Genomic DNA, 107,261 nt, shown 5'->3' on the forward strand with positions numbered 1-107,261 from the left:
TTACGGCTGTGCCAGCGGCCGCTCGCGGCCCGTTACGGGTTGTGGTGGCGGCTGATCGCGGCCCCGTTACGGGTTGTGGTGGCGGCTGATTGCGGCCCGTTACGGGTTGTGGTGGCGGCTGATCGCGGCCCCGTTACGGCTGTGCCAGCGGCCGCTCGCGGCCCGTTACGGGTTGTGGTGGCGGCTGATCGCGGCCCCGTTACGGGTTGTGGTGGCGGCTGATTGCGGCTCGTTACGGTTGTGGCGGGGGCTGGTTGGCCAGGTTGGTCAGCCAGCTCAGCGCGTCCCGCCGTGGCAGAGTGGCGCCACGGGTGAACGCTGTCCGGTACCCGTTCTCCCCCAGTGCCTTGGTGAGGCGGTCGATCAGGTCGCGGGTCTCCGGGTCGTGGTGGTGGAGTTCGCCGCGGATCACGAAGGCTGTTCCCAGTGCGACGGCCGCAGGTTCGGGCTTGTCCTCCAGTGACAGCACCCCGGCTACCATCTCGGCCGCCCACGCGAGGCCTTCGGCGTTGCCGTACGACAGGACTCCGTGGATCGCGGCGGGCAGGAGAGCGCGTGCCGCGGGTGCGTCACCGGCGGCGACCCGGACCGACAGGCGCGCCCCGGCCAGCAGGTCCCTTTCCATCGCCTCGGGGTACAGCATCCGGTGCAGCAGCGGCTGCATCTGGTCCAGGATCTGGTCCGCCTGTTCGTGGTCGCCCTCCCTTCGGTGCGTGGCGGCGATGTGGGCCAGCAGGCTGTTCTCCATGCGCCGGTGTCCCAGGGTCTGGGCCTGCTGGCGGGCGGCCTTCAGGTTGCGGCGGGCGCCGTCCAGGTCGCCGGTGCGCATGCGGGCCAACGAGAGCGCGGTCCAGGTGTCGTGCAGGTGCTCCTCGGTGCCGAGCTCGGTGGCGATCGCGAGCGCCCGCTCGAACCGGGTGATGGCCTGGGTGTGGTCGCCGGTGAGGGTGTGTTCGCGGCCGAGGCTGAGGTTGCTCATCACCAGGCCCCACCGGTCGCCGATCTCTTCGAAGCCGCGCAGCGCGGCCCTGCGGGAGGCGGCGCCGGAGTGCGGGTCGCCCTGCTCGGTCAGGAGGAAGTCGTGGGCCAGGTGGCCGCTCGCCCGTACCCAGGGATCGGGGTGATCCAGGGCCGCTTGGACGTCGCCGGCCAGGTGGGAGATCCGCAGCAGGGGCAGGGTGGGGTGGAAGGCCAGGACTGCGGCGTTGTCGGTGTCGGTGTCGGGTTGCGGGAGTTCGTCGGACGGCTTCGCCGAGGCCAGCCGGATCACCTGGAAGGCGGCGCGGGTCGCCTCGGGCAGGTCGAGGGCCAGCACTTCGCCCAGGAACGTCTCGAACTGGTTGCTCATGCCTCTGATGCCCCAGTACCAGAACAGGGCTCGGACGAAGCGGGCCGCGGCGTGGGTGTCGCCGGCCGTCAGGACGCCGCGCAGGGCGTGCACCAGGTTGTCGTGCTCGGCGTCGAAGACCGCGATCGCCGCCAGTTGTTCGCGTCGGCGTAGCAGCGGCTCCTGTTCCTCCGCCAGGGCCAGGTAGTAGGCGGTGAACCGGCCGGAGAGGTCCTCGCCGGACTCGGCCTGGCGGGCTGCGGCATAGGCACGGATGGTCTCCAGCATGTCGTAGCGCTCGCCGTCCTGCCGGACCAGCGACTTCTCTACGAGAGAGCCGGCCACGTACACCACGTCCCCGCCCGACAGGGAGCCGCCAGGCAACAAACCACCAGACGCGGAACCACCAGGCGAAAAGCCTCCGGGCAACAAACCGCCGGACGAGGAAGCACCGGACGCGGAACCACCGGGCAACAAGCCTCCGGGCAACAGACCCCCGGACGAGGACCCACCGGACGCAGAACCACCGGGCAACACACCACCGGACGCAGAACCAGGCGACGAACCGCTGGGCGGGGAGTCGGTGCAGATGGTCTCCAGGGCGCGCAGGGTGGCGCCGCCCGGGAACGTGGACAGGCGGCGGGCCAGGGCGCGTTCCCGCTCGTCCAGCAACTCCCAGCTCCACTCCACCACGGCGAGCAGCGTGCGCTGGCGGGGTAGGGCGGCGCGGCTGCCCGAGGTCAGCAGCCGGAAGCGGTCGTCAAGGCGGCGGGCGATCTGGTCAACGCCCATGGAACGCATCCTGGCCGCGGCCAGCTCCAACGCCAGAGGCATACCGTCGAGCCGCCGGCAGATCTCCACCACGTCGCCGGCCGTCCCGGCATCGAGGGTGAAGCCGGGACGCACGCCGGCGGCCCGTTCCACGAACAACCGCACGGCCCCGGACGCGGCGGCGACGGTGAGTTCGGGGTCGTCGGGCGGCAGTTCCAGCGGCCCCAGGTGGCACAGCACCTCGCCGGTGATCGCCAGCGGTTCGCGGGTGGTCGTCAGGATCCGCAGCTGTGGCAGCCGGTCGAGCAGCCGCGCGGCCAGGGTGGCGGCGGCTTCGACCACGTGCTCGCAGTTGTCCAGGACAAGGAGGGCGTCGCCGACGTCGAGCAGGTCGGCCAGCCGGTCGATCGGGGTGGCCTGCTGCCTGCCGCCGTCGTTGAGGCCGCTGAGCGCGCCGAGCACCGCGTCGGGGAGCCGGTCGTCGACGCCGGCCAGCGGCACGAACCACACCCTGCCCTGCCCGTGCGCGCGGTCCACGGCGGCGGCCTCCAGTGCCAGCCGCGTCTTGCCCGCGCCCCCCGGCCCGACGATCGTGACCAGCCGGGCCGCGGCCAGCAGCTCGGCCAGCCGGGCCAGCTCGCGCTCGCGTCCGACGAAGCTGGTCAGCGTAGCGGGCAGCCGCGCCGGCGCGGCCTGTCCACTCTGCGGTACGGCGGGCCGCCCGAGCTCACCACGCAGCAGGGCGAGGTGGGTTTCCCGGAGTTCGGGGGACGGGTCGACGCCGAGTTCGTCGGCCAGCCGGGCGCGGATCTCCTCGTAGGCCGCCAGCGCGTCGGACTGCCGGCCGGATGCCGACAGGGCCCGCACGCGCAGCTCGGCAAGACGTTCGCTGAGCGGGCCGGCGGCGGCCGCGGTCTCGATGTCGGCCAGCACGTCGGCGTGGCGGCCGAGCCGTACCTCGGCATCGAAGCGATCTTCGGTGGCGGCGGCGCGCAGGCCGTCGAGGCGGGTGGCGAGGTTGCGGGCGAACGGCGCGTCGAGGACGTCGGCGAGGGCGGGTCCCCGCCACAGGCCGAGCGCGGCGCCGAGCAGCGTGGCGGCCTCCCTGGCCCGTCCGGCGACGAGCTCGCGGCGGCCTTGGGCGGCGAGTTCCTCGAAGCGGTGGACGTCGACGTCCTCGGCGCGCACGGGCACGCGGTAGCCGCCCGCCACGAGTTCGACCGCGGCCACCTCGCCGAGGGACTTGCGCAGCCGTGACACCAAGCCCTGCAGCGCCCCGGCCGCGCCCGCGGGTGCGTCCTCGCCCCAGAGGTCGTCGATCAGGGCCTCGGCGGGCACCGGACGGCCGGTCGCGAGCGCGAGCCTGGCCAGCAGCATGCGCAGCCGCACGCCGCCGATCTCGACCGGCGCCGTGTCCCCGTCAAACGCCTGAACCGCACCAAGCAGGACAACTCGCACGTGCGTAGCTTGCCACGGGCGCCCTCAGCGGCGTGACAGCGCCGTGAGAGCGCCGTATCAGCGGGCCACGCGACCGTCACCGTCATGGACATCACCAAGAACCACCTTCTCGCCGGCATCCTTCAGCTGCTGTACGCCCTGGCGTTCCTGATCGCCCCGGTCGCCGGCCTCGTCTACGGCGCCGACGTGCAGGCGGCGGCCGAGGCCGAACTGATCGGGCAGGGCCTGTCGCCGTCGGTCCTGGCGGAGAACAACGTCCACTTCGACGAGGGCGGCTACGCGCTGCTCGTGCCCGTCGGCACCGCGGTCGTCGTCGCGGTCCTGGGCGCGCTCAACCTGGCGGGCAGGCGCGCGGGCTGGATCCTCACCCTGATCGCGCAACCCCTCTTCCTCGTGATGGACGTCCTCGTCATCCTCAGCCAGTTGTCGAAGGTGGAGTACCTCCAGAACGTCCTGGGCGCCGGCGCGGACGCGCGCGCGGTCGTGGACGCGACCTCGGACGCCTATCCGGACTGGGTGTTCGTCCTGACCGAGGGCCGTATGTTCTTCACGCCGGTGGCCGCGCCAGCCGTGATCGTTCTGCTCCTCCTTCCGTCGACCCGTGCCTACTTCCGCAGGTGAGCCGCGCGGCGGACCACCACGTTGCCGTGTGTGGTCGAGGCGTGGATCTCGATGTTCTCCTCGGCCGGCTCGGGCGGCGGCTCCGCCTCCAGCAGGTCGCGGACGGCGCCGTAGGTGGAGCCGAGACTCAGCAGGGCGGCGCTGCCCTCCCTGACGCCCACGTCGACCGCCCCCGAGCCGGTGGTGAGCGTGACGAGGCCACGGACCACCTCGCCGATCCTGATGTCGCCGTGCGCGGTCGTCACCTCGACGTCGGCGTGGGCCCGCTCGACCACGATCCGCCCGTTGGCGGCGCGGACCCGCAGGCTGCCGGTGACCTCGCCGAGGCACAGGTCGCCGCTGGGCAGCTTGATCACGGCGTCCCCCTCGACCGCGGCGACACACACGTGACCCGAACCCGACTCCAGGTGGAGCCCGGCGGTCTGGTCGAGCTGGATCTCACCATGAGTGGTGCGAATCCTGGTCTCCCCGACTCGGCCATGGCTCCGCACCTGGCCGGTGGACAGGTCGATCTCCAGGCCGGAGCCTTCGGGCAGCCGGATCTCCACCTCGACGGCGCCGGTGCGGTGCCGCCACAGGCGCGGCGTGTGTACCTTCAGGTGGCCGCCGGAGTACTCCACCTCGGTCAGGCCGGCCGCGGTGGCGTCGTCGTCGTTGGCCGGGTCGAGCGGGTTCACCCTGACCCGCGTGTCGGCGCGGCGCTCCGCCACGAGCCGAACATCTCCCGCCGCGAGATCGATCGCGGCTTGGATGGGTTCCGGGGTGTCGAAGGAATTCACACCGTGCACTTTAGGCGAACAGTGTACTCGTTGGCAATCACGCCGTGCACTAGAATGACCGCGACCAGGGAGAGAGCATGCAAGAACAGAGCCCGTCGGTGTGGACGCGCCCGTCCAAGAAGTCGCCCACGCTCACCCGCGATCTGATCGTCGCCACGGCGATCCGCGTCCTGGACGCCGAGGGACTGGAGGCGCTGAGCATGCGGCGCCTCGGCGCGGAGCTTGGCACCGCCGCCACCGCGTTCTACCGCCACGTGGCCAGCAAGGACGAACTGATCGAGCTGGTCGTCGACCAGATCTACGCCGAGATCGAGATCACCGACAGCGGCGACCCGGCCGACTGGCGCACGCCCACGCTCGCCTGCGCCCACAGCCTGCGCGCGGCGATCCTGCGCCACCCCTGGTCCGCACAGCTGTTCGGCGCGGCCGGCCTGTCGTACCTCGGCCCGAACACCATGGAAACGACCGATCGCATGATCGGCATCCTCGAGAACGCCGGCTTCCCGCTGGAGGCCGCCAACCGCGCGCTGAGCACCGTCGCGTCCTACGTCACCGGTGTCACCACGTCCGAGGCGGCGGTGCTGTCGCTGATGGCACGCAACAGCCTGAACCAGGAGGATTGGGTGGCGCTCATGTGGCCGGTCGCCGAGCGGGCCGCCCAGCCGTACCCGCGGCTGCGCCGCCTCTACGCCGCCCAGCACGCCGCCGGCGTCAGCGTCGATTCCGCGCGCGAGGACCAGTTCTCCTTCGGCCTGCGCCACATTCTCGACAGCCTGGAGTCCGAGCGCACTACCGGATGATGCATGGCACCATTATGGTGTCTGTATGACACCATGAAGGGAGGTCGTCATGCCCCTGTCCGAGGCCGAGCGCGACCAGGCCGTCCAGAGGCTCCAGGACGCCTACGCGGAGGGCCACCTCGACTCCGCCGAGATGGAAGTGCGCCTGGAGCAGGCCCTCACCGCCCGCTCCCCCAGCACGCTGGCCACGGCGCTGGCCGAACTGCCCGACGAGCGGGTTGAGCTGGTCTCCACGGGGGGCCGCATCCGCCGCTCGGGCGCGTGGCGCGTCCCCCGCTCGCTGCGGATCATCGGCGAGTACGGCGGCGCCAACCTCGACCTGTCCGCCGCCGACATCCGCCACTCGGTCATCGAGATCGAAGTCCAGCTGGCCTACGGCTCGGTCCTCCTCACCCTGCCGAAGCGGGCGAGCGTCGACTACGACCGGGTACGCCTCACCTGGGGCGCCGCCACCCATCGCCCGCCCCGCAACCCGGGCCCGAGCACGCTGCACGTCCAGGTGAGCGGCGAACTCGGCTACGGCCGCCTCAAGATCCGCCACCGCTGAGGGACTCTCATCCGGCCTCTCCGGTGCCACGGGCGCGCTGCCCGCGAACGGCCAGGACCATGTCCACGACCGTGGCCACGATCACCACCCCGGCCCCGACGGCCAGCAGCGGGATGCCCAGCAGCAGGCCCGCCACGCCGAGCACGACGGCGAAGATCAGGATGAACGAACCCACCCTGATGTGCACCACGTCACGCGGGGTGGCACTGGCCATCGGCTTGCCCTCGGGCGAACGCTCGGGCGGACGGTAATCCTCGTTGTGCGTCATGGTCATCAACTCGCAATCGCGCTCATCAGATCCCCCACCGGGGCGTCCGGCAGGGCGCGGGCGACGTCGGCCAGGGCGACGATGCCGACCAGGCGGTGGCCGTCGAGGACGGGCAGCCGCCTGACCTTGTACGCGGCCATCGTGCGCAGGATCTCCCTGGCATCGTCGTCGGCACCGACCGTGACCGGCCGGCCCCGGGCCAGCTCGCCCGTACGGCAGGAGTCGGGGTCCTTGCCGGTCGCCAGGACCTTCACGACGATGTCCCGGTCGGTCAGCATCCCCCGGAGCCGCTCGTCCGACCCGCAGATCGGCAGGGAGCCGACGTCGAGACTGGCCATCTTCTCCGCGGCCTCGGACACGCTGGCGTCGGCGGCGATGCACTCCGCGCCGGGTGTCATGATCTCTCGTGCGGTCAGCATGTCCCTCCTCGGACAGATCGGACTGATCGGACGGATCGGACGGATCGGTAAGTGCCCCACCTACCCCCGCGCTAGCTCTCCACACCGGTCGCCGCATGCCCGGCGCCCACCGGCTTGGACTCGGGCGAGCCACGCTGGCGCAGGTAGACCGCGAGCACGATCATCGACAGCACGGCCAGAAACTCCGACTGCCAGTTCTGCAGGGTGCGGTTCCAGAAGTCCGCGGACAGCACGTAGCCGCTCCAGCCGACCGGGTCCAGCAACTGGGAAAGGCGCTCGTTGTTGTACGCCGCCGTCCCCGCCACCGACTGCGCGAACCAGGAGGCGGCGAAGACCAGCCCCATCACCCAGCCGAGCGAGTTGGAGTAGAGGCTGCGGCGCAAACCGCCGGCCTTGGCCCAGGCGGGGCTGTCCGGCCGGGCGAAGGGCCCGATCCGCTGCTCCCGGTCGCTCTGGCCGCCTTCCTCCCCCGGCGGCTTCGACTCCGGCGAACCACGCTGCACCAGCCAGATCGTGACCATGATGAACAACAGGAACTGCAGGTACTCCGACTGCCAGTTCTCCGCCACGTCCACGGCGAAGTCGCTGCTCGTGACGTAGTCCGCCCACGTGACGGGCAGTCCGCCCTCGGTCAGTTGCCTGGCGTTGTAGTCGGCGGTCCCGGCGAACGACTGCCCCACCAGCGCGGCGGCGAAGGCCAGCAGGAAGAACAGGCTCAGCGCGTTGCCCCTGACGAAGCCTCTCATCGGCCCAGCACCCCCAGCGCGATCATGTAGGCCAGGCCCACGACGATGATGGCGAGCGTCGTGACGAACATGATCCGCATGCGCTCACCCCTCGATCTCGCACCGGTACGGCAGGCCGGGCCGGGGCTCACACCCGGCGGCCCTGACCCGCCACCCGTCGGCGAACCGGTGCAGGAAGACGGTGTCGGCGGCCAGCCGTACCTGGGCCTCGTCGCCGTAGACGCGCGGACCGCCCAGCGGCGCTCCCCCGCGCAGGTCCAGGTCGAGAACGGCCTTCGGACAGGTGTCGCCACCCTTCTCCAAACCCTCCTCGGCCCGCGGCGAGAGCAGGGCGCAGGCTCGCGCGCCGTCCCCGGCGGCGACGGCGGCGTAGAAGCCGTCCGCGGCCTCGGTCACCCCGCCGCCCTGCTGCGAAGAACAGGCCGTGATCACCAGTGCCACCAGCAGCAACAGCAATCTGCTCATGACAGGTGGCTACCCATGGTCGCGCTGTTTAACGGAGCGCCCGCCAGCCCAGGTAGGCGGCGGCAGCGGCGCCGAGTGCGAGCGCGCCGCGGTGGCGGGCGAGCCAGACCTGAAGATTGCGGGGGTGGCTGCGTTCGTCGAAGCGGCCGTGCGCCCCGCGGGACCGCTCGTCGTCGACCGGTTTCCACAGGTTGTGGACACCGCTGGGCGCCTCGCCGGCGATCTGCTGCGAGTCGACTGCGGTACGGGCCAGGTAGCGGTCCAGCGCTCCGGCCGCGAACTTCTGCGCCAGGATCATGGCCGCCGTGGTGGCGCCGACCCAGTACTCGCGGCGGCGCGGGTGCTCGGCGGCGTAGACCATGGCACGGGCGGCGACCTCGGGCTGGTAGATCGGCGGCACCGGCCGCGGGTGGCGGCCCAGCCTGGCCAGTACCCAGTCGAACTGCGGGGTGTTGAGCGCGGGCAACTGCACCATCGTGACCTGGATGTCGCTCTTCTCGTGCAGCAGTTCGGTGCGGACGGACTCGGTGAAGCCCTTGATGGCGTGTTTGGCGGCGCAGTGGGCGGACTGCAGGGGGACGGCCCTGTAGGTGAGCGCCGATCCGGCCTGGACGATGACGCCGTGGCCGCGGGGGCGCATGAGGTCGAGTGCCACGCGGGTGCCCCAGACGTAGCCGAGGTAGGTGACGCGGGTGGCGCGCTCGTACTCCTCGGGCCGGATGTCCCAGAACTTGGCGAACACCGAGGAGAAGGCGACGTTCATCCACACCTCGATCGGGCCCAGGTCGGCCTCGATCCGCTGCGCGGCCTGCCGTACCTGGTCATAGTCGGCGACGTCGGCCTCGTAGACGAGACCCTCGCCGCCCGCGACGCCGACCTCCACCGACGCCTCGGCCAGGCCCGCCGTGCCGCGCGCGATCAGCGCGACGGTGGCGCCGCGCGTGCCCAGCTCCCGCACCACGGCGCGGCCGACACCGCCGCTGGCGCCGGTCACCACGACCACCTTTCCCCGCAGATCCATGGAAACCTCCTCAGAGACAGGGGAGGGGCAGGCCGCGAGCGCGGCCTGCCCCTGGGTTTCGCGCATTACAGAGGGCCGGGACCGTACGGGGGGAACTTCCCGTAGTAGGTGCCTATCTGGTCCCGGTAGACGGATTCCTTGTAGTTCGACGCGTCGAACTCGGGCGCGTCCTTGATCTCCTGCTTGGTGCGGGAGACGTGGACTCTCTTCTCCTGCGGATCCACCCTGATGACGACGCTGGCCGGAAGCATGACCTTCTTGCCGAAGATCCACGGGCCGGTGTCGACGACGATGTAGCTCTCGCCGACCTCGTAACTCGCCTCGTCGACCGAACCGATCTTGCCGTCGGTCGCCTCGACGGTGTATCCGGCGAGATCCATGGTGCCGCCGGTTCCGTATACGTCCTGGTGGTAGGCCCACAGGTTCGGGTCAGGCTGCATGACTGCTCCTTTCCTTGGGTTGCGGACGCACATCCGGCTACCCGGCGGCAGACGGTTAAACGGGGAGCGTCACGGTCCGGGGCTCGGGGAGGCCATCGAAGACGAGGACGTGCCGGTTCCAGACGACGGTCAGACCAGCCAGTTCGCGGCGCGGGTCGGCGACCGTGAGGGTGGCGGTGCCGTCGCCCTTCTCCCTGACGAGGACCGCGCACGGGGCGGAGGCGGTCAGCGGGCCGACGGTGCCGGGCTGCCAGAAGTTGGCCGCGGTCAGGCCCAGCCCCGGCACGTGTACGGCCTGCTGCCTGTTCGTGTTGGCCAGGACGTGCAGCCAGGTGGACGCGGCGGCACGGGCCCGCGTGGCGGCCTCGGAGGCGCCGGGCAACAGGGCGTAGGCGTAGCCGGCGTCCGCGGGGTCGGTGCCGTGGTCCAGCCAGAGCGTCACGTACCGCTCGTCGCGCCCGATCTTCGGCTGGGCATCGTCCAGGACGACGTAACCGGCGTGGTCGTCCAGGTGGAACCAGCCCGCACGGCGGTCCACGGCCAGGGTGGCGCCGGTCCTGCGGTTGTCCACGATGGTCTCGACGGGTACGCCGTCGCGGCAGGCGATCCCGGCACCCAGGCAGACCACGGCGTCGTCGAGGAAGAACCACGACTTGAACGCCTCCAGTGAACTTTCCAGGCCGGACAGGTGGTGGCCGACGGTGGCGTACGTGCCGTCGGTGGCGCCGCCGACCCAGCGCCACGGGGTGAGGGTCTCGCCCCACGCGGTCCCGGCGCCGTCGGGCAGGCGGCGGGTGGAGACCGTGGTGCCGGGCAGCCGGTAGGGGTCGACGCTCTGCCAGAAGCCGTCCGCGTACTGGGCGGGGTGCTGCGGGGTCCACCAGTAGAGCATTCCGGCGCCGGTGTGCCAGCCGCGCAGGTTCTCGCCGTTGCCGTGCTCGTAGTGGCCGATCCGGTGCGAGCTCATGCTGAGCGCCGCGCACCAGCCCGGCGCCCGGTGGACGGCGCGGGCGCTCATCGGCATCAGCACGTGGCCGGGCGGCTCGGCACGCGCCACGACCCGGTCGTCGTCGAGCAGGCCCCAGCCCTTGACCATGCCGCGCCAGCGGGCCCGCTCGGCGGCACCGGCCGTCTCGCCGAGCAGCAGCACGGCCTGGGCGATCTCGCGGGCTCTGCGCCGGGCGCCGTCCGGGTGCCTGCCGACGCTTCTGCCCCGGACGAGGTCCATGCACAGGCCCTGATGGATGAAAGGGGCGAAGGAGCGCTCGACGCTGTCGTGGACGATCTGCCGGTCGGCGATCTCCCAGGGGGTGCCGCGCAGCACGGCGAAGAGCCTGGCCAGGCCGGACAGCAGCACCGCGCCGTAGCCGCCCTGGTAGGGGACCCAGGAGTGCTGGATGAAGGAGCCGTCGCGGTAGAAGCCATCGCCTTCGGTGACGTAGCGCAGGACCGGCGCGAGCCCGGCGACCGCTCTGGCCGCCCGGTCGCGGTCCCGGCCGAGGACGGCGCGCAGCAACAGGACCGTGCACAGGTCCACGCGGTTGGCGCCGGTGCTGGTGCCGTCGTAGTCGTCGAGCACGCTCTCCGGGACGAAGTGGTCGACCGCCTCCGGCAGCAGCGTCCCCCGATAGCCGGTACGCATCGCGCTGTCGAGAAGCCGCTTGGGCACACCGATCTGCCAGCGCCACCAGTTGCCCTCGGGGTCGGCGCCGGGAGCGTAGGCCCGCCGGATGTATCCGTCGATGTCGTGGACCACCGGGCCCGTGGCCAGCTCTTGCCACCGCCGCCTGACCACCTCGAACGGGTCGTCCGCCGGGAGCAGCGCGGCGGCGCCCAGCAGGAGCATCGCGCGTCTGGACAGCACCGGCTACTCCGGGAAGGTCGCGGTCACGACCCACCGCTCGCCGTCCCGGCCGTACACGAGGGCGCCGCCGTACTCCTGGAGATCGGCGGCCAGGCTGCGCAGGCCGTAACCGCCGCTCCCGGCCCGCCGCGCCCGCACAGGGGTGCTGACGATCGTCAGCACCCGCCCCTCGACCAGGTACTCCACCCGCGCGCCCGGCCCGCCGTGCCGCAGCGCGTTCGTCGCCGTCTCCCCGACCAGCCGGTGGAAGACATCCGCGAGCGGCGGCGCGAGATCCATCGGCGGTACGGCAGGCACGTCCAGCCCCGCGGCCCGCAACCGGCTGAGATGAGCGGAAAGCTCCGCCCCCGATGCGTCCCGCCGGTCGAGATCGGCGATGGCGTCGCGGACCTCGGCCAGCGCCGTACGCCCCGCCGACAGCACGCGGTCCACCCGCTCGCGCTCCGGCGGCGCGAAGGCGGCCGTGTGCCGCAGCGCCTCGGTCTGGACGAGCATCACGGTGACGGTCCCGGCCAGCGTGTCGTGCAGCCGCCTGGCCAGCCGTTCGCGCTCGGCCGACTCCGCGCGCAGCCGCGCCTGCCCGGCGGCGGCGGCCGCCAGCGCGGCCCGCTCACGCGCGTGCTGGCCGCGTTCGACCCCGGTCACCCACACGACGGTGAACGACACGAGGCTGATCAGCCCGCCCTCGACCGGCCCGCGCAGGGTGGCGTCCGAGATCGACAGCGCGAGCGCCGCGGCCGCGCACAGCCAGATCCGCACGCTCCTGCCGCCGCTCCCGGCCGCGGCGTGCAGCGCGAGCATGGCGGGAAGATAGCCCACCACCCGCCACATCCCGAGCCGCAGGTGCACGAGCGTGGCCAGCGCGACCACGACGAGCACGAGCGCGGGGTACCTGCGCCGCCAGGCGAGCGGCACGATCTGCGCCAGTCCGAGCGGCGCCGAGACGGCCGCGCCGCTGATCACGAAGAGCCCGGCCAGGAGTCCGGCGAGCGAGAGTTCCAGCCAGAGCCGGGCATCTCGTAGCATCGGCCGCGTGATCAGGCTCGTCATCGTCGATGACCAGGCGCTCGTCCGGGAGGGCATGTCCCTCATTCTCGGGGCACAACCTGACATCGAGGTGGTCGCCGCCGTGGAAGACGGGCCGGACCTTCTCGCCTTCCTCGCGGCCGGCGAGGCGGACGTGATCCTGCTGGACCTGTACCTGCCGGGTACGGACGGCATCACGCTGCTGCGCGAGCACCTGCCCAGGCCGCGGCCACGCGTGCTGATGCTGACCACGGTCGGCAGGGCCGCGGAGATCCAGCGCGCCCTGGCCGCCGGGGCGGACGGCTTCGTACTGAAGGACGCCACCGGCGAGGAACTCGCCGCGGCCGTAAGGGGCGCGCACGCCGGCGTCACCACGCTGAGCGCCTCGGCCGGCCGGTTGCTGGCCCGCGCGCGACCGCCCGGCCTGGAGGCGCTCACCGCCAGGGAACGGGAGGTCCTGGACCTGGTGGCCGAGGGCCTGGCGAACCGGGACATCGCCCGCAGGCTGGGCCTGGCCGAGCGCACCGTCAAGGCGCACGTCAGCAACGTGCTGGCCAAGCTGGGCGTCACCAGCCGCACCCAGGCCGTGCGGCTCGTACCAAGGGACTAGTCCTTTGGCCGGTTGCGGGCCGGACCGGCCCGGCGCGATCGTCGTGCGGTGCCGAAACGCCGCATCGCCCTCGTCGTGCTCCTGGGTCTCGTCGCGCTCGTCTACGCGGGCAACCGCTCGTGGAGCACGCCGGACGAGCCGCCGCTGCTGCTGGCCCACCGCGGGATGGCGCAGACGTTCGGGTTCGCGGGCCTGACCGGCGACACCTGTACGGCAGAGCGCGTCCACCCACCGCGTCACCCCTACCTGGAGAACACCCTGGAGTCCATGCGCGCCGCCTTCGCGGCCGGAGCCGACGTGGTCGAGTTCGACGTCCAGGTGACGAAGGACGACAAGATCGCCGTCTTCCACGACCACCTCCTGGAGTGCCGCACGGACGGCCGGGGCGCGGTCCGCGACCACACGATGGCCGAACTGCGCCGCCTGGACGTCGGCCACGGCTACACCCCCGACGGCGGCAGGACCTTCCCCTTCCGCGGCAAGGGCGCGGGCCTGATGCCGGCTCTGGAGGAGGTCCTGGACGCCTTCCCCGGCAGGGAACTGCTGCTGCACATCAAGAGCGACGACCCGGCCGACGGCGAGAAGGTGGCCGCCGCCCTGCCCCCGGAACGCCGCTCGAAGATCACCGTCTACGGCGGCGACGCCTCGGTCGCCGCCTACGCCGCCAAGGCGCCCGGCGCCAGGGTCGCCTCCCGGGCCATCATGGAACGCTGCGGCCTGCGCTACCTCGCGACCGGCTGGACCGGCCTGGTCCCCGCGGCCTGCCGGAACATCCAGCTCCACCTCCCGGAGGGCTACGCCCCCTGGCTGTGGGGCTGGCCGCACAAGTTCGTCGAGCGGATGCGCGCCCACGGCACCCGCGTCGTCCTCGTCGCGGGAGACGGCGGCTGGTCGGAGGGCTTCGACACCCCGGCCGACCTGGAACGCCTGCCGGACGGCTACGCGGGCGGCGTCTGGACGAACCGGATCGACGTGGTGGCCCCGCCCCTGCGCCAGGGACGCTAGAGCTGCCCGGCCAGAAACCCGGTGAGCGGCGCGACGTGCCTGACCGGATCGCGCCACCGAGCCCGCAGATCCTCCAGCAGGTGCTTCTCCGCCACCAGCGCCCCGCCCCGCCACCGGCGGACGACCGGATGCAGGAAGGCGCTCTCCTCGGCCCGATCCGGCTCGGGATGCCGCTGGATGGCGAAGACGTCCGGCTGGTCGCGCGGCCCCCAGCGCAGCGTGAGCGTGAGCAGATCGTGGAACCGCCCGGCCGCGTAGTCCTCGGGCAGGTCCTCGTAGTGCTCGATCCGGCCGCCCTCGATGACGTAGGCGTCGCAGAGGTACTCGAACTGGGTCCACAGCGCCGAGCTCCAGTTCGCCCGGTCCAGCATGTACGCGCACAGCCCGCCCGCGTCCGCCGGCGCGGGCCTGTGCTCCAGCGGCGCCCCGTCGAAGCGCTCGGCCAGCAGCCGGTCCAGCGTGCGCAGGTTGTAGCGGAAGCCGTCGATGAAGGCCGAGGAGGCGTGCTTGACGTCGCGCCCCTGCATCAGCGTCCCGGCGAAGTACAGCCCGTCGACGTTGACCGACTGGAAGTCCGGCCGGATGGCCGGGATCCGCCCGTTCTCGTGCGGGTACGGCACGCTGCCTTCACCGAACACGCCCTTGTCCATGGTGAACCCGGTGCACCGCAGGACCGCGTCGTAGTCGAGCAGCGCCCGCTCCCCGTCGGCCAGCGTGTAGGTGATGGCGACCTTGAAGACGCCGTCCTGCCGCCAGATCCGGTCGATCTCGCACTCCAGGACCGCGTGCAGGGTCTTGAACCAGTAGCTGTCGAGGAAGGCGCCGTACTGCCCGCGAACGTCGCCGGGGTGCTTGCTGCGCCAGGCCAGCCGTAAGGGGTGGGGGCTGGCCAGGTGGACGATGTCGGCGTGCGGCAGCAGCGCCTGCGCGGTCTCGAACGCCGAGTTGCCCTTGCCGATGACCAGCACCCGCTGCCCGGCGAAGCGCGCGCCGTCGGTCTCCATGTCCTCGTAGCCGACCGCGTGCTCGATCCCGGGGATCTCCGGAACGTACGGCCCGCCCCACCCCGTGGCCACGACGACGCACTCGGCCCGGTAGACCTGCTCGCCGGCCCGCACCACGAAGCCGTCCTCCTCGCGCCGGATCTCCGTGACCGGCGTGGAGTAGCGCACGTTCAGCGCGTGCTTGGCCGCGAAGTCGGCGAGGTAGCGGGTCAGGTCGTCGGCCGAGGGCAGGTATTCGGCCGAGTACGCGGGGAACAGCAGCTCCGGCGCGTCGTTGAGCAGCGAGTTCCAGTCCCAGCGCAGCCGGATCTCCGGATCGTCGTCGCCCACGTGGACCTTGTTGAGCGAGATCAGCCTGCGGTGGCGGGGATAGTGCCGGAAGAAGGCCCCCGGTCCCGCCTCCCGCTCCAGCGTCACGTAGTCCGCGCCGCGACGGTGCAGGAAGTAGCTGAGCTGGAGTCCGCCTGGACCGGCGCCGACGACGAGATAGCGGTAGGTCTGCACACCCGTAGGTTCTGCGGGCCGCCCGGAGCGGTCAACCCCCTCAGGAACGCACGTTTCTCCGCGATCCCCACAACCTGCGGATCTCCGCCCGCCAGAGCTGGAACTCCTGCGCGGTGTGGCCGCGGCCGCGCCGGGCCTGCTCGGCCCACGCGGCCGCCCGCTCGGGTCCGGCTCCGGCCAGGATCTCGATCGCCTGCTCGGTGCGGGCGGGGACGAGACCGGAGCGCACCCTGGCGGCGGCGGCGAAGACGGCGCCCTGGGCGAGGTCGGCCCGGTTCTCGCCGGCGTGGCGGGCCAGCCGTACCAGGTCGTCGGGGGTGGCGCCGCCGACGTGGGCGGCGGCGAGGCCCGCGCCGCTCCACAGGTCGGCGTGCCGGTCGAGCGGGAAGGCGGCGATGTTCACGGCGAGGGCGTCCACGTCGGCGCACTCGCGAAACCACAGCGCCCGGCCGTAGCCCTGGTCGCGGATGGCCCGCCTGACCCCGTTGGTGGTCAGGCCCACGGGCCGGCGGAAGAAGGCCTGGTGGAAGCCATAGCCGTCCCAGCTCAGCCAGCGCAGCAGCGGGTCCAGCGCCCTGCGCATGGGCCACGGCCGCAGCCGGAGCCTGGCGAAGGCCCATCCGGCACCCAGATGGATCGGGTACGGGTGCTCACGCCCCCGCCCGGCCAGCAGCGCGGCCAGCCGCCTGCCGCCGGAAAGGGTCAGGACGTCGTGCATGGCACACGCCGTCCCCGCGCCTTCGTAGGCGAACCCCCGCAGCTCCGGCGCGAGGCCGGAGACGTCCATCCCGTCGGGACCCGCCTCGTTGGCGGCGTTGAACCCGGCCATGAAGGCCAGCCCGACGGCTTCCAGGTGGCCCCTCGCGGGCCCGAGCCGGAACCCGCGCCGCTCGAAATCGACCTGTCCGGCATCCTGACATAGGAGCTTTCTCATGCGTCCCCCCGCCAAGAAGGTAGGGACGTGACAGAGCGTGAACAAGCCTGCACACGACCGCATGAGGTGTTTATCGCCCCGGCATGAACCTTCCCGGACCATCACCCGACTGGACAGGCATGAGCGACGAGTTGCTGGTGGTCCGCTGCCAGCTCGGTGAGCGCGACGCGCTGGCCGAGCTGGTCAGAACATGGCACGAACCCGTCTGGACCTACGTCCGGCGCATGCTGGACGCCGAGCGGGCCGACGACGTCACCCAGGAGGTCTGGGTGGCGGTGCTGCGCGGCCTGCCCCGGCTGAAGGAGCCGGGCAGGTTCGCGCCGTGGCTGTTCACCATCGCGAGGCGGTCGGTCGCCGACCGGCTGCGCGCCGAGTACGCCCAGCCGGAGCCGCAGCCGCCCGTCCCGCAGAGTGACGCCTTCGAGGCGGCGCTCGACCGGGCCGCGCTCGTCGGCGCCCTGGCCGCGCTGCCCGTGCGGGAACGGGACGTGCTCGCGCTGTTCTACCTGGAGGACTTCTCCCTGGAGGACTGCGCGCAGATCTGCGGCGTACCGGTCGGCACCATCAAGTCACGGCTCAACCGCGCCCGTCGCCTGCTGTCGGAACACCTCACCCGAAAGGGACACGGCCATGAACTCGCCTGATGACATCATCGCCAAGTTGTCGCCCGTGCTGTCGCCGTGGCGGCGTGCCGGTGGGCTGGTCGCGCTGCTCGCCGGGCTCGCCGGCGCCGTCGCGCTGGGCTCGCTGTGGCTGACCGAGCCGGGGCCGCTCCCGGACCGCCTGCACCTCGCCTTCGCCTTGCTCCTCACCCTCTGCCTGGCCTGGGCCGGGTACGGCGGGTGGGTGCTGGCCCGGCGGACGCCCATGTTCGCGCTGGACCGGGTGGTCGCGGGCTGGCTCGCGGTCGCCGCCTCCACCATGACGGCGGTGCTCCTCGCCGTGCTCGCCGTCGTGCGCGACACACCCGTCCTGTTCGTGGTGGGGCCGCTGTGCGTGGCGGTCGCGGCGGTGGTGACGTTCCTGGCTCACCGCCGGCGCGACGCCCTGCTGCGCAGGAAGGCCGAGCTCAGCTGAACAGGTGGGCCAGCTCCGTCCTGGTGGCCACGCCGAGCTTGGGGAAGGCCCGGTAGAGGTGGTGGCCGACTGTCTTCGGGCTGAGGAAGAGCTGGGCACCGATCTCCTTGTTGGTGGCGCCCGTCGCGGCCAGCCGTACCACCTGCAGCTCTTGCGGGGTGAGGGCGGCCATCGCGTCGGGCGCGGCCCGCGCGGCGGTCTCGCCCGCCGCGCGCAGCTCGGCGCGGGCGTGCTCGGCCCACGGGTGCGCGCCCGCGCGCTCGAACGTCTCCAGCGCCGCCCGCAGCTGCGTGCGGGCCTCGGCCTTGCGCCGCTCACGGCGCAGCCACTCCCCGAACAGCAGCCTGCTGCGGGCCTGCTCGAAGGGCCTGGCCCCATCCCGTACGGCCAGCGCGAACTGCTCCTCGGGCTCCTCGGCCAGCAGGGCGCGGCAGCGGGCAAGCACCGCGTCGGCCCAGGGCTGACCGGCGGCCCGCGCCCACCGCTCGAAGCGCTCCAGCGGTTCGGTGGCCCGACCGGGACTGCCCAGCCTGACCGCCGCCTCGACCTGGTCGGGCGCGAAGTAGAGCGCGTGGTTCTGCCCGGTGAGCTGTTCCATGCGCTCCAGCGCCGCCTCGAAGCGGCCGCGCCCCAGGTCGAGCAGCGCGCCCGCCCGCTCGGCCCACTCGCCCTCGCCCTTCTCCTCCTCGCCGCGCACCGCCGCCAGCGCCGCGAGCAGGCCGCGCGCGTGGGCCTCGCGCCGGCGCTGTCCGGTGTCCCCGGCGATGCGGATGGTCTCGTCGACGCTGGCCGCCGCCTCGTGGAAGCGGCCCAGGAAGAACTCGGCCTCGGCCAGCGTTCCCAGCACTCCGGCCAGCCAGCCGATCATGCCGCGCCGCCGGAACTCGCCCGCGAGCACCAGCATCGTCTCGCGCGAGCGGGCGAAGTCGCCGCTGAAGAAGTCCACCATCACGGTCGCGAGCCGCTCGCCGACCAGGCCGGCGCGGCGCTGGGGCATCGCGGCCACGTTCTCGCGCAGGATCCGCAGGCCTTCTCCGGGATCGCCGGACATCAGCTCGGCCGCGCCGCCGATGGCCGCCGCCAGGGACTCCTGCCCCGGCAGCTCGGCCAGCAGGCCGTGCGCGCGCCGCATGCCCGCGGGGTCGGCGCGTGTCCAGGCCGCCCTGGCCGCGTCGGTGAGCAGCCGTACCCTGGCCTCGCCCTCGCCACGCCCGGCCGCCTCGATGAGGATCGTGTAGGCGGCTCCCGGGTCACCGTCCTCGAAGGCGACCTTGGCGCGCAACGTGGCCAGCGCGTCCGGGTCGCCGCTCAGCCGCAGCGCCTCCTCGACCAGGCCGCCCGCCCGTCCGTTCTGCCCGGCGTCCGTCGCGGTCTGCGCGGCCGCGGTCAGCCGGCGCAGCCGCCGCTCCGGGTCCGGTGTCAGGTGCGCGGCGCGTTCCAGGGCCGCCGCGGCGGCGGCGTACCCGGTGCGGTCGCGCGCACGCTCCGCCGCCGCCTCCAGTCCCGCCGCGACCTCCTCGTCCGGCCCGGTCGCCGCCGCGGCCAGGTGCCACGCCCGCCGGTCCGGATCGGCCGCGGTCGCCGCCAGAGCCCGGTGTACGGCCAGCCGCTCGACGAACCCGGCGCTCTGGTAGGCCGCCGCCCTGGTCAGCGAGTGCCGGAACGAGACCACGGAGCCCTGCACGCGCACCAGCCCCTCGGCCTGGGCCAGCGCGTCGTCGGGCAGCCCGAGCTCGCGCGTGGCGGCGAGGATCGTGCCCAGTTCGCCGGAGTCGGCCGCGGCGGCGACCACGAGCGCGCTGCGCGCCCGCGAGGGCAGGCCGGCGATGCGCTTCCCGAAGGCCTCCTGCAGGCGGCGGGGCAACGGCAGCGGCCCGACCTCCTCCGCCGCTGAGGCGGGCAGTTCGAGCAGGGCCAGCGGGTTGCCGCCCGACTCCTCGACCACCCGGTCTCTGACGTGGGGCGGCAGGCCGGGAAGGTGGCGGGCCAGCAGCGCGTGGGCCGCCGCCCGGTCGAGCCCCTCGACCCGCAGCTCGGGCAGCCCGGCCAGCGACGCCTCGTCACGGGCCGAGACCAGGATCACCACGCCCTCGGCGTGCAGGCGGCGGGCGGCGAACAGCAGGGCCTCGGCGGAGGCCTGGTCGAGCCACTGGGCGTCGTCGATCAGGCAGAGCAGGGGCGCGTTCTCGGCGAGCAGCGTCAGAGTGGCCAGGCCGATCATGAACCGGTCGGCCACGCCGTCGGTGGCCAGGCCGAACGCGGTGCGGACGGCGGCGGCCTGTGGTTCCGGGAGGGCCTCGAGGTGGTCGAGGAGAGGGAGCAGGATCTGGTGCAGGGCGGCGAAGGGCAGCTCCGACTCGCTCTCCACCGCCGATCCACGCAGGAGCGCGAACCCGTCGGCCACGGAACCGGCGTGCTCCAGCAGGGCGCTCTTGCCCACGCCGGGCTCGCCGCGCAGGACCAGCGCGCCGCTGCCGCCCTCGCGGGCCGTGCCGAGCAGCCGCTCGATCGCGGCCAGCTCGTCCTTTCTCCCCTGGAGCACGCCCCAGAACCTAGCAGGGGTCAGGGAGGCGTCTGGGCGGCGTAGGCGGTGGGCAGGAAGCAGGAGATCGTGCCCTGGCCCGGGTCGGTGACGCCGACGGCGACCGGTACGTCCGTGCGGGAGGTGTCGAACGTCATCATGAGCGCGTCGTGGTCGTGGAAGTTGGGGTCGTACAGGGCGAAGGTGACCCCGGTTCCGCTCACGTGGTAGCCCCAGACGAGCACCTGATGGTTCCTGCCCAGGTCGGCGGGGTTGAGGCTCTTGGTCTTCACCAGGCAGATCGGCCGGGGGAAACCCTGGTCGATCCAGTCCTTCACCCTCGGCCACGAGTCCCTGACCATGATGGCCGAGCGGCCCGACATGAGCCCGATCGGCTCGAAGATGCCCTGGTCGGTGTCGGGGTAGGCCGGGTTCATCAGCTTGAGCAGGCTGAGCGGCAGGTCGGGCAGGTCGAAGGAGTCGAACAGCCGCGAGACGAAGTAGTCGAACAGCGGCACCCCTTCGCCGGCGGGCGCGACGGTCTGCGCGGGCGCGAGCTGGTTGGACAGGAAGTAGTCCATGGCCGCGTAGACCATGCCGCCGCACAGGCCGTTGGTGGCGTCGCCGATCGGCAGGCTCACCACGCCGAGGTCCAGGTGCTTGAGGGTGGTGCCCTCCGGCCAGGAGTTGTTGAAGTGGAAGCCGTGCAGGCTGGGCCGGAACGCGGTGGTGTGCCACTGCGAGTTCTCCAGCGTCCAGGACACGCGGGCGTTCTCGCCGTCGCCGCCGGCGCGCAGCAGCGCCTTGCCCGCGACGCACACCTCGTTGAACGTGTTGGCCCCGGCGAACGGGTTGCTCCAGTGCATCTCGACGATCGGCCCGCCGTCGCCGACGCGGTACTGCACGCGGCCTTCGGTGCCGGTGGCGATGCCGTCCGACTCGCTCTCCCAGCTCACGGTCTCGCCGGGCATCACGGTCTGCGGGGGCTCGATGCCGTTGGTCCAGACTCCGTGCATCAGCGCCTCGAAGTTCTTGCCGAGGATCTCTCCCGTGGTGTTGGTGAAGGTCACCGCCACGCTTCTGGCCGCCATGGGTCACCACCTCGCCTTTTCCGCAATCGCTTCCTTCGCAATCGCTTCCTTCGCCCCCCAGCGTGCGGCCGGTCACGGATGGTGTCGTGAGTACGCCCCTACTCAGGTTGGCAAACCGGACACGCGGGCATGTACCCCCCATGCGCGCCATTGCCATCTCCGGCTTCGGGCAAGAACCCGAGCTCATGGAACTGCCGAAACCGACGCCGGGCCCCAATGGCGTCCTCGTCCGGCTCCACGCCGCCGGTCTCAACCCGGTCGACTGGAAGATCGCCGAAGGGGAGTTCAAGACCTCCGGCCAGACCTTCCCGAAGGTGCTGGGCATCGACGGCGCCGGGGTCGTGGAGGCGGTCGGCCCCGCGGTGTCGGCGTTCCGCCCGGGAGACCAGGTCTACGGCCAGTTCAAGGGCAGCTACGCCGAGTACGCCCTGGCGAGCCCGGTCATCGCGCGCATGCCCGCCGGCATGATCTTCACCCAGGCCGCCGCGGTGCCCATCGCGACCACGACCGCCTACAACATGGTCGAGACGGCCAAGATCGACCAGGGCCGGGTGGTCCTGGTCTCCGGAGCCACGGGCGGCGTCGGCCAGCAGGCGGTGCAGTTCGCCGCCAACGCCGGCGCCAAGGTCATCGCCACGGCCACCGCCGACATGGCCGGGCACATGCGCGGGATCGGCGCCGCCGAACTCGTCGACCACAGCCTGCGCCCGGTCGCCGAGCAGGTGCTGCAGCTCCACCCCGGCGGCATCGACGTGGTGCTCGACACGGTGAGCACCGACCCGGCCGCGCTGGACCAACTCGCCCAGACGGTACGGCCCGGCGGCACGGTGGTCACCACGGTCTTCTCCGCGGACCCGGCAGCCCTGGCGGCCAGAGAGATCACCGGAGTCAACCTCGACAACAAGGCCTCCGCCGAACTCCTGGTCCTGCTGGCCGACCTGATCGACGCGGGCCGGATCAAGGTCCACATCGACGACGTGGTTCCCCTGTCCGCCGCCGCGACGGCGCTGGCCAAGAACAAGGCCGGCCGTTCACGCGGCAAGACCGTGATCGAGATTCAGCCCCGATAAGCGGTCGTGCCGACCTGGAGCCCGAGACGCGAGAAGGCCGTGTCGCGCCGCCCGGTCCCTTCCCGGACGGCTGGCACACGGCTTCTTCGCACCCGCCTCAACGGGCGGGCTCGGACTCCTGGTCATGCGGCACGCCAGAGCCCTCATCATGCGACGTGTCCGCAGACAACTCCCTGCGCAACGCGTCGATGTCCATGTGTTGGCTGGTGTACTTCAGCTCGCGAGCGACCTTGGTCTGCTTCGCCTTCTGTCTTCCTCGGCCCATGGCAACTCCCTATTCCCCGGGTGTCATCCTAACCAACGACATTGCGACTTGAACAATTATGCAACTGCACTGGATTAGCCTGGACACATGCCCGTCCCGCTCTACCAGGCCAAGGCCGACTTCTTCCGGACGCTCGGGCACCCCGCTCGCATAAGGGTGCTGGAACTTCTCCAGGAGGGGCCACTTCCGGTCCGGGATCTCCTGGCCCAGATCGACATCGAGGCATCGAGCCTGTCACAGCAGCTTGCCGTACTCCGCAGGGCAGGGGTCGTGAGCGCCGAGAGGGAAGGCAGCACCGTCGTCTACTCCCTGGCCACGCCCGAACTGGCCGACCTGCTCGACGCGGTCCGCCGCATCCTCACCGAGATGCTGGTGGACCAGGGCGAACTGCTGGCCGAGCTGAGGGCGGAAGCGCACGGGTGAGCAGCACGTTCCAGTTGAGATATGTCACTATAGGAACATGAGTCTTCGCCACGGTGTGCTGGGCCTGCTCTCCGAAGGTCCCGCGAGCGGATACGACCTGCTCAAGCTCTTCGACGCGTCCTTGAGCAACGTCTGGCCGGCCACGCAGAGCCAGCTCTACACCGAGCTCGGCAAGCTCGCCGAGGCCGGTCTGGTCAGCGTGTCGGCGGAGGGTCCGCGCGGCCGCAAGGAGTACGCCGTCACCGAGGAGGGCCTGGCCGAGCTGCGCCGGTGGATCACCGACGTGGAGCCGGCCGGGACCATCCGCAGCGACATGCTCCTGCGCGTCTTCTTCCTGGCCCAGGTCGACCCCGAGCAGGCGCGCGCCTACATCCGCCGCCAGGCCGAGATCGGCCGCAAGGGCCTTGAGCATCTGGAGAGCATCCGCGAGTTCCTCGAAGGCGGCACCGACAACCTCTCCGTGTACGGCCGGCTCGCCCTGGAGTGGGGCCTGCGCTTCACCAGGACGCAGCAGGAGTGGGCCGAATGGGCCGAGAAACAGATCCGTTAGGCTCGCCGTCATGGTCTCCGAGCTGTTCGATCCCCAGGCGTGGAAGGAAGTCGAAGGCTTCGACTTCACCGACATCACTTACCACCGCGCCGTCGACCAGGGCACGGTGCGGATCGCGTTCAACCGCCCCGAGGTGCGCAACGCCTTCCGCCCGCAGACCGTCGACGAGCTCTACCGCGCCTTCGACCACGCCCGCCAGAGCGTCGACGTGGGCTGCGTCCTGCTCACCGGCAACGGCCCCTCGCCCAAGGACGGCGGCTGGGCTTTCTGCTCCGGCGGCGACCAGCGCATCCGCGGCAAGGACGGCTACCAGTACGCCGACGGGACCCCGGCCACCGGCCGCCTGCACATTCTTGAGGTGCAGCGCCTCATCCGCTTCATGCCGAAGATCGTCATCTGCGTCGTCCCCGGCTGGGCCGCGGGCGGCGGGCACAGCCTGCACGTCGTGGCCGACCTGACGCTGGCCTCGCGCGAGCACGCCCGCTTCAAGCAGACCGACGCGGACGTGGCCAGCTTCGACGGCGGTTTCGGCTCCGCCTACCTCGCCCGCCAGGTCGGGCAGAAGTTCGCCAGGGAGATCTTCTTCCTCGGCGACACCTACACCGCCGAGGACGCCCACCGCATGGGCATGGTCAACGCCGCCGTCCCCCACGCCGAGCTGGAGAGCACGGCCCTGGAGTGGGCGCGGAAAATCAATGGCAAATCGCCCACCGCGCAGCGCATGCTGAAGTACTCCTTCAACCTCATCGACGACGGCCTGGTCGGACAGCAGGTCTTCGCGGGTGAGGCGACCCGGCTGGCGTACATGACGGACGAGGCGGCGGAGGGTCGCGATTCGTTCCTGGAGAAGCGCGAGCCCGACTGGTCGCCCTTCCCCTGGCATTTCTAGGACGTTTGTGACGAAGATCGAAATACCCGCCAAGCTCATCAGCAACCACGACGAGATCGGCGAGGGCGAGGAGGGCGGCCCCACCTGGATCGCCGGCCTGCCCGCCCTGGCCGGGCGCTACCTCGATGAGTGGGGGCTACGGCTCGACGGGGAGCCGATGCACGGGTTCGTCTCGCTCGTACTCCCCGTGATCAGGCCCGACGGCGTACCGGCCGCGCTCAAGCTGCAGCCGGTCAACGACGAGAACGCCAGCGAGGCGATGGGCCTGAAGGTCTGGAACGGCGACGCCATGGTCCGCCTCCTGGACGAGGATCCCTCCACCGGCACACTGCTGCTCGAACGGCTGGAGGGCCATCGCACCCTGGCGACGGTCGCCGACGACGCCAAGGCCCTGACGATCCTGGCCGACCTGCTGGCCCGCCTCGTCGCCCATCCGGCACCCGAGGGCATGCGCCGCCTGGCCGACATCGCCCAGGACATGATCGACGAGACCCCGGACGCGGTGGCCGCCCTGGTCAAGGAGAGCGACCGGGCGTGGCTGACGACGTGCGCCTCGGTCGTCGCCGAACTGGTCACCGAGCCCGGTGACCGGCTGCTGCACTGGGACATGCACTACGAGAACGTCCTGGCAGCCGGGCGCGAGCCTTGGCTGGCCATCGACCCCAAGCCACTGGCCGGTGACCCGGGATTCGACCTGTGGCCCGCCCTGGACAACCGCTGGGACGACATCGTGGCCACCGGCGACGTGCACCGCGCCGTGCTCCGGCGGTTCGACCTGCTGGTCGACCGGCTCGCGCTCGACCCCACGCGGGCCGCCGGCTGGACGTACGGCCGGCTCCTGCAGAACGCCCTGTGGGACGTCCAGGACGGCGGCACCGAGCTGGACCAGGACCAGGTCGCGATCGCCGAGGCGTTGCGCCGGCGCCTGTGACCTCATCTCCAGGAAGCCGGATAGCCATGGCCGGGTAGCGGCTTCACCTCCAGGAAGCCGGATAGCTGTGGCCGGGTAGCAGCTTCCCGAGCACCACCCCTCCGGCGATCACGACGGCGCTGGCGAGGATGACCGGGTTGAGCAGGTAGAGCGGCTCGGGAGCGGTGAGCCCGACCAGCGCCGCGGTCGCGCCGGCGGGCGGATGCGGCGCCTTGAGCAGCATCATCGGCGCCGTCGACAGGGCGGCGGCCACGGCCGCCGTCCATACCGAAGGCCCCGCGACCGAGGTGATGAACAGCGCCAGGGCCGTCGCGCTGACATGCCCGAGCACGATGCTGCGCGGCTGGGCGAACGGTGCGGCCGGGGCCAGCGCCACGATCCCCGCCGTGGCCGCGAACGGCAGGGCGAACAACGCCAGGCCGGTGGCGCTGGTGATCCCGGCCAGCAGCAGGAGCCCGGCAAGGGCCGCGGTCGTCGCGCTGACCACGTTCTTCCACGGCGGCATCAGTCCGACAGCCCGCGCAGGAAGTCGCGGATCAGGGCGGCGCTCTGGCTCAGCCGGGTCGTGAGCGGGAAGTGCCCGGCGTCCAGCAGGTGGACGCGGGCCTCCTTCACGTCGCGGGCGTAGGCGCGGGCGCCTTCCGGGCCGAAGATCTCATCGCCCCTGCCCCAGACCGCCAGCAGCGGAGGCTGGTGGGTGCGCAGGTACTCCTGCCAGGACGGGTAGCGGCCGGGGTTGACGCCGTAGTCCAGGAAGAGCGCGAGCTGGATCTCCTGGTTGCCGGGCCGGTCGAGCAGCGCCTGGTCGAAGGCCTCCCGGTCGGGGTTGACCAGGGAGGTGTCGGGGACGCCGTGGGTGTACTGCCAGTGGGTGGCCTCGCGGGTCAGCAGGGCGCGCAGGGCGTCGCCGTTCTCCTTGGAGGGGTCGGCCCAGTAGGCGCGGATCTGGTCCCAGAACGGGGTCAGGCCCTCGTCATAGGCGTTGCCGTTCTGGGTGACGATGCCGGTGACGCGCTCGGGGTGGCGCAGCGCGAGGCGGAAGCCGACGGGGGCGCCGTAGTCGTGCATGTAGATCGCGTACCGGCGGACGCCGATGGAGTCCAGGAGCTGGTCCACGACGTCGGCCAGGTGGTCGAAGGTGTAGTCCCAGGCGTCGGCGGCCGGGGCCGAGCTGTGGCCGAAGCCCGGGTAGTCGGGGGCGATCAGATGGAACTCCCCGGCCAGCTCGGCGATCAGCTCCTGGTAGGCGATCGACGAGGTCGGGAAGCCGTGCAGCAGGACGAGCGTGGGCGCCGATGGGTCTCCGGCCTCGCGGTAGAAGACGTTCAGCCCCTCGACGACTGCGGTGCGGTAGCGCATGACGACTCCTTAACCAGCTAAAAGCAGTTTGGTGGTTAAGTGATAGCATGGCAACGATTAACCGGTCAAACTGATTTGAGAGGTTAGGATGAAGATCCGGCCGCTGCGCGGGGAGCCCGTCGGGCTGGACCTGGTCGACACGACCTGGATGTGGCAGGGGGAGCTGGTCGACCAGTTCGACACCGCCGAGGGGGTCGAGGCGTGGCTCGCCGACCACGGGCTGCCGGGCGCCCCTGACGCGCGGGAGCGGCTGGTCGAGGCACGGGCCGCCATGCGCGACGCGCTCGAAGGGCGGGGGCACGAACGGCTCAACGCGGTGCTGGCCCACGGGAGCCTGCGGCCCCAGGTCGGGGCGGGCGGGCCGTACGAGATGGTGGTCGTGGACGAGCCCGGGTGGCACGCGGCGTGGGTGGCGGCGGCCGACCTCGTGCGCGTCATGGGCGGGCGGGTCAAGCACTGCGCGAACCCGCGGTGCGTGCTGTGGTTCCTGGATGTGAGCAAGAACAGCAGCCGCCGCTGGTGCTCCATGGACGTGTGCGGCAACCGTGCCAAGGTCGGGCGCTTCAACGAACGCAAGCGCCCGGCCTGAGGCGTTACGGGATCAGGATGGCGATCTTGCCGCGGCCGTGGCCGGTCTCCATCTCGCGGTGCGCGTCGGCGGCCTCGGACAGGTGGTAGGTGCCGCGGATGTGGTACTTGAACTCGCCCGCGGCCACCAGGGCGGCATAGCGGCCCAGGCGCTCGGCCAGCCGTTCGCCCACCGTCGTGCGGATGCCGAGCCCGGCGGCCTTGCCGTGCTCGAACAGGGTGAGGATGCGGTCGCGATCCGCCACGAGCTCCAGCGAGACCTCCAGCGCCTCGCCGCCGGCGCCGTCCAGGGCCGCGGTGACGCCGCCGGGGGCCAGCGCGCGCACCCGGTCGGCGAGGCCGGGGCCGTACTCGACCGGGATCGCGCCCAGATCACGCAGGTAGTCGTGGTTGACCGCGCGGGCGGTGCCGATGACCGTGGCGCCGCGCCGGCGGGCGATCTGCGTGGCGGCGCCGCCCACGGATCCGGCCGCGCCGTGGATCAGCAGGGTGTCCCCCGACCCGATCGCCAGGTTGTCGATGGCGATCTCGGCCGTCTGCACGCCCGCGGTCATCGCCCCCGCCACCTCCCAGGCCAGCCCGGCGGGCTTCGGCGTGACCGAGGACGAGGGCACGACCGTGTACTCGGCATAGGCGTTGAGCTGCGTGAAGCCCAGCACCTCCGCGCCGATCGCGAAACCGGTCACACCCTCGCCCACCTGGTCGATCACTCCGGCGAACTCGTTGCCCGGGATGCGCGGCAGGTCGCCGGCGATGCCCGGCGGGGTCCATCCGGCGCGTACCGCGGTGTCGTACGGCTGCACGCCCGCGGCCTTCACCCGGACCCGGACCTGTCCCGGGCCCGCCTGCGGCGCGGGCAGTTCCATGACCTTCAATACTTCGGGGCCGCCGAACTCGGCGAACGCGGCCGCCCTCATCACGTCGCTCATGCCGACGAGAATGCATCCTCAACTTTGCTTGAGGTCAACCCCGTGACTTAAACTTCCCGCCAAAGGAAGGGCAAGCGACCATGCAGAAGATCGTCCACGTCAGACCCCTCGACGACGCCATCGGTCACGAGGAATCGCACGACTGCCCGTGCGGCCCGACCGGTCAGGGCGTGCACAACTCCGCCACCAAGAAGATGGTCGGCGTGATCTTCCACCACCACGGGCTCCAGCCGTGCCACGAATGGGAAGCATCCGACCTCGCGTAGCCATCTGTGTACTATCGGTGAGGAGCTCATAGAAATCGGGGGACGGCATGAGCAACCTCATCGTCATCGACTATCCGGACGTCGCGACCGCGGAGACCGTACGCACGCGACTGTTCGAGCTGCAGAAGCAGAACCTCATCACGCTTGAGGACGCGGCCATCGTCGAGCGCAAGGACGACGGCAAGATCAAGCTGCACCAGACCACCAGCACCACCGGCGTGGGCGCGGCCGGCGGGGCGCTGTGGGGCGGCCTCATCGGGCTGCTGTTCTTCATGCCGCTGCTGGGCATGGCTCTCGGCGCGGCCGCGGGCGCGGCGGGTGGCGCCCTCACCGACGTCGGCGTCAACGACGACTTCATGAAGGAACTCGGCGAGAAGATGCCCCCGGGCACCGCCGCCCTCTTCCTCCTGGTCCGCCAGAGCACGCCGGACAAGGTCATCGAGCAGATCGCGCAGTACGGCGGCGAGATCATCAAGACCTCGCTCAGCACCGAGGACGAGAAACACCTCAAGGAGGCCGTCGCGGCCGCGCGCGCCTGACCTTCCACCAAGGAGCGACCGGGTTTCCGGTCGCTCTTTTGCATATACGGCGCGGCAAACCTGCCCATATCGGGAACTTTCCGCTTTACTTCGTCTTTACCTGTATAGAGTCCGACGGGGGATGTACCAGGGGGAAGATGTCTGAGTTCTTACAAGCCGTGCTGGGTTTTCCGACAGTCCTTTTCAGCTTCCTGCTCGTGATCGTCGTCGCCTACTGGGTGACCGCGCTCACCGGGCTTCTGGACCTGGACGACGTCGACGCTTCCTGGCTCGGACTGGCAGGCGCGCCCGCCGGAGTGACGCTGTCGATCGTGATCACGCTGGGCTGGCTGCTCAGCCTGATCGGCGGCCAGCTCGTCTCCGCGCCACACCTGCTGATCGCCGTGCTCATCGTGGCCCTGGCCGGCGGCTGGTTCGGCGCCCGCCTGCTGGTCGTGCCGCTTCGCCGCCTGTATCCCGACGAGCGCGGCCCCTCGCGCCACGACTTCGTCGGCCGGCACTGCGTGATCCGCACCGGACAGGTCACCTCCGACTTCGGCCAGGCCGAGGTCACCGCCGCCGACGGATCCTCCGCCGTCGTCCAGGTCAGGACGACCGGCGACGACCGGCTGGCCCGCGGCGACAACGCCCTCATCTTCGACTATTCCTCCTCCGGGGAATTCTTCCTGGTCATGCCCTATGAAAGGGACCACTGATGGGTGTCATCTCCCTCGGCCTGGCGATCACGCTGGCCGCCGCCCTGCTCATCGTCATCGCGATCCTCGTGGTCATCAGCCGTCTCTTCCACAAGGTGGAGCAGGGCAAGGCGCTGATCATCTCGAAGGTCAACCGGGTCGACGTGACGTTCACGGGCGCCGTCGTGCTGCCCGTCGTGCACAAGTCCGAGACCATGGACATCTCGGTGAAGACGATGGAGATCGTCAGGTCCGGTCGTGAAGGACTGATCTGCCGCGACAACATCAGGGCCGACATCCGCATCACGTTCTTCGTCCGGGTCAACAAGACCGCCGAGGACGTCATCAAGGTGGCCCAGGCCATCGGCACCGCGCGGGCCAGCGGCGAGGAGACGCTGCAGGAGCTGTTCAACGCCAAGTTCTCCGAGGCGCTCAAGACCGCCGGCAAGCACCTGGACTTCGTCGACCTGTACACCAAGCGCGACGAGTTCCGCGACGAGATCCTCCGGCTCATCGGCACCGACCTCAACGGCTACAGCCTTGAGGACGCCGCGATCGACTACCTGGAGCAGACGCCCCTCCACAACCTGGACAAGTCCAACATCCTCGACGCGCAGGGCATCCGCAAGATCACCGAGCTCACGGCCATCGAGCACGTGCGGACCAACGAGTTCCAGCGCAACGAGGAGAAGGAGATCACCCGCCAGAACGTGGACGCCCGCGAGGCGATCCTGGAGCTGGAACGCCGCCAGGCCGACGCCGAGACCAAGCAGAAGCGCGAGATCGAGACCATGAGGGCGCGCGAGGAGGCCGAGACCGCCCGCGTGCAGGCCGAGGAGCGGCTCAAGGCCCAGGCCGCCAACATCAAGACAGACGAGCAGCTCGGCGTCCAGCACGAGAACCGCGCCCGCGAGGTCGCCGTCGCCGAGAAGAACAAGGAACGCGTGATCGCGATCGAGACCGAGCGGATCGAGAAGGACCGCATGCTGGAGGTCATCGCCCGCGAGCGCGAGACCGAGCTGTCGCGCATCTCCAAGGACAAGGAGGTCGAGACCGAGAAGCGCTCGATCGCCGAGGTCGTACGCGAGCGCATCGCGGTCGACAAGACCGTCGCCGAGCAGGAGGAGAACATCAAGCGGCTGCGCGCGGTCGAGGAGGCCGAGCGGCTGCGCCAGACCACGATCATCGCCGCCGAGGCCGAGGCCCAGGAGAACCTGGTCAAGGACATCAAGGCCGCCGAGGCCGCCGAGGCCGCCTCCAAGTTCCGCGCCCGCGAGGAGCTCGTGCTCGCCGAGGCCAGGCAGCAGGCCGCCGACCTCGACGCCCGCGCCAAGATCCGGCTCGCGGAAGGCGTCCAGGCCGAGAGCGCCGCCGCCGGGCTGGCCGAGGTGCAGGTGAAGGAGCGCGACGCGGCGGCGATCGAGAAGGTCGGCCGCGCCGAGGCGATGGTGCTGAGCGAGCGGCTGCGCGCCGAGGCCGACGGCGCCAAGGCGATGGCGCTGGTCGAGGGCGAGCGGCTCAAGGCCCGCGCCGAGGGCGAGCAGGCCCTCGCGCTCGCCGCCGCCGCGGCCGTCGGCGAGAAGCTCAAGGCCGAGGCCGAGGGTCTGACCGAGAAGGCCGCCGCGCTGGCCGCGCTGGACGAGGCCTCGCGTACGCACGAGGAGTACCGCCTGCGGCTGGAGGCCGACAAGGAGGTCCACCTCAAGCGCATCGAGGTGCAGGCGAAGGTCGCCGAGTCGCAGGCCGGAGTGCTGGCGGCGGGGCTGGCCAAGGCCGACATCGACATCGTGGGCGGCGACACGATGTTCTTCGACAGGATCGTGGGATCGATCACCGCGGGCAAGGCGGTCGACGGGTTCGTGGAGCACTCGGCCGTGGCCAGGACGCTGGCGGAGCCGTACCTCAACGGATCGGCGAGCCTGCCCGCCGACCTCGCCGCGATCGTCGGCGGGATCGGCACCGAGGACCTCAAGAACATCACCGTGTCCGCGCTGCTCATGCAGATGATCCAGAGCGGTGGGCCGGAGGCGAAGCTGACCGAGCTTCTGGAGACCGCGCGCAGACTCGGCGTCGCCGACTCCTCGGTCGCCGCGCTGAGGGCCTGAGCGCATGGCGGATCTTGAGGCGGGCACCTATGAGGTGCTCAGGAACCGCCTTCAGTCGCAGGCCAAGCTGCTGGCGCAGGCCGCGGAGGCGGTCAACGACGAGCGGCTGAAGGTCTTCGGCGGCGCCGAGCTCACGCTGCTCGGCACCGAACGGATCAGGACCGGGAACAACTGCGTGCCCAGGGACATCGTCTCCGTCGGCGAGGTGATGGTGTTCGGGTACAACGTCTTCATCGGGCTCAAGCCGGAAACGGCTGTGGACGACGTGTTCTCCGTCCACAGGTTCACGCGCGACGGCGAAGCGTTCCGGTTCGATCCGGCACAGTGGGAGGCGCTCACCGACCCCGCCTTCCAGAAGGACTTCGCCGAGTTGTACCGGTACTACAAGGAGACCCGCCTGCAGACCCTGCGCCGGGTCGAGGGCAAGCTGCTGGCGGTCTTCCAGACCGGGCCGAGCGACATCAAGGTCCTGCGCTGGGACCTGTCCGGCAAATACCTCGACAACCGGGGCGAGCGTGACCACGTGTTCCCGGCGTCCCACGACTTCGAGTGGACCGTCACCACCCGCGACGACCACGTCCTGGGCCGCCATCCCCACATCTCCATCGAGGGCGAGGTCTTCGTCGAGACCGTCGGCGGCGACCTGACCATCAAGGTCGAGGACAACACCGAGAGCGGTCACGGGATCTACTCCGATCCGGTCACCGAGCCGCTGCAGTCGCTGGCCGACGCCGACGTCTCCTACGCGCGGGTCGGGCCGCTCATCCTGCTGCGCATCCGGCCGTACAAGGAGCCGGAATGGCGGCACCTGGTGTTCAACACCCGGACCAAGGCGGTGGTCAGGCTCGACGGCATCGGCCAGGCCTGCCAGCGGCTGCCGGAGGACCAGGGGCTGATCTTCCCCGGTGGCTACTACCTGGCGACCGGGGTCAGCAAGACGTTCGACCTCGACGTCAGCGAGCTGGAGTTCGAGCGCGTGGTCCGCTCGCCCAACGGGGAGGACGTGCTCTACGTCTTCCACGCCCGGGGTGACGGGCGGTCGTTGCTGCTGCCGTACAACGTGATCAGGAAGGAGGTGGCCAACCCCATCCCGTGCCACGGGTTCAGCCTGTTCGACGACGGCACGATGGTGGTCTTCCGCGCCACCTCCGACGAGCCGACCCGGGTCCATCCCATGCAGGTGTGGCAGACGCCGTACGTCTCCGACACCTACGCCGCCGCCCAGCCCACCGGCTCGGGGCCGCTGGAGCGCATCGGCAACGCCGAGCTGGTCCGTGGCATCTCCGACTGCCTGTCCGTGGCGCGCATGGTCGAGGAGATGTCGCCGTCCGCGGCGACCTTCGAGGCGCTGATCGCCGCCTGCGAGCGGGCCTTCGACCACTACCACTGGCTCGGTGAGCACGGGCTGCGCACCCCGCTCACCGACGTACGCGCCACCGCCGGCCAGGTGCTCGACGAGTACGAGAACGTCGAGCAGCTGACCGCGCAGGCGGCGCGGACCCTGGCCACCGCCGAGGAGGAGACCGTCACCCTCGTCCGGCAGGCCCGCGGCGACCTGCCGGCGAGCGCCGACGCCTGGGTCAGCCTGCTGGCCACGCTGCGCCGCGCGCAGGGGCGGCTGGTGACGCTGCGCGAGGTCCGCTACATCGACCTGCCCCGGCTCGACTCGCTGGCCGGCGAGCTGGCGGCCGAGCTGAAGGAGACCGGTACCCGCGCGGTCGCGTTCCTGCAGGGTCCCGACGCCTTCACCGGCTACCACAGCGCGGTCGAGCGGCTGGCCGCCGACGCGGGCGCGATCGCCACGGTGGCCGACGCCGTCCCGGTGTCGGAGCTGCTGGCCGACCAGGCCGAGGGGCTCGAGGTGGTTACCGAGGTGGTCGGTTCGCTCGACATCGCCGACGCCACCGTGCGTACATCCATCCTGGAGCGCATCGCCGAGGTGCTCGGCGGCGTCAACCGCGCCCGCGCGGTGCTGGAGGGCCGGCGCAGGGAGCTGCTGTCCAGCGAGGGGCGGGCCGCCTTCGCCGCCGAGTTCGCGCTGCTCGGGCAGGCGATCACCGGAGCGCTGGCCATGGCCGACACCCCGGAGCGCTGCGACGAGCAGCTCGGCAAGCTCATGCTGCAGCTGGAAGGGCTCGAATCCCGCTTCGGGGAGTTCGACGACTTCGCCGCCCAGCTCACCACCAAGCGGGAGGACGTCTACGAGGCGTTCTCCGCCCGCAAGCAGAGCCAGCTCGACGAGCGGGCCCGCCGCGCCGACCGGGTCTTCGCCTCGGCCGAGCGCATCCTGGGCAGCGTCGCCAGGCGGGTGGCCGGGCTGGCCTCGCTCGACGAGGTCAACACCTACTTCGCCACCGACCCCATGGTCGCCAAGCTCCAGTCGGTCTCCGCCGAGCTGCGTACCCTGGGCGACCCGGTGCGCGCGGAAGAGCTCGACGGCCGGGTCAAGGCCGCCCAGCAGGAGGCCGGGCGCTCACTGCGCGACCGGCTCGACCTGTTCGACGCCGGCGGCGAGACGCTGCGGCTGGGGCGCCACCGCTTCGCGGTCAACACCCAGCCCGTCGACCTCACGCTGGTCCCCCACGACGGAACGATGCAGTTCGCCATCACCGGCACCGACTACCGGGCGGCCGTCCCGTCCGACTTCGCCGACACCCGCCCGTTCTGGGATCAGTTGCTCGTCTCGGAGACACCCGAGGTCTACCGCGCCGAGCACCTGGCCGCCGCGCTTCTCGACACCGCCGACCTCCCCTCGGCGGAGCTCGTACGGCGGGCCGCCGAAGAACGCTACGACGAGGGCTACGAACGCGGCGTCCACGACCACGACGCCACCCTGATCCTCGACGCCCTGATCCGCCTGCGCGACGGCGCCGGGCTGTTGCGCTACTCCCCCGCGGCCAGAGCGGCGGCGCAGCTCTTCTGGGCCTTCCACACGGACGAGGTTTCACGTAAAACATTCACCACCAGAGCGTCTTCCCTGGTCAGAGCGCGCGAGGCGTTCGGTGCCCACGAGGCCGTGGCCGCCCTGGCCGAGGAACTGTCGTCCCTGATCACCGCCGCCCCCGGCGTGGCCAGGCTGGCCGGGGAATATCTCGTGGAGGAGCTGGCCACCACCCCGCCCGGCTTCGTCACCAGCAAGGCGGCCCGTACCGTGCTCGACAACTTCCGCGCCCGGCTGGGCCCGGCGGCGCAGCGCTCGTTCGAGGACGATCTCCAGTCCTTGGACCCGCCCGCGCGCATCCAGCTCGCCGAGGCCTGGCTGGGCGCCTTCGACCAGTCACCCGAGCTGCCCGAGGCCATCGCCCTGCAGCTCTGCGGCGACCTGCCCCGCTACGAATCCAGCGCGAGCGTCAGCGCCGTGGTCGAGGGCCTGCTCGGCGCCCACCCGCGCATCACCGAGCGCACGCTGCCGCTGCGCCTCGACGAGATCCTCACCAGAACCAGGATGTTCGCCGCCGAACGTGTCCCGGCCTTCCGCGCCTACCAGAAGCGCCGCGTCGAGCTGGTCGCGGCCGAGCGCGAACGCCTGCGGCTGGACGAGTACAAGCCCAAGGTCATGAGCGCCTTCGTGCGCAACCGCCTGCTCGACGAGGTCTACCTTCCGCTCATCGGCGACAACCTGGCCAAGCAGCTCGGCGCCGCGGGAGCGGGCAAACGCACCGACCAGATGGGCCTCCTGTTGCTCATCTCACCGCCCGGCTACGGCAAGACCACCCTCATGGAGTACGTCGCCAGCCGCCTGGGCCTCGTCTTCGTCAAGGTCAACGGCCCGGCCCTGGGCCACGCCGTCACCTCGCTCGACCCGCAGGAGGCTCCCGACGCCACCTCCCGCCAGGAGGTCGAGAAGATCTCCTTCGCGCTGGAGACCGGCAACAACACGCTCCTCTACCTCGACGACATCCAGCACACCTCGCCCGAGCTGCTGCAGAAGTTCATCTCGCTGTGCGACGCCCAGCGCCGCATCGAAGGCGTCTGGAACGGCCGCACCCGCACCTACGACCTGCGCGGCAAGCGCTTCGCCGTGTGCATGGCCGGAAACCCGTACACCGAGTCCGGCAAGCGCTTCCGCATCCCCGACATGCTCGCCAACCGGGCCGACGTGTGGAACCTCGGCGACGTGCTCTCCGGCCGCGACGAGCTGTTCGCCCTCAGTTACGTGGACAACGCCCTCACCTCCAACCCCGTCCTGGCCCCGCTCTCCACCCGCGACCGCTCCGACGTCGAGCTGCTCGTACGGCTGGCGCGCGGCGACCAGGCGGTCCGCTCGGACCAGCTCAAACACCCCTACTCCAAGGTCGAGCTGGACCAGATCCTGTCTGTGCTGGCCAAGCTGGTGCGGGTGCAGGAAGTGGTGCTGGCCAACAACCAGGCGTACATCGCCTCGGCGGCGCAGTCGGACGACGCGCGAACCGAGCCGCCGTACAAGCTGCAGGGCTCCTACCGGAACATGAACAAGCTGGCCGAGCGGATCGTGCCCGCCATGAACGACGCCGAACTGGAGGCGGTGATCGACGACCACTACGTCGGCGAGGCCCAGACGCTCACCTCCGACGCCGAGGCCAACCTGCTCAAGCTCGCCGAGCTCAGGGGGCGCCTGACACCGGAACAGCAGGAGCGCTGGACCGCCATCAAGGCCGCGTACCTGCGTACGAGGGCGTTGGGCGGAGCCGAAGACGACCCGGTGACCCGGACGGTGGGCGCCATCGGCCTCCTGACAGACCGCGTAACGGACATCACCACCGCGATCCGCCAATCCACCCCCGAACCCTAACAACCCACCCCACATCACCCCCGCCCCACCGCCGCGCCGGGCGCCGTCCCGCTGCCTCCGGTGGGCGGCGGGGCGGGACTGACGCGTGCGCCTGGCCTTGCGTGATCCGCCATCGCGCTACCTCGCCGCCGCGCCGTCCGGTGACCTGGGTGGCGGGGCGGGATTGACGCGTGCCCCCGGCCGCCTTGCCCGACCCGCCATCGCGCTACCCCGCCGCCGCCCCGTCGCGGCCCGCTGCCCCACCGTCGCGCTGCCGCGCTGTCCACTGGCATGGGCGGTGGGGCGGGCTGACGCATGTGCCTGGCCACCCTGCCGCCTTGCCGGGTCCGGCCACTCTGCTGTCTTGTCGTGCCTGGCCACTCGCTATGCCCCGCATCGCCCTGCCCTGGGCTCCGCCCCGCCCTGACTACAGGAACCGTGTCTGATCAGAGGCACCTGCTGGGCGGCCTGGCTGGTGGCGTCGTGCTCATCCACAGGGTGTGGATGAGCACGGGGCGGGTGGGCTAGGTGGTGGGGTGGCCGTCTTTGAGCTCCAGGCGTGAGCCCTGGAAGGCGGCGCGCATGCGGCGGTCGTGGGTGACGATCACCAACGCGCCCTCGTAGGCGGACAGGGCCTCCTCCAGTTGTTCCACGAGGAGAGGGGAGAGGTGGTTGGTGGGCTCGTCCAGGAGGAGCAGGTCAACGGGTCGGCTGACCAGGCGGGCGACGTCGATGCGGCGGCGCTGGCCGTACGACAGCTGACCCACCCGCAACCGCAGGTCCGCGGGACGGAACAGCCCCAGCGACAGCAGCGCGTCGGCTTGCTCGTCCATGCTGCCCGGCCGCCCTTCGGCGAACGCGCCGAGCACGGTCCGATCCATCCGCCCCGGCCGGTCCTCCTGCCGCAGGTACCCCACGCGGGGCGGGCGCTTGACCGTCCCGGCGTCGGGTACCAGCTCGCCGGCCAGCACCTGCATGAGTGTGCTCTTGCCCGCCCCGTTGGGCCCGGTGACCAGCAGCCGCTCGCCGGGCAGGATCCGCAGGAAGCTCAGCCTGAGCCGCTCCCCCACCCGAACCCCACCAAGCTCCACCAACCCAGCCCGCTCCACCCCGTCAACCCGCTCCACCCCGAATGGCCACTCCGACCCAGCCACATGATCCGGCCCAGCCACATGATCGGGGCCAGCCGCTTGTTTCGTCCCGGGAGTGGACGTCCCGCCCGATACGGCCGCAGACGCCCGATCGGAGCCGGTTACCCAACGCCGCTCGGCAGTGGACGGCCGGTCCGGCCCAGACGCCGTCACAGCGTCCGGCCTTCCCATCGGCACTCGGCCCGGTCGGGTCGCGGAGCCCCGGCCGGGAGCGGTCGGGGAGAGGTGGGTGGCCGGGGTGGCCGGGGTGGCCGGGGTGGCCGGAGAGAGGTGGGTGGTCGGGGTGGTCGGGGTGGTCGGGGTGGTCGGGGAGGTCGGGGAGGTCGGGGTGGTCGGGGAGAGGTGGGTGGGGGTGAAGCGGAGGGGGGCCGGTGGAGGTGGGACGGGGTGGGTGCGGAGCCAGTCCAGGCGTTGGTTGGACTGGCGGATGCGGCTCATCGCGCCGTGTGCGCGGGAGCGGGCGCGCCAGGCGCCGGTGCCCATGCCGGCCTTGGCGACCTTGCGGGGGATGGCGCCGAGGCGGGAGGCGTTGGCGTCGACGAGGGTGGCGTGGCGGGCCAGCTCGTTCTTCCACTCCTCGTGCTCCAGCGCCCATGCCGCCCGCTCGGCCGCCTTCGCGGTGAGGTAGCCGGTGTAGCCGTTGCCGTAGCGGCGTACCTGGGACTGGTCGACCTCCAGGATCGTGGAGGTGATCCGGTCCAGGAACACCCGGTCGTGGGTGATGGCCACGACGGTGCCGCGGTGGGCGCGTAGGTGCTCTTCTAGCCAGGTGACGGCCTGGTCGTCCAGGTCGTTGGTGGGTTCGTCGAGGAGGAGCAGTTCGGGTGCCGCGGCGAGGGTGGCGGCCAGGGCGAGACGGGAGAGTTCGCCGCCGGACAGGGTGTCCAGCGGGCGTGCCCGATCCAGCCCCGGGAGCCCCAGCCCATGCAGAGCCACCTCCACCCGCGCGTCGGCCTCGTACCCGCCCCGCGCCTCAAAAGCCGCCACCAACTCCCCATAGGCAGCCAGCTCCACCTCCAGCATGGCCGAGGTGCCGTCGCCCGAGGACACGGCGCCGGCGGGCGCGGAGCCGGTAGCGCTGGCGCCCGCGGACACATAGCCCGTAGGCGGGGTGGCCAAGGACGGGGTGGCCGAAGCCGGAGTGGAGGTGACCGTAAGCGGGGCGGCCGTGGCCAGGGTGGCCGGGGTGGCCGGGGTGGCCGGGGTGGCCGGGGTGGCCGTGGCCGGGGTGGCCGGGGTGGCCGGGGTGGCCGGGGTGGCCGGGGTGGCCGCGGGCGGGGTGGCCGTAGCTGTTGGCGGAGTGGCCAAGGTTTCGTTGGGCGGGGTGGGTGGGGTTGTGGGGTCGGCTTTGGCCAGGCGGGTTTCGGCTGTGCGGATGCGGGCCTCCAGGGCGCGCAGGTCGCGGAGGGCCCAGTCGATGGCGTCGTTCACCGTGGATCCGGCGGGCAGGTCGAGTGCCTGGGGCAGGTACCCGATGCCGCCGGGCGCCACGACGGTGAGGTCGCCGTTGTCGGGCGTCTCGGCCCCCGCGATCAACCGCAGCAACGTGGACTTGCCGGAGCCGTTGTCCCCGATGACCCCGACCTTCTCGCCGGGCTTCACGGTGAAGGTCACCCGGTCAAGGACGACGCGGTCTTCGTAACGCTTGGTGATGTCTGAGAGCGATAGTTGGGTAGCACGCATAAAGCAGCCACCTCCGATTCTCGGCACAAATGCCGCATCGAAAATGAACGGATCGATGGCGGAACGGATCGCGGAGCAGCGCTCTACGCGTCCGGTGCGAGAATCACAGGGAACCCATGCGGTTTAGGTTGGGGTGAATGGGGCGATGTGTCAAGCCCTAATCACGGGATCGGCGTTCGGTGAGGATGATGGTCGCGGCGCGCTGGACCGCCGCCGCCCTGGTCACGTAGTCGAGGATCAGCTCCAACTGCTCGTCCGTGTACGCGTCGTACAGATCAGCCAGTCCCCGCATCAACGGCTCGAACACCTCGATCGCCTCGGCACTCGCCCCGGACAACTGCTCCGGGTTGATCTCGACGATGATCCGGCGCCGGTCCTTGAGGTCGCGGACGCGGCGTACCATCCACTTCGCCTCCAACCGGTCCACCAGCCCGCTCACGGAGGCCGGAGCCAGCCCGGTGTGCTGCGACAGTTCGCCCGCGGTCAGCGGCCCGAGTCGTTGTAGCAGGTCAAGGGCCTTCCACTCGGTCACGCCGAGCCCGAGCAGCCCGCTCATGACGGTGTGGTACATGACCGCGGCGTTGCTGCTCTCCCGCCCCGCGTCGCCGAGTGCCTGGAGAAGATTCTTTCGGTGTTCCGAAATATCTCTGGACACACCCTCTCCCATCGTCATATATTTCGTTCGACCGAACGAAAGGTTATCACGATGAAGGCTCTCATCACAGGGTGCGGGATCGGCGGACCGGCGACCGCGATGGCACTGCGCAAGGCGGGCATCGAGGCCGAGATCTTCGAGGCCTACGGCGCGACGGCGGAAGGCGTCGGCTCGTTCCTGAACGTCGCCTCCAACGGCCTGGCCGCCCTGCGCGTCCTCGACACGCACCGCGAGGTCATGGCCGCCGGGATTCCGACCCCGCGCATGGTCATGACCAGCGGCTCAGGCAAACGCCTCGGCGAGGTCGCCAACGGCCTGGCCCTCGACGACGGCACCGTCAGCCACACGATCCTGCGCTCCGACCTCTACCGCATCGTGCGCGACCAGGCCACCGCGCGCGGCATCAAGATCCGGTACGGCAAGCGCCTCGTCTCCCTGGACGACACCGGCGACCAGGTCGTGGCCCACTTCGCCGACGGTACGCAGGCGACCGGCGACATCCTGATCTCGGCGGAAGGCGTGCACTCCAGCACCCGCACCCTCATCGACCCGAACGCCCCGGCGCCCCGCTACTCCGGCCTGTACAGCTTCGGCGGGATCACCACCTTCCCCGGCCTGACCGGCGAACCGGGCACGTACCACATGATCTTCGGCAAGAAGGCGTTCTTCGGCTACACGGTGGCGGCCTCGGGTGAGATCTGGTGGTTCGCGAACCTGCCGCGCGAGGAGGGCGACGTGCCAGGCGACTGGCGGCCGCTGCTCGTCGAGGCCTTCCGCCACGACGGCAACCGCACCGCCGACCTCCTGCGCGACAGCCCGATCGGGGACGGCTCCCCGGTGTACGACCTGCCGCCCGTCCCCACCTGGCACAAGGGCAGAGTCGTCCTGACCGGCGACGCCGCGCACGCCACCTCGCCCAGCGCCGGCCAGGGCGCCTCGCAGGCCATCGAGGACGCGGTCGTGCTGGCCCGCTGCCTGCGTGACGCCCCTGACCACAGCGCCGCCTTCGCCGCGTTCGAGGCCGACCGCCGCGTGCGGGCCGAGCGGGTGGTGTCGTACTCGCGGACCATCAGCAACAGCAAGGCCGCCGGGCCGGTGGGGCGGGTGTTCCGCGACCTGATGATGCCGTTGTTCCTGAAGAAGACGGCCAGCCAGGAGTCCCTGTCGTGGCTGTACCGCCACCACGTCTCCTTGTGACGGGTCAGCCCATGGTGGACAGGGCGGCGATGGCCTGGGTGACCGACTGGGCGCTGGCGGGCAGGAGCGGCAGCCGTACCTCCGCGGTGGGGATCAGCCCGCGCTCGTGCAGCACCCCCTTGATCACCGTGGGGTTGGGCTCGGCGAAGAGCGCCGCGGACAGGCGCGCCAGCCGGTGTCCGAGCGAACGCCCGAGAACGGCGTCGCCCGACTCCCAAGCCTCCACCAACGCGACGAACCGGTCCGTGGCCAGGTGCGCGGAGGCCAGGATGCCGCCGGAGGCCCCCAGCGCGAGCAGCGGCGAGATGAACGCGTCGTCCCCGCCCAGCACCTCGAACCCGGTCGGCAGATCGGCCAGCAGGTCGACGGCGTCCTGGTCGATGCCGCCCACCGCGTACTTGACCCCGGCGATCATCGGGTGCGCGCCCAGTTGCCGCAGCGTGGCGGCGCAGACCGGCTGACCCGTCCGGTAGGGAATGTGATAGATCACCAGCGGCACCGGCGACGCCTCGGCCAGCGCCTCGAAGTGCGCGATCACCCCGCGCTCCGACGGGCGCAGGAAGTACGGCACCGGCACCAGCGCCGCCGTCACCCCGGACGGCAACGCGCGCAGGGCGGCGATCGTCGAGCGGGTGTCGTTGCCGGAAACGCCCACGATCAGCGGAACAACCCGCTCACCGGACACCCGCACGCAGTTCCCGATCACCGCGGCGCGCTCCTCGGCGCTCAACATCGCCACCTCGCCGGTCGTGCCGAGCGCCACGAGCCCGCTCGCGCCCTGGTCGAGCACGTGGTGCGCGAGCTTCTCGAACGCCTCCAGATCGACCTGGTCGCCCGTGGTGAAGGGCGTGATCAGCGGTACGTAGATTCCTCTCAGCATGCTCCGAGCGTGCGGCACGAGCATTGATTAGGTCCAGCGCCGATTCCTACCGTCGAGCTTAAGCTGGTCTTATGCTCGATCCCCGCAAGCTCCACCTCCTGCGCGAACTCGCCCAGCGCGGCACCATCGCCGCCGTCGCCGAAGCCGCCAACTTCACGCCGTCGGCCGTGTCCCAGCAGCTCAGCGCCCTGGAACGGGAGGCCGGGCTGCCCCTGCTCGAACGCACCGGCCGCACGGTCAGCCTGACCCCGGCGGCCCATGTGCTGGTGACGCACGCGCATGCCGTACTGGAAGAGCTGGAGCGGGCGACGGCGGCGCTCGCCGCGCTCAGCGGCGGGCCGGGCGGGCCGCTGCGGATCGGCGCGTTCCCGTCGGCGGCCAGGGTGCTGCTGCCGCGCGCGCTCGCCGAGCTCGCGGCGGGCCACCCGGCGCTGGAGCCGATGGTGTCGGAGATCGACCCGGCGGACGTGTCGGCCGCGCTGCGGGCGGGCGAGCTGGACGTGGCGCTGGTGCACGAATACGACTTCGTGCCGCCTGTCGTGGATCTGGGGATCTGCGCCGAGCCGTTGTTCGAGGAGCAGATGTACCTCACCGACCGGCCCTCGATCCGGGACGCCCGCGACGACCCGTGGATCATGAGCAAACCGGGCACGCTCTGCCACACGATGGCGATCCGGGCCTGCCAGGCGGCCGGATTCGAGCCGCACGTGCGGCACCACGTGGACGACTTCGACACCGTCCTCGCCTTCGCCGCCGCGGGTCAGGGCGTCGCGCTGGTGCCCGGCCTGGCCGCGCAGGCGCCGCCGCCGGGCGTGCGCCTGACCCCGCTGCCGCTGTCGCGCCGCACGCTCGTCGCCTTCCGCAAGGGGTACGGCCGGCACCCCGCGATCCGCGCCGCCGTGGCCGCGTTCACGAGCGCGGTCACCCGCTGAGAACGGCGTCCATGACGGCGGCGACGCTCGGCTGCCCGAAGTCGTTGTACTCGCCGGCCGCGATCGCCACGACCAGTTCCTCGCCCGGCACGACGAAGAGCCGCTGCCCCCCGTTCCCGAACCCGCCGAACCAGCCGTCGCCCAGGTACCACTGGTACCCGTACCCCGACCCGTCCTCCCGCGCGACGTGCCGCGTGAGCGAACGCGTGATCCACTCCCCGGGCACGATGCCCCGCCCGCCCTCCAGCACAAGCTGCCCGGCAGCCGCCAGATCGCGGGGCGCCAGGCGTAGACCGGAGGCGGCCGAGGCCGTGCCGTCCGCACCCGCCATCCACTCGAACGAGATCCCGAGCGGGTCGAACAGCGTGTCGCGGGCGAAGGCGTCCAGGCTGGTGCCGGCGCCCTTGACGATCAGCCGGCCGATCAGCGCGGAGGCGCCGCCGCAGTAGTCCCAGCGGGTGCCGGGCTCCTCGACGACCGGGCGTTCCAGGACGTAGCGGTAGCGGTCCGGCGCCATCTCCATGGCGATCTCACTGTTGGCCGGGCTGGTGTAGGGGACGCTTTCATCCCATTCGAGGCCCAGCGTCATGGTCAGTGCGTGCGCCACGGTGAGGTTCCGCTTGGATTCGGCCAGGTCGGGGTACTCGGGGAAGGCGGCCATCAGGGGCTCGTCCGGATCGGGCACGAGGCCCTTGCCCAGGGCGATGCCGTACACCAGAGCCGTGATGCTCTTCGTCACCGACCTGATGTCGTGCAGGGTGTCGCGGTCGAAGGCCACGGTGCCGATCGAATCGTTCCACTTGAAGTCTTCGCCCTGGCCATAGCGCTCAAGGACCGTCTCACCACCACGGACCACCACAAGTCCATGCAAGCCGGGCGCGCGACCGTCGCGGATGACCTGGTCGACTCGTTCAGCAAGTTCCGTCATGGGGCATACCGTCCCATCTCACATGGTGTGAGAGTCAAGGCCGATCATGGTGGCACACCGCCTCCAGCATGATCCCCGCCGGATCCAGCCAGAACGTCGCGTAGTAGGGCGGCGGATATTCAGGGAAATTTCGTGGCTTCTGGAGAATCTGGCATTCCATCCCGATGGCCCAGTCATGCGCCGCCCGCACCGCCGACCGGCTCTTGACCATGAAGGCCAGATGTTGCAGCCCGGTCTGGTGCCTGCTGTAGGGGCTCTCCGTGAGCGCCGGATAGAAGAAGAGGTACGTGCCCGGTTTGCCCCCCGCCGGTCGGAAAGCGAACTGATCGGCCATATCCAGGTGCTTCTCGAAGCCCAGTAACGGCATCAGCGCGTCATAGTAGGTCCGCGCGCTTTCGAGGTCGGGAACGTTGACTCCGATATGACCGATCATCGGTAGATCATGGCCTATGAGGTGCGCAGCGCGTGGAGTGTTTCGTCGGCCCATTCGATCGTCGCGCGGGTCTGGGCCAGGCCGAGGCGCAGCGCGTACTTGCCGAACTTGGGGTTTTCCGCGACGGGCGGCAGGCATTTCAGTTCGTCCAGGCGTTTCCGCGCACGCGCCTTGACTCGCTCGACTGCCGCGATGGCCTCGTCCGTGTCGAGAATCGGCAGGAGAAACGCCTGCAAAGCGGTCTCGCTGCGCACTGTCACGGCCGGCTCGCGATCGGCCAGCCATTCGTGCAGCTGCCGCGTCCCCTCGTCCGCGATCGTGTAGATCTTGCGCCCTCTGGCGCCCTCGGCCTCGACCGCCAGGAGTCCGTCACCGGCCATCCTCACCAGCTCCGGGTAGATCTGGGTGTGTCCGGCCTGCCAGACATGGTTGAGCGAGCCTTCGAACAGTTTGGCCAGGTCGTAACCGCTCGCCGGGCCCTTGGCGGCCAGGAGGCCGAGCAACGCGATCCGCAGGGACATGCTCCGGAGCATACCCAAGACTTGACATGTAAAGACTTACATATGAACCTTCACAGGTGCAGACTGACATAAAGCCTCAAAGCACCACCCTTCTTGTGGCCGCCGCGCTCGGCGGGATGTTCCTCGCGATGCTGGACCAGACGATCGTGGGCACCGCCCTGCCCCGCATCACCGCGGAACTGGGCGGATCCGACCTCTACACGTGGGTCGTGACCGCCTACTTGCTCACCTCGACGGTGACGATGCCCCTGTACGGCAGGTTGTCCGACCAATACGGCAGAAAACCGCTGTTGCTGACAGGCATGGTCATCTTCGTCCTGGGCTCGGCCCTGTGCGGCCTCGCGCAGGACATGACCCAGCTCATCGCGTTCCGCGCGATCCAGGGCCTTGGCGCCGGCGCGCTGGTCCCGTTGTCGCTCGCCCTGGCGCTCAGCCTGTTCCCGCCCACCCAGGGCGGCAGCCGGGTGCAGGGCGCCATCGGCGGCGTCATGGCGCTGAGCTACCTGGCCGGGCCGTTCCTCGGCGGGCTGTTCACCGACCACGCGACCTGGCGGTGGGCCTTCTACGTCAACGTGCCGATCGGCCTGGTGCTGCTCGCCGTCGTCGCGCGCAACCTGCCCCACCAGCCCGGCACCGGCCGCGAACGCCCCGACTACCTGGGCATAGCGATCTTCAGCCTGGCGATCGGCGCGCTGTTGATCGGCCTGACCGAAAAGGGCATCGACGGCAACACCTGGACCAGCCTCCCGGTGCTGGGGCCGATCGGGCTCGCGCTGGCGCTGCTCGCCGTTTTCGTCCTCGTGGAACGGCGGGCGGCCTCGCCGGTGATGCCCATGCACCTGTTCGCCGGCCGCAGCTACACGCTGGTCAACGTGACCTCGTTCTTCACCGCGTTCGTCATGTACACCGGTGTCGTGTTCCTGCCCCGCTACTTCCAGGAGGCGCTCGGCGAGGACGCGACCACCTCCGGCCTGCGCATCTACCCGCTGATGCTCGGCATGCTGGCGGGCAGCTGGATCATGGGCGCCCTCATGGCCAGGACCGGCGTCTACAAGCCCTGGCTGGTCGCCGCGCCCGCCCTGATGATCGCCGGCACGCTCCTCTGCCTGAACCTGACCGTCCACACTCCGAACTGGCTGCTCATCGTCTGGATGTCGCTGATCGGGCTCGGCATGGGCCCCATGTTGTCCGGCCTGACGGTCGCCGCCCAAGCCTCCGTCGCACCCCGGTACCTCGGCACCGCCTCCGCCAACCTGAACTTCTTCCGCCAAATCGGCGGCTCCTTCGCCCTGGCCCTGGCCGGGACCACCTACACCTCCGTCCTGACCGAGCAGGCCCCGCTCCACGGCCTGCCCGCCGCCCACGCCTCCGCCGCCGCCCTGATCATCCCCGTCCTGGGAGTGGCCGGCGCCCTGGTGGCCCTGATCGCCCTCCCCAACACCCGCCTCGCCCTCCCGTGAGGCTGGTGGGTCTCCTGAGAAAAAACTCAGCGTCTCTCAGGTACGGCACAGCCACAGCGACGCAGTCTGGAGGTATGGATCAGTTGCTGCGAAACCCGGCGATCGTCAACGGCCTCCGCAAGGTGGAAACGCGCGTAGCGCGCCTGAGCGGTTCTTCGGCGCTGCCGGGGATCAACGCCGGCGCCTCCCGTGTGATCAACTCCGGCGGCAAACGCCTGAGACCCGCGCTGACGCTCGCCACGGCGATGGCCTTGGGCAAGACCCCGGACAGAAGGGTCATCACCGCGGCGGCCTGCGTGGAACTGATCCACGCGGGCTCGCTGGTTCACGACGACCTGATGGACCGCGCGACGCAACGCCGGGGCGCGGCGACGCTCAACGCCGACCTGGGCGACGGCAAGGCCCTGGTCATCGGGGACTTCATGCTGGCCAGAGCGGGCCTGGCCGCGATCACCTCGGTCTCCCGCCCGGTCGCCGAAGTGCTGGCGGCCACGGTGGTGGAGCTGGCCGAAGGCCAGTACCTGGAGACGACGGACCTGTTCAACCCGCGCCGCACCGAGGCTAGCGCCCTGCGCTCGATCACCGGCAAGACCGCGGCGCTCTTCCGCGCCAGTTGCCTGGTGGCCGCCGTCTGCGCCCAGGCCTCCCCGGAGGACCGGGCGAGAATGGCCGCGTACGGCGAGCGGTTCGGCCTGATCTTCCAGATCCTCGACGACCTCCTCGACCTGACCGCCACCAGCGAGCAACTCGGCAAACCCGCGGGCAACGACCTCAAACAGGGCGTCTACAGTCTCCCGCTAATCCTCTCAAAAGCGAATTTCCTCACAAACGGTGATATATCACTACAAAGGGGAATTTCGGATGAGCAAGTAGCCGACATCCTCACCAGGCTCCGCCAGACCAAGATGATCGAGACGACCATCGAATACTGCCGCGGACTGGCCGACGAAGCCCTCGCCGCACTCCCCGAGATCGGCAACCCCGAGATCGCCGGAATCCTCCACTCTCTGCCCACCTCATACATCGACACAATCATCAGAACCATCAACCGACCTGCACTGACATCCATGAGTTGAGATTTGTTGGAATGATTGGCAGGAAAGCCAGTCAAACTCCAGAAACTGTGCTCATACTGGATTCACCGGGCCATCCAGGAGCACGCCGATGCGGAAGTCATCCCCCTCACCGGGGCCGCTCGAAGCGACCCATTTCCTCCAACTCGCCGCCGTGGACTTCAGCGGCATCTACCAGGTCCACCTGGCAGCGAAGGAAGAACGGCTCAAGATGACCAGGCTCGCGATGAGCCTGTTGTCGGTGCCGTTCCTCGCCACGATCGCGCTGACCAGTGCCAAGGTCGTCAATCCCCATGATCTGACGACCTGGCAGACCGTTCCCCCGTACCTCTTCGCGCTGGTGGCCGCCTTCGGCCTGCTGGGGGTGCTGCCGTTTCTGCGGCTCATCGAAGCGGTCAACGCGCACGGCAGGACGGCCAGAGCCATCAACAACTTCCGCCTGCTGTACACGGCGCAGCTGAAGGACGAGCTCGACTGGACACCCAACCTGCCCGTCGACCCGCGCTTCCCGGAGACCTACGCGCCGCTGACCTGGCCGGGCATCAACGTGATGATGATGGCCCTGGTCAACTCGGCGTACCTGACCGTAGGGGTGACCGGGCTGTCCAGGACGTACCCGAACCTGCTCCTGCTGCTGACCAGCATCCTGCTCGTCGCCCTGGTGCACTACTCGATCTACTACGTGCGTTGCAACGTGACAAGACGACGCCGGCTTCCCCACAACCCCTACAAGTTCCCGAATATGGAGACGTAAATGGACAGCCCAGTGCAATGGGCGTCATGTGGGGAGGCGTGGATCGGCCTGATCCGCCATGTCTGGATATCCGGTGTCCCGGCCGAAGACGACCGCGGCCCCGTCATCGAAGGCCCGCCCGTGCTGGTCGAGATCGCCCGCCCCCGCCCCGACGACCCCATCGTCGAGCGGTACGGCGACGCCGCAAAGCTGGCCCTCTACACCAGAAAATTCACCGAGGACACGATCGTGGCGCCCTTCAAGTACAGCTACGGCGCCCGCATCAAGGGGCAGCTGACCTGGGCGGCGGAGTTGCTGCGGGCCAGGCCGTACAGCAAGAGCGGCTGGATCTCCCTGACCACGCCCGGCGAGCCGTACGACTCGGTCCCCTGCCTGACCGGGCTGGCCTTCCGGTCAAGGGACGACCGCCTGCTGATGACCGCCACCTTCCGCTCCCAGAACGCCTTCACCAGCTACCTGAACTACCTGCCGCTCGCGGACGTCCAGGCCGAGATGGCGCGGAATCTCGGCCTGGACCAGGGCCCGATGCGCGTGTTCGTCGACGTGCCCCACCTCTACCTCGCCGACGCCGGCGCCGCCCTCCGCGTCATGCGCCCCGCCCTCCCCCGCCTCCTCTGACCCCGGCCCACCCACCCCACGGGCCCGCAAGAGCACAGCATGGGGCGCGGAGCGAGGTAGCAGGGTCTGAGCGCAAGGCATGAGGAGGAAGGTGAGAGGTGGGGAGGTTAGGTGGGGGTGGTGGCGGACAAGGGGGTGGCTATGCGTTCCAGGCTCTGGCGCTCCGCCTTGACGCCGAAGATCAGCTCGACGATGCCGGCGAGGATCATCAGGATCGCACCGATGGCGAAGGCCAGGGCCGTGTCGCCCGGCACCCCGCTCTCCACCAGCGCCGCGAACAGCAACGGCCCCGCGATGCCTCCCGCCGCCGTGCCGATCGCGAAGAAGAAGGCGATCGCCATCGCCCGGGTCTCCATGGGGAAGATCTCGCTGACCGTCAGGTACGCCGAGCTGGCCCCGGCCGATGCCACGAAGAGCACCACCGACCAGCACGCGGTAAGGGTCACCGCCGTCAGCATGCCCTCGTTGAACATCCAGGCGGTCCCCAGCAGCAGCACCCCCGACCCGATGTACGTGGCCGAGATCATCGGCACCCGCCCCACCGTGTCGAACAGCGGCCCGAGCAGCAACGGCCCCAGGAAGTTCCCGACCGCGATCACCGCGAAGTAGTACCCGGTGTACGTGTCGATCTGGAAGAACGTGGACAGGATCTGCGCGTACCCGAAGGTGATGGCGTTGTAGAGGAACGCCTGCCCGATGAACAACGACAGCCCGAGCACGGTCCGCTTGGGGTAGAGGGCCACCATGGTGTGCGCGATCCGGATGAACCCGATCGACCTGCGCTGGTGGATCGTGATCGACTCGGCGGGTTCGGGCAGGTCGCGTCCCACCTGCCGTTCGATGTCGCCGACGATCCGCTCGGCCTCCTCCTCCCGCCCGTGGATGAACAGCCAGCGCGGGCTCTCGGGCACGTTCCTGCGTACGAGCAGAATGGCCAGGCCCAGCACCACGCCGAGCCCGAACGCCACCCGCCACCCGATGTTGACCGGCAGGTCGTTGAGAAGCGGGACGGTCAGCAGCGCGCCTCCCGCGGCGCCGAGCCAGTAGCTGCCGTTGATGAGGATGTCGACGCGGCCGCGGTGCCGGCTGGGGATGAGTTCGTCGATGGCGGAGTTGATCGCGGCGTACTCGCCGCCGATGCCGAAGCCGGTGAAGAACCGGAACAGGAAGAACCACCACACGCTGAAGGAGAACGCGGTCATCAGCGTGGCGACCAGGTACACCAGCAGCGTGATGATGAAGAGCTTCTTGCGGCCGAACCGGTCGGTCAGCCAGCCGAAGAACAGCGCTCCCGAGCACGCCCCGGCCACGTAGAGGGCGGCGGCGAGGCCGGCCACCTGGGCCTGCGAGATGTCCAGGCCGCTGCCGGGCTTGGCCAGCTGGGCGGAGAGGTTGCCCACGATGGTGACTTCGAGGCCGTCCAGGATCCACACGGTTCCCAGGCCGATGACGATCATCCAGTGCCAGCGTGACCAGGGCAGCCGGTCGAGCCTGGCGGGCACCTTGGTGGTGATGGTGCCGGTCTCAACACCGCTCATGAGGCAACCCGGTACCCCGGATCACCTTTTGTAGGCCTCCACCATCCGGGTGGCGAACCACGGCCCGCCGTACCAGAACCGCCAGCCGAGGTCGCGCCGGCGCACGTCGGAGGCGCCGAGGCCGCGCAGGACCGCCTCGTATTCCTCGGTGCGCTGGAAGTCGGCGATCAGCAGCCGGCCGCCCGGCGCGAGCACGCGGTAGGCCTCGCGCACGGCCTCGGCGCGTCCTCCGGCCGTGCCGATGTTGTGGATCGCGAGGCTGGAGACGACCGCGTCGAAGCTGTCGCTGACGAACGGCAGCGCCCGCATGTCGCCGGTGACCAGTTCGATCCGGTCGGTGACGCCTTCCGCCTCGGCGTTGGCCAGGGTGGCGGCGGCGTGGTTGCCCGACTGGTCCTTGGCGCGCCACAGGTCGAGGCCGGTCGCGTACCCCTTGGACAGCCGCCGTGCGGCGGCCATGAGCACCGCGCCGCGCCCGCAGCCGAGGTCGAGCACGCGTTCGCCGCCGTCGAGGTCGTCGAGTTCCCCCGCCCAGATCTCGAACTTTCCCCGGCGCGTGGTGTACGCGTAGCTGAACGCGCTGGCCAGGGTATATAGACCTCCGAGGAGGAAGGCCAGGCCGGCGGGGACAACGTCGTAGGCGAAGGAGACGATCGTGAGAGCCAGCAGCACAACGGCTCCCACGACCAGTCCCGCGAAGGGCAACGGCGCGTCGAATCCATATTTTCCACGTCTCACGCTCACGTTATATCGCAAGTTTCCGTTGCCGTGAATTGACGCGCCACAACCCGGATTTTGTCCCAATCATCCCTAAACCGTTACTAATCTGAGACAGACTGCTCGAAACGGGGGTTGGCAGGGGATGGCAGCCAGAGATCGCGAATTCAGCCTCGGCGCCAGCATCGCGCTGACCTTTGGCTCGGCCCTGCTGTGGGGCGTGGCCCACCTGGCCACCGGCCGGCGGCGTACCGGCCTGGCGCTGATGGCCGTCTACGCGCTGCTGCTCGCCTCCGTGCTGACCGTGGTCACCGTGCTGGGCGGCCATCTGCTGTCGCTGGCGGTCCAGCCGAGCTGGCTGACCACCCTGACGATCACGCTGATCGCGATCGCCGTCGCCTGGTCCACGGTGATCATCTGGTCCTATGCCCTGGTACGGCCGGCCGCCTCCGACACCGCCGCCCGCAAGGCCACCACGATCCTGGCCGTCGTCCTGTGCGTCCTGGTCGTCGCCCCGACCGCCTACGCCGCCCGCCTGGCCTATGTCTCGCGCGACGTGGTCACCAGCCTGTTCAACAACACGAACACCGCCCCCGTCGTCGCCGCCGACCCCTGGAGCGGAGCCGACCGGGTCAACATCCTGCTCATCGGCGCCGACGCCGCCGCCAACCGGCCGGGCGTGCGTACCGACAGCATGACCGTGGCCAGCGTGGACGTGGCCACCGGCGCCACCACCCTGCTCGGCCTGCCGCGCAACCTGGAGAACGTGCCGCTGCCCGCCGGCCCGGCCCGCCAGCGCTTCCCATACGGCTTCACCGGCGAGCCGCCGTACACGCCGGGCCTGCTCAACGAGGTCTTCCAGTACGCGGAGGACTACCCCGAGATGACCCCCGGCGTACACAAGGGCCAGCGTGGCCCGGCCCTGCTCAAGCAGACGCTCAGCGGCATCCTCGGCATCCCGGTCACCTACTACGCGATGGTCGACATGTATGGCTTCGCCCAGATCGTCGATGCGATGGGCGGAGTCAGGGTCACCATCAAGGAGCCCATCGTCTACGGCAAGTACCGCGAGGGCCTGCTGCCCGCCGGCACCCGCAAGCTCTCCGGCGAGGAAGCGCTCTGGTACGGCCGCTCGCGCACCGACAGCGACGACTACGTCCGCATGGGCCGCCAGAAGTGCCTGCTCAACGCGGTCGCCAAGCAGGCCGACCCGATGACCGTGCTCAACAGCTTCGAGAGCCTGGCCACCGCCACCAAGCGGGCCATCTCCACGGACATCCCGCAGAGCCTGCTGCCCGCCCTGGTCGACCTGGCGCAGAAGGTCAAGGACACCAGGATCCGCAGCCTCAGCTTCGTGCCGCCGCTGATCAGCACCGCCTACCCCGACTGGCAGCTGATCAGGCGGAAGGTCGGGCAGGCGCTGGCCGAGCGCCCGGCGAACAAGACCGCCACCGCCCCCGGCGAGCGGCCGGCGCCCACACCCACGCAGGAGCCGAGCGCCGACCGCCCGATCGCCCTCGACGAGACCTGCGGTTAGTCCACGACCAGATCGAGGTTGTCGGCGTAGTAGGCGAGCGCGCGGCCGTAGCCACCGGCCTGCTCGCCCTCGGACACCAGCTTCAGCAGGGAGCTCACCGCCTCGCGGTGGGCTCCCTTGTTGTGCAACGCCATCGCGCGGAAGGCGCGCAACGCCGGATCGCCCGGGAACTCGGCCAGCCCGCGCTCCAGCGTCTCCAGCGCCTCGTCATAGCGGCCGAGCACCCGCAGCGTGCTGCCGAACCCGGTGAACACCCCGATCCGGTCATCCGCCCGCAGCTCAAGCGCCTTCTCGTAGTACGGCACCGCCTCGCTCTCCAGGCCGAGCCGGTCGTGCGCGTAGGCCGTCTCCCGCGCCACGTCCGGGTCATCCGGATACGCGGCCGACAACTCCAGCAGCGACGCGCGTGCCTCCTCCAGCTTGCCCGATCGGTTCAGTTCCGCGACTCGCGCCAAAGCTTCTTCTCTCATGGCCGCAGTGTGGCATGATGAGCGCACCCGAGAACGAAAACGGTTTTCAAATCCAATGGGAGGCTCCGGCGTGCGCGTGGCATTCGTGGGGAAGGGCGGCAGCGGCAAGACCACCATGTCCGCGCTGTTCGCCAGATACGTGGCCGGCCAGGGCAGCCCGGTCGTCGCCGTCGACGCGGACATCAACCAGCACCTCGCGCTCGTGCTCGGCCTCGACGACCCGCCGGAGCCGCTCGGCGCCCGCCTCACCGAGATCAAGGACCTGCTGCGCGGCGACAACCCGCGCATCCCCTCGGCCGCGGCCATGGTCAAGACCACCCCGCCGGGGCGCGGCTCACGGCTGCTGACGTTCGAGGACCTGCCCTACTCGGTCCCCACGCCCGAGGGCCCGCGGCTCATGGCGACCGGCCCGTTCGGCGAGGAGGACCTCGGCGTCGCCTGCTACCACTCCAAGGTCGGCGCGGTCGAGCTCCTGCTCAACCACCTGGTGGACGAGGCCGGCGAGTACGTCGTGGTCGACATGACCGCCGGCGCCGACTCCTTCGCCTCCGGGCTGTTCACCCGCTTCGACCTGACCGTGCTCGTCGCCGAGCCGACCCGGCAGGGCGTCAGCGTCTACCGGCAGTACCGCGACTACGCCGCCGACTTCGAGGTGCCGATCGCGGTCGTCGGCAACAAGGTGCAGGACCCCGGCGACGTCGAGTTCCTGCGCGAGCACGTGGGCGACGACCTGCTGACCTGGATGGAGCACTCGCCCGCCGTACGCGCTCTGGAGCAGGGGCGGCCGTTCGCGCTGGCCGATCTGGAGACCGGCAACCTCGACGCGCTGGCCGTACTGCTGAAGCAGCTCGACGCGCAGCCCAAGGACTGGGCGCGGTTCGGCCGTCAGACGGCCGAGTTCCACCTGCGCAACGCCCGCGCGTGGGGCAACGAGCGCACCGGCCTCGACCTCGCCACGCAGATCGACCCCGGCTTCGTGTACGGCCCCGCCGCGCTGGCCCAGTAGACGACTGTCCCCCTCCCGCCATCTGGAGCCCTCCGGGGCTCTCACCTAGCGTCAGATAGATCCCTTTCTTCCATAGTGAGGAGACAGCATGTCGCTGACCGTTCCGAACGATCTGCTCGATCGGGCCCGTGCCGGGGAGGTCGACGACGCGGCCTTCGTCGCCTGCGTACGCGACTCCCTGCCCTACGCCTGGTCGGTGATCAGCGAGCTGGTCCAGCAGCGTGGTCAGAGCGGCGCCGAGTTCGCCGACAACCAGGTACCGCCGCCGTCGGAGGAGGCGCGGGGACAGCTCCTGCGCTGCCTCGCCAGCGACTCGATGCGCGGCGCGCTGGAGCGCCACTTCGGGGTACGGCTCGCCTTCCAGAACTGCCACCGGGTCGCCGTCTTCGACCCGTCGGCCGAGAAGGCGCTCGCCGAGTTCGTCACCCCCAGGGCGCAGATCCTCAACCAGAAGCCGGAGCTGGTGGACTGCTAGCCGGCAGCGCGGGGCCCGGCGGTGTCGGCCGCCGGGCCCTCGGCAGCACCTCCCGCCCGAGGCGGCGGATGTTGTCCAGAGTCCGGCCAGGCCCACCGCCCTCGACCATGAGGATGAGGTGGCGCAGGCCGGTGACCTCGGCGGTGCGCCGGATCCGCTCGACGCAGAGATCGGCGTCGCCGACCGGGTGTGTCTGACTCAAGAAGTCCACATATTTCGGGATATCGCGGGGCGGGCGGGGCCGGCCGTCCACCGGCACATATCCCGCCAGACCCGGCTCCATCCAGCGCGGCATGGCCTCCTTGAGCTCCCTGACCGCCTGTTCGGTCGAGTCCCCCACGAACCCCACGGCGGCGGCCACATGCCCGCCGGCCCCGCCCGACAGCGCCGCGTGCTCGCGCAGCAGGCCCGCCTTCTCCTCGTCGCCGACGTGCATGCCCAGCAGCATCGGCAGCCCCCGCTCGGCCGCCAGCGCCAGCGTCGCCCGCGACGTGCAGGCCACCACCGGCCGCATCCGGACGGCCGGGACCATCTCCACCTCGCGAAAGCGGAAGAACTCCCCGTCGGCCGCGACCCGCTCCCCCGACATCGCCGCGCACAGCAGGTCGAGCGACTCGGCGAACCCGCGCTCGTAGCGCTCCACGCCGGTGCCGAGCACCTCCAGCTCCAGCCACGGCCCACCGCGCCCGACCCCGAGCGTGAACCGGCCACCGGACAGGTGGTGCAGCATCGCCGCCTGCTCGGCCAGCGCCACCGGGTGCCAGGCCGACAGCACGCTGACCGCCGTGCCGACGCCGATGCGCCGGGTCCGTCCCAGGGCCAGCGCGGCGAGCGTGGTGGCCGACGGGCACACGCCGTACGACATGAAGTGGTGTTCGGCGATCCACACGTCGTCGAACCCGGCCTCCTCGGCGGCCTCGATCCACTCCACGGCCTGGGCCAGCGCCTGACCGGCGTCCTGCCCGGGGAACTGGGCCGCGATCAGAAAGATCCCGATACGCACCCTCAGATGCTAACCGGGTTGCGCTCGCTATTCTGGAGGTCTAGTATCCAGAATATGCGGATGAACGAGGGCGTCGAGTGGGCGCTGCACAGCTGCGTCAACATGACGTGGCTCGACCCCGAAGAGGCGATCACGGCCAAGAAGCTCGCCGCCTTCTACGAGCTGCCCGCCGCCTACCTCAACAAACAGCTTCAGTCCTTGGTGAAGGCGGGCATCCTGACCTCCATCTCGGGCCCGCGTGGCGGCTTCAAGCTGGCCAGGCGGCCCGACCAGATCACGCTGCTCGACATCGTGACCGCGATCGAGGGCCGCGAGGACGCGTTCCGCTGCGCGGGCATCCTGCGCAAGGGGCCCGGCGGCCGCGACGACGTGGACTACCGCGCGCACTGCGAGGTCGCGGTGGCCATGCGGCAGGCCGACCTCGCCTGGCGCAAGTCGCTGGCCGGCAAGACGGTCGCCGACATCGCCGACACCGTCCAGCGCAAGCACCCGCGCACCCGCGAGGGCACGCGCGCCCGCTTCGAGAGCCTGCGCGCCTGAGCGGGCTTCTCCCGTGGCCATATTCTAGATATCAAACGTCCAGGAAAGCGAGAATCACACGCATGAGCGCCCGCATCAAGATCGCCACCGCCGGGTACCAGGGCCTGCTGGCCGTCGAGGCCCACCTGCGCCGCTGCGACGTCCCCCAGAGCACCCTGGAGCTGCTCCGCCTGCGGGTCAGCCAGATCAACGGCTGCGGCTACTGCGTCGACATGCACGCCCGCGACGCCAAGCGGGCCGGCGAGAGCGACGAGCGCCTCTGGTCCGTGGCCGCGTGGCGCGAGGCGCCGTACTACACCGACGAGGAGCGCGCCGCCCTGGCCCTCGCCGAGGCCGCCACCCGCCTGAGCGACAACCCGGCCGGCGTGCCCGACGACGTCTGGGACGCCGCCGCCGGCCACTACACGGAAGAGCAGCTGGCCGCCCTCGTCATGGCCATCGCGAACATCAACGCCTGGAACCGCATCAACGTCACCATCCGCAACCCCGCTGGAGCGTAAGACCATGAACATCGACAACTTCGACGGCCCGATCCTGCGCCCCGGCGACGCCGCCTTCGAGCAGGCCACCAAGCCCTGGAACCTGGCGATCGAGCAGCCCGTCCTGGCCGTCGCCCACGCGGCGCACGCCGCCGACGTGGCCGCGCTGGTCCGCCACGCCGCCGGGAACGGCCTGACCGTCACCACCCAGCCGAGCGGCCACGGCGCCAGCGGCGACACCGAGGGCACGATCCTCCTGCGTACCTCCCGCCTGGACGAGGTCACCCTGGACGGCCGCGTGGCCAGGGTCGGCGCCGGCGTCAAGTGGGGCAAGCTCCTCGAAGCGGCTAGCCCCCATGGGCTGACCGGCCTCGCAGGAAGCACCCCCGCCGTCAACGTGACCGCCTACACCCTCGGCGGCGGGCTGAGCTGGTTCAGCCGCAAGTGGGGCTGGGCCGCCGACGGCGTGCGCGCCTTCGAGATCGTCGACGCCGAGGGCGCGCCGCGCCGGGTGAGCGCCGAGTCCGACCCCGACCTGTTCTGGGCGCTGCGCGGCGGTGGCGGCGACTTCGCGGTGGTGACCGCCCTGGAGATCGACCTGCACCCCGCCCCCCAGCTGTACGGCGGGCGGCTGCTCTGGCCGGCCGAGCGGGCCCCCGAGGTGCTGGAGGCGTTCCAGCGGGTGACCGCCGTGGCGCCGGACGAGCTGACCCTGTGGCTGGACCTGCTGCGGTTCCCCGGCGCCCCGCCGTTCGTGGCGCTCGACTCCACCTACCTCGGCCCGGAGCGGGAGGCCAAGGCGCTGCTCGCGCCGTTCGGCAAGATCGCCGGCCTGATCTCCGACAGCCACGCCGTCCTGCCCGTGCACGAGCTCGGCTCCATCGAGCAGGAGCCGACCGACCCGGGCCCCGGCCAGTCCCACGCCGAGCTGCTGCCGAGCCTGGAGCACGCGGCGGCGCTGCTGAGCGAGCCCATCGACCCGCTGCTCAGCGTGCAGATCCGGCACCTGGGCGGGGCGCTGGCCCGGCCGTCGGACAGCGCCGCGGGAGCGGTGGCCGATCCGTACCTGCTGTACATGTTCGGCATCCCGGGCACCGGTGACGTGGAAGGCAAGGAGATCGCGCTGGCCGCCGCGCTGGGCGGGGAGGGGCGCAAGCCGTACACCTTCCTGAAGCCCGGGGAGAAGGCGGCGCAGGCGTTCGGCGCGGCCGCCCACGAGCGGCTGCGGGAGATCAAGCGGCGGCGCGACCCCAACGGCGTCTTCCGCGCCAACTACCCGATCTAGCCGAACAGGGACTCCTGGCCCTCGCCGGCGAGCGGGTCGCGGTGGCGCTTCAGGTGGCGCCACTTCGGCAGGTCGTCGAGGTAGGACCAGGACAGGCGGTGGTGGGGCGTGGGCCCGTGCTCGGCCAGCGCGGTCAGATGGATGGGCGAGGGGTAGCCGGCGTTGTCGGCGAAGCCGTACGCGTCGCAGCCGATCGTGCCCATGTACGCGTCGCGGCGAACCTTGGCCAGCACCGAGGCGGCCGCCACCGAGACGCTCACCGCGTCCGCCTTGACCTCCAGGCGGACCGGCCAGGGCGGGCCGATGTAGTCGTGGGCGCCGTCGAGAATGACCGCGTCCGGGCGCACCGGCAGGGCCTCCAGCGCCCGCCTGGCCGCCCGCGACAGCGCCTCGGTCATGCCCAGCGTGTCGATCTCCGCATGGGACGCCTCGCCGAAGCCGATGCCGGCGGCCCAGGACTCCAGGTCGCCGATGAGGCCCTCGCGGCGGCGCTGGGTGAGCTGCTTGGAGTCGGTCAGCCCCGCCGGCGGCTCTGACAGGTCGCTCACGACGGCGCAGACCGTGACGGGCCCCGCCCAGGCGCCCCTGCCGACCTCGTCGACGCCCGCGACCAGGCGGGTGCTGGGCAGGGCGAGCAGCTGCCGCTCGATGTCGTAGGTGGGCGCCATGCGGCAGAGGCTATCGCTCGGCCAGCCGCAACTGCTCCAGATCGGCCGCGATGTAGCGGGCGGCCACGTGGATGGCCCGCAGGGTCACCGACACCGACGGCCGGTGGACGCTGGAGGTACGGGCCACCGCGTGCACCTCCCTGCCCACCGGGTCGCCGGGGAAGGTGCGCACCGCGATGCCGCGCACGCCCGCCGCCAGCGCCAGGGACGGGACCGCGGCGATCCCGATGCCCTTCGCCACCAGCGACAGGATCGTCCCCAGGCCCTCGAACTCCCACGGCGTGGGCTTGGTGCCGCCCACGTCGACGAACAGGCGGTCCACGGCCAGGCGGGACGGCTCGCCGTCCGGGGTCGCCATCCACGGCTCGTCGCGCAGCTCGGCCAGGTCGAGGGGGATGTCGGGGTCGGCCAGCCGGTGCTTGCGCGGCACCACGAGCACCAGGGGGTCGTGCAGGAGGGGGAAGACCCGGGTGCTGTCGCTGTCGCGGGCTCTGCCGTACCAGTCGTCGATGAGCGCGATGTCGACCTCGCCCGCCTGCACCTCGCGCATGCCGCGGCCGGAACGGCTCTGCCCGAGCCGGAGCGACAGCTCGGTGTGGCGGCGCAGCGTACGGGCGAGCGCGGGCGCGAAGGCGACCGCGGCCGTCGGGAAGGCGGTCAGGACCACGCGCCCGGTGGGACTGCCCGCCTGGGCGGAAAGGTCGGACTCGGCCTCCTCGACCATGGCCAGGATGCGCTCGGCGTGGGCCACCAGACGGCGTCCCGCGTCGGTCAGCTCGGCGCTGCGCGCGGTCCGGTCGAGCAGCGCGGTGCCGGTCTCCCGCTCAAGCGCGACGAGTTGCTGGGAGACCGCGGACGGGCTGTAACCGAGCGCTGCGGCGGTCGCGGCGATGCTGCCCCGGCGGGCGAACTCGCAGATCAAGGTCAGACGGCGCAGATCGAGCATCGGACTTCCTTATGCCTACCCACATGAAGCCTCGCTTGTACTTATGCCTCTATCCAACCACGCTGGGAACGTGACAAACATGACGGTTACCCTCTCCGCCACGCTGGCGGCCAACGAGGACATCGAGCGAAGACGGCGCGCCGGGGAACGCGTGCTCAACCTCGCCTTCGGCGAGGCGGGGCTGCCCGTCCACCCGGCGCTGCGCGACAAGCTGGTCGCCGCATCCGAGCGCAACGGCTACGGGCCGGTCGCGGGGGCGGCCGAGCTGCGCGAGGCGGCGGCGGGCTACTGGAACCGGCGGGGGCTGGCGACCGACCCCGACTACGTGGTGTGCGGGCCGGGCAGCAAGTCCCTCCTGTACGGCATGATCCTGGCGCTGGGCGGCGACATCGTGATGACCGCGCCGAGCTGGGTCAGCTACGCGGCCCAGGCCGACCTGGTCGGCGCCAGGCCCATCATGGTCCCGGCGCCCCCCGGCGAGGGTGGGGCGCCCGATCCCGACAAGCTCGTCTCAGCGGTGCTGCACGCGCGCACCCAGGGCAGGACCGTACGGTCGCTGCTGGTGACGCTGCCGGACAACCCCACCGGGCGGCTCGCGTCGCCGCGGACCATCCACCGGCTGGTGGAGGTCGCCCGCGAGCTCGACCTGGTCATCATCTCCGACGAGATCTACCGGGATCTGCTGCACGACACGGCGCTGCCGTACACCTCTCCGGCCGACCTCGCGCCCGAGCGGACGGTCATCACGACGGGGCTGAGCAAGAGCCTGGCGCTGGGCGGCTGGCGTATCGGCGTGGCACGGCTGCCGGACGGCGCGACCCGGTTGCGCACGCAGTTGCTCGCGGTGGCCAGCGAGATCTGGTCGGCGCCCGCCGCGCCGGTCCAGGACGCCGCGGCCTACGCCTTCACCGAACCGCCGGAGCTGGTGGAACGCGTCAACCAGAGCCGCCGGCTGCACGCCAAGGTCTCGCGGGCGGTCTACGACCGGTTCGTCGAGGCCGGCTGCGCGGTGGCCAAGCCGCAGGGCGGCTTCTACATCTACCCGGACCTCGGCCATCTGCGGCTGGGCGGCTCCGCCGAGGTCACGCGGATCCTGCTCGACGAGCACGGGATCGGCGTCCTGCCCGGCCACGCCTTCGGGGACGACCCCTCGGCGGCGCGCGTACGGGTGGCCACGAGCCTTCTCTACGGGGAGAGCACCGAGGAACGGCTGACCGCCCTCACCTCGGCCGACCCGCTGTGCCTGCCGTGGATCTCCGGCAGCCTCGACCACCTGCTCATGGGCCTCAAAGAACTGTCGGTGCGGCGGCCACGTGAACGGCACCGCTCGCTGGTGTCACAGTTGGGCGAATCTTTGGGCTGATTCCCCAGGTTGACCTGCGAAAACACCCTGTTTTCCGCAATCCGCGAATGTTGACACGCGTCACGTGGTTACAGGTGGGCACAGCAGCCCTCATCATGTGCTCATGCCCGCTCTTGTCACCTTGTCCGGGCGCCTCGTGCGCCTGGAACCTCTCAGCCTCGCGGCGGTCGAAGACCTCGCCGCCGCGGCGAGTGAAGACCGCTCCACGTATGCCTTCACTCGCGTCCCGCATGGCCGGGACGAGGTTGCCTCCTATGTGGAGGCCGCCATGGCTGAGCAGGCGGAGGGCCGCACGATGCCCTTCGCCATCCGGTGGCTGCACACCGACCGTGTGGTCGGTGCCACCCGTCTGATGAACCTGGAGTATTGGCAGGGCCCCATGCCCTGGCCTCCGGGTGCTCGCGCGACGGTGGGCGACGTCCCGTCCGTGGCGGACATCGGTTACACCTGGCTGGCCGCTTCGGCCCAGGGCACAGGTGTGAACCGGGAGAGCAAGTTCCTGATGCTCTCACTCGCCTTCGAGACCTGGAACGTCCACCGCATCACGCTCAAAGCAGATGTAAGAAACGAACGGTCCCTGGCCGCCATCGAGGCCCTCGGCGCACACTTCGACGGGGTGCGGCGAGCGGAAAGCCGAGGCGCCGACGACACGGTCCGAGATACCGCGTTCTACTCGATCTTGAGCTCAGAATGGCCCGCGGTCCGAGAACGCCTGTCCGGCAGACTCGGGCTTGTCGAGGCCGCCGCATAGCAACCGTCCGCTAAGGCCCCGCCCGACATATCAGGGCGGGGCCCCTCATATCTATGGGGACAGGCACGGCCGCCCCCGTATCGGGGCCATGCCCGCTGCTCTATCAGCATCACCGGCCAGGCTCAACACCCGATCAACGGCGAATCAACGCTTCGGTTAACGAATTGGCTCATGCCTATGTGTTAGGCAAGTATGGATCTATCATTTGGTAACAAATCGTTCCATTGCCTGGGAGACACACGGCATGGCTGGTCACGCCATCGAAAGCGAACTGCGCTTCGCTGTGCTCGGTCCCGTTCGCGCATGGCGCGGCGGCCAGGAAGTCGATTTGGGTACCCCGTTGCAGCGCTCCATTCTGGGCATGCTTCTGCTGCGGGAAGGCCGGGCGGTCACGCCGACGGAGATGATCGACGCGGTGTGGGGTGAGGAAGCGCCGCCCCGCGCGCTGGGCGCGCTGCGCACGTACGTCTCCCGGCTGCGCACCGTGCTGGAGCCCCATCGTCCCGCGCGCACCCGTCCCGAGCTGCTGACCTCCGTCGGCCGGGGGTACGCGCTGCGCCTGCCGGACGGCGCCCTCGACCTGACCAGGTTCGAACGCGGCATCGCCGAGGCCGAGGCCGCCCGCCGGGCGGGAAAGCCCGCGGAGGCGGCCGACGGCATGCGCGGGGCGCTGGCGTTGTTCGAGGGCGAGCCGCTGGCCGGCGCCGTCGGCCCGTACGCCGACCATCAGCGCGACCGGCTGATCGAGCGCCGGCTCAGCGTGGTCGAGACGCTCATGGACGTCGACCTCGAACTCGGCAACCACCCGGCGATCGTCTCGGAACTGGTCGCGCTGACCGCCGACCACCCGCTGCGCGAGCGGCTGCGCGCCCAGCTGATGCTGGCCCTGTACCGGTGCGGCCGGCAGGGTGACGCGCTGGCGGTGTTCACCGACACCCGCGAGGCGCTGATCGAGGAGCTGGGCGTGGAGCCCAGCCGCGAGCTCACCGTCCTGCACCAGCGCATCCTGGCCGCCGACCCTGCGCTGGCCGTCTCGATCGTGGTCGACCTCACCGACGACACCGACGAGGTGGAGGAGCCGGCGCACGAGCTGCCGCGCCCGGCGCAGCTGCCCGCCGCCGTCAACGACTTCACCGGCCGCAAGGAGATCGCCGGACGGCTGCGCACGCTGCTGTCCTCGGCGCACAGCGGCACCCACGAGGGCGTCCCGGTCGCGGCGATCTGCGGCATCGGCGGTGTGGGCAAGACCGCGCTGGCCGTGCACGTGGCGCATCTGTCCGACGACCAGTTCCCCGACGGACAGCTCTATGCCGACCTGCGCGGCTACACCGACGAGGCGACCGCGCCTGAGTCGGCGCTCGGCGCGTTCCTGCGCGCGCTGGGCATCCCGCCGGACGTGATCCCGGAAGGGCTGTCGGAGCGTTCGGCGCTGTACCGGTCGCTGCTGGCCGAGCGGCGCATCCTGGTGCTGCTCGACAACGCCCGCGACGCCAAGCAGGTCAGCCCGCTGCTGCCGGGCACGCCCGGGTGCGCGGCGATCGTCACCAGCCGGGTCAAGCTGGCCGACCTGCCCTCCGCCCGCCTGATCGACCTGGACGTGATGGAGCCGGACGAGGCACTGTCGCTGTTCGCCACGGTGGCCGGGCCAGAACGGGTGGCCGCCGAGCACGGCGCGGCCATGGACGTGGTCGCCGCGTGCGGGTTCCTGCCGCTGGCGGTGCGGATCGTGGCCGCGCGGCTGGCCGCCCGCCCCTCCTGGACGGTCGCCTCGCTGGTGCCGCGGCTGGCCGACGAGCAGCGCCGGCTGGATGAGCTGCGGGTGGGCAACCTGGCCGTCGAGGCCACCTTCGCGCTCGGCTACGGCCAGCTCGACGCCGGCCAGTCGCGGGCCTTCCGGCTGCTGTCGCTGCCCAACGGGCCCGACATCTCGGCCGGGGCGGCCGCGGCGGTGCTGTCGATGAGCACGTTCGAGACCGAGGACCTGCTGGAGTCGCTGGTCGACGCCAGCCTGCTGGAGGCGCCGGCGCCGGGCCGCTACCGCTTCCACGATCTGCTCAAGCTGTTCGCCCGCCGTACCTTGGAGAAGTCGGAGCGGCCGCAGGCGCGCACGATGGCGTTGCGCCGGCTGCTCGGGTTCTATCTGGCCTCCTGCCAGTCGGCGCACCGGCTGGCCTACGAGGGCAGCATGATCTCCGACAACCTGGTCGTGGTCGGCAGCGGGCGTGTCTTCACCTCGGCCGACGACGCGGTGGCGTGGCTGATCGCCGAGGGCGACGCGCTGTTCGCCGCGATCAACCAGGCCGCCTCGGCCTCGCGCACCGGCGAGCAGTTGCTGCCCGCGGCCGACATGCTGCTGGCGATGGAGCCGCTGCTGGAGTCGGGCACCCACACCCGCGAGTTCGACCTGGCCACCCGGGCCGTGCTGGCCACCGCGCAGCGCATCGGCGACGCCGGCAGCGAGCTGCGCGCCCGGTACGTGCTGGGCCGCGTGCTGTTCGCCGGCAACCAGCTGCAGCAGGCGGAAGAGCAGTTCAGGATCGTCCACGAGCTGTCGGTCGACCGCGAGGAGAAGGTCGTCACCGGCGAGGTGCGCAACGCCCTGGCCGTCGTCGTCGGCCGCCAGCGCCGCCATACCGAGGCGCTCAACTGGTTCGACGCCGCCATGGAGTTCTACCGCGAGAACGGCGTGCCCGCCGGCGAGGCGCTGGTCCTGTCCTACTCCGCCCGCGAGCACCTCGGCCTCGGCCGCCCCGAGGACGCCATCGCCGCGGCGGAGAAGGGCCTGGCCATCTTCACCGAGATCGGCAGCGGCGCCGGCACCGCCCGCGCCCGCTACCACCTCGGCATCGTCCTGTCGCGGGTCGGGCGCATCGCCGAGGCCGTCCACCACCACGCCGAATGCCTCTCCTTCTTCCGGGCGAGCAAGCAGCGGGTGTGGGAGCAGCGGGTCTGCTCGCGCCTGGCCGAGACGTTCATCACCGCCGAGCGCTACTCCGACGCCGTCCGCCACGCCGAACAGGCCCTCGTGGTCAGCAGGGAGATCGGCCACCCCTACGGCGAGGCCCTCTCGCTTGAGGTGCTGGGCAAGGCGCTGATGGGCCTGGGGAGCACGACCCGCAGCACCGACTGCCTACGTCAGGCCTTCGACATCTTCTCCAGGCTCGGCGCCCCCGAAGCCGGGGACATCAAGGCCCTCCTCGACAACGCTCAGGTCGTCGAGACCTGAGTACAGCTCGTCGTCGAGTCGCGTCATCCATACGTGGTTGATCAAGGCTGCCCCTTGGTGGGAGCGGAAGGTTACAGCCCGGCCGGTCATCTACCGCCACGCTTCGCTAGGGGGCCCGGTTATCCGGATGCTCCACGTGGCGGCTAGCCGCCTCACTTGACGACCGGCCGGACCAGACACGAACCTCGAACCCCCCAGGTCCGTGTCTGTGCGCCCAGCTTCTCCCGGCCCTGTCAACGTCCAATCAACGCAGAATCAATGCCCTTTTCCCTTGACGGCTCACACGTGGAAGAAGCCTTCCGCGATGAGCGGGCGCAGGGCGTCGGCGTCGAGTTGTTCGCCGTCTCCCACCAGTTCCGCGATCACGTTGAGCAGCGGGCCCAGGGCCAGGTCGCCGTCGCAGACCCCCGCCAGGGCCGCCTCCACCGTGCCGACGTCCCGTGTCCTGCGCAGGCCTCTCGTCTGGCGGAGCACGATCTTCATGGGGTCCTCGGCGCCCGGCCGGCCGACGCGTTCGTCCAGCAGGCCCTCCACCGTACGCAGGCGCGCCTCCTCCAGGCCGGTGGCGCGGTGGGCGGCGGCGATCGCGTCGAGGACGCCGTCCACGTACTCGCCTACCGGGATCTCCACCTGGTGGGTCAGTTGCTCGACCCTGACCACCGGGTCCAGGGTGCCGGAGTTGCGCACGGTGATCCAGCCGAAGCCGATCCCCTCGACCTTGCGCTCGTCGAACCACGACAGCCACTGGTCGTAGTGCCGGGCGTAGCCGGGGGTGCCCTGTTCCGCCGCGTCCTTGAGCCACAGCTCCACGTACTCGGCCGGGTCCTGGACGTCGCGCTGCACCACCCAGCCGTCGCAGCCGGTCTCGCCCAGCCAGCCGCCCACGCGGTCGCGCCAGTCCTCGCCCTCGACGTGGAGCCAGTTGGCGAGGAAGTGGGCCTGGCCGTCGGGGTTGAGGTGGCGGGGGGCCTGCCGTACCAGGGCACGGCAGAAGTCGTCGCCGCCCACCTCGCGGTAGGTGAGCTTGCCGGCGGGTGAGATCACGAACGGCGGGTTGGAGACGATCAGGTCGAACAGCTCGTCCCGGACGGGCTCGTACATCGAGCCCGTCCTGGCGTCCACGCCGGTGATGCCGGACAGCGCCCAGCTCAGGCCGGCCAGTTCGACGGCACGCGGATTGACGTCGGTGGCGGTGATCCGCTCGGCGCGCCCGGCCAGGTGGAGCACCTGTACGCCGCAGCCGGTGCCCAGGTCGAGCGCGCGCTCCACCGGGCGGCGGGTGACGAGCTGGGCGAGGTTGGCCGAGGCGCCGCCCGCGCCCACCACGTGGTCGGGACTCAGCGCCGGGTCGCCGGGGCGTACCTTGCGGTCGGAGACGAGGTAGCCGTCGGTCTCCCACGGCTGCAGGTGGACGGTGGCCCGTACCTCGTCGCCGGCGGTCGTGACCAGGCCCGAGGCCAGGACCTCGGGGGCGACGCTCTTGGCGGGGACGGGGACGCCCAGCCAGAACAGGCGGATCAGGGTGGCCAGCGGGTCGCGTCCGGCCGTGGTCCGCAGGGCGGGGACCAGTTCCTCACGCGCGAGCGCACCGGCCGCCACCGCGCCCAGTCGATCGCGGACTCCGTCGATGGTGTAGCCGGTCTCCAGCAGATGCTCGCGCAGTCGTTCCACGGATCCCATCCTTCCACCGCGGACCGCAACTCACCCCAGACACCGACGCAAGATCAGAAACTCTGCGCAACCATACTGTTACGGAGTTACCCAAGCGTTCTGCAAGCGGGCAGTAAGGCACCCGCGGTATCTGTAGGAGGTGCTGATCCCCTGCCTCGCCTGCGAGTCCCGGTTCAGGCCCGACGAGTACTTCCGCGCCTGCACCGACTACAACCGCGGCCTGGACCTGGTCTCGTGGATCTGCCCGAGCTGCGGCAACCACGACGACCTCAGGGTGCTGCCGGGCGAGCTGGGTTTCGGCTATCCCTATCGCGGGCGCTTCGCCGTACACGACCGGCTGCGGGTGCCCGGCCTGCGCAGGCAGCGCGGCGAGCTCAGGCTCGACATCTCCCTCGACGCCCACAGCTGGCGGATCGCTACAAGAGTCCGGCTACCGGTATGACCGGCGGGCAGAGGTAGGCGGGCTCCTCTCCGCGCAGGGTGCGTCCGATGTCGGCCACCAGCGCGTGCGCGTGTTCGACATGGCTCTCCCCGGTGGCCGCGCCGAGGTGCGGGGTGAGCACCACGTTCTGCAGCCTGGTCAGCGGGTGGGCGGGGTCCAGCCACTCCCCCTCGAAGTGGTCGAGGCCGGCGCCGCCGAGCTGCCCCCACCGCAGGGCGTCCACCAGCGCCGACAGGTCGTGCAGGGCGCCGCGCGAGGTGTTGAGGTAGATCGCTCCCGGGCGCATGGCGGCGAACTCGGCCGGGCCCATGAAGCCGCGCGTCTCCTCGGTCACCGGCACGTGCAGGGAGACGATGTCGGCCTCGGCGATCAGTTCCGGCAGCGTGTGGGCGGCGTCGGCGGCGTAGGGGTCGCAGGCGATCACGTTCATGCCGAGGCCCTGGCCGCGCCAGCGCAGCGCCCTGCCGACCCGGCCCAGGCCGACGATGCCGAGCGTGCGTCCGGACAGGCGCAGGCCGCGGTGGCGCTCGGAAGGGGGGATTCTGCCGCGGTAGACGCGGCCGCGCCGTACCTCGCGATCGGCGGCCACCACGTGGCGGCTGACCGCGAACAGCAGCGCGATCGTGAGCTCCGCGACCGCGTCGGGGTCGCGGTCGGCGGCATGGAGTACGGCGACGCCGCGCTCGGCGGCCAGCGCCAGGTCGACGTTCGTCGGCGAGCCGACACAGGCCACGATGTCGAGCGGAAGGGACAGGACCGACGCGCGGACCTGGTCACCCTCTGTGACGATCACCGAGGCGCCGGTCTCGATGACGAGGTCGGCGAGTTGCTCGTCGGAGAAACCGAGGCTGGGCCGAGCGGGAACCTCGGCCAGATCGGCGAACTCGCCCAGACTGGCGAGAGCGGTCTCCGGCAGGGTGGGCAGGACCAGCGCCCGAGGTCGTCTCACATTTGTGACAATAACATCACAGAGGGTATTCGTCCCTATGCGTCCTGACGTTGGCGCAGGCTCTGCCACGCGGCCTCGCCCAGGCCCTTGATCTCCTCGTCGGTGGGCGTGTGGGCGCCGGCGAACCACAGACGGCACATCTCCTGGGCCGGGCCAAGCCACAGCACGTAGCACATGGTCGCGTGGACGGGCTGGAGCAGGCCGTTCTTCATGTGCGGCTTCCACCAGTCGGAGACCTGGCGGAAGAAGGCGCGGCGGGCGTCGGCGACCTCCTGGCCGCCGGGCTCGTTCTTGCGCGGCGGGCGTTCGCTGACCAGGATGCGGGCGCGTTCGGGGTACTCGCCGGCCCAGCGCATGTGGAAGGCCACGACCGCCTCGATGCCGTCGCGCGCCTCGGTCCGGCTGGTCAGCTCGGCCAGGAACTCGGCCTGGTAGACGGCGAGGATCTCGGAGTAGAGCACGCCGAAGACGTGTTCTTTGCTGGCGAAGTGGTGGTAGAAGCTGCCGACGCTGACGCCGCTCTCCTCACGGAGGCTGGCCAGCGTGGTGGCCGACACCCCGTCCTGGCTGAAGCGGCGGAGGGCACCCTCGATGATGCGGGTACGGCCGTCGCGTCCGTTCTTGACACTCTTCACGCAGTCAATGGTGAGCCAACAGAACCTTGTTCCGCAAATACCACCGCCTGCTTGATCATAGCGGTCACCTCGACCGAACCGGAAGAGACCGTCAATTTCGCGTCGGGCCAGGCCCTGCGGATCAGGCGCAGGGCCCGCCGGTTCTCGCCGAGAACGTCCATGGCGACGGTGGTCGCGCCGCGGATGGCGGCGCGTATCAGCAGCGTGTTGACCAGTTTCGGCCCAAGGCCGACCCCCTGCCACTGGTCGGTGACGACCACGGCCACTTCGACGTCGGTGCGGCAGCCCCGGTAGCTCATCGCGTGGGCGACGATCTCGCCCTCGTGGACGGCGACCAGCGCGTCCCTGAGCTCGTCGATCTTCATCAGAGCACCGACCATGCCGGCCGACGGGCGGCTGAACCCCGTGAAGAACCGCAGCGTCTGCGTGTGCAGCGACAACCCCGCGAGGAAGCACCGGAGCGCGGCCTCGTCCCCCGTGCGTATGGGGCGAATCTGGGTTCCCTTCATAGACCCAGCGTCTCGCGGCGCACCTGAGTCTGTCAACTAGACTCAGGTATGATATGCGGCATGAACGTGCCCTTCCGGGTGAGCAACTGCTCGATCGAGCGGACCCTGGACGTCGTCGGCGAGAAGTGGACCTTCCTGGTGCTGCGCGAGGCCTTCAGCGGCGTACGGCGCTTCGCCGACATGCAGGCCATGACCGGCGCGCCGCGCCAGGTGCTCAGCGCCCGCCTCGCCCGGCTCGTGGACGAGGGGCTGCTGCGCAAGGTGCCCTACCGCGAGCCCGGCCAGCGCCAGCGTGACGAGTATCGGCTGACGGAGAAGGGACGCGACCTCTATCCGCTGCTGGTCGCGCTCATGCACTTCGGTGACAAGTACCTCTCCGACGACGCCGGACCGGCGGTCGAACTCACCCACCGCGACTGCGGCGCCCCCATCGAGCAGTACTTCCGCTGCGCCGACGGCCACGAGGTCAGCGGACCCCGCGAGGTCACGCCGGAACCCGGCTCAGGCGCGGAGCTGAAGAGCGCGTAGGCAGCGGCGGAAGTCCAGCACCGAGGCCACGGCCATGGCCGTCATCAGCAGGGCCACCAGCGACGTGCGCAGGGCCAGGAACGTCCCGATGGTCTGGCTGAGCAGGATCCACAGCGTGAGCGTGCCGTTGAGCAACTGGGCGCAGCCCCAGGCCAGCGACTGGCGGACGAAGAAGCGCCGCATCACCGGATGCCCCGCGACCTGGCCGGGCAGCGGCACCAGGTCGAGCGTGATCCGCTCGGCCAGCGGCCTGCGTCCGCGGGCGGTGGCCAGGAACACCAGGCTCACCGCGAACACCCCGCACGTCGGCGGCAGGAAGAACCACCGCACGTCCCCCGCGGCCAGCGCGACCACCACGCGCGCCGTGATGCCCACCGCGGCCAGGATCACCGTGCCCGGCATCGGCTGACCGCGCACCAGACGCACCGCCATGCCGCCGAACACCCAGGCCGCCGAGGCCGCCATGCCCGCCACCTCGCCGCCGGCCAGCATGCCCGCGTAGAAGAGCGCGACGGGCAGAATCATGCTCTCCAGTACGCGCGGTGCCGCGTGCAGCAGGAGCGTTCCCATGCGGGGCAACACGAAGGCGGTGGGCGCGGGTGGCGCGACAAGAAGGGTCATTCAGGACGTCTTGCTCTTGAGGGGCGGCACGAGTCCCGACCGTACGCGATCACCTGCGCTTTGGTAACCCGTTCGACCAGATCGGGCTGAGTGAGGAACCACCGCTCCCGGTGCCTACCCTTTAAGGGTGTACCGGTTCCTCCTGACCCCTCGATGGGTGGCGCTCCACATCGTGGTGCTGCTGGTCATCCCCGCCTTCGTCTTCCTGGGCAGGTGGCAGTTCGGGCGGTTCGAGGAGCGCTCGGCCAACAGCGAGCGCGTCACCGCCAACATCACGGCCGCGCCGGTGCCGCTGGGCTCGCTGACCGGGCCCGGCCGCACGGTCAGCGAAGAGGACCGCTACCGGCTGGTGACCGCCTCCGGCTCCTACGATCAGGCACACGCCCTGGTGGTACGGCGGCGGCCCCAGGAAGGGCGGCCTGGGTACTTCGTGCTGACCCCGCTCGTCACCGGCGACGGGCAGGCCGTGCTGGTGAACCGTGGATGGGTGAAGGCCGGGGCGAGCGCGGACGCGCCACCCGAGGTGCCCGCGCCGCCTGCCGGACAGGTGAATGTCACCGGGCGGCTACGGCTGACCGAGACCGAGGAGACCAGCGGGATCAAGGAGCGGGGCGGGCTGCCGCCTGGGCAGGTGCTCCTGATCAACCCTGGGAAGATCGGGGCGGCGCTGCCGTACCGGCTGGTGGACGGCTACGTGGAGCTGACCGAGCAGCGGCCGTCGGCGGCCGCGGCGCCGGAGCCGGTGCCGGCGCCTGACGTGGGGTCGGGCGGGGGGCTCAACCTGGCGTACGGCGTGCAGTGGTGGTTGTTCATCGGGCTGGCGATCGGCGGGTGGATCCTGCTGATCCGGCGCGAGGTGGCCGACAGGAAGGCCGAGCAGGAGACGCCTGTCACGGTCGAGGTGTGAGGCAAGGTCTTGCACATCGGCGCGCTTCGCGCGTTTCAGGGTTCCAGGCGTTCCTCCAGTCGAGCTGAAGCTCGACCCCTGAAGGCCCTCCCTCCGGTCGGACGCTTTCCTGCCCACCCCCTTGCCCAGCCAAGTGGTTGAGCAGCTGGAGCCCACCCCGATCACAATCGTGCTCCGCTATCGCTCCGCGCGCCCTCCGTCGGGCCAAGGCCCGACTACCCGCTTGCGCTCCCCTTAGCAGGCAGCCTCAACCGCCCGCATGTCCACCCCGGCAGAACTCCCTCGCTGCCCTGGAGTTGCAGACCGGTTCAACGCGACCCGGCCATGCAGCGGGGCAGGGCTTGGGGGCGCCTACGGATCAGGTCGACCGTGGTGATCCGGCGCGAGGTGGCCGACAGGAAGGCCGAGCAGGAGACGCCTGTCGCGGTCTAGGCATGAGGCGAAACCCTCAGGAAGGCTCCTGCCGCGGTCGAGGTGTGAAGCGGGACCCGCAGGAGGCTCCCTGCATGGTCGAGGTGTGAGGCGGGACCCGCAGGAGGCTCCCTGCATGGTCGAGGTGTGAGGCGAAACCGGCACGAGACGCCTGGCACGGGCGGGGTGTGAGGCGAAACCGGCACGAGACGCCTGGCACGGGCGGGGTGTGATTACGTTCTAGGTGTGACCCGCCATATCGAGTTCGCAAATATCCACAACTTTCGCGACGTCGGTGGATATGTCGCCCATGACGGGCGGAGTGTGCGGTGGCAGCGGCTCTACCGGGCCGACTCGCTCGGCTGGCTGGCCGGGCCGGACATCGCCACGTTCCGCTCCCTGAAGGTCAGGACCGTCATCGACCTGCGACATCCCTCCGAAGTCGAGAGGCGCGGGCGCGTACCGGAGACCGATGGGCTGCGCTACCACAACCTCCCCGTGGAGGGCCGCACCTGGGACCTCGCCACCTTCGACCCATTGACCGGGGTGGAACGCTTTCTCGCCGACCGCTACCTGGAGGTGTCGGAGGACGGCGTCCCGCTCCTGCGCTCGGCCATCGAGACCATCGCCGAGGCCGACAACGCCCCTGTCGTCATCCACTGCGCCGCGGGCAAGGACCGCACCGGCATCCTCACCGCGCTGGTGCTGTCGCTGGCAGGCGTGGCGGTCACGGACATCGTCGCCGACTACGCCCTGACCGGATTGGCGACGCCCCGCTTCCTGGCGGACTGGCAGACCAGGAACAAGGACGCCCTCATGTGGGCCGGGTACGGGGCGGCACCGGCGGGGGCGATGGAGTTGTTCCTGACGGAGATGGACCGGCGGCACGGCTCCCTGCGGGCGTACTCCTCAGACGTCCTGGGCCTGGACCCCAAGACGATCACCAAACTGCGCGCCCATCTACTGACTGACCCGATCTCCCCCGGGTAGGAGGGGCCGGGGTCCGCGGTGAGCAGCACCCTCACAACGGCGGACCCTCCGGCCCGGGATCGCCACCCCACCCCCCTCCAGGCGATCCCGGGTCCCAAGGGCAAGGTCTTGCACATCGGCGCGGTGACCGCAGCTCGGGAGCACGACACCGACCCCGCACAGACCAGGGCCGGAAGCCGGCCACGCCTGAGACGTGTCTACCGGGTCAAGCACGCGAGCACCCGGTCAAGGGCGGCGTCCACATAACGTCCGAGTTCGGCAACCTCGCGTACCATCCGAGAACGCTCACCCTCCTCCCACGCTGTGATCGCCTCGGCGAGGGAGGCGAAGCCGGCCTTCCTGACCATGACGATGCCCCCGTCGATCGTGCGGGCCGCCAGCCCTCCGCTGAGGGTCGTCCATGCCGCGTAGGCCATCAGGAGACCGCCTCACGGGCAGCAGACTCAGGGTCCCGGGTCAGCGCCCGGCCGGTTCTCGTGACCACCAGGAGGCCGCCGCGCTCAGTGGTGATACGCCCGACGAGCTCAGAACCCTTGCTGATCTCCAGTTCGGGCGCCAATCGCTGTGGCGACGCGGGCCGCGGCCGGCTCTCTGGGTGAGTCATGCACTCAGCGTGCCGAGTCGTCCGGGGACGCGAAACCTCGGCCAAGTGCGCTTGAGGGACGTCTCCGGCGGCGTATAAACGTCCCATGGCCGGTAACGAGCGCCTCCGTTCCGCGTTGCTCACGGCGGGTTTGAACGTCCGGCAACTGGCCGAAGCGGTCGGTGTCGATCCCAAGACCGTGGAACGCTGGGTGAACACCGGCCGGACCCCGCATCCGCGGATGGCGCACCGGGCCGCGGCCGTCCTTCGGGAGGACCTCACCCATCTGTGGCCCGCGATCGAGCAGGGCAGGCGCGGACACCGCACCGGTCACGAACTGATCGCGGTCTACCCGACCAGGGCGACAGCACCCTTGGAGCTATGGCGAGTCCTCTTCGAGCGGGCGCGAACGCACATCGGCATCCTGGTCTACGCGGCCAATTTCCTGCACGAGTCGTGGCCCGGCTTCTCCGAGCTGCTGGCCGCCAAGAGCGGTGACGGCTGCCGGGTGCGGGTGCTGCTTGGAGATCCGGACTCTCCGGTGATCACGGCCAGGGGCGAGGAGGAGCGCTACGGCCACGGCATCGAAAGCCGGTGCCGTGTCGCGGTCATGCGCTACCGGCCCTTGGCCGCGTCGGGGGTCGAGGTCCGCCTACATGACACCACGCTCTACAACTCCCTGTTCGCCGGGGACGACCACATGATCGTCAACGCTCACGTGTTCGGCATGAACGCCTACGGCGCGCCCGTTTACCACCTGCGGCGCGGCGGTGAAGGCGGGCTGTTCGACGTGTACGCGGCCAGCCTCGACGCGGTCTGGGAACGGTCGCGGCCTCTCGGGGAAGGCCCGTGATGGCGCGTACGGAGTTCTTCGACGACCCGCACGCCCCTGAGCCCAACCGGCTCGTGGTGGGGGTCGCGGTAGCCGTCACCGATGACGCCGGGCGCATCTTGTTGCAGCGGCGCGCCGACAACGGGCTGTGGGCCCTGCCTGGTGGGGGGATGGATCTGACGGAGTCGGTCCCGCAGGCCGCCGTACGGGAGGTCAAAGAGGAAACTGGTCTGGAGGTCGAGATCACCGGCATGGTCGGGCTCTACACCGACGCGCGCCATGTGATCGCCTACACCGATGGCGAGGTGAGACGGCAGTTCGCGATCGTGTTGCGGGGGCGGATGATCGGGGGCGAGCCGGTCGTCAGCGAGGAGTCCACCGAGGTGGCCTGGGTGTCGGGAAGCGACCTCGACGGCCTGCCCATGCATCACACACAGCGACTCCGCCTCACACACGTGATCGAGGACAGGCCTGAGCCTTACATCGGGTGAGAGGCCAGTCGTCATCCGTCTGCGGGCCCGGCAAGGCCGCTCAGGTCCTTCACCGTCGGTCACCCAGCCGCTCTCCAGCCGTCCCCCTGGCCTGACCGGGCAACGGTCGCAAGGTATGTCGGCGGCGGCGGGAGGGGGATTCCAGCCCCACGAAACACACGGACATCGGGCCGTCAAGACCGGTTGTCAAGGAGTTCCGGGGGCGAATGCGGCGGTAGGGCGGGGTTTTGGGGCGGTTGACGGGGGCCTGGCAGCTTGTTCGAGGTCATGCCGTCGTCGTACGGTTACCTGCGTGACTACGCCGCTGCTCCCCGACCCCGAACCGAGGCGGCGCGACTACGTGATCATCTCCGCCGACGATCACCTGATCGAGCCGCCCGACCTCTTCGAGGACCGGCTGGCGGAGAAGTACACCGAGGTCGCGCCCAAGGTCGTGGAGACGGAGGCGGGTCACCAGGTCTGGCGGTACGGCGGAGCCACGTACCCGTGCGCCGGCATCGACGTGGGCGCCGGCCTGCCCCGTGAGCAATGGACCCTCGACCCGGTCAGGTTCGAGAACATGCGCCCCGGCTGCCACGACATCGAGGCCCGCATCCAGGACATGGACACGGCCGGCATCTGGGCCGCCCTCTGTTTTCCGGGCATGCTGGCCGGGCAGTCCGGCATGCCGTTCGCCCGCACCAGAGACCAAGAGCTGGGCCTGGCCCTCGTCAAGGCCTGGAACGACTGGCACATCGACGTCTGGGCCGGCACCTACCCCGAGCGGATCGTCGGCCTTCAGCTCCCGTGGCTGCCCGACCCCGACGTCGCGGCGAAGGAGATCCGGGCCAACGCCGCGCGCGGCTTCAAGGCGGTCGTCTTCCCGGAGTTCCCGACGAGGCTGCGGCTGCCGTCGATCCACTCCGACCACTGGGATCCGTTCTTCGCCGCCTGCGAGGAGACCGGCACCGTCGTCTGCCTGCACACCGGGGACTCCAGCTGGTCTCCGGTGCCCTCCCCCGACACGCCCATCGAGGCGATCACCACGCTGATGCCGACGAGCGCCATGTTCGCCTGCGCCGACTGGTTGTGGTCGGGCATCCCGCTGCGGTTCCCGAACCTGCGGGTGCTCATCGTGGAGGGCGGGGTGGGCTGGCTGCCGATGCTGGCCGAGCGTGCCGACTACGCCCTCGACCACCCGGTCGCGGGCGAGGCGTCGTGGGAGGGCGGGCTGAAGCCGAGTGAGGTCCTGCGCCGCAACTTCTTCTTCGGCACGCTCGACGACCACGCCCTGTCAGGGGTACGGCTGGCGGTCGGCCTCGACCACGTGCTCCAGGAAAGCGGATACCCGCACTCCGACTCGACCTGGCCCGACACCCAGCAGGCCGTGGCCAGGAACCTCGGCCAGCTCCCGCCGGCCGACATCGCCAGGGTCGCGTACGGCAACGCCGCCCGGCTGTTCGGGCACCCGTTGCCGTCGCGAGCGTGGCTCAGGCGCGAGGAGCTGTAGGGGGAAGGTTGGGAGGAACGACCGCGCCCTGGATGACCTGGCGCTCCCAGCCGATGTAGCGCCCGCTCTCCCCGATCAGGGAGCCCATCAGCCACAGGAACACGCCGAAGTCGTCGGCCACGCCGACGAGCAGGAGGAATTCGGGGATCAGGTCGATGGGCGAGATCAGGTAGACCACGCCGAGCCCCATCAGGGCGAGCTTGTTCTTGCCCATGCCCGGGTACTGACCCCGGGTCACGGCGCCGATCATGCGCGGGATCGCGCGGACACGCTTCATGAGACCCGGGGAGCCGGGCTCGCTCACGTCGCGATATGTACGCCAGACCGCTGCCGCGCGGCTTGCTTTAGGCATAGGTGCGCCACCTCCTTCACGACATAACGTGTTACCCGCTCAGGTTGGTTCCTAACGATCAGCGCATGGCCGGATGCCCGAAGGGGCGGGCGGATTCGATCTGGGCGGCCAGCCGTACGAGAAGGTCCTCGCGGCCTGTGGCGGCGACCAGCTGGACGCCCACGGGAAGGCCCGCGGCGGTCCTGTGCAGGGGCAGGGAGACGCTGGGCTGGCCGGTGGCGTTGAAGACGGAGGTGTAGGAGACGGCGTGGGCGGTACGGCCGAAGCCGGTGCTGAGGTCGTCCGGGGGCAGCCAGCCCAGCGGGAACGGCGGCACGCCGAGCGAGGGCGCGAGCAGCACGTCGAAGCCGGAGCGCCACCAGGCGGCCATGCGGCGGCGGAAGCCGTCCATCCACTGGACGGCGAGGACGTGCTCGACGGCGGTGCGCCGGGCGCCGGTCTCGGCCATGGCGCGGTTGCGTGGCTCCAGTTCGTCCAGGGACACGGGGCGGCCGCGCCAGGCACCGACGCTCTGTACTTCGGCGGCGACGTTCGCGGCGACGAGGGCGCCGAAGTGGTGGGGGAAGTCGGGGTTGCCGAGCTCGTCCGGGTGGCCGGGTTCGACGTGGTGGCCCAGGGACTCCAGCAGGTTCGCGGCGCCGGTGACGGCGGCGGTCAGTTCCTCAGGCTCGGGTACGTCGCCGCGCGGGTGGCGGGTCACGAAGCCGACGCGCAGCCGTCCCGGATCGGCGCCGACCTCCTCGGCCAGCGGGCGGGGCAGTGCGGGCGCGGTGTAGGGGTCGCCCTCCTCCAGGCCGGCGATCAGGTCGAGCACGGCGGCGGTGTCCCTGACGGTCCTGCTGACCAGCCCGGCCACCGAGAACCCGCTCCAGCCCTCCCCGCCCGACGGTCCATAGCTGGAGCGGCCTTTGGTGGGTTTCAGCCCCACCAGGCCGCACAGGGAGGCGGGGATGCGGATCGAGCCGCCGCCGTCGCTGGCCGAGGCCACCGCGACCATCCCGGCCGCCACCGCCGCCGCGGAGCCGCCGCTTGAGCCACCCGCCGAGTACGCGGGGTCGTAGGGATTGCGCGTGGGCCCGAACGCGACCGGTTCCGTGGTGATCGTGGTGCCGAACTCCGGCGTGCTGGTCCTGCCGAGGATCACGAACCCGGCCGCCTTCAGCTTGGCCACGCTGTAGGCGTCCGCGGCGACCGTGACCCCGTCCAGCGTGCGCGACCCGGCGTTGTACGGCTCGCCCTTCTCCGCCCAGCCGAGATCCTTCAGCAGAATCGGCACCCCGCGAAACGGCGTGCCCTCGGGCAACTCGCCCGCCTCGGCCAGCGCGCGCTCGAACCGCCGGTGCACGACCGCGCCGATCTCCCCGTCGTGCTTGTCGATCTTCGCGATCGCCGCCTCGGCCAGCTCACGCGGGGACACCCGCCCATCCCGTACGGCCAGCGCCTGCCCGACCGCGTCCAGCCGGAGGATCTCGTCCACAGGTTCTCCCCTAAGCCTTCGGCGCCAGCGCGCGTACCGCCTGGTCGATGGAGAGCTCGCCACCGGGGACCGGCGCGAGCACGGGGGTGTCGAGGCCGTTGGCGACATACTCGCCGATCCTGGCCCGGCAGGTGGCGGCATCGCCGTGCACGATCAGCGCGTCGACCACCTCGTCGGGGATGGCCTTGAGCGCGGCCTGCCGGTCGCCGGCGGCCCACGCCTCGTGCATCGGCCGCAGCACCTCACCGCGCCCCAGCCAGTCGTGGAAGGCGGCGTACGCGGGCACGGTCAGATAGGCCGCCAGCATCCAGCGCCCCATCTCGCGCACCCTGTCGGCGTCCTCGCTCACGCAGACGAACAACCGGGCGATCAGCTCGGTCTCCCCGCCCAGTTCGGCGCGGACCTTGTGCACGTCCTCGGGCGCGAGCCAGTTGGTGATCGCGCCGTCGGCCTCGCTCGCCGCCAGGCGCAGCATCCGGGGCCGCAGCGCGGCCAGCACGATCTTCGGCGCCACCCGGGGCGCCCGCTCCAGTTTGAAGCCCTTGACCTCGAACGTCTCGTACCGCTGCGACACCTTCTCCCCCGCGAGCGCCTCGCGCAGGAAGCGCAGCGTGTCCCGGGTGCGCTGGTACGGCCGCGCGAACTCCACCGCGTTCCACCGCCCCACGACGGCCGGAGAGGACGAACCGATGCCGAGCACGAAGCGGCCGGGGGCGAGATCGGCCAGCGTGGCCGCCGACATGGCCAGCAGCCCGGGGCCACGGGTGAAGACCGGGACGATGGCGCTGCCCAGCCGCAGCCCAGGCGCCCACTCCCCGGCCATGGCCAGCGGCATGAACCCGTCGGTCCCGTTGACCTCCGCCGACCAGGCGTCGGTGTAGCCGAGCGCGGGCAGTTCGGCGATCAGCTCCTTCGACTCGGCCAGCGAGCGGTCGTAGAAGGGGATCGTCATGCCCCAGTTCTGTGTCATCGCACCCTCCAGCGTGTTAGGGCGACCATACCAACCAGCCGGTATGTACGCGCCGCTTGATCGCGATTAACCGCCTCCGGCGCTCTGACGTGCTAAAACATCCCCGTGAGACGAACCCGGCTGCTCGCGGCCGTAGTACTGACCGGTGGCCTGGCGATCCCCTTCCTGGCCTCCGTGATCGCCGTGGCCGCAGAGGACACCGGCCCCACCTGCACACTCCCGGCCACGATGCTGCCGCTGTGCTCGGGCACGCCGGTCAAGCCCGCAGCTCATGCACGGCCCCGATGAAGTCCTTGGTGATCCCCCGCAGTCCGGGCAGATGAGACAGGCCCACGAGCCGGTCCACGAGCGGCACCGTCACCTCGATCAGCCGGTACGTGCGCCGGCACCCCGGCGAGGTGTCGTGCACCCAGAACAGCACCATGCCCATCGACAGCAGCCACAGCAGCTCGGGCAGTTCCTCACGCAGCTCGGAGTCCATCTTGTCCCGCGAGCCCTCGACCACCTGCCGGTAGATCGCGATGCCGGCCTCCCTGGCGGGTGAGGACTGGGCGCTGAACGGGCTGAGCGGGTTCGTCGGCTCCGCCGCGTGCTTGAAGAACTTCACCGCGAACTCGTGGTACGGCTCGGAGACGCGTACCCACTCACCGAGCACGCCGCTCAGCCGGGCCGCGAACGAGCGCTCCGTCGCGAGCAGCTCGCGGCAGGCCTCTTCGTGCTCCGTCTGGGCGCGGTCGTAGTAGGCCTGGATCAACGCCTCCTTGCTCGCGAAGTAGTAGTAGGCGTTACCCACGGATACCCCGGCCTCGGCCGCGATTGCCCGCATCGTCGTCGCATCGAAGCCGCGCTCCCGAAACAGTCTCAAGGCCGTCTCGACGATGACCTCTCGGGTGCTCTCCGATCCTCGGTTTCGGGGTTCGGACACCCTCGTCACTTTACGGGCAAGACCGCCTTTAGGTCATGGAGCCGCACGGTGATCGCCGCCACAAGGCAAAGATCGCTCTGAGGAAGGGGTCATCTGGTGTGAAGCGTGGGATTGATGTTTCTGGCGGGAGGGCTATTCCGCGAAAAGAGCATCGACATGTGGATACGTGGCAAGGTGCGGCTGATGGTCGTCGCACTCCTCGGCCTTGAGATCTCGATAATCGCATTGGCATCGGCCGCATCCGCTGCTTCGACAGGAGAAGCACGGAAGTCGCCGCCACCGGTAACGCGCACGTACGCGATCGAAGGAGGCATTCACACCGGACACTGGTTCACGACGGCCGACCCCCCGAAGGTGGACCTGAAGCGAGTGAAGACCCGGCAGGCCGCCGTACGCATCTCGCACGGCACGGCAGTGGGCCGCCTCAAGAGCGCCGGCCTGCGCTGGAAGTCGACGGGCGGCTGCGCCAACCGGCGGCTGCGGTACTGCACCTCGCTGGACTCCGTCCGCACGGCCACGATCGCCAAGATCATCGAGCTGAAGCGGGACAGCGGCTGCAAGATCATGGTGACCGGCGGCACCGAGGCGGGCCACATGCCCGGCCGCTACAGCCACGAGCACGGCTACAAGCTGGACATCTCCTTGAGCCCATGCGTCGACCGGCACATCGCCACCAGCCACGACCGCGTGGGCACCCGCAGCGACGGCTCACCCCTGTACCGCTCCTCAGACGGAACCGTCTTCGCCAAGGAGTCCGACCACTGGGACATCTTGTTCCGCTGACCCAGAGGCGCGAACGGCCCCGCAGCCGGCACACACCCAAGAACCCAGAGTGGCCCAAGAGGTTCCCGTGCCGGGCCAACCCCCCACCAGACTTCCCCGCCACCCACGGCACCTATCCACCACACCACGCACTGACCCGCCCCCGACGCTTGTCGCGCCGGTACGGCGAGCACCCGCACGGCCGAACCCGGCGCAATGCGCACGGCGCCCAGCCGGAGCCCGTGGAACCCGGTCAAGAGGGCCTTGTGACGGCGGGGACCACGTCCGACGTGAGAAGCGCCCGATGACCGGGGGCGACCCACGCCGGACGGAGGCGGATCCGGAGGCCTCGCCGTAACGGATAGAGGCGGTTAAGGCCTCGCCGTAACGGATAGAGGCGGTTAGAGCTCGGCGGCGACCAGTTCGGCGATCTCGGCGGCGTTCAGGGCCGCACCCTTGCGCAGGTTGTCGCCGCAGACGAACAGGTCCAGCGTGTTGGGGAAGTCGATCGCCTGCCGGACCCGCCCCACATACGTGGGATCCGTGCCGACCACCTCAAGCGGCGTCGGCCACACCCCGTTGGCCGGGTCGTCCACCAGCACCACCGTCGGCGCCGCCGTGAGCACGCGGTGCGCGCCCGCCACCGTCACCTCGCGCTCGAAGCGCGCGTGCACCGCCAGCGAGTGCGTCGTGACCACCGGCACCCGCACGCAGGTCGCGGAGACCTTCAGCTCAGGGATGCCGAGGATCTTGCGGGACTCGTTGCGGAGCTTGAGCTCCTCGGACGCCCAGCCGTCCTCCTTGAGCGAGCCCGCCCACGGCACCACGTTGAACGCGAGCGGTGCCGGGAACGGCGAGTCGGCGGGCAGCTTCTTGTCGAGGACCTGGCGTACGTCACCGGCCACCTGGCCGATGTTGCGGTCTCCGGCCAGCGCCTCGATCTCGTCGTAGAGACGGGCCGAACCCGCCACTCCCGCGCCGGACGCCGCCTGGTAGGAGGCGACGACGAGCTCCTGGAGGCCGTACTCGGCGTGCAGGGCGCCCATCGCGGCCATCATCGACAGCGTGGTGCAGTTGGGAGTGGAGATGATGTTGCGCGGCCGCCGGCGGGCGTCGAGCGGGTTCACCTCGGGGACCACGAGCGGGACGTCCGCGTGCATGCGGAACGTGCCGGACTTGTCGATCGCGATCGCGCCGCGCTCGGCCGCGACCGGCACCCACTCGGCCGACACCTCGTCGGGCACGTCGAAGATGGCGATGTCGATGCCGTCGAAGACCTCGGGCGCCAGCGCCTGGACGACGACGTCCTCGCCACGGACCTTCAGCACCTTTCCGGCGCTGCGCGGGGAGGCCACGAGGCGGATCTCGCCCCAGATGTCCGCCCGGTTGGTGACGATGTCGCGCATGACGGTGCCAACCGCACCCGTCGCGCCCACGAGTGCGAGATTGGGCCTGCTCATCTGCCGGTTCCTCCGTACACGACTGCTTCCACCTGGTCTGCGTCAAGGTCGAACGCCCGGTGGGCGGCGGCCACGGCCGCGTCCACACCCTCCTGCTCGACGATCACCGAGATGCGGATCTCCGACGTGGAGATCATCTCGATGTTGACCCCCGCGTCGGCGAGGGCCGCGAAGAACGTCGCGGTCACGCCGGGGTGCGAGCGCATGCCCGCGCCGATCAGCGAGACCTTGCCGATCTGGTCATCGAACAGCAGCGACTCGAAGCCGACCTTGTCCTGGATCTTCTTCAGCGACGTCAGCGCCGTGGAGGCGTCGGTCGTGGGAAGCGTGAAGGAGATGTCGGTACGGCCCGTCGCCGCGGCCGAGACGTTCTGCACGATCATGTCGATGTTGATCTCGGCGTCGGCCAGGGTTTTGAAGATGTGGGCAGCCTCGCCGACCTTGTCGGGAACCCCGACAACGGTGATCTTGGCCTCGCTCCGGTCGTGCGCGACGCCGGAGATGATCGGCTGCTCCATCTCGGTTCCTTCACTCGCTTCGTTCGGGGTGTAAGGGTCGGACACGACCCACGTGCCTTCCTTGGTGCTGAAAGAGCTGCGTACGTGGATCGGCAGGTTGAAGCGGCGAGCATACTCGACGCACCGGAGGTGCAGGATCTTCGCGCCGCACGCCGCCATCTCCATCATCTCCTCGTAGGAGATCTTGGGGATCTTTCTGGCGGCGGGCACGATCCTGGGGTCGGCGGTGAAGATGCCGTCGACGTCGGTGTAGATCTCGCAGACGTCGGCCTCCAGGGAGGCCGCCAGCGCCACCGCGGTGGTGTCGGAGCCGCCCCTGCCGAGGGTGGTGATGTCCTTGGTGTCCTGCGAGACGCCCTGGAATCCGGCCACGATCGCGATGCGGCCGTGGTCGAGCGCCTCACGGATACGGCCCGGCGTCACGTCGATGATGCGCGCGTTGCCATGGGACGAGGTGGTGATCACACCCGCCTGCGATCCGGTGAACGAACGCGCCTCATGGCCCAGGTTGGCGATCGCCATCGCCAGCAGGGCCATCGAGATGCGCTCGCCCGAGGTCAGCAACATGTCGAGCTCACGGCCCGGCGGCAGCGGCGACACCTGCTCGGCCAGGTCGAGCAGCTCATCCGTCGTGTCGCCCATGGCAGAAACGATCACGACCACGTCGTTGCCGGCTTTTTTCGTCGCGACGATCCGCTGCGCGACCCGCTTGATGCAGGACGCGTCGGCGACGGACGAACCACCGTACTTTTGCACAACGAGCGCCACGAGAGTCTCCCGGTCTGGACTGTGAGCTGCCAGTCTACCGACGAGCCTCCGTGACACCGCTGGGCCGGACCACTATGTGGACAGGGCCTCTTCCGCCACGTCCAGCCGCGTGTGCGCGGCGAGCGCCTGAAGTGCGCGCATGGCCGCACCCGCGTGGTTGCCCCACGTGTTGAAGTACGAGTACTGCCACCACCACAGCGCCTCGTGCGGACGGCCCGCCTCGAAGTGCCGCAGCCCGTGGATCAGGTCGGCCGCGACCGCGGTCAGGTCGTCCGAGAGCCGGTACGGCGTGACCGCCGTGTCCTTGTAAGGGTCGAAGACCTCGGCGTAGTCGTCGACCGCGCCCAGCAGCTCGGCCAGCGCCGTACGCACGCCGTCGATGTCCGGATCCTCGCTCAGCGGCGGCTCCCAGTTGCCGGCCAGGATCACGTCCTGGCTGGCTCCCAGCTTCGCGCCCGCGAGGCTCACCTGCGCCACCTCGACCAGCAGCAACGACCAGATGCCGTCGCCGCCCTCGCCGCCCGCGACCCTGGTCAGGCCGTCGACGTAGTTCTGTGCGTGTCCGGCGATCTCATCAGCGAGAGCGCTCCACTGGTCAGACATCCAGCAGCCTCCGTCCTTCGAACGCGCGGCCCAAGGTTACCTCGTCGGCGTACTCGAGATCACCGCCCACAGGCAGACCGCTGGCCAGTCGTGTCACCTTGATGCCCATCGGCTTGACCAGACGGGCGAGGTAGGTCGCCGTCGCCTCCCCCTCGAGGTTGGGGTCGGTGGCGAGGATGAGCTCGGTCACCCGGCCGTCGGCCAGGCGGGTCATGAGCTCACGGATGCGCAGATCGTCGGGGCCCACCCCGTCGATCGGGCTGATCGCGCCGCCGAGCACGTGGTAGGTGCCGCGGAACTCGCGCGTCTTCTCGATCGCGACGACGTCCTTGGACTCCTCCACCACGCAGATCACGTGGGTGTCCCGGCGGGGATCACGGCAGATGCGGCACTCTTCCTCGGCCGCGACGTTGCCGCACGTACTGCAGAAGCGCACCTTCTCCTTGACCTCGAGCAAGGCGTGCGCCAGCCGCTTCACGTCTGCGGGATCGGCCGCGAGCAGGTGGAAGGCGATCCGCTGCGCGCTTTTGGGACCGACGCCGGGCAGCAGCCCGAGCTCGTCGATCAGGTTCTGGACGACCCCTTCGTACATGGCCTAGAACCCCGGCAGCTGTCCGAGACCGCCGCCGCCCAGTCCCTGGGCCAGCGGGCCGAGCTTCTCCTGCTGCAGCTCGTCCGCCGCGCGGAAGGCGTCTCGGACGGCGGCGATCACCAGGTCCGCGATCGTGTCGGCGGTGTCCTGCGCGTCACCGGCGTCGATGACGCCCGGGTCGATCTTCAGCTCAAGCAGCTCACGTGCCCCATTGACCACGGCGGTGACCATGCCGCCACCCGCCGAGCCCTCGACCTGCGCGTCGTTGAGCTCCTGTTGGGCGCTCGCGAGCTGCTGCTGCATGAGCTGTGCCTGCTCCAGCAGCTGCTGCAGGTTGACATCCCCTGGATTCACCTTCGTGCGCTCCTCATGGCTCCGCGTCGTTGACTGCCACGAGCCTACGGTGTTTGGGCGCAGTCCCGCACTGCGGAGAGCAGGTGTTTCCGTTTGATGGCCGGGTCCCGGCCCCCCTCCAGCGTCCGGGACCCGGCCAGCACGCCGGCCGGAGCGGCCGCACCACGCCGACGTTTCAGTGGAGGACGCTAGCGGCGGCAACGTTGCACACAGGTTGCGATCGTTCAATCACCCTGTGCAATCCCCCGAACGGCTTGCGCTGGGAACCCTCGACCGCGAGGGTGATTCATAGGGGTTGACTACTTGGAGTGGCCGATGAGTTACGCCAGTCTCGATGCGTACTCCCGCAAACTGCGCGGGGCCCATGAAGCCGCATGGACGGGCGCCACCTTGCCGGAGGGCGCTCCACGCCGGCTCATCTCGGCGTCGTGGGAGCGATCCATCGAAGCCGGCGTCGATCCGGAGAAGGCCGCCGCGCCGCTCGTCTACGACGTGTCCCGCATCAACGACGTGCGCGAGTCGCACCCGCTGCAGCCGCTGCTGCCGCTCCTGGCCGGCACGCTGACCACCATGGCCGACGCCAGCGGGCACGTCGCCATCATCACCGACGGTGATGGCAACATCCTGTGGCGCGATGGCAACCGCACGATGATGCGCCGCGCCGACCGCGTCGGCCTCGCCGACGGGCACAAGTGGTCCGAGGGCAGCGTGGGCACCAACGGCATCGGCACCGCCCTCGCCGACCGCACGCCCGTGCACGTCTACTCGGAAGAGCACCTGATGCGGGTCCTGCACGTCTGGTCCTGCAGCGCCGCCCCGATCGTCGACCCCGACACCGACGAGGTGCTCGGCATCGTCGACATCAGCGGCACCGCCCCCAGCCTCCACCCCGCCACCGTCGCCCTGGTGACCGCGACGGCGAAGCTCGCCGAGTCACAGCTCACCGTGCGCATGTACGAGCGCGACGAGCGCCTGCGCCGCCGCTTCGACGGGCTGCGCGACCACGCCGGCATCCTGGTGACCGCCACCGGCCGGGTCATCGCCGGCGACCCGGGCGGTCTGCTCGGCGAGCGCATCGCCCCTCCCACCGCCGGTGGCCGCCACGTCCTTCCCGGCGGGCGCGCCGTACTCCTGGAGCCCTTCCACGACGGCTACCTCCTGCGCGTCACCACGGAGAGCGCGCCGCCCACGCTCCAGCTCACCTTCCTCGGCGAGGGTCAGCCCACCGCCCGCCTCGGCGGGCGGCACATCGCTCTGTCCCTGCGCCACGCCGAGATCCTCGCCCTGCTCGCGCTTCACCCCCGCGGCCTGACGGCCGAACAACTCTGCTTCTACCTGTACGGCGACGCCGGCAACCCGGTCACCATCCGCGCCGAGATCCACCGGCTCCGCTCCCAGCTCGGGGACACCGTCGGCGCGAAGCCGTACCGGCTGACCTCCCCCGTCGAAGCCGATTTCGTCGAGCTGCGCAGCCTCCTGGCCTCCGGCGACCCCTCGGCCGTGGCGCGCGCCTACCCGGGCCCGCTGCTGCCGCGCTCGGAGTCCCCCGAACTGCGCCGGGCCCGGGACGAACTCGAAGTCCAGGTACGCGCGAGCCTGCTCCGCAGCGGCTCACCGGAAGACCTGTGGATCTACGCGCAGACCGCGAACGGTCGCGACGACATGCAGATCCTGGAACGGCTCAGCACCACTCTTCCCACCACCGACCCCCGGGCGATCACCGCGCGGATCCGCCTGCGCTCGCCCTGACCGGTCAGGTGTGGTCGATCTCGCCGATGACCTGGGCGCCGAGTTCGCGCTGGAGCAGCGCCATGCCGCCCACGGCGTCGAGGTCGGCGTCGGCGTCGTTGAGCGGGTCCACCTCGTCGGAGTCGGCGCCCTTGCTCCGGCTCGGCACCGCGTCCGGCCAGGCGGAGGCGCCGCCCTGGCGGGGCTTGGGGGCCCGCGGGCCCGACTGGGCCGCCGCCTGAGCGGCCGAACGGGCCGCGGCCATGCCGCCACCGGCCTTCGCCGCCGTGGCCGCCTGACCGGGATCGGGCATCGGCGGCGAACCCGGGCTCATGTCGTCGGGCGCGTCGGGCCACGACTCGTCCGTGGTCGCTCTCGCCGAGCCGGCGACGTCCTCGGCCGTGGCCACGGAAGCCTGCGCCTGGGGCGTGGTGGGGACCGGTGCGCTCTGGTCGGGGGCGGGCTGGGAGCTGGGCTGGTTGCCAGGGTTGCCCTGCTGGGTGGCGGGGGCGCTCGGCGGATTGCCGCCCTGCGGACCAGGGTTGCCCTGCTGACCTGGGTTACCGCCCTGCTGACCCGGGTTACCGCCCTGCTGACCCGGGTTACCGCCCTGCTGACCCGGGTTACCGCCCTGCTGACCCGGCGTGCCTCCCTGCTGACCGGGGTTGCCGCCTTGCAGGCCGGGGTTGCCGCCCTGCGGGCCGGGGCGTCCGCCCTGGGGGCCGCCACCGCGACCGCCGGGGGCCGGTGAACCGCCGACCACCGCCTCCACCCGCCACTTGCCACCGAGGACGTCGCCCAAGGCGCTGGCGACGACGGCGTCCTTGCCACCGCCGGTGAAGTTCTTCATCGCGCCGACCTGGGCGAAGCCGAGCGTGACGATGTTGCCCTCGACGCCCACGACCTGCGCGTTGGTGCTGACGTTCGCCCAGACGACGATGCTCCGCTGCTTCAGCGCCGCCAGTACGGCAGGCCACTGCGACAGAATCGCCCCTGGCCCACCGGCAGCCGCTTGCCCGGCGGCCACGCCACCGGCATCCGCGACCCCCGGCCCGCCTGCGGTCGCGACGGCGCCACCACCGGCCGTGCCGTCACCCGCCTGCCCACCGGCAGACCCACCGGGCAACCCACCGGGCCCGCCCGCCGGCCCGCCGGGCGTTCCCATCGACCCGCCTGACGCGCCCGCCGAACCGCCGGGCGTTCCCATCGGATTGCCGGGCGTTCCCGCGGAAGCATCGGACACGATCGCCGGACCACCCGGCAGGTCCGCGCCACCGGCGCCGGGCCGCACCGCGTCGGGCCAGTCGCCACCCGCCGCACCGGCGGTCGCGCCGCCCGGACTGCCGTGGGCCCCGGGACCACCCTGAGCCGCGCCATAACCAGCGTCACCCGCCGCCACGCCACCGGAGACCGCCCCCACGCCACCGGAGACCGCTCCGGCGCCGCCGGAGACACCCGGGTGACCGGAGGCGCCTGCCGTACCGGAGGAGGGAGGGGTGCGGGCGGCCATCTGGGCGACCACGCCGCCGCGCTCCAAGCGCTCCAGGCGGGCCAGCAGCGCTTCCTCGCCCGCCGCGGCGCCCGGCAGCAGCACGCGCGCGCACATGAGCTCCAGCAGCAACCTCGGCGACGTGGCGCCGCGCATCTCGGTGAGGCCCGCGTTGAAGACCTCGGCGGCGCGGGTCAGCTCGGCCGGGCCCATGGAGGCTGCCTGGAGCACCAGGCGCTCGAGTTCGTCGGCGGGGCGGTCGAGCAGGCCGCTTGAGGCGGCTTCCGGGACGTTGGCGAGGATGACCAGGTCGCGGAAACGTTCGAGGAGGTCGGCGGCGAAGCGGCGCGGGTCGTGGCCGCCTTCGATGACGCGGTTGACCGCGCCGAAGACCTTGGCCCCGTCACGTTCGGCGAAGGCGCCGATGACCTCGTCGAGCAGGTCGCCGTCGGTGTAGCCGAGCAGGGAGACGGCCTTGGCGTAGGTGACGCCGTCGTCCTCGGCGCCGGAGAGCAGCTGGTCGAGGATGGACAGCGAGTCACGCGCCGAGCCCGCGCCCGCGCGCACGACGAGCGGCAGCGCGGTGGGCTCGAAGGGGACGTTCTCGGAGCTGAGGATCTCCTCCAGCAGCGCCCGGAGCGTCGCGGGCGGCATCAGCCGGAAGGGATAGTGGTGGGTACGCGACTTGATCGTGCCGATGACCTTTTCCGGCTCGGTCGTCGCGAAGATGAACTTCAGGTGCGGCGGCGGCTCTTCGACGAGTTTCAGCAGCGCGTTGAAACCCTCGCGGGTCACCATGTGCGCCTCGTCGATGATGTAGATCTTGTAGCGCGCGGACACGGGAGCGAAGAACGCCCTCTCCCGCAGGTCGCGCGCGTCGTCCACGCCTCCGTGGGAGGCGGCGTCGATCTCGATCACGTCGAGGTGGCCGGGCCCGGTGGCCGACAGCGCCACACACGACTCGCATTCACCGCAGGGGTCGGGAGTCGGGCCCTTCTCGCAGTTGAGGCTTCTCGCCAGGATTCGGGCACTGGAGGTCTTGCCGCATCCGCGCGGCCCGCTGAACAGGTACGCGTGGTTGATCCGGCCCATGCGCAGCGCCTGGCGCAACGGCTCCGTGACGTGATCCTGCCCCTTGACCTCCGCGAAGGTCCCGGGGCGGTACTTGCGGTAAAGCGCAAGGCTCATGCGACCATCCCGCCTGCAGGGGGCTCCCAACGAAGAGACCCCCCGCACACCCGCCAGAGCCCGCTTATCCTTGCTGCCTTCCGGCCCTGGGGAGGTTCACAGGATGACGCCGCGCGAGGGGTCCTTGGACAGTCTAGCCACAACCGGCAGTGCTTGTTGCAGCGAAATCGTGGTCTCCAGAGCGCCGGGAGTCCGGTAAGCTCATCCGCGGAGGATTCGCCTAGTGGCCGAGGGCGCACGCTTGGAAAGCGTGTATAGGGCAACCTATCAGGGGTTCAAATCCCCTATCCTCCGCCAGCTCAGCAGGGGTGGACCGTGATCACGGTCCGCCCCTTCTCGCTTTCCTGTCTCAGTTCTGGTCTCAGAAGGCCTTCCTGCGACTCCTCCGACTCCCGGAGCAGCCCTTGGGGCGGACCTTCAGATCTGGTTGATACGCACCATGTTGCCCGCCGGGTCGCGGAAGGCGCAGTCGCGCAGGCCGTACGGCTGGTCGGCCGGTTCCTGGACGACGTCGGCCCCTGCGGCCTGGACCCGTTCGAAGGTGGCGGCGAGGTCCGAGGTGGCCAGGACGATGCCCGCGTAGCTGCCCTTGGCCATCAGCTCGGCGATCGTGCGGCGCTCGTCGTCGCTGAGGCCCGGGTCGCTGCCGGGTGGTTCGAGGACGATCGACGTCTCCGGCTGACCGGGCGGCCCGACCGTGATCCAGCGCATGCCCTCGTAGCCCACGTCCTTGCGCACCTCGAAGCCGAGCGCGTCGCGGTAGAAGGCGAGCGCCTTCTCAGGGTCGTCGGCGGGCAGGAATGTCTGGTGAATCGTGAGGTTCATGCGCCTCACGGTAGGTCGGCACGCGCGCCGGCCGCTTCTCGATTCCTGATCGGTCGCATGATCCTCTTGGCGACGCACGCGGGGATGCCCTCGGCGTCCTTGGCGGCCAGGCGGCGGTAGGTGCTCGGCGACATGCCGACCAGTTCGGAGAACCGGGTGCTGAACGTGCCCAGCGACGAACAGCCCACCGCGAAGCAGACCTCGGTGACCGACAGGTCGCCGCGCCGCAGAAGGGTCATGGCCCGTTCGATGCGCCGGGTCATCAGGTAGCTGTAGGGCGATTCGCCGTAGACGGCGCGAAACTCCCTGCTGAGGTGCCCGGCCGAGATGTGCGCGCCGCGCGCCAGCGCCTCCACGTCCAGCGGCTGCGCGTAGTCGCGGTCGATCCGGTCGCGTACGCGGCGCAGCAGGACGAGCTCGCGCAGGCGCGGGTCGGATCTGCCGGTCACGGCTACCAGCCTGCCCTGCGGGCCGGCGCGCTGTCCACGCCGTCCCCTTCGCGTGGGAGTGGTCTCCCCCGCCCGGGGGAGGGATCGCGCGAGCCGCCCGCCTACGTTCGGGGGCATGGCGATGGTGCGTTGGCCGGCGTACACGATGACCGTGTTGTTCCTCGCGTACGGCGCCGGCAAGGCGGTGTTCGCGGCCCAGGGGAAGCTGGGGTTCCCCGGTGGGCCGGTGGTGCCCGCCGAGGAGTATGCGAGCTATGCCCGTGACGTGATGAACGTGACCATGGCGCAGTGGTTCGCCGCCGCGAACGGGCTGATCGGCGCGGCGCTCTTCATGGCCACGGTGACCAGGGTGGGACGCCGGGTGCCGCGGCCGCTGATGCTGGCGGTGCTCGGGGTCGCGTTCCTCGGCGTCGGGGCGGGCATGGTGGTCATGATCGCGGACGGGTTCTTCGGGCTGGGCGTGGGCTGGCAGTGGTACCACGGCGTGCTCGGGATCGTGGTGCTCGGCCTGATGGCCGCGACGGTCTGGTCCTACGCTCGGGCGACCGGGCGTGTCCCGCCCGGCTAGGCGTTCTCCGGCGCCAGGAAGCTCGGTGCGCCGGAGTCGCGTGCGGAGGCCGCGGCGGACAGCCGGGCGAAGGCGTGCGGACGGAGCAGCTCGGCGGCGGTTTCCATGGGGAAGAAGCCGTAGTCGTCGAGTTCCTCGGCCTGCAGGGTGATCGGGGTGTCGGGGTCGAGGGTGCCGCAGTCGAACATGAAGTGCACCGACGGCAGCGGGCAGGTGTCCAGGGGCATGAGCCACTGGGTGACCAGCAGGCTGCCGGGCGTGGTGGTGAGGCCGAGTTCCTCCGCCACCTCGCGGGCGCAGGCCTGCGAGGGGTGCTCGCCCGCGTCGATCAGGCCTCCGGCGAAGTTCCAGTGGTCGCGGTAGTTGGGTTTGACCAGGAGTACGCGCCCCCGAGGGTCCGTGATGTAGGCCGCGGCGGCGGCGACGAGCTTGTTCACCGACATCCAGAAGTCATCCACGCGATCACCCTAGGCCTCAGGCGACGACCGCCTTGGTGCGGTCGGTGGCCATGTGGACGGCCATCGCGCCGAGGACGCTACCGGTCACGTACCGCTGGATGCGCACCCAGCGCGGGTGCGTCGCGAGGAACGCCGCCAGCGCGCCCGCCGACAGCGCGATCAGCGCGTTGACCAGCGTGCCGATGAAGATCTGGACGGACCCCAGCGCGAGGCTCTGCAACAGCACGTGCCCCATCGACGGGTCGATGAACTGCGGAAGCAGCGAGAGGTACAGGATCGCGATCTTGGGATTGAGCAGGCAGGTGAGCAGGCCCATGGCGAAGAGCCTGCGCGGCCGCTCGACGGGCAGTTCCCGGGCCTCGAACGCGGAGACGCCGCCGGGCTTGATGGTGTTCCAGGCCAGCCACAGCAGGTACGCCGCGCCGGCCAGCTTCAACGCCGTATAGGCGGCGGGCACGTAGGCGAACAGAGCGGTCAGTCCCAGGCACGTCGCCGTCAGATAGACGGTGAAGCCGAGCGCCACGCCCGTGAGAGAGATCAGACCGGCACGCCGGCCTTGGGTGATCGACCGCGAGACCAGGTAGATCATGTTCGGGCCGGGCGTCAGCACCATGCCCAGCGAAACCAGTGCAATTCCCACCAAACCAGCTGTCACGCCACAAGGGTAACCCGGTGCCAGAAATGGCCGATTACGGAGCGTATGAGGGCTGCTACCCGGGAAGTCGTCTCACATGCAGTTCGACGATGACGCGAAGCTCGACCCGTCCGAGATCGAGGACGTGCGAGCGACCGGCCCCAAGCAGGGCGGCGGCGGAGGGATGATGCCGGCCGGATGCGCGTCGCTGCCGATCAGCGGAAAGGGCGGCGGCTGCCTGCTGATCATCCTCGCGGTGGCGGCGCTGTTCGTGTTCAAGATCGTCCCGTCCCCGTTCACCGGCGACCAGCAGCAACCGCAGGGAGGCGGGCAGGCGCCGCCCGCGCCGGCCGCCACGCCCAGCGGGAACCTGGCCGAGCGCTGCAAGACCGGCGCCGACGCCGACCAGTCCGAGGACTGCCGCATCGTCGGCATCGTCAACAGCATCCAGACGTACTGGAAGCAGGCCTTCGCCGCACGCGGCGGCGGCGCCTACACACCGGCCAAGACGGTGCTCTTCTCCCGGGCCGTCAACACCGCCTGTGGCGCGGCCGACTCCGCGGTGGGCCCCTTCTACTGCCCCCGCGACCGCAAGGTCTATCTCGACCTCACGTTCTTCAACACCCTCCAGCGTGACTACGGCGCCGAAGGCGGGCCCTTCGCCCAGGCCTACGTCATCGCCCACGAGTACGGTCACCACGTCCAGAACCTCCTGGGCACCATGAACCGGGTCGGCAACAGCCGCCAGGGCGCGACCAGCGGAGCCGTACGCCTGGAGCTGCAGGCCGACTGCTACGCCGGGGTCTGGGCGAACAACGCCGTCAAGACCGGCTTCTACAGCCAGCCGTTCACCCAGGCCGACATCGACCAGGCCCTCAGCGCGGCCGCCGCGGTCGGCGACGACAGCATCCAGCGCAAGGTCCAGGGCCGGGTGACGCCCGACGCGTTCACCCACGGCACCTCGCAGCAGCGCGAGAAGTGGTTCACGGTCGGGTACCAGACCGGTGACCCCAAGCGTTGCGACACGTTCACGGGAGCGATCTGAGCCCTTTCCCCGGCAGCCACACCGCCGGTGCTCGCGGCGAATGCGACGCACGCCGACCTGCGCCGACGGCGGTGGAGAGCGCAAGAAACCGGATTCTCTCCTAAAATCAATGGGTGATCTTTAAGTTGGTCGGCGACGGACGCCCTTATCCCGAACATGGTCTGACGCACCGCGAGTGGGCGCAGATACCACCGAGGCAGGTCCGGCTCGACTCGCTGGTCACCACCAAAGCCATGCTCGACCTGCACTCACTGCTGGCCGCCGACTCCACGTTCTACGGCGATCTGTTTCCGCACGTGGTCCAGTGGCAGGGCGAGCTCTACCTGGAGGACGGCCTGCACCGGGCGCTGCGCGCCGCGCTGCACCAGCGGTCCATCCTGCACGCCAGGGTCCTCGAACTGCCCCCGAGCTGACACTCAGCGACGGTAGTACGGCTTCGCCTTGACGCTCGCGTAGCGCTGCCAGAGACCGCCGTTGTCCTGGAAGTCGTACCAGGCGTCCTCAAGGCGGTCGTCCACGACGTTGCAGGTGCTGGTGCGGGAGTGGCCGCGCTTGATCGGGCCCACGTAGATGGTGCCCTTGCCGACGTACCGGCCGTTGATGTGCAGGCGGCAGGTCCCGCCCACCCAGGCGATGTTGCGACGGCTGTTGTTGATCACCTTGATGCGGATCGCGCAGGCCGACTCGCACCATCCGAAACTGAGCTTCAGCCGCACCGGCGCGGCCGCCGCCTGGGCCGGTGCCGCGACCAGCGTCCCGGCCAGGGCCAAGCCGGAGACGAGCGCGATCAGACGTTTCACGGAAAACCCCCGGTAAAGAAACTGTCAATTCGGCCCCATAATCACACGCCTTTGCGGGCGGTCACAACGTCACCGAGGCGCGGCTCATCCGGGCAAGCAGAAGAGCCGCCGACCCCGGTCCGGGTCGGCGGCTCCTGTGACAGGCGGTGGTGGTGGGATTTGAACCCACGGATGAGTTGCCCCATCACACGCTTTCGAGGCGTGCGCCCTCGGCCACTAGGCGACACCACCGCCGACGAGCTTACCGGATCCGCCGAGTGGCGAAGAACTCCTTAAGTACCGCGGAACACTCATCCGCGAGCACGCCCATGACCACCTCGGGGCGGTGGTTGAGCCGGCGGTCCCTGACGACGTCCCACAGCGAGCCCACGGCGCCGCCCTTCGGATCCACCGCGCCGTACACGATCCGGTCCACCCGGGCCAGCACAGCGGCTCCCGCGCACATCGTGCACGGCTCCAGGGTGACCACGAGCGTGCAGCCGGTCAGGCGCCAGGCGCCGCGTGCCGTGGCGGCCCGCCGTACGGCGAGGATCTCGGCGTGGGCGGTGGGGTCGGCGCTCGCCTCGCGGTCGTTGCCCGCGCGGGACAGGACCTCGCCCTCGGCGGAGAGGATCACGGCGCCCACGGGGACCTCGCCGCGCGCACCGGCCTGCCGGGCCTCCTGGAGTGCCAGGCGCATGGCGGCCGCGTGGGTCAACGCAGGCGGTCCAGTTCGTCGGCGAAGGCCAGGCGCTCGGCGATGACCGACAGGACGTCGGCGGGCAGCACGCCCTCCTCCATGCTGAGCTCCAGGAGTTCCTCGGAGCTGACGCCGAGGTCGCTCAGCAGCTCGAAGTCGCCGGACGGCTTCACGCCGAGCCCGTTGCCCTCCTTCTCCGGCGCGACGCCGGCGAACTCGGCGAACAGCTCGCCGAGGGTGTCGGTCAGGCCGGCGTGCGCGTCGGACAGGAAGACGCGCGGCTCCTCCTCGCCCGTGTAGCGGGCGATGGCGAACCACTCGTCCTCGACCTCGACGCACAGCAGCGCCAGCTCGTCGCCGGCCAGGCCCAGACTCTCCTGTACGGCGTCGCCGAGATCATCGACGAACTCGGCCGCGCTGAGGTCGACCTCGGCACCGCTCCAGCCGTCCTTGGTCCTGACGAAAGCCGCAGAGAAGGTGTTAGAGGCCATCCCGAACTCCCGTGAGTCAGCCGAAGACCGATTCGATGGCGCGCTCGAACGGCTCGGAGAATCCGAGCCGACCGGCGATGCTGGACAGCACGTCCTCGGGCAGCAGGTCGATGTCGCCGGACAGGATGCCCAGCTCCATCTCGTCGAGCCCGAGGTCGGCGAAGATCGACAGGTCGCCCGCGGGCAGCACCGTGTCCTCGTCCTGGAGGATCTCGTCGAGCTCATCCTCGTCGGGGATCGGGACGTCGATGTATTCGAGGACCTGCTGGGCGAGCGGGAAGTCCCAGGAGGCGGCGATGTCAGACAGGAAGACATCGACCCGCTCTCCGAGAACGCGCAGCGCCACGAAGAACTCATCCCCCACGGCGACCAGGCCAATCGTGCCGCTCTCGCTCGGCTGCTGGCGTAGCGCGTGGATCAGCCCGTGCAGGTCGGAGGTGAGCCCGATAGGAAGGAGCTCGGCATCCCAGCAGCCGTCTTCGCGGTAGACCACGACGGCAAAATCAAGGGCGTCTTCGTCTGCCATCGTCCATCCACCCGATCCCTGACCTGACGGCCACTAGTAGGGCACCCAATCGTTCCAGACGTGCCTACCCGCCGTGGGCGGCTCCGACCAAATTGTGATCAAAACCAGTTCCGCGACGTGCCGGTACGTTCCACACAAGATAGCGTTGTCCCTTATGGAAACCCTCGTCGTCGATCATCCATTGGTGGCGCACAAGCTCACCGCGCTGCGGGATGTCCGCACCGACTCGCCGACGTTCCGCAGGCTCGCGGACGAACTGGTGACTCTGCTCGCGTACGAGGCCACCCGTGACGTCCGGGTCAACGACGTCACGGTGCGCACGCCCGTCGCCGAGGCCCATGGTGTACGGCTGGCGCGGCCGTACCCGCTGGTGGTCCCGATCCTGCGGGCCGGGCTCGGCATGCTGGAGGGCATGACGCGGCTGCTGCCCACGGCGGAGGTCGGTTTCCTGGGCATGATCCGCAACGAGTCGACGCTCCAGGCGGAGACCTACGCCACCCGGCTGCCCGACGATCTGTCCGGCCGGCAGTGCTATGTCGTGGACCCGATGCTGGCCACCGGCGGCACGCTGGCGGCGGCGATCCAGTTCCTGTTCGACCGGGGCGCGGTCGACGTGACGGCGCTCTGCCTCCTGGCGGCGCCGGAGGGCCTGGCGCACATGGACAAGGTGTTCGCCAATTCCGGCAAGCCCATCCGCGTGGTCACCGCCGCTCTTGACGAGCGGCTGAACGAGAACGGCTACATCGTGCCCGGCCTCGGGGACGCCGGCGACCGTCTCTACGGCGTGGTCTGAGAACCTCTTTCCCTCTCCATGGACCTGCCCTTCGTTACATACTGTGTTTGTGTGGGTACGAAGAGTAAGGAAGCCGTCCCATTTTCCGGGATGCGGGCGTGAGGGAGCACGATGAGCGATCGCACCGAAGCCGATCCGAGTCCGTACGCGGACGTCGAGACGGCGCTGCGCGACGAGTTCGCCGGCGTCCACTCCGCGACCACGGTCACACGCTGCGTCGAAGCCGCTCATTACGGTGCGCTAGAGGTGACCGGATACGCCCATGCGGGCCTTGTCGAGCGGATCGCGCGCAAACACCTTCACGTCCTGGCGCTCGTGGCCAGCGAGCGCGGCTAAGAAGATCACAACTAACCGGCGCAGTTGCGCTTTACCCCGGCTAGGTAGTGGGTAACGTATACGGCGGGTGTAGTGGGTAAGTGGTACGGAGGCGACAGTGCAGGTCAAAAAAGTCCTCACCTACGGTGGTATCGCATTCGTTGCGTACTACCTGTTCGCGCGACCAGCGGACGCCGCTGACGCGGTCAGAGGGGCGTTCGACACGGTCTTCAACGCGGCCGACTCGCTGGCTCAATTTGTGAACAGCCTCGCATGAGACTTGTGACCCACGGGGACTCTGCTCCGTCGTCGGTCAACCGCTACCTACTCCCCCACGAACACCAGGTCATCATGGTGCGGCGTCACCCAGCCGTGCTGCTCCGTCCGGTCGCCGAGGTCTTCGGCGGCCTGATCATCGCCGGGCTGCTGAGCAAGTTCTTCGGCGACAAGGGGGGCGGCACGGCCCTCGTTGTCGTCTGGTGGCTCTGGTTGCTGCTCTTGATCCGTTTTGTATGGAAAGTCGCGGAGTGGTCGGTTGACTACTTTGTGGTTACCTCGAAGCGGATGCTGCTGACCACGGGTTTGATCACCCGTAAGGTCGCGATGATGCCGCTGCAGAAGGTCACGGACATGAGCTTCCAGCGGTCCCTGCTGGGGCGCATGCTCGGTTACGGGGAGTTCATCCTCGAGTCGGCGGGCCAGGACCAGGCCCTGTCCAACGTGGAGTACATTCCCTACCCCGAGACCCTGTATCTGGAGGTCTGCCAGATGCTTTTCCCCAGCAAGGACGAGGGGGACGATTAATCTCCTCGTAGGGAATTCTTCAGGCGGGGATACCCGATTCGGCTACTTCATGCAATCATTTGCGTGTTGTTGACCCTTCCCCGCCTTGAGAGATGAGATGCCGAGTCAGGGAACCATCGGTGACCGCGTCCGAGGACTGCGGCTGAACAGGCGGATGTCCCAGGCCCAGTTGGCCGGGCCCGACCTGTCAGACAGTTACGTCTCACTCATCGAGTCAGGCAAGCGTACGCCGACTCCTGTCGTGGCCCGCCTTCTCGCCGAACGGCTGGGCTGCACCACCGAATTCCTTCTGCACGGCATCGAGCCAAGGCAGCGCATCGACACCGAGCTCGGGCTGAGACACGCCGAGCTGGAGCTGCAGCACGGCGACGCGGCCACGGCAGCCGAGCGCTTCACCGAGATCGTGAAGGCCGCGGACGAGGAAAACGCGATGCTCACCGCGCAGGCCCGCTTCGGCCGTGCGCGCGCACTCGAAGCACAGGGCCGCCTCGGGCAGGCCGTCGAGGCGTTCGAACGGCTGCGCCGCGAGGCCGCCGCCCACCCCGAGCGCCTGGCCGACCTGCCGCTGACCGTCGCGCTGAGCCGCTGCTACCAGCGGGCCGGCGACCGGCTCAGGGCACGCGACCTGGCCGCGAACGCGCTCGCGCAGGCGTCCAGGCTGGCGATCATGCAGGGTGAGCTCGCGGTGGACCTCGCCGCGGCGCTGATCGAGACGCAGGGGGAGGGCGACTCGGCGGCGATCACCTTCGTCAAGCAGGTGCTGGACGTAAGTGGCGTATCGCTGGTTGTGGACCGTTCCGGAGAGATCCACGCACTGTGGCAGGCGAGCATCGCCGCGGCCGCGGGCGAGGACTCCGCTCTGGCGGTCCGCCTGGCCGACGATGCCATCATGGCCGGTCGTGCCGGCCGGATCGGGCGCCAGCTCGCCGTCACCGCCATGCGGTGGGCGAAGCTGGAGACGTCGTCGGTCGACGAGGCGGAGGTACTCGCCGCCGCCGCGACGACCGTCTTCGCCGGGCTGCCCGGCACGGCGGCCGAGCACGGCGAGAGCCTGGTCGCCCACGCCCAGGTACGCCTGCGCGCCGGCGAGTCCGCCAAGGCGGGCGAGCTGGCCGGAGCCGCGATCGACCTGCTCGCGAGCTCTCCGATCAAGGCCGAGGCGCACCTGGTGATCGCCAAGGTCTCGATGGGGCTGGGCGGCGACGCCTTCGTACATCTGAACGCCGCCCGCGACGTGCTCGCCGGGCTCGGCCGTCCGATGTACGGCTCCGACCGGCAGGCCGCGCGTTCCTGGCGTGAGCTCGGTGACCTCTACGGCGAGGCGAACGCGCCCGGCCAGCAGACGGCGGCCTACCGCAGGGCGCTCGAAGCGGCAGGCGTACGCTCGTTCATGGCGGGGGTTACGACCGACGCCCAGATCACGCACGGCAGCAGTTAGCCGACTCCGCTGACCAGGGCCTTTCGGTGGAGGCCCTGGTGATGGCACCTGCCCGGCAGGCTTAGACTTGCGCCTCTCAGGCAGGAATAATTAGGGTCTACCAGTCATTGACTCATAGGATGATTGGTTTCCCCGGAGGAGGCAGACTGTGAGTCTGCGTACGGCACAGCGGGCATCGCTCGTGGACCAGGTGATCGATCAGCTCAAGGAGCAGATCACGTCAGGGTCGTGGCCGTTGAACGGCAAGATCCCGACCGAGACCGTTCTGGCCGAGCAGCTCGGGGTCGGTCGCAACACCGTCAGGGAAGCCGTACGCGCGCTCACTCACGCCGGCCTGCTCGACTGCCGCCAGGGCGACGGCACCTACGTACGGGCCACCAGCGAGCTGTCCGGGGCCATGCTGCGCCGGCTGCGTCAGGCCGAACAGCTGGAGATCCTCGAGGTTCGCCGCGCGCTGGAGGTCGAGTCGGCACGCCTGGCCGCCACCCGCCGCACCGACACCGACATCCTCAACATCGAGAGCCGTCTGGCCGAGCGCGACCGCGCCTGGGAGGCCGACGACCCCGACGCGTTCGTGGAGGCCGACCTGGCCTTCCACATGGCCGTCGCGCACGCCACGCACAACCTGGTGCTCATCGACCTGTACGAGGACTTCTCGGCCGCGCTGCGGGCCAGCATCACCGCCGCGGGCACCTCGCTCAACAAGAGCTACATCCCGCACGACGCGATCGCCCGCGCCATCGCCGCCGGCGACGCCGCCGCCGCGGAACGGGCCGGGCACGCGTGCATGGAGCACATTCTCATCGCCCTCACCGACGAGAGCTGACCCGCCTCAGTCCGCACGGGTACCTTCCTCGGCCGCCACAAGGGCGTCGATCGCGGCGAAGAAGGCCGCGATCCCGGGCAGGTTGGCGCCCTTCTCACGTGAGGCGGCGAAGTCCGCGGGCGATCGCCATTCGACGACGTCCAGCCACTTGTCGCCGGGCAGGCGCACCAGGCGGGCGTTCAGGAACCCCGCGCGGTCCTTCGCGAAGTCGGCCAGCATGGCGGGGCGCGCGGCCAGGAGTTCGTCGGCTCTGGCCGCCTTGAAACGGGTGAGTTCCACAGTGGTCGGCATGTGGCTAAAGTATAGTAAGGATTAATGATAGTCAACATTAGTGACTATATGGAGGTTGCGGTGCGGCGCAGCGAGCACAAGAAGATCGACCCCGACCTGGGGATCCTCGCCAGCCGGACGTTGTTCGCCTTTCAGCGGGAGCTGTTCTCCGCCATCGCCAAGCAGGGCCACAGCCGCATCCGTCCCCGGCACGGCGCCGTCCTCGCCCACCTGGACCCCGAAGGCAGCCGCGCCACCGACCTGTCCGCGCAGTCGGGGCAGCACAAGCAGGTCATCGGGACGCTGGTGGATGAGCTGGTGGAGCTGGGATATGTGGAACGGCGGCCAGATCCGAAGGACCGGCGGGCCAAGCTGATCGTGCCTACGGAGCTGGGGCTGGACCAGATGGCCAAGGCGGACGCCCTGGTGGAACAGATCGAACACCGCCACGCGGCCAAGGTGGGGGAAGCCGAGTGGGCGGCCTTCAAACGCGTGTTCCGCGACATCACCGCCTGACAACTCCAAGCCCATCCCGGGGCCGAGTTACGTGATCGCCCAGGGTAACCGGAGACGCTGGGATCGGGGGCTCGGGAACGCGAGCGCAGGGTTCGGGGCTCTCCGGGCGCCGGGTTCGGGATCGCGGGCCCAGGGTTCGGGTTCCCTGGCGCTGGGTTCGAGTTCCCGGGCGCTGGGTTCGAGTTCCCTGGCGCTGGGTTCGGGGGCTCGGGATCGTGGTTATCGGGGGCCGTTGCGGTGGGGCATCTGTCCGACGTGAGAAGCGATCCCCCCGATCGGCGCCGGCGCACGGCGGCGGGTGGCGTGGGGGTGGCTTCGCCGTAACGGATGATGCGGGGTCACCCCTGGCGGAGGGACATCACGAGATAGCGGAAGTCCGGCTCGCCGTCGCCCGGCACGTCCTGGATGAGGGCGGGGCGGGTGGAGGATTCCATGTTGATGCGGGCCAGCTCCGTCTCCACGCCGGTCAGGCCGTCGAGCAGGAAGTGGGACTGGAAGGCCATCTGGATGTCGTCGCCGCCGCGCAGTTCGCATTCGACGACCTCGGTGCCGCGGCCGATGTCGCCGCCGCCCGCCTGGATCAGCACCTGGTTCTTGCTGAACGTCAGCCTGATCGCCGTGTTGCGCTCGGCCACCAGCGCCACGCGCTTGATCGCCTCCACGAACGGCGTCACGCGGACGTCGGCGCGGATGGACCAGTCGGCGGTCAGGCGGGTGCGGTAGTCGATGAACTGCTCGTCGAGCAGGCGTACGGTCGTGCTCCGGCCCACGCTCTCGAAGCCGGCCACGCCGTCGCCCATCGCGATCAGCACCTCGCCGCCGCGCAACGACTTGGCCACCTCGACCAGCACCCGCGCGGGCACCATCGCGGAGACCGCCACGTCGGGCCGGGCGGGACGCCAGGTGAAGTCGCGGGCGGCGATGCGGTAGCGGTCGGTGGCCGCCATCGCGACGTTCTCGCCCTCGATGTCGACGCGGATGCCGGTCAGCATGGGCAGCGTGTCGTCGCGGCTGGAGGCGGGCGCCACCTGCGTCACCGCACTGGCGAACACGCCCCCGCCGATCGCGCCGATGCCCGGCGGCATGGTGGGCAGGGTCGGGAAGTCGTCGACGGGCATCGTGATCAGGCCGAACTCGGCGCTGCCGCAGGTCAGGATGGCTTCGGCGCCCTCCGTCACGATCTGGACGTCCTCGGCGGGCAGGCTCCGGCTGATCTCGGCCAGCAGGCGGCCGGGGATGAGCACCTTGCCGGGCTCGGCCACGTCGGCCTCGACCCTGGCCTGGGCGGAGACGTCGTAGTCGAACGCCGCCAGGCTCAGCTCGTCGCTCGCCTCGATCAGCAGCCCGGACAGCACCGGGACGACAGGCCGGCTGGGCAACACCCTGGCCGCCCATGCCACCGCGTCTGCCAGCACATCACGGCTAACCCGGAATTTCACCTGATCTACCCTTTCGTGTCACCTGCCTCCTATGAAGGTATCCGGTGCCACCGACAAAGCATCCCGTCAGCGGCTGTTGAGGTAGGCGAGAACGGCCAGGACACGGCGGTTGTCGTCGTCCGACGGCGCCAGGTCGAGCTTGGCGAAGATGTTGGCCGTGTGCTTGGCCACCGCGCTCTCGCTCAGGTACAGGCGCTGCGCGATCGCCGCGTTGGAACGTCCCTCGGCCATGACCTCCAGGACCTCGCGTTCGCGCGGGGTGAGGGCGGCCAAGGGTTCGTTGCGGGCGTTGCTGGCCAGCAGCTTGGAGATGACCTCGGGGTCCATGGCGGTGCCGCCGGCCGCCACGCGGCGTACCGCGTCGACGAACTGGTCGGCGTTGAAGACACGGTCCTTCAGCAGGTAGCCGATGCCGCCGGAGCCGTCGGCCAGCAGTTCGCGGGCATAGAGCTGCTCGACGTGCTGGGACAGCACCAGGATCGGCAGGCCGGGGATCTTCCTGCGCGCCTCCAGGGACGCCTTGAGACCCTCGTCGGTGAGGGTGGGCGGCAGCCGTACGTCCACCACGGAGACGTCGGGGCGCAGCTCGATCAGGGCCTTCAGCAGCTCGGGACCTGTCTCCACCGCGCCCACGACCGTGAAGCCGTGCGCCTGCAGGAGGCGGACGAGCCCGTCGCGGAGCAGGTACAGGTCTTCTGCTATGAGAACGCGGTTCAGCATCGGTTGAATGATAGGCGGGGAGGAGCCCACTGGCCCTTGTGGGAATGGGTCGCGGGGATCAGGACCGCCGCGACGTACATGCTGCCGCCGACCAGCATCATCAGGGCGATGACCGGCCACTGCCACGGCTCCGGCAGGTAGAGGGCGAGGAACCAGGCCTTCTCGTCGATGGAGAAGACCTTGAAGATCGCGGCCACCAGGCCCTGCGGGAAGAACGGGCACCAGGCGGTCAGCCACAGGAAGACGACCACGGCGGTCTTCCACAGCGGCATCTTGGGCAGAGCGCCGGACGTCCACTTCTCGGGCAGGGAGCGCGGCAGCTCCATCGTGACCGTGGTGGGGCCGCCGGGCGGGCTGTGCAGGGCGAGGACGCCGTCGAAGGCGGCCAGCCTGCGTTCGATCCCGGCCAGTCCGCTTCCCTTGGCGGGGTCGGCGCCGCCCAGGCCGTCGTCCTCGACGGTGATGCGCAGGTCGCCGTCGTGCTGGCTGATGTCGACGCGGGCGCGCTCGGCCTGACCGTGGCGGGCGGCGTTCGACAGCAGCTCGCTGACGGCGAAGTACGCGGCCGCCTCCACCGGCGCCTCGGGGCGGTGCGGCAGGTCCACGTCGACCTCGACACGCAGCGGGCTGTCCATCGCCATCGCCCGTACGGCGTCGCCGATCCCCCGCTCGGCCAGCACGGGCGGGTGGATGCCGCGCACCACCCGGCGCAGCTCGGTCAGCGTGTCGGCGGAGGCGTCGCGGGCCTTGGCCAGCAGGGCCTTGGCGGCGGCCGGGTCCTTCTCGACGAGTTCCTCGACCGCGCCGAGCGTCATGCCGAGCGCCACCAGCCTCGCCTGGGTGCCGTCGTGCAGGTCCCGCTCGATCCTGCGCATCTCGGCGGCCTGCGTGTTGTTGGCCAGGTTGCGCACCCTGTCCAGGTGGCGTACGCGCCCCGCCAGCAGGTTCGCCGCCGTGGGCGCCAGCAGGGCGCGCGCCCACAGGGCGTACAGCCGGACCCCCACGCGCGGCAGGAAGATGAGCAGCGGCGCGAGCGTGATCTTGACCATCGGGTCCCACAGCAGCCACAGCGAGTCCCGCCAGGAGGCCGTGTCGCTGATCAGCCACTTCCAGCGGTTGCTCCACTCGGGCACCCGCGGGGTCTTGTAGAGCGTGCGGTCGTGGCGGTACCAGCCGTCCGGCTGGGGTTGCACCGGCGGCGGCTTCGGCAGGTACGGCGAGGCGATCTCGACCCCGGCCCACTCCCGGGCCCAGCGCCGGGTCAGCTCGGCCGCCCACCGGATCATCATGACCTGCGGCGGATAGAGGAACACCATGCCGAACGCGAAGGCCAGCGTGAGCATCGGCAACGCGACCAGCACCATGCCGACCTCGACGAACGCCATCGCGAGCAGGAGCATCGCGCGACCGAATCTCATGCCCCTCAGTGTGCAGTAACCCGGCGAATCAGACACTGCATCTAAGTACACCCTTGCCTGGGAGCTAACGCGATTCCGCCGCGGAACGGGTGTTTCTAGCGTCTGAGGCATGGACCTGATCGAAGTCACCAACCTCCGCAAGAGCTACAAAGACCATGTGGCCGTCGAGGACGTCTCGTTCTCCGTCGAGGAAGGCGAGATCTTCGGCATCCTCGGGCCCAACGGAGCCGGCAAGACCACCACCGTCGAGTGCGTCTCCGGCCTGCGCCGCCGCGACGGCGGCCAGATCAGCGTGGCCGGCGTCGATCCCGGCCGGGACCGCGACCGGCTGCGCCGCATCCTCGGCGCCCAGTTGCAGAGCTCCCAGCTGCCCGAGCGCATCAAGGTGTGGGAGGCCATGGACCTGTACGCCTCCTTCTACCCCGACCCCGCCGACTGGCGGGAACTGCTCGACCTGGTCGGCCTGACCGCCAAGCGGAACGCCACGTTCGCCAAGCTCTCCGGCGGCCAGCGGCAACGGCTGTCGGTGGCGCTGGCCCTGGTGGGGCGGCCGCGCGTGGCCGTACTGGACGAGCTGACCACCGGACTCGACCCGCAGGCGCGGCGCGACGTGTGGGAGCTCGTGGAGCGGATCCGCGCCGACGGCGTGACGGTCCTGCTGGTCACCCACTTCATGGAGGAGGCCGAACGGCTCTGCGACCGCGTGGCCCTCATCGACGGGGGCAGGGTGGCCGCGATCGACACCCCCGCCGGGCTGGTGGCGTCCGTGGACGGTGACCAGGAGGTCAGCTTCCGGCCCTCCTCCCCCGTGGACGAGTCGATCCTCCTCGCCCTGCCCGAGGTGCGGTCGGTCGAGCGCAGCGGCGCCCGGCTCGTCGTCAGCGGCTCCGGCAACCTCGCGCCCGCCGTCACGCTCGCGCTGGCGGAACACCAGATCGTCCCCACCGACCTGCGCATCGAGCAGGCCAACCTGGACGACGCCTTCCTCGCCATCACCGGAAAGAAGCTCATCCCATGATGAAGATCCTCGCCGTCGAGACCAAGCTCCAGCTGCGTGAATGGCCGGGCATCGCGTTCACCGTCGCGCTGCCGCTGGCGTTGCTGCTCGTCCTGGGCAGTATGCCGGGCTTCTCCGAGCGCAAGCCCGAGCTGAGCGGCCAGTCGCTCAACGACACCCAGATGCCGGCCATGATGACCATGCTCGCACTGCTCACGCTGGCCTTCACCGTCCTGCCCTCGACCCTGACCGCCTACCGCGAGCGCGGCGTGCTGCGCAGGATGTCGACCACGCCCGTGCATCCGGCCCGCGTCCTGGCCGCCCAGCTCGTCATCAACCTCTCGATCGCCGTGCTGTCCACGCTGACGCTCATCGTCTGCGCCAGTCTCGTGCTCGGCACCGTGCCGCCGCGCGCCCCCGTCGCCTTCGCCCTCGTCTATCTCCTCGGTACGGCGGCGCTCCTGGCCATGGGCCTCGTGGTCGCGGCGATGCTGAAGAACAGCAAGGTGGCGGCGCCGGTCGGATCGGTGATCATGTTCCCGCTGATGTTCGTCGCGGGCATGTGGATCCCGCGCGAGCTCATGTCCCCGGTCCTGCGCACGATCGGCGATTTCTCCGTGGCCGGGCCGTTCGCCCAGGCCCTGCGCGACACCTGGGCGGGCAACGCGCCCCAGTTGCCGCACCTGGCCGTCATGGCCGGTGGGCTGCTGGTGTTCGGCGGGCTGGCCGTACGGCTGTTCCGGTGGGAGTAGTCCGGGCTTCAGCCCCAGACCGGGCGGGCGCCGCGTACCCCGGACAGGATCGAGTACAGGGACGAGGTGGCGGTGACGAACAGGCGGTTGCGCTTGGGGCCGCCGAAGACCAGGTTCGCCACCTGCTCGGGGAACTTCAGGCGGCCCAGCAGGGTGCCGTCGGGGTCGTAGCAGTTGACCGCCTTGCCGCAGGCCGCCCAGACCCGGCCGGTGTCGTCCAGGCGCAGGCCGTCGAAGCTGCCGTGCTCGGTGTCGGCGAAGACCTTCCCGCCGGTCAGGCGGCCGTCCTCGTGCACGTCGAACAGGCGGATGTGATTGGCCTGGGTGTCGGCGACGTAGAGCTGCTTCTCGTCGGTGGAGAACGCCAGGCCGTTGGGGCGTTCGAAGTCGCCGGCCACGACGCGTACCTCGGCTGTGCCCGGGTCCACGCGGTAGACGTGGCAGCCGTCGATCTCCTGCTCGGCCCGGTGACCCTCGTAGTCGCTGATGATGCCGTACGGCGGGTCGGTGAACCACACCGAGCCGTCGGAGCGCACGACCACGTCGTTGGGGCTGTTGAGGCGCTTGCCCTTCCACCGGTCGGCGATCACGGTGACGCGCCCGTCTGCCTCGGTACGGGTGACCCTGCGGGTGCCCTGCTCACAGGAGACCAGCCGTCCGACCCGGTCGAGGGTGTTGCCGTTGACGTAGTCGGCCGGCTGGCGGAAGGGGCCGACGTGGCCGGTCATCTCGTCCCAGCGCAGCAGGCGGTCGTTGGGGATGTCGCTCCAGACCAGGAAGCGTCCGGCAGGGAAGTAGACCGGGCCCTCGGCCCAGCGGGTGCCGGTGTGGAGCACCTCAGTCCACAGGTCCCCGCGGATCTCGGCGGCGCGCGGGTCGAACGGCTCGAACTCGGTGGGAATCACGGTCGTCATAGCAGAAGCAAACCTCATACGGCAATGGAAGGCTATGGCCGACTACCATCCTGTTGTGGACAACATTGACAGGATGCTGATCGGCCAGCTCCAAGAGGACGCCACGCGTTCCTACGCCGCGCTCGGCAAGGCGGTGGGGCTGTCCAGCGGCGCCGCCCACGAACGGGTCCGCAAACTACGCGAACGCGGCGTCATCCGGCGCACCACCATCGACGTGGACCCGGTCGCCACCGGACGGGGCGTGCTCGCCTACGTCCTGGTCGACGGCAGCGTGTGGATGGGCGGCACGACCGAACCGCTCAAGGCCATCGACGGCGTCGAGGAGGCCCACATCATCGCCGGTCCCGCCTCCGTCCTGGTCAAGGTCCGTACGGCCGGCACCGAGCAACTCCAGGAGGTGCTGCGCGAGATCTTC

At 70.4% G+C, this 107,261-nt stretch carries 115 protein-coding genes, 2 tRNA genes, 1 other RNA gene and 1 pseudogene (1 of these 119 running past the window's edge); 57 read left to right on the top strand and 62 right to left on the bottom strand.

What is annotated here, in order from left to right:
• Positions 1 to 232 precede the first annotated feature (232 nt).
• The gene (locus ACIBKY_RS41940; protein ID WP_397106023.1) at positions 233 to 3,556 is read right to left on the bottom strand and encodes a BTAD domain-containing putative transcriptional regulator; all 3,324 of its coding nucleotides are present in this window, start codon (positions 3,554 to 3,556) and stop codon (positions 233 to 235) included.
• An 84-nt stretch (positions 3,557 to 3,640) separates the two neighbouring features.
• Between ACIBKY_RS41940 and ACIBKY_RS41945 the strand changes: the two genes are divergently transcribed.
• Complete coding sequence (locus ACIBKY_RS41945; RefSeq protein ID WP_397106025.1) at positions 3,641 to 4,177, top strand: hypothetical protein; 537 nt, start codon at positions 3,641 to 3,643, stop codon at positions 4,175 to 4,177.
• Here ACIBKY_RS41945 and ACIBKY_RS41950 read toward each other — a convergent pair.
• The gene (locus ACIBKY_RS41950; protein WP_397106027.1) at positions 4,162 to 4,956 is read right to left on the bottom strand and encodes a DUF4097 family beta strand repeat-containing protein; all 795 of its coding nucleotides are present in this window, start codon (positions 4,954 to 4,956) and stop codon (positions 4,162 to 4,164) included. The genes ACIBKY_RS41945 and ACIBKY_RS41950 overlap by 16 nt on opposite strands.
• A 77-nt stretch (positions 4,957 to 5,033) precedes the next feature.
• On the opposite strand from ACIBKY_RS41950, the gene ACIBKY_RS41955 reads away from it, so the two are divergent.
• Both ACIBKY_RS41955 and ACIBKY_RS41960 read left to right on the top strand, forming a co-directional pair.
• A complete protein-coding gene (locus ACIBKY_RS41955; protein WP_397106029.1) occupies positions 5,034 to 5,756 on the top strand; it encodes a TetR/AcrR family transcriptional regulator in 723 nt (240 codons plus the stop codon).
• Positions 5,757 to 5,805: 49 nt separating this feature from the next.
• Positions 5,806 to 6,303 (top strand): DUF1707 domain-containing protein, encoded by a 498-nt coding sequence (locus ACIBKY_RS41960; RefSeq protein WP_397106031.1) that lies wholly within the window; start codon positions 5,806 to 5,808, stop codon positions 6,301 to 6,303.
• 7 nt (positions 6,304 to 6,310) lie between these two features.
• On the opposite strand, the gene ACIBKY_RS41965 is transcribed toward ACIBKY_RS41960, so the two are convergent.
• From ACIBKY_RS41965 to ACIBKY_RS42000, 8 genes are all read right to left on the bottom strand, one after another.
• Entirely contained in the window at positions 6,311 to 6,571 is a 261-nt protein-coding gene (locus tag ACIBKY_RS41965) for a hypothetical protein (protein WP_397106033.1), read from the bottom strand.
• Positions 6,572 to 6,576: 5 nt separating this feature from the next.
• On the bottom strand, positions 6,577 to 6,990 hold the full coding sequence (locus tag ACIBKY_RS41970) for a CBS domain-containing protein (RefSeq protein WP_397106035.1): 414 nt from the start codon (positions 6,988 to 6,990) through the stop codon (positions 6,577 to 6,579).
• A gap of 71 nt (positions 6,991 to 7,061) precedes the next feature.
• Entirely contained in the window at positions 7,062 to 7,736 is a 675-nt protein-coding gene (locus tag ACIBKY_RS41975) for a DUF6766 family protein (RefSeq protein ID WP_397106037.1), read from the bottom strand.
• Between the two features lie 84 nt (positions 7,737 to 7,820).
• On the bottom strand, positions 7,821 to 8,201 hold the full coding sequence (locus tag ACIBKY_RS41980; RefSeq protein ID WP_397106039.1) for a hypothetical protein: 381 nt from the start codon (positions 8,199 to 8,201) through the stop codon (positions 7,821 to 7,823).
• A gap of 28 nt (positions 8,202 to 8,229) precedes the next feature.
• Positions 8,230 to 9,222, bottom strand: coding sequence for an SDR family oxidoreductase (locus ACIBKY_RS41985; protein WP_397106041.1), 993 nt, complete (start codon positions 9,220 to 9,222; stop codon positions 8,230 to 8,232).
• Positions 9,223 to 9,287: 65 nt separating this feature from the next.
• Entirely contained in the window at positions 9,288 to 9,662 is a 375-nt protein-coding gene (locus tag ACIBKY_RS41990) for a PRC-barrel domain containing protein (protein ID WP_397106043.1), read from the bottom strand.
• Between the two features lie 55 nt (positions 9,663 to 9,717).
• A complete protein-coding gene (locus ACIBKY_RS41995) occupies positions 9,718 to 11,526 on the bottom strand; it encodes a polysaccharide lyase 8 family protein (RefSeq protein WP_397106045.1) in 1,809 nt (602 codons plus the stop codon).
• Between the two features lie 3 nt (positions 11,527 to 11,529).
• Positions 11,530 to 12,552, bottom strand: coding sequence for a sensor histidine kinase (locus ACIBKY_RS42000; RefSeq protein WP_397106047.1), 1,023 nt, complete (start codon positions 12,550 to 12,552; stop codon positions 11,530 to 11,532).
• Positions 12,553 to 12,559: 7 nt separating this feature from the next.
• Between ACIBKY_RS42000 and ACIBKY_RS42005 the strand changes: the two genes are divergently transcribed.
• Together ACIBKY_RS42005 and ACIBKY_RS42010 are read left to right on the top strand one after the other, a co-directional pair.
• Positions 12,560 to 13,162 (top strand): LuxR C-terminal-related transcriptional regulator, encoded by a 603-nt coding sequence (locus ACIBKY_RS42005; protein WP_397106049.1) that lies wholly within the window; start codon positions 12,560 to 12,562, stop codon positions 13,160 to 13,162.
• 48 nt (positions 13,163 to 13,210) lie between these two features.
• The gene (locus ACIBKY_RS42010; protein ID WP_397106051.1) at positions 13,211 to 14,167 is read left to right on the top strand and encodes a glycerophosphodiester phosphodiesterase family protein; all 957 of its coding nucleotides are present in this window, start codon (positions 13,211 to 13,213) and stop codon (positions 14,165 to 14,167) included.
• Here the strand turns inward: ACIBKY_RS42010 and ACIBKY_RS42015 are convergent.
• Positions 14,164 to 15,675, bottom strand: a complete 1,512-nt coding sequence (locus ACIBKY_RS42015) for an NAD(P)-binding domain-containing protein (protein WP_397106053.1) — start codon at positions 15,673 to 15,675, stop codon at positions 14,164 to 14,166. The genes ACIBKY_RS42010 and ACIBKY_RS42015 overlap by 4 nt on opposite strands.
• 40 nt (positions 15,676 to 15,715) lie before the next feature.
• The gene (locus ACIBKY_RS42020) at positions 15,716 to 16,609 is read right to left on the bottom strand and encodes a DUF1702 family protein (RefSeq protein ID WP_397106055.1); all 894 of its coding nucleotides are present in this window, start codon (positions 16,607 to 16,609) and stop codon (positions 15,716 to 15,718) included.
• A gap of 119 nt (positions 16,610 to 16,728) precedes the next feature.
• Between ACIBKY_RS42020 and ACIBKY_RS42025 the strand changes: the two genes are divergently transcribed.
• Both ACIBKY_RS42025 and ACIBKY_RS42030 read left to right on the top strand, forming a co-directional pair.
• Positions 16,729 to 17,253, top strand: a complete 525-nt coding sequence (locus tag ACIBKY_RS42025) for an RNA polymerase sigma factor (RefSeq protein WP_397106057.1) — start codon at positions 16,729 to 16,731, stop codon at positions 17,251 to 17,253.
• Positions 17,240 to 17,686: a hypothetical protein gene (locus tag ACIBKY_RS42030; RefSeq protein ID WP_397106059.1), complete on the top strand. Its 447-nt coding sequence runs from the start codon at positions 17,240 to 17,242 to the stop codon at positions 17,684 to 17,686. The genes ACIBKY_RS42025 and ACIBKY_RS42030 overlap by 14 nt, the downstream gene beginning before the upstream one ends.
• On the opposite strand, the gene ACIBKY_RS42035 is transcribed toward ACIBKY_RS42030, so the two are convergent.
• Together ACIBKY_RS42035 and ACIBKY_RS42040 are read right to left on the bottom strand one after the other, a co-directional pair.
• The gene (locus ACIBKY_RS42035) at positions 17,679 to 20,228 is read right to left on the bottom strand and encodes an AAA family ATPase (RefSeq protein WP_397106061.1); all 2,550 of its coding nucleotides are present in this window, start codon (positions 20,226 to 20,228) and stop codon (positions 17,679 to 17,681) included. The two genes, ACIBKY_RS42030 and ACIBKY_RS42035, sit on opposite strands and share 8 nt — an antisense overlap.
• Before the next feature lie 20 nt (positions 20,229 to 20,248).
• A complete protein-coding gene (locus ACIBKY_RS42040) occupies positions 20,249 to 21,298 on the bottom strand; it encodes a hypothetical protein (protein ID WP_397106063.1) in 1,050 nt (349 codons plus the stop codon).
• Positions 21,299 to 21,438: 140 nt separating this feature from the next.
• Here ACIBKY_RS42040 and ACIBKY_RS42045 point away from each other — a divergent pair, with 140 nt between their 5' ends.
• Entirely contained in the window at positions 21,439 to 22,368 is a 930-nt protein-coding gene (locus tag ACIBKY_RS42045) for an NADP-dependent oxidoreductase (protein WP_397106065.1), read from the top strand.
• A 97-nt stretch (positions 22,369 to 22,465) separates the two neighbouring features.
• Here ACIBKY_RS42045 and ACIBKY_RS42050 read toward each other — a convergent pair whose 3' ends face one another.
• Entirely contained in the window at positions 22,466 to 22,633 is a 168-nt protein-coding gene (locus ACIBKY_RS42050; RefSeq protein WP_184959274.1) for a DUF3073 domain-containing protein, read from the bottom strand.
• Positions 22,634 to 22,720: 87 nt separating this feature from the next.
• Here ACIBKY_RS42050 and ACIBKY_RS42055 point away from each other — a divergent pair, with 87 nt between their 5' ends.
• The 4 genes from ACIBKY_RS42055 to ACIBKY_RS42070 are packed head-to-tail and all read left to right on the top strand — an operon-like array spanning position 22,721 to position 25,426.
• Positions 22,721 to 23,056 carry an ArsR/SmtB family transcription factor gene (locus tag ACIBKY_RS42055; RefSeq protein ID WP_397106067.1) on the top strand — a complete coding sequence of 112 codons (336 nt, stop codon included), beginning with the start codon at positions 22,721 to 22,723 and terminating at the stop codon, positions 23,054 to 23,056.
• A gap of 37 nt (positions 23,057 to 23,093) precedes the next feature.
• A complete protein-coding gene (locus ACIBKY_RS42060) occupies positions 23,094 to 23,606 on the top strand; it encodes a PadR family transcriptional regulator (protein ID WP_397106069.1) in 513 nt (170 codons plus the stop codon).
• A gap of 10 nt (positions 23,607 to 23,616) precedes the next feature.
• Complete coding sequence (locus tag ACIBKY_RS42065; RefSeq protein ID WP_184959270.1) at positions 23,617 to 24,495, top strand: 1,4-dihydroxy-2-naphthoyl-CoA synthase; 879 nt, start codon at positions 23,617 to 23,619, stop codon at positions 24,493 to 24,495.
• A gap of 7 nt (positions 24,496 to 24,502) precedes the next feature.
• Complete coding sequence (locus tag ACIBKY_RS42070; RefSeq protein WP_397106071.1) at positions 24,503 to 25,426, top strand: aminoglycoside phosphotransferase family protein; 924 nt, start codon at positions 24,503 to 24,505, stop codon at positions 25,424 to 25,426.
• Between the two features lie 43 nt (positions 25,427 to 25,469).
• Here the strand turns inward: ACIBKY_RS42070 and ACIBKY_RS42075 are convergent, their stop codons facing one another.
• Positions 25,470 to 25,931 (bottom strand): HPP family protein, encoded by a 462-nt coding sequence (locus ACIBKY_RS42075; RefSeq protein ID WP_397106073.1) that lies wholly within the window; start codon positions 25,929 to 25,931, stop codon positions 25,470 to 25,472.
• Positions 25,931 to 26,785, bottom strand: coding sequence for an alpha/beta fold hydrolase (locus ACIBKY_RS42080; RefSeq protein ID WP_397106075.1), 855 nt, complete (start codon positions 26,783 to 26,785; stop codon positions 25,931 to 25,933). The genes ACIBKY_RS42075 and ACIBKY_RS42080 overlap by 1 nt, the downstream gene beginning before the upstream one ends.
• Before the next feature lie 88 nt (positions 26,786 to 26,873).
• Here ACIBKY_RS42080 and ACIBKY_RS42085 point away from each other — a divergent pair, with 88 nt between their 5' ends.
• On the top strand, positions 26,874 to 27,374 hold the full coding sequence (locus ACIBKY_RS42085) for a CGNR zinc finger domain-containing protein (RefSeq protein ID WP_397106077.1): 501 nt from the start codon (positions 26,874 to 26,876) through the stop codon (positions 27,372 to 27,374).
• A 4-nt stretch (positions 27,375 to 27,378) separates the two neighbouring features.
• Here ACIBKY_RS42085 and ACIBKY_RS42090 read toward each other — a convergent pair whose 3' ends face one another.
• The gene (locus tag ACIBKY_RS42090) at positions 27,379 to 28,302 is read right to left on the bottom strand and encodes an NADP-dependent oxidoreductase (protein WP_397106079.1); all 924 of its coding nucleotides are present in this window, start codon (positions 28,300 to 28,302) and stop codon (positions 27,379 to 27,381) included.
• Between the two features lie 80 nt (positions 28,303 to 28,382).
• Between ACIBKY_RS42090 and ACIBKY_RS42095 the strand changes: the two genes are divergently transcribed.
• From ACIBKY_RS42095 to ACIBKY_RS42115, 5 genes are all read left to right on the top strand, one after another.
• Complete coding sequence (locus ACIBKY_RS42095) at positions 28,383 to 28,568, top strand: hypothetical protein (RefSeq protein ID WP_184959265.1); 186 nt, start codon at positions 28,383 to 28,385, stop codon at positions 28,566 to 28,568.
• Between the two features lie 47 nt (positions 28,569 to 28,615).
• Positions 28,616 to 29,107, top strand: a complete 492-nt coding sequence (locus ACIBKY_RS42100; RefSeq protein WP_397106081.1) for a DUF1269 domain-containing protein — start codon at positions 28,616 to 28,618, stop codon at positions 29,105 to 29,107.
• Positions 29,108 to 29,244: 137 nt separating this feature from the next.
• The gene (locus ACIBKY_RS42105; RefSeq protein ID WP_397106083.1) at positions 29,245 to 29,802 is read left to right on the top strand and encodes a hypothetical protein; all 558 of its coding nucleotides are present in this window, start codon (positions 29,245 to 29,247) and stop codon (positions 29,800 to 29,802) included.
• Positions 29,802 to 31,886, top strand: coding sequence for an SPFH domain-containing protein (locus tag ACIBKY_RS42110; protein ID WP_397106085.1), 2,085 nt, complete (start codon positions 29,802 to 29,804; stop codon positions 31,884 to 31,886). The genes ACIBKY_RS42105 and ACIBKY_RS42110 overlap by 1 nt, the downstream gene beginning before the upstream one ends.
• Positions 31,887 to 31,890: 4 nt before the next feature.
• The gene (locus ACIBKY_RS42115; protein ID WP_397106086.1) at positions 31,891 to 36,657 is read left to right on the top strand and encodes a DNA repair ATPase; all 4,767 of its coding nucleotides are present in this window, start codon (positions 31,891 to 31,893) and stop codon (positions 36,655 to 36,657) included.
• 503 nt (positions 36,658 to 37,160) lie between these two features.
• On the opposite strand, the gene ACIBKY_RS42120 is transcribed toward ACIBKY_RS42115, so the two are convergent.
• From ACIBKY_RS42120 to ACIBKY_RS42130, 3 genes and pseudogenes are all read right to left on the bottom strand, one after another.
• The gene (locus ACIBKY_RS42120; RefSeq protein ID WP_397106492.1) at positions 37,161 to 38,810 is read right to left on the bottom strand and encodes an ATP-binding cassette domain-containing protein; all 1,650 of its coding nucleotides are present in this window, start codon (positions 38,808 to 38,810) and stop codon (positions 37,161 to 37,163) included.
• Between the two features lie 342 nt (positions 38,811 to 39,152).
• Positions 39,153 to 39,470: pseudogene (locus ACIBKY_RS42125) on the bottom strand (ATP-binding cassette domain-containing protein); the annotation flags it as partial.
• A gap of 157 nt (positions 39,471 to 39,627) precedes the next feature.
• Positions 39,628 to 40,125 carry a MarR family winged helix-turn-helix transcriptional regulator gene (locus tag ACIBKY_RS42130; protein WP_397106088.1) on the bottom strand — a complete coding sequence of 166 codons (498 nt, stop codon included), beginning with the start codon at positions 40,123 to 40,125 and terminating at the stop codon, positions 39,628 to 39,630.
• Between the two features lie 51 nt (positions 40,126 to 40,176).
• Here ACIBKY_RS42130 and ACIBKY_RS42135 point away from each other — a divergent pair, with 51 nt between their 5' ends.
• Positions 40,177 to 41,322, top strand: a complete 1,146-nt coding sequence (locus tag ACIBKY_RS42135; protein WP_397106090.1) for an FAD-dependent monooxygenase — start codon at positions 40,177 to 40,179, stop codon at positions 41,320 to 41,322.
• 4 nt (positions 41,323 to 41,326) lie between these two features.
• Here the strand turns inward: ACIBKY_RS42135 and dapA are convergent, their stop codons facing one another.
• Positions 41,327 to 42,202, bottom strand: a complete 876-nt coding sequence (gene dapA, locus ACIBKY_RS42140) for a 4-hydroxy-tetrahydrodipicolinate synthase (RefSeq protein WP_397106092.1) — start codon at positions 42,200 to 42,202, stop codon at positions 41,327 to 41,329.
• 71 nt (positions 42,203 to 42,273) lie between these two features.
• On the opposite strand from dapA, the gene ACIBKY_RS42145 reads away from it, so the two are divergent.
• A complete protein-coding gene (locus tag ACIBKY_RS42145) occupies positions 42,274 to 43,134 on the top strand; it encodes a LysR family transcriptional regulator (RefSeq protein WP_397106093.1) in 861 nt (286 codons plus the stop codon).
• Here the strand turns inward: ACIBKY_RS42145 and ACIBKY_RS42150 are convergent.
• The 3 genes from ACIBKY_RS42150 to ACIBKY_RS42160 are packed head-to-tail and all read right to left on the bottom strand — an operon-like array spanning position 43,124 to position 45,016.
• A complete protein-coding gene (locus tag ACIBKY_RS42150) occupies positions 43,124 to 44,062 on the bottom strand; it encodes a serine hydrolase domain-containing protein (protein ID WP_397106095.1) in 939 nt (312 codons plus the stop codon). The genes ACIBKY_RS42145 and ACIBKY_RS42150 overlap by 11 nt on opposite strands.
• A gap of 34 nt (positions 44,063 to 44,096) precedes the next feature.
• A complete protein-coding gene (locus tag ACIBKY_RS42155; protein ID WP_397106097.1) occupies positions 44,097 to 44,495 on the bottom strand; it encodes a VOC family protein in 399 nt (132 codons plus the stop codon).
• 14 nt (positions 44,496 to 44,509) lie between these two features.
• Positions 44,510 to 45,016, bottom strand: coding sequence for a PadR family transcriptional regulator (locus tag ACIBKY_RS42160; RefSeq protein WP_397106099.1), 507 nt, complete (start codon positions 45,014 to 45,016; stop codon positions 44,510 to 44,512).
• A 56-nt stretch (positions 45,017 to 45,072) separates the two neighbouring features.
• Here ACIBKY_RS42160 and ACIBKY_RS42165 point away from each other — a divergent pair, with 56 nt between their 5' ends.
• The 4 genes from ACIBKY_RS42165 (at position 45,073) to ACIBKY_RS42180 (ending at position 48,921) form a co-directional block, all read left to right on the top strand.
• Positions 45,073 to 46,476, top strand: coding sequence for an MDR family MFS transporter (locus tag ACIBKY_RS42165; RefSeq protein WP_397106101.1), 1,404 nt, complete (start codon positions 45,073 to 45,075; stop codon positions 46,474 to 46,476).
• 74 nt (positions 46,477 to 46,550) lie between these two features.
• The gene (locus ACIBKY_RS42170; protein WP_397106103.1) at positions 46,551 to 47,552 is read left to right on the top strand and encodes a polyprenyl synthetase family protein; all 1,002 of its coding nucleotides are present in this window, start codon (positions 46,551 to 46,553) and stop codon (positions 47,550 to 47,552) included.
• An 88-nt stretch (positions 47,553 to 47,640) separates the two neighbouring features.
• The gene (locus tag ACIBKY_RS42175; RefSeq protein WP_379613204.1) at positions 47,641 to 48,303 is read left to right on the top strand and encodes a hypothetical protein; all 663 of its coding nucleotides are present in this window, start codon (positions 47,641 to 47,643) and stop codon (positions 48,301 to 48,303) included.
• Positions 48,304 to 48,921, top strand: a complete 618-nt coding sequence (locus ACIBKY_RS42180) for a hypothetical protein (RefSeq protein ID WP_397106105.1) — start codon at positions 48,304 to 48,306, stop codon at positions 48,919 to 48,921.
• A 107-nt stretch (positions 48,922 to 49,028) separates the two neighbouring features.
• Here ACIBKY_RS42180 and ACIBKY_RS42185 read toward each other — a convergent pair whose 3' ends face one another.
• Both ACIBKY_RS42185 and ACIBKY_RS42190 read right to left on the bottom strand, forming a co-directional pair.
• Complete coding sequence (locus tag ACIBKY_RS42185; RefSeq protein WP_397106107.1) at positions 49,029 to 50,459, bottom strand: MFS transporter; 1,431 nt, start codon at positions 50,457 to 50,459, stop codon at positions 49,029 to 49,031.
• A 21-nt stretch (positions 50,460 to 50,480) separates the two neighbouring features.
• Positions 50,481 to 51,197 carry a class I SAM-dependent methyltransferase gene (locus ACIBKY_RS42190; protein WP_397106109.1) on the bottom strand — a complete coding sequence of 239 codons (717 nt, stop codon included), beginning with the start codon at positions 51,195 to 51,197 and terminating at the stop codon, positions 50,481 to 50,483.
• 124 nt (positions 51,198 to 51,321) lie between these two features.
• Between ACIBKY_RS42190 and ACIBKY_RS42195 the strand changes: the two genes are divergently transcribed.
• Positions 51,322 to 52,713 carry an LCP family protein gene (locus ACIBKY_RS42195; RefSeq protein WP_397106111.1) on the top strand — a complete coding sequence of 464 codons (1,392 nt, stop codon included), beginning with the start codon at positions 51,322 to 51,324 and terminating at the stop codon, positions 52,711 to 52,713.
• Here ACIBKY_RS42195 and ACIBKY_RS42200 read toward each other — a convergent pair.
• Positions 52,710 to 53,183, bottom strand: coding sequence for a tetratricopeptide repeat protein (locus ACIBKY_RS42200; RefSeq protein WP_397106112.1), 474 nt, complete (start codon positions 53,181 to 53,183; stop codon positions 52,710 to 52,712). The two genes, ACIBKY_RS42195 and ACIBKY_RS42200, sit on opposite strands and share 4 nt — an antisense overlap.
• A gap of 70 nt (positions 53,184 to 53,253) precedes the next feature.
• Between ACIBKY_RS42200 and ACIBKY_RS42205 the strand changes: the two genes are divergently transcribed.
• Complete coding sequence (locus tag ACIBKY_RS42205) at positions 53,254 to 54,189, top strand: ATP-binding protein (RefSeq protein WP_397106114.1); 936 nt, start codon at positions 53,254 to 53,256, stop codon at positions 54,187 to 54,189.
• Between the two features lie 88 nt (positions 54,190 to 54,277).
• Positions 54,278 to 54,664: an SCO5389 family protein gene (locus tag ACIBKY_RS42210; RefSeq protein ID WP_379613198.1), complete on the top strand. Its 387-nt coding sequence runs from the start codon at positions 54,278 to 54,280 to the stop codon at positions 54,662 to 54,664.
• Here ACIBKY_RS42210 and ACIBKY_RS42215 read toward each other — a convergent pair.
• A complete protein-coding gene (locus ACIBKY_RS42215) occupies positions 54,633 to 55,667 on the bottom strand; it encodes an LLM class flavin-dependent oxidoreductase (protein WP_397106116.1) in 1,035 nt (344 codons plus the stop codon). The two genes, ACIBKY_RS42210 and ACIBKY_RS42215, sit on opposite strands and share 32 nt — an antisense overlap.
• 54 nt (positions 55,668 to 55,721) lie before the next feature.
• On the opposite strand from ACIBKY_RS42215, the gene ACIBKY_RS42220 reads away from it, so the two are divergent.
• From ACIBKY_RS42220 to ACIBKY_RS42230, 3 genes are all read left to right on the top strand, one after another.
• A complete protein-coding gene (locus tag ACIBKY_RS42220) occupies positions 55,722 to 56,207 on the top strand; it encodes an RrF2 family transcriptional regulator (protein WP_397106118.1) in 486 nt (161 codons plus the stop codon).
• A 62-nt stretch (positions 56,208 to 56,269) separates the two neighbouring features.
• Positions 56,270 to 56,707, top strand: coding sequence for a carboxymuconolactone decarboxylase family protein (locus ACIBKY_RS42225; protein WP_397106120.1), 438 nt, complete (start codon positions 56,270 to 56,272; stop codon positions 56,705 to 56,707).
• A gap of 4 nt (positions 56,708 to 56,711) precedes the next feature.
• On the top strand, positions 56,712 to 57,971 hold the full coding sequence (locus ACIBKY_RS42230; protein ID WP_397106122.1) for an FAD-binding oxidoreductase: 1,260 nt from the start codon (positions 56,712 to 56,714) through the stop codon (positions 57,969 to 57,971).
• Here ACIBKY_RS42230 and ACIBKY_RS42235 read toward each other — a convergent pair.
• Both ACIBKY_RS42235 and ACIBKY_RS42240 read right to left on the bottom strand, forming a co-directional pair.
• Complete coding sequence (locus ACIBKY_RS42235) at positions 57,968 to 58,639, bottom strand: ribonuclease HII (RefSeq protein ID WP_397106124.1); 672 nt, start codon at positions 58,637 to 58,639, stop codon at positions 57,968 to 57,970. The genes ACIBKY_RS42230 and ACIBKY_RS42235 overlap by 4 nt on opposite strands.
• Before the next feature lie 10 nt (positions 58,640 to 58,649).
• A complete protein-coding gene (locus ACIBKY_RS42240) occupies positions 58,650 to 59,585 on the bottom strand; it encodes a LysR family transcriptional regulator (RefSeq protein ID WP_397106126.1) in 936 nt (311 codons plus the stop codon).
• 79 nt (positions 59,586 to 59,664) lie between these two features.
• Here ACIBKY_RS42240 and ACIBKY_RS42245 point away from each other — a divergent pair, with 79 nt between their 5' ends.
• The 3 genes from ACIBKY_RS42245 to ACIBKY_RS42255 all read left to right on the top strand — a co-directional run bounded on the left by ACIBKY_RS42245 (position 59,665) and on the right by ACIBKY_RS42255 (position 64,925).
• Positions 59,665 to 60,948, top strand: a complete 1,284-nt coding sequence (locus ACIBKY_RS42245) for a pyridoxal phosphate-dependent aminotransferase (protein ID WP_397106128.1) — start codon at positions 59,665 to 59,667, stop codon at positions 60,946 to 60,948.
• Positions 60,949 to 61,051: 103 nt separating this feature from the next.
• Positions 61,052 to 61,699, top strand: a complete 648-nt coding sequence (locus tag ACIBKY_RS42250) for a GNAT family N-acetyltransferase (protein WP_379613191.1) — start codon at positions 61,052 to 61,054, stop codon at positions 61,697 to 61,699.
• Positions 61,700 to 61,943: 244 nt separating this feature from the next.
• Complete coding sequence (locus ACIBKY_RS42255) at positions 61,944 to 64,925, top strand: AfsR/SARP family transcriptional regulator (protein ID WP_397106130.1); 2,982 nt, start codon at positions 61,944 to 61,946, stop codon at positions 64,923 to 64,925.
• A 279-nt stretch (positions 64,926 to 65,204) separates the two neighbouring features.
• On the opposite strand, the gene ACIBKY_RS42260 is transcribed toward ACIBKY_RS42255, so the two are convergent.
• The gene (locus tag ACIBKY_RS42260; RefSeq protein ID WP_397106132.1) at positions 65,205 to 66,605 is read right to left on the bottom strand and encodes a methyltransferase; all 1,401 of its coding nucleotides are present in this window, start codon (positions 66,603 to 66,605) and stop codon (positions 65,205 to 65,207) included.
• A gap of 130 nt (positions 66,606 to 66,735) precedes the next feature.
• Here ACIBKY_RS42260 and ACIBKY_RS42265 point away from each other — a divergent pair, with 130 nt between their 5' ends.
• The gene (locus ACIBKY_RS42265; RefSeq protein WP_379613188.1) at positions 66,736 to 67,038 is read left to right on the top strand and encodes a hypothetical protein; all 303 of its coding nucleotides are present in this window, start codon (positions 66,736 to 66,738) and stop codon (positions 67,036 to 67,038) included.
• On the opposite strand, the gene ACIBKY_RS42270 is transcribed toward ACIBKY_RS42265, so the two are convergent.
• The 3 genes from ACIBKY_RS42270 to ACIBKY_RS42280 are packed head-to-tail and all read right to left on the bottom strand — an operon-like array spanning position 67,013 to position 69,131.
• Complete coding sequence (locus ACIBKY_RS42270) at positions 67,013 to 67,987, bottom strand: NAD(P)-dependent oxidoreductase (RefSeq protein WP_397106134.1); 975 nt, start codon at positions 67,985 to 67,987, stop codon at positions 67,013 to 67,015. The genes ACIBKY_RS42265 and ACIBKY_RS42270 overlap by 26 nt on opposite strands.
• A gap of 35 nt (positions 67,988 to 68,022) precedes the next feature.
• Positions 68,023 to 68,622, bottom strand: a complete 600-nt coding sequence (locus tag ACIBKY_RS42275; protein ID WP_397106136.1) for a TetR/AcrR family transcriptional regulator — start codon at positions 68,620 to 68,622, stop codon at positions 68,023 to 68,025.
• Complete coding sequence (locus ACIBKY_RS42280; protein WP_397106138.1) at positions 68,619 to 69,131, bottom strand: GNAT family N-acetyltransferase; 513 nt, start codon at positions 69,129 to 69,131, stop codon at positions 68,619 to 68,621. The genes ACIBKY_RS42275 and ACIBKY_RS42280 overlap by 4 nt, the downstream gene beginning before the upstream one ends.
• A 60-nt stretch (positions 69,132 to 69,191) precedes the next feature.
• Between ACIBKY_RS42280 and ACIBKY_RS42285 the strand changes: the two genes are divergently transcribed.
• Positions 69,192 to 69,659 (top strand): winged helix-turn-helix transcriptional regulator, encoded by a 468-nt coding sequence (locus tag ACIBKY_RS42285; RefSeq protein WP_397106140.1) that lies wholly within the window; start codon positions 69,192 to 69,194, stop codon positions 69,657 to 69,659.
• Here ACIBKY_RS42285 and ACIBKY_RS42290 read toward each other — a convergent pair.
• Positions 69,633 to 70,280, bottom strand: coding sequence for a VC0807 family protein (locus ACIBKY_RS42290; protein ID WP_397106142.1), 648 nt, complete (start codon positions 70,278 to 70,280; stop codon positions 69,633 to 69,635). The genes ACIBKY_RS42285 and ACIBKY_RS42290 overlap by 27 nt on opposite strands.
• A 127-nt stretch (positions 70,281 to 70,407) precedes the next feature.
• Between ACIBKY_RS42290 and ACIBKY_RS42295 the strand changes: the two genes are divergently transcribed.
• Positions 70,408 to 71,187, top strand: coding sequence for an SURF1 family protein (locus tag ACIBKY_RS42295; protein ID WP_397106144.1), 780 nt, complete (start codon positions 70,408 to 70,410; stop codon positions 71,185 to 71,187).
• A gap of 657 nt (positions 71,188 to 71,844) precedes the next feature.
• Positions 71,845 to 72,588, top strand: a complete 744-nt coding sequence (locus tag ACIBKY_RS42300; protein WP_397106146.1) for a tyrosine-protein phosphatase — start codon at positions 71,845 to 71,847, stop codon at positions 72,586 to 72,588.
• Positions 72,589 to 72,785: 197 nt separating this feature from the next.
• On the opposite strand, the gene ACIBKY_RS42305 is transcribed toward ACIBKY_RS42300, so the two are convergent.
• On the bottom strand, positions 72,786 to 73,004 hold the full coding sequence (locus ACIBKY_RS42305; protein ID WP_397106148.1) for a hypothetical protein: 219 nt from the start codon (positions 73,002 to 73,004) through the stop codon (positions 72,786 to 72,788).
• 273 nt (positions 73,005 to 73,277) lie between these two features.
• Between ACIBKY_RS42305 and ACIBKY_RS42310 the strand changes: the two genes are divergently transcribed.
• The 3 genes from ACIBKY_RS42310 to ACIBKY_RS42320 all read left to right on the top strand — a co-directional run bounded on the left by ACIBKY_RS42310 (position 73,278) and on the right by ACIBKY_RS42320 (position 75,983).
• A complete protein-coding gene (locus ACIBKY_RS42310; RefSeq protein ID WP_397106150.1) occupies positions 73,278 to 74,024 on the top strand; it encodes a helix-turn-helix domain-containing protein in 747 nt (248 codons plus the stop codon).
• The gene (locus ACIBKY_RS42315) at positions 74,024 to 74,494 is read left to right on the top strand and encodes an NUDIX domain-containing protein (RefSeq protein ID WP_397106494.1); all 471 of its coding nucleotides are present in this window, start codon (positions 74,024 to 74,026) and stop codon (positions 74,492 to 74,494) included. The genes ACIBKY_RS42310 and ACIBKY_RS42315 overlap by 1 nt, the downstream gene beginning before the upstream one ends.
• Before the next feature lie 292 nt (positions 74,495 to 74,786).
• Positions 74,787 to 75,983 carry an amidohydrolase family protein gene (locus ACIBKY_RS42320; protein WP_397106152.1) on the top strand — a complete coding sequence of 399 codons (1,197 nt, stop codon included), beginning with the start codon at positions 74,787 to 74,789 and terminating at the stop codon, positions 75,981 to 75,983.
• On the opposite strand, the gene ACIBKY_RS42325 is transcribed toward ACIBKY_RS42320, so the two are convergent.
• The 3 genes from ACIBKY_RS42325 to ACIBKY_RS42335 are packed head-to-tail and all read right to left on the bottom strand — an operon-like array spanning position 75,964 to position 78,782.
• Entirely contained in the window at positions 75,964 to 76,335 is a 372-nt protein-coding gene (locus tag ACIBKY_RS42325) for a YkvA family protein (protein ID WP_397106154.1), read from the bottom strand. The two genes, ACIBKY_RS42320 and ACIBKY_RS42325, sit on opposite strands and share 20 nt — an antisense overlap.
• Positions 76,336 to 76,393: 58 nt before the next feature.
• Positions 76,394 to 77,812, bottom strand: coding sequence for an amidase (locus tag ACIBKY_RS42330; protein WP_397106156.1), 1,419 nt, complete (start codon positions 77,810 to 77,812; stop codon positions 76,394 to 76,396).
• Between the two features lie 10 nt (positions 77,813 to 77,822).
• Entirely contained in the window at positions 77,823 to 78,782 is a 960-nt protein-coding gene (locus tag ACIBKY_RS42335; protein ID WP_397106158.1) for an LLM class F420-dependent oxidoreductase, read from the bottom strand.
• A 105-nt stretch (positions 78,783 to 78,887) separates the two neighbouring features.
• Here ACIBKY_RS42335 and ACIBKY_RS42340 point away from each other — a divergent pair, with 105 nt between their 5' ends.
• Positions 78,888 to 79,070, top strand: a complete 183-nt coding sequence (locus ACIBKY_RS42340; protein ID WP_379613171.1) for a hypothetical protein — start codon at positions 78,888 to 78,890, stop codon at positions 79,068 to 79,070.
• Here the strand turns inward: ACIBKY_RS42340 and ACIBKY_RS42345 are convergent.
• Positions 79,039 to 79,707 (bottom strand): TetR family transcriptional regulator, encoded by a 669-nt coding sequence (locus tag ACIBKY_RS42345; RefSeq protein ID WP_397106160.1) that lies wholly within the window; start codon positions 79,705 to 79,707, stop codon positions 79,039 to 79,041. The genes ACIBKY_RS42340 and ACIBKY_RS42345 overlap by 32 nt on opposite strands.
• A 354-nt stretch (positions 79,708 to 80,061) precedes the next feature.
• Between ACIBKY_RS42345 and ACIBKY_RS42350 the strand changes: the two genes are divergently transcribed.
• Positions 80,062 to 80,490 (top strand): hypothetical protein, encoded by a 429-nt coding sequence (locus ACIBKY_RS42350; RefSeq protein WP_397106162.1) that lies wholly within the window; start codon positions 80,062 to 80,064, stop codon positions 80,488 to 80,490.
• 380 nt (positions 80,491 to 80,870) lie between these two features.
• On the opposite strand, the gene ACIBKY_RS42355 is transcribed toward ACIBKY_RS42350, so the two are convergent.
• The 5 genes from ACIBKY_RS42355 to ACIBKY_RS42375 form a co-directional block, all read right to left on the bottom strand.
• Positions 80,871 to 81,929 carry an aspartate-semialdehyde dehydrogenase gene (locus ACIBKY_RS42355; protein WP_397106164.1) on the bottom strand — a complete coding sequence of 353 codons (1,059 nt, stop codon included), beginning with the start codon at positions 81,927 to 81,929 and terminating at the stop codon, positions 80,871 to 80,873.
• Positions 81,926 to 83,215 (bottom strand): aspartate kinase, encoded by a 1,290-nt coding sequence (locus ACIBKY_RS42360; protein WP_397106166.1) that lies wholly within the window; start codon positions 83,213 to 83,215, stop codon positions 81,926 to 81,928. Before ACIBKY_RS42360 ends, ACIBKY_RS42355 begins: the two co-directional genes overlap by 4 nt.
• A gap of 72 nt (positions 83,216 to 83,287) precedes the next feature.
• Positions 83,288 to 83,818 carry a DUF5063 domain-containing protein gene (locus ACIBKY_RS42365; RefSeq protein ID WP_379613167.1) on the bottom strand — a complete coding sequence of 177 codons (531 nt, stop codon included), beginning with the start codon at positions 83,816 to 83,818 and terminating at the stop codon, positions 83,288 to 83,290.
• A complete protein-coding gene (gene recR / locus ACIBKY_RS42370; protein ID WP_397106168.1) occupies positions 83,811 to 84,410 on the bottom strand; it encodes a recombination mediator RecR in 600 nt (199 codons plus the stop codon). The genes ACIBKY_RS42365 and recR overlap by 8 nt, the downstream gene beginning before the upstream one ends.
• 3 nt (positions 84,411 to 84,413) lie before the next feature.
• Positions 84,414 to 84,764: a YbaB/EbfC family nucleoid-associated protein gene (locus ACIBKY_RS42375; RefSeq protein WP_397106170.1), complete on the bottom strand. Its 351-nt coding sequence runs from the start codon at positions 84,762 to 84,764 to the stop codon at positions 84,414 to 84,416.
• Between the two features lie 315 nt (positions 84,765 to 85,079).
• Between ACIBKY_RS42375 and ACIBKY_RS42380 the strand changes: the two genes are divergently transcribed.
• Positions 85,080 to 86,513: a GAF domain-containing protein gene (locus ACIBKY_RS42380; protein WP_397106172.1), complete on the top strand. Its 1,434-nt coding sequence runs from the start codon at positions 85,080 to 85,082 to the stop codon at positions 86,511 to 86,513.
• A gap of 4 nt (positions 86,514 to 86,517) precedes the next feature.
• On the opposite strand, the gene ACIBKY_RS42385 is transcribed toward ACIBKY_RS42380, so the two are convergent.
• Positions 86,518 to 89,169 carry a DNA polymerase III subunit gamma and tau gene (locus tag ACIBKY_RS42385; protein ID WP_397106174.1) on the bottom strand — a complete coding sequence of 884 codons (2,652 nt, stop codon included), beginning with the start codon at positions 89,167 to 89,169 and terminating at the stop codon, positions 86,518 to 86,520.
• Positions 89,170 to 89,199: 30 nt separating this feature from the next.
• An RNA gene (gene ffs / locus ACIBKY_RS42390) (signal recognition particle sRNA small type) lies at positions 89,200 to 89,295 on the bottom strand.
• A gap of 83 nt (positions 89,296 to 89,378) precedes the next feature.
• Between ffs and ACIBKY_RS42395 the strand changes: the two genes are divergently transcribed.
• Positions 89,379 to 89,466, top strand: a tRNA-Ser gene (locus ACIBKY_RS42395).
• Positions 89,467 to 89,586: 120 nt separating this feature from the next.
• Here ACIBKY_RS42395 and ACIBKY_RS42400 read toward each other — a convergent pair.
• Both ACIBKY_RS42400 and ACIBKY_RS42405 read right to left on the bottom strand, forming a co-directional pair.
• A complete protein-coding gene (locus ACIBKY_RS42400) occupies positions 89,587 to 89,994 on the bottom strand; it encodes a VOC family protein (protein WP_397106176.1) in 408 nt (135 codons plus the stop codon).
• 5 nt (positions 89,995 to 89,999) lie between these two features.
• Positions 90,000 to 90,443, bottom strand: a complete 444-nt coding sequence (locus ACIBKY_RS42405; protein WP_397106178.1) for a helix-turn-helix transcriptional regulator — start codon at positions 90,441 to 90,443, stop codon at positions 90,000 to 90,002.
• Positions 90,444 to 90,558: 115 nt separating this feature from the next.
• Between ACIBKY_RS42405 and ACIBKY_RS42410 the strand changes: the two genes are divergently transcribed.
• Positions 90,559 to 91,011 (top strand): hypothetical protein, encoded by a 453-nt coding sequence (locus ACIBKY_RS42410; RefSeq protein WP_397106180.1) that lies wholly within the window; start codon positions 90,559 to 90,561, stop codon positions 91,009 to 91,011.
• On the opposite strand, the gene ACIBKY_RS42415 is transcribed toward ACIBKY_RS42410, so the two are convergent.
• Both ACIBKY_RS42415 and ACIBKY_RS42420 read right to left on the bottom strand, forming a co-directional pair.
• On the bottom strand, positions 91,008 to 91,469 hold the full coding sequence (locus tag ACIBKY_RS42415; protein ID WP_397106182.1) for an NUDIX domain-containing protein: 462 nt from the start codon (positions 91,467 to 91,469) through the stop codon (positions 91,008 to 91,010). The genes ACIBKY_RS42410 and ACIBKY_RS42415 overlap by 4 nt on opposite strands.
• 16 nt (positions 91,470 to 91,485) lie before the next feature.
• A complete protein-coding gene (locus ACIBKY_RS42420; protein WP_312896226.1) occupies positions 91,486 to 92,124 on the bottom strand; it encodes a LysE family translocator in 639 nt (212 codons plus the stop codon).
• 76 nt (positions 92,125 to 92,200) lie between these two features.
• Here ACIBKY_RS42420 and ACIBKY_RS42425 point away from each other — a divergent pair, with 76 nt between their 5' ends.
• A complete protein-coding gene (locus ACIBKY_RS42425) occupies positions 92,201 to 93,148 on the top strand; it encodes a neutral zinc metallopeptidase (RefSeq protein WP_397106184.1) in 948 nt (315 codons plus the stop codon).
• A gap of 113 nt (positions 93,149 to 93,261) precedes the next feature.
• Positions 93,262 to 93,561, top strand: a complete 300-nt coding sequence (locus ACIBKY_RS42430; RefSeq protein ID WP_379613156.1) for a type II toxin-antitoxin system VapB family antitoxin — start codon at positions 93,262 to 93,264, stop codon at positions 93,559 to 93,561.
• Positions 93,562 to 93,564: 3 nt separating this feature from the next.
• Here the strand turns inward: ACIBKY_RS42430 and ACIBKY_RS42435 are convergent, their stop codons facing one another.
• From ACIBKY_RS42435 to ACIBKY_RS42455, 5 genes are all read right to left on the bottom strand, one after another.
• Positions 93,565 to 93,948 carry a hypothetical protein gene (locus ACIBKY_RS42435; RefSeq protein WP_397106186.1) on the bottom strand — a complete coding sequence of 128 codons (384 nt, stop codon included), beginning with the start codon at positions 93,946 to 93,948 and terminating at the stop codon, positions 93,565 to 93,567.
• 144 nt (positions 93,949 to 94,092) lie between these two features.
• Positions 94,093 to 94,179: transfer RNA gene (locus tag ACIBKY_RS42440), tRNA-Ser, on the bottom strand.
• Between the two features lie 10 nt (positions 94,180 to 94,189).
• Positions 94,190 to 94,627 (bottom strand): tRNA adenosine(34) deaminase TadA, encoded by a 438-nt coding sequence (gene tadA, locus ACIBKY_RS42445; protein WP_397106188.1) that lies wholly within the window; start codon positions 94,625 to 94,627, stop codon positions 94,190 to 94,192.
• A gap of 14 nt (positions 94,628 to 94,641) precedes the next feature.
• Positions 94,642 to 95,118 carry a tRNA adenosine deaminase-associated protein gene (locus ACIBKY_RS42450; RefSeq protein ID WP_397106190.1) on the bottom strand — a complete coding sequence of 159 codons (477 nt, stop codon included), beginning with the start codon at positions 95,116 to 95,118 and terminating at the stop codon, positions 94,642 to 94,644.
• Between the two features lie 16 nt (positions 95,119 to 95,134).
• Entirely contained in the window at positions 95,135 to 95,644 is a 510-nt protein-coding gene (locus tag ACIBKY_RS42455) for a tRNA adenosine deaminase-associated protein (RefSeq protein WP_397106192.1), read from the bottom strand.
• A gap of 154 nt (positions 95,645 to 95,798) precedes the next feature.
• Here ACIBKY_RS42455 and upp point away from each other — a divergent pair, with 154 nt between their 5' ends.
• The 6 genes from upp (at position 95,799) to ACIBKY_RS42485 (ending at position 99,820) form a co-directional block, all read left to right on the top strand.
• Positions 95,799 to 96,437: a uracil phosphoribosyltransferase gene (gene upp, locus ACIBKY_RS42460; protein ID WP_397106194.1), complete on the top strand. Its 639-nt coding sequence runs from the start codon at positions 95,799 to 95,801 to the stop codon at positions 96,435 to 96,437.
• A gap of 111 nt (positions 96,438 to 96,548) precedes the next feature.
• The gene (locus tag ACIBKY_RS42465) at positions 96,549 to 96,773 is read left to right on the top strand and encodes a hypothetical protein (protein WP_184959181.1); all 225 of its coding nucleotides are present in this window, start codon (positions 96,549 to 96,551) and stop codon (positions 96,771 to 96,773) included.
• Between the two features lie 97 nt (positions 96,774 to 96,870).
• The gene (locus tag ACIBKY_RS42470) at positions 96,871 to 97,029 is read left to right on the top strand and encodes a hypothetical protein (RefSeq protein ID WP_165977494.1); all 159 of its coding nucleotides are present in this window, start codon (positions 96,871 to 96,873) and stop codon (positions 97,027 to 97,029) included.
• Positions 97,026 to 97,556, top strand: a complete 531-nt coding sequence (locus ACIBKY_RS42475) for a PH domain-containing protein (RefSeq protein WP_379613101.1) — start codon at positions 97,026 to 97,028, stop codon at positions 97,554 to 97,556. Before ACIBKY_RS42470 ends, ACIBKY_RS42475 begins: the two co-directional genes overlap by 4 nt.
• 97 nt (positions 97,557 to 97,653) lie before the next feature.
• Positions 97,654 to 98,994 carry a helix-turn-helix domain-containing protein gene (locus ACIBKY_RS42480; RefSeq protein ID WP_397106197.1) on the top strand — a complete coding sequence of 447 codons (1,341 nt, stop codon included), beginning with the start codon at positions 97,654 to 97,656 and terminating at the stop codon, positions 98,992 to 98,994.
• A gap of 148 nt (positions 98,995 to 99,142) precedes the next feature.
• Entirely contained in the window at positions 99,143 to 99,820 is a 678-nt protein-coding gene (locus ACIBKY_RS42485; RefSeq protein ID WP_379613099.1) for a FadR/GntR family transcriptional regulator, read from the top strand.
• A gap of 6 nt (positions 99,821 to 99,826) precedes the next feature.
• Here ACIBKY_RS42485 and ACIBKY_RS42490 read toward each other — a convergent pair whose 3' ends face one another.
• Complete coding sequence (locus ACIBKY_RS42490) at positions 99,827 to 100,111, bottom strand: hypothetical protein (RefSeq protein ID WP_397106199.1); 285 nt, start codon at positions 100,109 to 100,111, stop codon at positions 99,827 to 99,829.
• Between the two features lie 60 nt (positions 100,112 to 100,171).
• Here ACIBKY_RS42490 and ACIBKY_RS42495 point away from each other — a divergent pair, with 60 nt between their 5' ends.
• Positions 100,172 to 100,606 (top strand): MarR family winged helix-turn-helix transcriptional regulator, encoded by a 435-nt coding sequence (locus tag ACIBKY_RS42495; protein WP_397106201.1) that lies wholly within the window; start codon positions 100,172 to 100,174, stop codon positions 100,604 to 100,606.
• Between the two features lie 338 nt (positions 100,607 to 100,944).
• Here ACIBKY_RS42495 and dnaN read toward each other — a convergent pair whose 3' ends face one another.
• The 3 genes from dnaN to ACIBKY_RS42510 all read right to left on the bottom strand — a co-directional run bounded on the left by dnaN (position 100,945) and on the right by ACIBKY_RS42510 (position 104,183).
• Positions 100,945 to 102,045 (bottom strand): DNA polymerase III subunit beta, encoded by a 1,101-nt coding sequence (dnaN, locus tag ACIBKY_RS42500; RefSeq protein WP_397106203.1) that lies wholly within the window; start codon positions 102,043 to 102,045, stop codon positions 100,945 to 100,947.
• Positions 102,046 to 102,111: 66 nt separating this feature from the next.
• Positions 102,112 to 102,765, bottom strand: a complete 654-nt coding sequence (locus tag ACIBKY_RS42505; protein WP_397106205.1) for a LuxR C-terminal-related transcriptional regulator — start codon at positions 102,763 to 102,765, stop codon at positions 102,112 to 102,114.
• Positions 102,759 to 104,183 (bottom strand): sensor histidine kinase, encoded by a 1,425-nt coding sequence (locus ACIBKY_RS42510; RefSeq protein ID WP_397106207.1) that lies wholly within the window; start codon positions 104,181 to 104,183, stop codon positions 102,759 to 102,761. The genes ACIBKY_RS42505 and ACIBKY_RS42510 overlap by 7 nt, the downstream gene beginning before the upstream one ends.
• Before the next feature lie 109 nt (positions 104,184 to 104,292).
• Here ACIBKY_RS42510 and ACIBKY_RS42515 point away from each other — a divergent pair, with 109 nt between their 5' ends.
• Both ACIBKY_RS42515 and ACIBKY_RS42520 read left to right on the top strand, forming a co-directional pair.
• Positions 104,293 to 105,201 (top strand): ABC transporter ATP-binding protein, encoded by a 909-nt coding sequence (locus ACIBKY_RS42515; RefSeq protein WP_397106209.1) that lies wholly within the window; start codon positions 104,293 to 104,295, stop codon positions 105,199 to 105,201.
• Complete coding sequence (locus ACIBKY_RS42520; protein WP_397106211.1) at positions 105,198 to 105,932, top strand: ABC transporter permease; 735 nt, start codon at positions 105,198 to 105,200, stop codon at positions 105,930 to 105,932. Before ACIBKY_RS42515 ends, ACIBKY_RS42520 begins: the two co-directional genes overlap by 4 nt.
• Positions 105,933 to 105,940: 8 nt before the next feature.
• Here ACIBKY_RS42520 and ACIBKY_RS42525 read toward each other — a convergent pair whose 3' ends face one another.
• Positions 105,941 to 106,846 (bottom strand): SMP-30/gluconolactonase/LRE family protein, encoded by a 906-nt coding sequence (locus ACIBKY_RS42525; RefSeq protein ID WP_397106213.1) that lies wholly within the window; start codon positions 106,844 to 106,846, stop codon positions 105,941 to 105,943.
• 55 nt (positions 106,847 to 106,901) lie between these two features.
• On the opposite strand from ACIBKY_RS42525, the gene ACIBKY_RS42530 reads away from it, so the two are divergent.
• Positions 106,902 to 107,261, top strand: the 5' portion of a protein-coding gene (locus ACIBKY_RS42530; protein ID WP_379613090.1) for an Lrp/AsnC family transcriptional regulator. Its footprint extends 78 nt past the window's final position; the window shows 360 of its 438 coding nt (coding positions 1-360); its start codon is at positions 106,902 to 106,904; its stop codon lies off the right edge, out of view.

This window comes from Nonomuraea sp. NPDC050394, from assembly GCF_044459065.1.
Taxonomy (GTDB): domain Bacteria; phylum Actinomycetota; class Actinomycetes; order Streptosporangiales; family Streptosporangiaceae; genus Nonomuraea.

Bases quoted from the DNA above. Each gene is read 5' to 3' on its own strand.
- ACIBKY_RS42490 (WP_397106199.1), bottom strand. From the start codon at position 100,111: ATGCCGACCACTGTGGAACTCACCCGTTTCAAGGCGGCCAGAGCCGAC.
- ACIBKY_RS42185 (WP_397106107.1), bottom strand. From the start codon at position 50,459: ATGAGCGGTGTTGAGACCGGCACCATCACCACCAAGGTGCCCGCCAGG.
- ACIBKY_RS42315 (WP_397106494.1), top strand. From the start codon at position 74,024: ATGGCGCGTACGGAGTTCTTCGACGACCCGCACGCCCCTGAGCCCAAC.
- ACIBKY_RS42030 (WP_397106059.1), top strand. From the start codon at position 17,240: ATGAACTCGCCTGATGACATCATCGCCAAGTTGTCGCCCGTGCTGTCG.
- ACIBKY_RS42100 (WP_397106081.1), top strand. From the start codon at position 28,616: ATGAGCAACCTCATCGTCATCGACTATCCGGACGTCGCGACCGCGGAG.
- ACIBKY_RS42000 (WP_397106047.1), bottom strand. From the start codon at position 12,552: ATGCTACGAGATGCCCGGCTCTGGCTGGAACTCTCGCTCGCCGGACTC.
- ACIBKY_RS41970 (WP_397106035.1), bottom strand. From the start codon at position 6,990: ATGCTGACCGCACGAGAGATCATGACACCCGGCGCGGAGTGCATCGCC.
- ACIBKY_RS42120 (WP_397106492.1), bottom strand. From the start codon at position 38,810: ATGCTGGAGGTGGAGCTGGCTGCCTATGGGGAGTTGGTGGCGGCTTTT.
- ACIBKY_RS42220 (WP_397106118.1), top strand. From the start codon at position 55,722: ATGCGGATGAACGAGGGCGTCGAGTGGGCGCTGCACAGCTGCGTCAAC.
- ACIBKY_RS42475 (WP_379613101.1), top strand. From the start codon at position 97,026: ATGAGACTTGTGACCCACGGGGACTCTGCTCCGTCGTCGGTCAACCGC.
- ACIBKY_RS42480 (WP_397106197.1), top strand. From the start codon at position 97,654: ATGCCGAGTCAGGGAACCATCGGTGACCGCGTCCGAGGACTGCGGCTG.
- ACIBKY_RS42095 (WP_184959265.1), top strand. From the start codon at position 28,383: ATGCAGAAGATCGTCCACGTCAGACCCCTCGACGACGCCATCGGTCAC.
- ACIBKY_RS42260 (WP_397106132.1), bottom strand. From the start codon at position 66,605: ATGGGATCCGTGGAACGACTGCGCGAGCATCTGCTGGAGACCGGCTAC.
- ACIBKY_RS42245 (WP_397106128.1), top strand. From the start codon at position 59,665: ATGACGGTTACCCTCTCCGCCACGCTGGCGGCCAACGAGGACATCGAG.
- ACIBKY_RS42155 (WP_397106097.1), bottom strand. From the start codon at position 44,495: ATGATCGGTCATATCGGAGTCAACGTTCCCGACCTCGAAAGCGCGCGG.
- ACIBKY_RS42040 (WP_397106063.1), bottom strand. From the start codon at position 21,298: ATGGCGGCCAGAAGCGTGGCGGTGACCTTCACCAACACCACGGGAGAG.
- ACIBKY_RS42045 (WP_397106065.1), top strand. From the start codon at position 21,439: ATGCGCGCCATTGCCATCTCCGGCTTCGGGCAAGAACCCGAGCTCATG.
- ACIBKY_RS42200 (WP_397106112.1), bottom strand. From the start codon at position 53,183: ATGAGAGAAGAAGCTTTGGCGCGAGTCGCGGAACTGAACCGATCGGGC.
- ACIBKY_RS41990 (WP_397106043.1), bottom strand. From the start codon at position 9,662: ATGCAGCCTGACCCGAACCTGTGGGCCTACCACCAGGACGTATACGGA.
- ACIBKY_RS42325 (WP_397106154.1), bottom strand. From the start codon at position 76,335: ATGCCTAAAGCAAGCCGCGCGGCAGCGGTCTGGCGTACATATCGCGAC.
- ACIBKY_RS42465 (WP_184959181.1), top strand. From the start codon at position 96,549: ATGAGCGATCGCACCGAAGCCGATCCGAGTCCGTACGCGGACGTCGAG.
- ACIBKY_RS42060 (WP_397106069.1), top strand. From the start codon at position 23,094: ATGAGTCTTCGCCACGGTGTGCTGGGCCTGCTCTCCGAAGGTCCCGCG.
- ACIBKY_RS42280 (WP_397106138.1), bottom strand. From the start codon at position 69,131: ATGAAGGGAACCCAGATTCGCCCCATACGCACGGGGGACGAGGCCGCG.
- ACIBKY_RS42510 (WP_397106207.1), bottom strand. From the start codon at position 104,183: ATGAGATTCGGTCGCGCGATGCTCCTGCTCGCGATGGCGTTCGTCGAG.
- ACIBKY_RS41955 (WP_397106029.1), top strand. From the start codon at position 5,034: ATGCAAGAACAGAGCCCGTCGGTGTGGACGCGCCCGTCCAAGAAGTCG.
- ACIBKY_RS42080 (WP_397106075.1), bottom strand. From the start codon at position 26,785: ATGCGCTACCGCACCGCAGTCGTCGAGGGGCTGAACGTCTTCTACCGC.
- ACIBKY_RS42425 (WP_397106184.1), top strand. From the start codon at position 92,201: ATGCAGTTCGACGATGACGCGAAGCTCGACCCGTCCGAGATCGAGGAC.
- ACIBKY_RS42160 (WP_397106099.1), bottom strand. From the start codon at position 45,016: ATGTCCCTGCGGATCGCGTTGCTCGGCCTCCTGGCCGCCAAGGGCCCG.
- tadA (WP_397106188.1), bottom strand. From the start codon at position 94,627: ATGCGCCTGGCACTCCAGGAGGCCCGGCAGGCCGGTGCGCGCGGCGAG.
- ACIBKY_RS42085 (WP_397106077.1), top strand. From the start codon at position 26,874: ATGAAGATCCGGCCGCTGCGCGGGGAGCCCGTCGGGCTGGACCTGGTC.
- ACIBKY_RS42305 (WP_397106148.1), bottom strand. From the start codon at position 73,004: ATGGCCTACGCGGCATGGACGACCCTCAGCGGAGGGCTGGCGGCCCGC.
- ACIBKY_RS42380 (WP_397106172.1), top strand. From the start codon at position 85,080: ATGAGTTACGCCAGTCTCGATGCGTACTCCCGCAAACTGCGCGGGGCC.
- ACIBKY_RS42180 (WP_397106105.1), top strand. From the start codon at position 48,304: ATGGACAGCCCAGTGCAATGGGCGTCATGTGGGGAGGCGTGGATCGGC.
- ACIBKY_RS42025 (WP_397106057.1), top strand. From the start codon at position 16,729: ATGAGCGACGAGTTGCTGGTGGTCCGCTGCCAGCTCGGTGAGCGCGAC.
- ACIBKY_RS42195 (WP_397106111.1), top strand. From the start codon at position 51,322: ATGGCAGCCAGAGATCGCGAATTCAGCCTCGGCGCCAGCATCGCGCTG.
- ACIBKY_RS42115 (WP_397106086.1), top strand. From the start codon at position 31,891: ATGGCGGATCTTGAGGCGGGCACCTATGAGGTGCTCAGGAACCGCCTT.
- ACIBKY_RS42170 (WP_397106103.1), top strand. From the start codon at position 46,551: ATGGATCAGTTGCTGCGAAACCCGGCGATCGTCAACGGCCTCCGCAAG.
- ACIBKY_RS42075 (WP_397106073.1), bottom strand. From the start codon at position 25,931: ATGCCGCCGTGGAAGAACGTGGTCAGCGCGACGACCGCGGCCCTTGCC.
- ACIBKY_RS42400 (WP_397106176.1), bottom strand. From the start codon at position 89,994: ATGAACCTCACGATTCACCAGACATTCCTGCCCGCCGACGACCCTGAG.
- ACIBKY_RS41985 (WP_397106041.1), bottom strand. From the start codon at position 9,222: ATGGATCTGCGGGGAAAGGTGGTCGTGGTGACCGGCGCCAGCGGCGGT.
- ACIBKY_RS42250 (WP_379613191.1), top strand. From the start codon at position 61,052: ATGCCCGCTCTTGTCACCTTGTCCGGGCGCCTCGTGCGCCTGGAACCT.
- ACIBKY_RS42090 (WP_397106079.1), bottom strand. From the start codon at position 28,302: ATGAGCGACGTGATGAGGGCGGCCGCGTTCGCCGAGTTCGGCGGCCCC.
- ACIBKY_RS42285 (WP_397106140.1), top strand. From the start codon at position 69,192: ATGAACGTGCCCTTCCGGGTGAGCAACTGCTCGATCGAGCGGACCCTG.
- ACIBKY_RS42135 (WP_397106090.1), top strand. From the start codon at position 40,177: ATGAAGGCTCTCATCACAGGGTGCGGGATCGGCGGACCGGCGACCGCG.
- ACIBKY_RS42020 (WP_397106055.1), bottom strand. From the start codon at position 16,609: ATGAGAAAGCTCCTATGTCAGGATGCCGGACAGGTCGATTTCGAGCGG.
- ACIBKY_RS42455 (WP_397106192.1), bottom strand. From the start codon at position 95,644: ATGGCAGACGAAGACGCCCTTGATTTTGCCGTCGTGGTCTACCGCGAA.
- ACIBKY_RS42230 (WP_397106122.1), top strand. From the start codon at position 56,712: ATGAACATCGACAACTTCGACGGCCCGATCCTGCGCCCCGGCGACGCC.
- ACIBKY_RS41960 (WP_397106031.1), top strand. From the start codon at position 5,806: ATGCCCCTGTCCGAGGCCGAGCGCGACCAGGCCGTCCAGAGGCTCCAG.
- ACIBKY_RS42335 (WP_397106158.1), bottom strand. From the start codon at position 78,782: ATGACACAGAACTGGGGCATGACGATCCCCTTCTACGACCGCTCGCTG.
- ACIBKY_RS41965 (WP_397106033.1), bottom strand. From the start codon at position 6,571: ATGACGCACAACGAGGATTACCGTCCGCCCGAGCGTTCGCCCGAGGGC.
- ACIBKY_RS42050 (WP_184959274.1), bottom strand. From the start codon at position 22,633: ATGGGCCGAGGAAGACAGAAGGCGAAGCAGACCAAGGTCGCTCGCGAG.
- dapA (WP_397106092.1), bottom strand. From the start codon at position 42,202: ATGCTGAGAGGAATCTACGTACCGCTGATCACGCCCTTCACCACGGGC.
- ACIBKY_RS42385 (WP_397106174.1), bottom strand. From the start codon at position 89,169: ATGAGCCTTGCGCTTTACCGCAAGTACCGCCCCGGGACCTTCGCGGAG.
- ACIBKY_RS42290 (WP_397106142.1), bottom strand. From the start codon at position 70,280: ATGACCCTTCTTGTCGCGCCACCCGCGCCCACCGCCTTCGTGTTGCCC.
- ACIBKY_RS42240 (WP_397106126.1), bottom strand. From the start codon at position 59,585: ATGCTCGATCTGCGCCGTCTGACCTTGATCTGCGAGTTCGCCCGCCGG.
- ACIBKY_RS42520 (WP_397106211.1), top strand. From the start codon at position 105,198: ATGATGAAGATCCTCGCCGTCGAGACCAAGCTCCAGCTGCGTGAATGG.
- ACIBKY_RS42515 (WP_397106209.1), top strand. From the start codon at position 104,293: ATGGACCTGATCGAAGTCACCAACCTCCGCAAGAGCTACAAAGACCAT.
- ACIBKY_RS41980 (WP_397106039.1), bottom strand. From the start codon at position 8,201: ATGAGCAGATTGCTGTTGCTGCTGGTGGCACTGGTGATCACGGCCTGT.
- ACIBKY_RS42110 (WP_397106085.1), top strand. From the start codon at position 29,802: ATGGGTGTCATCTCCCTCGGCCTGGCGATCACGCTGGCCGCCGCCCTG.
- ACIBKY_RS42525 (WP_397106213.1), bottom strand. From the start codon at position 106,846: ATGACGACCGTGATTCCCACCGAGTTCGAGCCGTTCGACCCGCGCGCC.
- ACIBKY_RS41975 (WP_397106037.1), bottom strand. From the start codon at position 7,736: ATGAGAGGCTTCGTCAGGGGCAACGCGCTGAGCCTGTTCTTCCTGCTG.
- ACIBKY_RS42065 (WP_184959270.1), top strand. From the start codon at position 23,617: ATGGTCTCCGAGCTGTTCGATCCCCAGGCGTGGAAGGAAGTCGAAGGC.
- ACIBKY_RS42255 (WP_397106130.1), top strand. From the start codon at position 61,944: ATGGCTGGTCACGCCATCGAAAGCGAACTGCGCTTCGCTGTGCTCGGT.
- ACIBKY_RS42310 (WP_397106150.1), top strand. From the start codon at position 73,278: ATGGCCGGTAACGAGCGCCTCCGTTCCGCGTTGCTCACGGCGGGTTTG.
- ACIBKY_RS42450 (WP_397106190.1), bottom strand. From the start codon at position 95,118: ATGGCCTCTAACACCTTCTCTGCGGCTTTCGTCAGGACCAAGGACGGC.
- ACIBKY_RS42105 (WP_397106083.1), top strand. From the start codon at position 29,245: ATGTCTGAGTTCTTACAAGCCGTGCTGGGTTTTCCGACAGTCCTTTTC.
- ACIBKY_RS42175 (WP_379613204.1), top strand. From the start codon at position 47,641: ATGCGGAAGTCATCCCCCTCACCGGGGCCGCTCGAAGCGACCCATTTC.
- ACIBKY_RS42145 (WP_397106093.1), top strand. From the start codon at position 42,274: ATGCTCGATCCCCGCAAGCTCCACCTCCTGCGCGAACTCGCCCAGCGC.
- recR (WP_397106168.1), bottom strand. From the start codon at position 84,410: ATGTACGAAGGGGTCGTCCAGAACCTGATCGACGAGCTCGGGCTGCTG.
- ACIBKY_RS42210 (WP_379613198.1), top strand. From the start codon at position 54,278: ATGTCGCTGACCGTTCCGAACGATCTGCTCGATCGGGCCCGTGCCGGG.
- upp (WP_397106194.1), top strand. From the start codon at position 95,799: ATGGAAACCCTCGTCGTCGATCATCCATTGGTGGCGCACAAGCTCACC.
- ACIBKY_RS42355 (WP_397106164.1), bottom strand. From the start codon at position 81,929: ATGAGCAGGCCCAATCTCGCACTCGTGGGCGCGACGGGTGCGGTTGGC.
- ACIBKY_RS42505 (WP_397106205.1), bottom strand. From the start codon at position 102,765: ATGCTGAACCGCGTTCTCATAGCAGAAGACCTGTACCTGCTCCGCGAC.
- ACIBKY_RS42410 (WP_397106180.1), top strand. From the start codon at position 90,559: ATGGCGATGGTGCGTTGGCCGGCGTACACGATGACCGTGTTGTTCCTC.
- ACIBKY_RS42150 (WP_397106095.1), bottom strand. From the start codon at position 44,062: ATGACGGAACTTGCTGAACGAGTCGACCAGGTCATCCGCGACGGTCGC.
- ACIBKY_RS42235 (WP_397106124.1), bottom strand. From the start codon at position 58,639: ATGGCGCCCACCTACGACATCGAGCGGCAGCTGCTCGCCCTGCCCAGC.
- ACIBKY_RS42365 (WP_379613167.1), bottom strand. From the start codon at position 83,818: ATGTCTGACCAGTGGAGCGCTCTCGCTGATGAGATCGCCGGACACGCA.
- ACIBKY_RS41945 (WP_397106025.1), top strand. From the start codon at position 3,641: ATGGACATCACCAAGAACCACCTTCTCGCCGGCATCCTTCAGCTGCTG.
- ACIBKY_RS42055 (WP_397106067.1), top strand. From the start codon at position 22,721: ATGCCCGTCCCGCTCTACCAGGCCAAGGCCGACTTCTTCCGGACGCTC.
- ACIBKY_RS42225 (WP_397106120.1), top strand. From the start codon at position 56,270: ATGAGCGCCCGCATCAAGATCGCCACCGCCGGGTACCAGGGCCTGCTG.